Source organism: Pseudocitrobacter sp. 73 (assembly GCF_008369545.1).
GTDB classification, from domain to species: domain Bacteria; phylum Pseudomonadota; class Gammaproteobacteria; order Enterobacterales; family Enterobacteriaceae; genus Pseudocitrobacter; species Pseudocitrobacter vendiensis.
Window position 1 is genome coordinate 285,599 of sequence record NZ_VTZO01000008.1, and the last position, 115,343, is coordinate 400,941.

The following is a 115,343-nucleotide window of genomic DNA, read 5'->3' on the forward strand; positions in this document are numbered from 1 at the left end:
CGCGTAGTAACCGTCACGCTCTTCCAGCATCACCAGCATTGGCATGTCGGTGTAACGGCGAACGTAGTCGGTGAAGTACTGGCTCGGTTTGTCGAGGTGGAATTCACGTAGCATCACGTGCCCCATCGCCAGCGCCATCGCGGCATCGGTACCCTGCTTCGGTGCCAGCCACAGATCGCACAGTTTGGCGATTTCAGCGTAGTCCGGGGTAATGGCAACGGTTTTGGTCCCTTTGTAACGCACTTCAGTGAAGAAGTGAGCGTCCGGGGTACGCGTCTGCGGCACGTTAGAGCCCCAGGCGATGATGTAGTTAGAGTTATACCAGTCGGCCGATTCCGGTACGTCCGTCTGCTCACCCCAGGTCTGCGGAGACGCTGGCGGTAAGTCACAGTACCAGTCGTAGAAGCTCAGGCAGGTACCGCCAATCAGCGACAGGTAACGCGCGCCAGAGGCGTAAGAGACCATCGACATCGCCGGGATCGGCGAGAAGCCTGCTACACGGTCAGGGCCGTAGGTTTTGACGGTATAGACGTTAGACGCCGCAATCAGCTCATTCACTTCCTGCCACGAGGAGCGCACGAAACCGCCGCGACCACGCGCCTGTTTGAAGCTTTTGGCTTTATCAGAATCTTCGATGATGGACGCCCATGCATCAACCGGATCGCTGTGCTGCACTTTTGCTTCACGCCACATTTTCATCAGGCGTTTACGCATCAACGGATATTTCAGGCGGTTGGCGCTGTAGAGGTACCAGGAGTAGCTGGCGCCGCGAGGGCAGCCGCGTGGCTCGTGGTTAGGCAAATCCGGGCGGGTGCGCGGGTAATCGGTTTGTTGGGTTTCCCAGGTCACCAGGCCATTTTTTACGTAGATTTTCCAACTGCATGAGCCCGTACAGTTCACCCCATGGGTAGAACGTACAACTTTGTCATGCTGCCAGCGTTGGCGGTATCCATCTTCCCAATCCCGGTTGGTATTCAGAATCTGTCCGTGCCCATCGGCAAAAGTTTCACCCTTCTGTTTGAAGTAGCGAAACCGGTCCAGGAATTTACTCATCGGGTCTCTCCTGTTTGGAGCCTGTCGGCTCTCTGATAAATCGACATTGCTGAATTTGCAGCGAAATTAACGCTCTGAAAGAAGAAGGGAATTGATAGGGATCAAGATGAATCGGCTTAGTAATCACACGGAATTTTACATATACCACCTTGGTGGTAGTATTTTTTGTTTTTTAACATACTGTTATATAAGGATTTTTATGGGGATTTTGCGATTTAACATCCCATGTAGAGATGTTAATGGTATTAAGGGGTAGATGATTTTTATCCGTCGGCATACCGCCTTTTATCTGGTCAAAAAAAAGGCGCGATTCCTCGCGCCTGATAATCAAAAAGTCATACTTATTTTTTAGTTTTACGCCCGTATACCACCCACGTAATAAATACGCAGGCAATATAGAACACGAGGAAGACTTTCATCGCCCCAGCCGGAGAACCGGTTAATTCCAGAGACGTTCCGAAGGCTTTTGGAATAAAGAAGCCGCCGATTGCGCCAATCGCTGAAATAAAGCCCAGTGCAGCCGCCGTATCGGTTGCGGCTTCACGCATCGCTTTCTCTTCAGAACCGCCTTCCGCTTTAACGCGCTCCATCGTCAGCTTACGGAAGATAACGGAGATCATCTGGAAGGTGGAACCGCTACCCAGCCCGGCGGTCAGGAACAGCACGAGGAAGACGGCGAAGAATGCGGTGAAGTTACCGCCCACGCCATCCGCAGGCAGGGTCATAAACAGCAGCGCACTGAAGACCGCCATCAGGATAAAGTTAACCAGCGTCACGCGCGTCCCGCCCAGACGGTCGGAAATTGCCCCGCCCGCAGAACGTGCCAGCGCGCCGATAAACGGACCGAAGAAGGCGTAATGCAGGATCTGCACTTCCGGGAACTGGGTTTTCGACAGCATCGCGAAACCGGCAGAGAAACCGATAAACGAGCCGAAGGTTGCCAGATACAGCAGGCTCATGATCCACAGGTGGCCGCGTTTCAGAACCGGTAACTGCTCACGCAGAGACGCTTTCGACGCCGCCAGCTCGTTCATGCCAAACCAGGCTGCGAGGGTGAAGATGGCCAGGAACGGCACCCAAATCCACGCCACATTCGCCAGATAAAGCTGAGTGCCATCCGGCTGTTCAACGCCCTGACTACCAAACGCCGCAAAGATAGAGAGGGAAATCGCCAGCGGTGCAACCAGCTGCATCACGCTCACGCCCATATTACCCAGACCGCCGTTAATGCCCAGCGCCCCGCCCTGTTTCTCTTTCGGGAAGAAGAAGCTGATGTTCGCCATGCTGGACGCGAAGTTCGCGCCGGCAAAACCACACAGCAGAGAGATAATGATAAAGGTACTAAACGGCGTAGAGGTATCCTGCACCGCAAATCCTAACCACACGCAAGGGATTATCAGGATCCCGGTACTGAACGCCGTCCAGCGGCGACCGCCCACCAGCGGCACCATAAAGGAGTAAGGCACACGCAGCAGCGCGCCCGACACCGAGGGTAGCGCCGTCAGCATAAACAATTGATCGGTAGTAAACTGGAAGCCGACTTTCGGTAGATTCACCGCCACGGCACTAAACAACATCCACACACAGAACGCCAACAGCAAGCACGGGACGGAAATCCATAAATTTCGGCTGGCGACGCGGTGACCGCGCGACTGCCAAAATTCGGGATCTTCCGGGCGCCATTCAGTAATAACAGCGCCGCTTGCCCGTTCCGGGGTAGTTGAGTGACTCATAGACACCTCTGATTATTAATATCAACCCCTGGCACAATAGGGTTTACACCGTGAGGTAAGTTGATATAAATCAAAGGAAAAGTCGTCATTATTCTGCGCAAAATTCTATCATGACCCTTTATGAGTAGACGATATTGCGTAAAAAGACCTGATATTTCACATGGCTGAAAGGGATATACTCCTCCCTTGCGAACATCTCTACTATCATGGCAATTAAGGGGTAATCCTTTAGGGGTATGGGTATACTCCAGGCGATAGCCGAAAATAACGCCACTACCGGGGAGCCACCCCGTCAGGGATCCTGCTGTATATGTTTAAACGTCTGTTTACACCACTGACGCTGGTTAATCAACTGGCGCTCATCGTCCTGCTTTCTACCGCCATTGGCGTAGCGGGCATGATCACTTCTGGCCGCCTGGTTGACGGCGTCCAGGGCAGCGCACACGCCATTAATAAAGCCGGCTCGCTGCGTATGCAGAGCTATCGCCTGCTCGCTGCGATTCCCATTAATGAGAATGACAACGCGCTGTTTGATGAAATGCGCACCACCGTATTTAGCCCGGAACTGATAGAGGCCGCCCGCCGCGATGGTCAACAGGAGCAATTGATCGCGCTGCAGCAATACTGGCAATCCAGCCTCGCCCCGGGGATTCGCCAGGCGCAAAGCCAGGATGTCGTGGCGGGAGAAGTGGCGAATTTTGTTGGCCGTATCGACCAACTGGTGACGGCGTTTGACCACACCACTGAAAAACGTATTCACCACGTGGTTTGGGTTCACCGTGCGATGGCGGCGATCATGGCGCTGTTGCTGCTGTTTACCGTTATCTGGCTGCGCGCCCGCCTGCTGCGTCCGTGGCAGCAACTGCTGAGCATGGCGCGCGCGGTAAGTCATCGCGATTTTACCCAGCGCGCGCAAATCAGCGGCCGCAATGAAATGGCGACCCTCGGCATGGCGCTGAACAATATGTCGGAAGAGCTGGCGGAAAGTTACGCTTCGCTCGAACGCCGGGTACAGGAAAAAACCGCCGGGCTGGAACAGAAAAATGCCATTCTCGCGTTCCTGTGGCAGGCCAATCGCCGCCTGCATGCCAATGCCCCACTGTGTGAACGCATTTCTCCCGTGTTGAATGGTTTGCAGGGCCTGACGCCGCTGCGCGAAATCGAAGTACGGGTATATGATATTGAAGATGAAGAGAATCATCAGGAATTCAGCTGCCATTCCGGTATGGCCTGCGATGATAAAGGCTGCTATCTGTGTCCGCGTGACGATCTCCTGACGCCGGACGGCGGCAGCACGCTGAAATGGCGCTTAACCGATAGCCATAATCAATACGGTATTTTACTGGCGACACTACCGCATGGCCGTCAGCTCAGCCACGATCAGCAACAGCTGGTGGACACATTGCTGGAACAGTTGACCGCGACACTGGCGCTCGACCGACACCAGGAACGCCAGCAGCAGCTGATTGTGATGGAAGAGCGCGCCACCATCGCCCGCGAACTGCATGACTCCATCGCCCAATCACTCTCCTGTATGAAGATGCAGGTGAGTTGCCTGCAAATGCAGGGCGCAGACTTGTCGCCAGAAAGCCGCGAGCTGCTGGGGCAAATCCGCAACGAACTCAACACATCGTGGGCGCAATTGCGTGAGCTGCTCACCACGTTCCGGCTTCAGCTCACCGAGCCGGGTTTACGCCCGGCACTGGAAGCCAGCTGTCAGGAGTACAGCGCGCACTTTGGTTTCCCGGTGCAGCTCGATTATCAATTGCCGCCGCGCTATGTACCGTCTCACCAGGCAATCCACGTCTTACAAATCGCCCGCGAAGCGTTGAGTAATTCCCTTAAGCATTCGCAGGCCAGTGAAGTCAAAGTTACCGTCACGCAGCAGGATAATCAGGTCAAACTGGTGGTGGCGGACAACGGCTGCGGCGTACCGGTCCACGCCGAGCGCAGCAACCATTACGGACTCATTATCATGCGTGACCGCGCGCAGAGCCTGCGCGGCGACTGCCAGGTTCGACGCCGTGAAAGCGGCGGCACCGAAGTGGTGGTTACGTTTATCCCAGAAAAACCTCTCTCAACTCAAGAAGGAGATATCCATGAGTAATCAGGAACGGGCAACTATCCTGTTAATTGACGATCATCCGATGCTCCGTACTGGCGTAAAACAGCTCATCAGTATGGCGCCGGATATTCAGGTCGTTGGCGAAGCCAGCAATGGCGAGCAAGGCATTGAACTGGCTGAAGCGCTCGATCCCGATCTGATCCTGCTCGATCTCAATATGCCTGGCATGAATGGTCTGGAAACACTCGACAAACTGCGCGAGAAAAGCCTTTCAGGCCGCGTGGTGGTATTCAGTGTCTCAAACCATGAAGAAGATGTGGTCACCGCCCTGAAGCGCGGCGCAGATGGTTATCTGTTAAAAGATATGGAACCGGAAGACTTGCTGAAAGCGCTGCAACAGGCCGCAGCCGGTGAAATGGTATTAAGCGAAGCCTTAACGCCAGTGCTGGCTGCCAGCCTTCGTGCTAACCGTGCCACGTCAGACCGCGACATCAATCAGCTTACCCCACGCGAGCGCGATATCCTGAAACTGATTGCGCAGGGTCTGCCCAATAAAATGATCGCCCGTCGCCTCGACATTACCGAAAGCACGGTGAAGGTTCACGTGAAGCATATGCTGAAGAAAATGAAGCTGAAATCACGCGTCGAAGCGGCCGTCTGGGTGCATCAGGAACGTATTTTCTAAGGATTTGCTTGCCAGCTGTTCCCCTCTTCAGGGAAGCTGACAAGCGGCTCGGTCAGTGACAAAGTAATCTCATTCGACGACACACGCTGACCGTGTTTATCCTCAACCACCACTTTCAAATGCCAGCGGTTGCTGGCGCCCTCGCTGTAATCCCACGCGGGGATGATAATACTCCAGCCATCAGCGCTATCACGTGAGGCTGGCGGCGTGAGGCTCAGCGCCTGGGTATCGCCCTGCCAGCTCAGTGATTTAATCCCGTGCAGACTGCGGATTTGCAGCTTAAGTTGCACTGTTTCGCCACCGCTGAGATCCCACGGCGGTGTCGCAAGGTAGACGGTTAAATCTTTACGCTGACGCGACTCCATCACCGGCAAGGCATTACGTTCCGGGCTATCGTAGCGGCTACCGCGCAGGGAGCGCGTCATCGCCACTTCATCGGCCTGAAGCTGTTTTTTCAGCGGCACGCCAAAACGATAGTTGAGTTTCATCCCCAAATTATTCTGGCTGACGCCGCTTTCGCCCTGCTTATGCTGCGCGCTGAAGGTGACCAGCGGCACCGGCGTATAGTTGAGTCCAAGTGAAACAGCGACCGGGTTGTGATAGCCCGTACCGCTGTGAAACAGATCGACACTATCGCCAAAATACTGCTCAAGACTCAGGCTGGTGTTGATGTGATGATAAGACGGGATCCACGCCTGCGCGGTGACATCATAGCCGCGCGCCATGCGCTGCTGTAGCGTCTCTTCTGTGTTGGACCAGGTTCGCAACGGTTGGTAGTAGTTCGCGGAAAAACGCAGATACTCGCCCCAGGCTTCCGCGCCTAACCCGCCACGATCGAGATTTTCATCCAGCAAGTTGTCATAAAAGGTGTTGTACCCCAGCAACCATTTACCGGCGACCCAGCGCTGTCCCAGTCCCACATTGCCGATCAGTCCTTCATCCTGTTGCGCCACACCAAGCTGGCTCCAGGTGAGGTAATCCCATTGATCCTGCAACGGCACAAACCAGCTGCCGTGGCTACCGGTAAACCCGCCGTCATCATCGACCTGAAGCGCTACGCTGGTATTGCCCCACGGCGACAGCCAATTTTCCAGCGCCTGATTCACCTCACCGCTCACCTGATCGCGGATTTTAGACAGCGCAAACATTCGCGCCTGCTCGCCGGTATCCAGCCCGTTGTCCACCATACTGGCTTCACCAAAGGCTTTCGCCATTTCGGCAAGGTGCTTTTCGCCCTCGTTACTCTCTTTCGCCATCCCGAGATCGGGAAGGTTATCCTGATTATTATCGAAAGGGTTTTCAGCCTGCTGGATAAAAGATGAACGTGCAGCGCCGCTGGCACTCGCCAGCAGCAATAACAACCAGAATGGAGAACGAAAACGTGAGACTAAAAGCATTTTTTTAGTTTATCGCGTTTGCTTAACCATTTCAGCTTTAAGGGGGATTTCGGGAAAATTCTGGTTCTATACCCTCACCCTAACCCTCTCCCTGAGGGAGAGGGGACCGATCGCACTTATGTTTAGGATCTGCATCGTTTTCTCCCTCTCCCTCAGGGAGAGGGCCGGGGTGAGGGTGTCCGCTCACATCACCAATAAACCCTCTCAACTCCGGCACACATGACCCACAGTTTGTCCCACACTTCAGCTTTTGCCCTAATGCATCGACAGACGTACATCCCCCGGCGATGGCTTGGCGAATTCGCGTCTCCCCCACGCTAAAGCAGCTACAGACAATTCGCCCCTGCGCGGGTTGCCCATTGACGCGGCCATTTAATAACGCATGTCGCTCGGCTGGCGTTTGTGGCGAGCGATCAAACGCCGCCGTAATCAGCGCCAGTTCGATAACAGGCAATGTTTCAGCGCTCCACAACCCAAGCATCAATCTGCCCTCATCCCATGCCAGCAAATGGCAAAGCGATCCTGCTCGCGCAGTCTGTACCAGCCAGTTGCGCTGCTGGCAATACAGCAGTAGCTCATCATAGATAATCTTATCGCCGCAGAGCGTCAGGTGGTGTAAGCCGTCAATCGCCTTACGCCACCACTGTACGTGATTCGGTAACGGTACAGGCTCACGGGAAATCAGTTCCCCTTGCCACGCCGGTTGCCAGGGCGCAATGCGCACCGCAACCTGTTTGCTTTCCGGCTGGCCGGAGTGCGGATCGGTCACCGCGTCAACCAGCGCATTCACCTTTCCCTGACGCGCGAAGCAGGCATTCCAGTGCATTGGCACAAACAGCGCGCCCGGCCGCTGTCCTGCCTGAATCGACACTTTGGCCACCATAACCCCCTGTCGCGAGGTGATTCGGGCGAAACCGCCTTCGCGGAGCTGAAAATGATCTGCATCCTGCACGGAAACATCGACCGTCGGCTGAGCAATATGCTGCATTAACCGCGGCACGGTGCCTGTGCGGGTCATGGTGTGCCACTGGTCGCGAATACGACCGCTATTGAGCAACAGAGGATAAAGCGGCCCGATGCGCGCCCGGGTCGTTTGCGGTTCCACGGGCACCATTCGCAGCCGCTTATCCGCCCGCCAGCCCTGCTGGAGATCCAGTGAGTCACCGCCAGCACGCACAGGCCAACGCACAGGGGCCAGTGCGTCCCACTCGGCGCGGGTAAGGTTCGCCAGACCGCTAATATCAAACGCACGCTTGCCATGGTTTTCGAATCCGGAAAGTGCGGCGTGCTCACAAAATACCGCGTGGGGATGCTGCCAACGGAACGCATCGCCATAGCCCAGCGCGCGCGCCATTTGGGCGATAATCCACCAGTCGGCTTTTGCCTCGCCGGGAGCAGGAAGAAACGCACGCTGACGCGAAATGCGTCGTTCTGAATTGGTCACCGTGCCGTTTTTCTCGCCCCAGCTCAGGGCCGGAAAACGAATATGCGCGTAGCGCGAAGTGTCGGTATCGGCGGCCACCTCAGAAACGATAACCAGCGGGCAAGCCGCCAGCGCCTGGCAGACCGCATGGCTGTCCGGTAACGAAACCGCCGGGTTAGTCCCCATAATCCACACGGCCTTGACGTCACCACGCCCAATCGCGGCAAACAGATCGACCGCCATCAACCCCGGCGTTTGCGCCAGCCGCTCCGTTCCCCAGAAGCGGGCAACACGCGCCAGATCGTCGGGCTCAAAGTTCATGTGCGCCGCCAGCATCGTCGCCAGGCCGCCAACCTCCCGACCGCCCATCGCATTCGGTTGCCCGGTCAGCGAAAACGGCCCACATCCGGGGCGAGCGAATTTCCCGCAGGCCAGGTGAACATTGATAATTGCATTGCATTTATCGCTGCCGCTAGCGGACTGATTAATGCCCATCGTGTAGAGCGTAACGGCGCGCGGTGCGGTGATAAACGCCGTATAAAAATCGTTAACGTCCTGCTCCGTCAGGCCGCAAAATGCCGCAACCCGCGCCACGGTCCAGGGTTCGGCGGAATCTCTTGCCGCCTGCGCATCCGCATATTGCCGGGCGAATGCCCCCCGCTGCGCAATTTCGCGCAGCAAACCCACAAACAGCCCGGCGTCGCTACCGGGCGCAATCGCCAGATGCCTGTCCGCGATATCACAGGTCGCCGTGCGGCGCGGGTCGATAACCACCACCTGCATCTGCGGATTGGCCTGCTTTGCTTTCACCAGACGCTGATACAGCACCGGATGCGACCACGCGGCATTTGAGCCGACCAGCACCACCAGGTCGCTATTTTCAACATCGTCATAGCTACACGGCACCACATCCGCCCCGAAGGCGCGTTTGTAGCCCGTCACCGCCGAGGACATACACAGACGAGAGTTGGTATCGATATTGGCCGCACCGATAAATCCCTTCATCAGCTTGTTCGCCGCGTAATAATCCTCCGTCAGCAGTTGCCCGGAGGCATAAAACGCCACCGCCTGCGGCCCGTGTTCCTCAATAATCGCCCGCAGTCGTCCCCCCGCCTCATCGATCGCGTGTTGCCAGTTGACGCGCTGCCCTGCCACTTCCGGGTGCAACAACCTTCCCGACAGTCCCGTCGTTTCACCGAGCGCCGCGCCCTTCACGCACAGGCGACCAAAATTGGCCGGATGCGCGTCATCGCCACGCACGCTGACCACGCCCACCTCTTCGCTAGCAATCACCCCGCAGCCTACGCCGCAGTAGGGGCATGTAGTTCGGGTTTCAGTCATGAGGCCTCCGCGCGCAGCAGTAACGGCTGATTGCTGACCCACACGGTGCCGTTCTCCACTTTCACCGGCCAGGCGCGCACCACGGCTTCGCCGCTATCGCACTGTCGGCCATCACGCAGACGAATACGCCGTTTGTAGAGCGGCGAAATAACAATGGGTTCGCCCGCCGCATCCCCCAGCAGGCCGCGTGACAGGACGTTAGCCTGGCTACCGGGCTCAAGATTATCAAGGGCATAGACGTTTTCGCCAAAGCGGAACAACGCAATTTGCATCTCGCCAAGGCGCGCGCCAATCCCGGCCTGAGCGGGGATCGCGGTCAGCGCGCAAATCGCCTGCCACGGTTTTGTGCTGACATTAAGCGCCGGCATAACCGGCATCTCCACTGGCTGCAACTGCCCACGCACATCATGGCGCTGCACGGCCTCATCCGGCATCTCGCTGTTAACGTATGAGCGGAACAACGCCAGCCGCTGCGGGTCGTTCAGCGTGGTACGCCATTCACACTGATAACTGTCGATGACGCGCGCCATTTCCCGTTCCAGATCGTCGGCAATACCGAGGCTATCTTTAAGAATGACCTCGCGCAGATAGTCAATTCCCCCTTCCAGGTTATCCATCCAGGTGCTGGTGCGTTGCAAACGGTCGGCAGTGCGAATATAGAACATCAGAAAACGGTCGATGGTGCGCAGCAGCGTGGCGTCATCGAGGTCGCTGGCGAAGAGGTCGGCATGACGGGGTTTCATGCCGCCATTGCCGCACAAATAGAGATTCCAGCCTTTTTCGGTAGCAATCACGCCCACATCTTTACCCTGCGCTTCCGCGCATTCCCGGGTGCATCCCGACACCGCCATTTTGATCTTATGCGGTGCGCGCAGCCCTTTGTAGCGGTGCTCCAGCGTCACGGCGAGCGCAGTTGAGTCCTGCACGCCGTAGCGACACCAGGTCGAGCCCACACATGATTTCACCGTGCGTAAGGATTTCCCGTAGGCGTGACCGGTTTCGAATCCGGCATCAATCAGTTCGCGCCAGATGGCGGGCAACTGTTCAAGCCGTGCGCCGAAAAGGTCAATGCGCTGGCCGCCGGTAATTTTGCTGTACAGCTGATAACGTTTAGCCACCTCTCCGATAGCGATAAGCCCATCCGGCGTGACTTCGCCCGCCGCCATACGCGGCACAATGGAATAGGTACCGTCTTTCTGGATATTTGCGAAGTAACGATCGTTGGTATCCTGCAACGGTAAGTGTGCCGGTTTCAGCAAATAGTCATTCCAGCAAGAGGCGAGAACAGAGGCCACCAGCGGTTTACAGATTTCACAACCGTCGCCATGACCGTAGCGGGTAATCAGTTGCTCAAAGGTATGGATACGGTTAACCCGTACCAGGTGATAAATCTCCTGTCGTGAATACGCAAAGTGCTCACAAACATCTTTTTTAACCTCAACACCCTGCTGTGCAAGCTGAAATTCCATGACCTGTTTCACCAGTGTGCTGCATCCGCCGCAGCCCGTTGCCGCTTTAGTGCAGCTTTTGATGGCCCCCATCTCCGTTGCGCCCGCCACGACCGCATGGCAGATATCACCTTTACTGACGTTATGACAGGAGCATATTTGCGCGCTATCCGGTAATGCCGCTACGCCCAACGCTTTCGGCGCACTGCCTTCCTGCGCCGGTAAAATCAGCGATGCGGGTTGCGCCGGGAGGGCAATCGCGTTAAGCATCATTTGCAGCAGCGTAGGGTAATCGCTGGCGTCACCCACCAGCACACCGCCGAGCAGCGTTTTGCCGTCGGCGCTCACCACAATTTTTTTGTACACCTGCGCCGGGCCATCTACCCATTGATAGCACTGGCAACCCGTTGTGCGCCCCTGCGCGTCGCCGAATGACGCCACATCCACGCCCAGCAGCTTCAGTTTGGTACTCATATCCGCGCCAGTAAACGGCAGTTCTGTACCGGCAAGCACCGCCGCCACGGTGCGCGCCATCTGGTAACCGGGCGCGACCAGGCCGAAGATTTTGTTCTCCCACAGCGCGCATTCACCAATGGCAAAGATATCAGCGTCCGAGGTGCGGCAGTGGTTATCCACGATAATGCCCCCGCGTTCTCCCACGCTCAGGTTCGCGCTGCGGGCCAGCGTATCCTGTGGGCGAATGCCCGCCGAAAAAACCACCATGTCGGTCAGCAGCGTTTCGCCGTCGGCAAAACGCAGGGTCAGGCCCTCCGCCGTGTGTTCAATCGCGGTCGTCGTCTTACTGGTGTGGACGCCCACGCCGAGTTCACTGATTTTCTCGCGCAGCATCGCCGCGCCGCCGTTATCGAGCTGCACCGCCATCAGATTAGGCGCGAACTCAACCACGTGCGTTTCCAGCCCTAACTGGCGCAGCGCATTGGCGGCCTCCAGCCCCAGCAGACCGCCGCCAATCACCACGCCCCGCGTCGCCGTTTTTGCATGCGCAGCAATCGCGTCCAGGTCGTCCAGCGTGCGATAGACAAAGCAGCCCGGCAAATCATTGCCGGGGATCGGCGGTACAAATGGCCAGGAGCCGGTCGCCAACACCAGTTTGTCCCAGTGCAGCTCATGCCCCTGCGCATCGCTAATCAGGTGTGTTTGCGGGTCGATGGCCGTCACCGCCTGCGAAAGGCGTAATTCAATACCATTTACGGTGAAGAAATCGTCCTCCACCAGCGACAATGACGCCGCATCGCGCCCGGAGAAGTATTCCGAGAGATGTACGCGGTCATAGGCGGCATAACGCTCAGCGCCGAAAACCACAATCTGATAGCGCTGATGAAGATTTTGCTGCACACATTGTTGTAGAAAATGGTGGCCGACCATGCCGTGCCCTACTACCGCAAGCGTTGGTTTGATCATTATTTGTCTTCCTTCAGCCGTTGGCTGCGCTGTGAATTGGTCGAAGATCCAGCCCGGCTGTGCGGGTTGGGGAGATTGGATAAGATCGGTAAACGTGGCGGCAGCGGTGCAATCGCCCATCAGTAATACGCCGCGAAGCCTGCCATCGCGCAGCAGCAGGCGGCGATAATGGCCGCTTTGTGGGTCAAATGAAGACCAGACGTCGTCATTTTCAACCGCCTCTATCGGGCCGGCGCTAAAGAGATCGATACCGGTCACTTTCAGGCGAGTACCGTTATCCTGCCAGTGAAAATCCGCCTGCTCAGTGCCCGCCAGACGCGCACTGAGTACCTCGGCCTGTTGCAAACAAGGTGCGACTAATCCCCAGGTTTGCCCGTCGATTTCGCAACATTCACCGATAGCGCTCACGTCTGGCACCGCCGTTGCCAGTTGGCGATTGACCACAATCCCACGCTGGCAATGCATCCCGCTTCGTGCTGCCAGGGCAATATTAGGACGCACACCGGCTGCAATAACGACGCGCACAGCGGGCAGACAACGGCCATCATTAAGTTCAACAAACTGCTCGCGAATCGCGCGTACGTTCGCGTTGAGTTCGCAGCGGATCCCTCGCGCTTGCAGGTTTTGCACCAGTAACTGACTCGCCTGACTGTCGAGCTGCTGTTCCATTAATTTGTCGCCACGATGCACTAACGTGACGTTGTCACCTCTCAACACCAGTGCCGCCGCCGCTTCCACGCCCAGCACACCGCCGCCGATGACCACGGTATCACCGGGTGTCGCCAGCATGGCCTGCACATCCGCCAGCGTGCGCAAAGTGTGGACATGCGGCAAAGCAATGCCCGGAAACGGCGGCATAAACGGCAGCGAACCACAGGTAAAAACCAGCTCATCCCACGGCAACTCACCATGAGTGGTAACAACACGCCGCGTTTGCGTGCAGACCTGCAGCGCCGTCTCGCCCTGCCGCACGTGAATATCGTGCTCCGTATACCAGGCAGGCGATTGCAGCAGCGTCTGGCTGAAGGCTTTTTCGCCGCTCAGCACGGGTGAAAGCTGGATGCGGTTATAGGCCTGACAGGGTTCATCACCGATTATGGTGATGGCAAACGCCCCGGGCGCGACCTTCACCAACCGCTCAGCCAGCCGGGTTGCCGCCATGCCGTTGCCAATCATCACCAGTTTTCGCATCACGCGTCCCCTTACGCCGCTTTGGGCTGTTTTTCGTAAAGGAAATGGAGAATTTGCTGGCGCAAATGGTGGTAACGACTGTCATCGGCCAGTAGTACGCGATTGCGCGGGCGCGCAAGGTTGACATCGAGAATTTCACCGACCGTCGCCGCCGGGCCATTCGTCATCATCAACACCCGGTCAGAAAGCAGTACCGCTTCGTCAACGTCGTGGGTTATCAGCACAATGGTGGTATTCAGCGCCTGCTGAATCTGCATTACCGAGTCCTGGAGATGTGCGCGGGTCAGCGCGTCCAGTGCGCCAAACGGCTCATCCATCAACAGCACTTTCGGCTTCATCGCCAGCGCGCGGGCTATGCCGACACGCTGCTTCATCCCGCCCGAGATTTCTCCCGGACGTTTATGCAGCGCATGGCCCATCTGCACCCGCTCAAGGTTGTGTACGATCCAGTCGCGGCGTTCGGCTTTGCTCATGCTTTTGTGAAACATGTGATCCACCGCCAGCGCCACGTTGTCGAAGCAGGTTAACCACGGCAGCAGTGAGTGGTTCTGGAAAACGACGGCGCGCTCCGGGCCCGGGCCCGCAATTTCACGGTTGTCGCAAATCAGGCCGCCTTCTGTCGGGAGCGTTATTCCGGCAATCAGATTAAGCAGCGTCGATTTACCGCAGCCGGAGTGGCCGATAAGGCTTACCGTTTCACCTTCGTGGATATCGAATGACACGTTTTGCAGCGCCAGAAACTCACCGCTGGCGGTATGGAATCGTTGGCTGACGGCCTGAACCTGAATTAAGGGTTTCATCATGCGCTCCTTATTTATCCTGCCAGCTGAAACGGCGGGCGATGAGCATCAACCCCTGCTCCAGCACCAGCCCAACCACGCCAATAATGACGATGGCAATGAGAATGTTTTCGACGTTGAGGTTGTTCCACTCATTCCAGATCCAGAAACCGATCCCCAGCCCACCGGTGAGCATTTCGGCGGCGACGATCACCAGCCAGGCAATACCGATGGAGAGACGCACGCCGGTTAGTACCGCTGGCAGCACCGCCGGGAACAGGATCTTGCGCATTACCGTCCATTCTGAGAGCTGTAACACGCGCGCGACGTTGAGGTAGTCCTGCGGAATACGACGCACGCCTTCCGCGGTATTAATAACCATCGGCCAGATCGAGCAGATAAAAATGGTCCAGCTGGACGCAGGCTCCGCTTTCTGGAACAGAAGGAGGCCAATCGGCAGCCAGGCAAGTGGACTTACCGGGCGCAGCAGCGCAATCAGCGGCGAAAACATGCGAGAAAAAAAGACAAAGCGCCCAATCAGGAAGCCAAGAGGAATACCCACCAGCGCCGCGAGGCCAAATCCCACCGCCACGCGCTGAAGAGAGGCCAGCACATTCCAGCCCACGCCCACATCGTTTGGTCCATTGTTATAGAACGGGTCAGCAAACAGCGTCAGCGCGGAATCCAGTGTGCTAAGCGGCGTCGGAAAACCTTTGCTGTTAATGGCAGCGAATTGCCAGGCCAGCACCAACAACCCCAGCCCCAGCACCGCAGGAACGGTACGTTCGGCGATATTGCGCAGCACGCGTCCCGCTGCAGGCGCGCGCCGGCGCACCTGTACCGGCGGCAGCGTAATCACTTCGCCCGGAACAGCCGGTGCGGCAGCCGGTTTGACATTTTGCGTCTGTTTCATCTCAGGCTCCTCTACGTTGAATGGCAAAGCTGCGGGCATACCCTTCCGGGTCGCTACCGTTCCACACCGTTCCGTCCATCAGTGTGCTGCTGCGAAACAGGCTGGAAGGCGGCGTAATGCCGCCGACCGCCTGTGCCGCCTCTTTCCAGATATCCGTGCGATTAATGCGTTGCGCGATGGCCTGATAATCGGGCTCCGTTTTGAGGAGTCCCCAGCGGCGAAATTGGGTTAAGAACCACATCCCGTCAGAGATCCACGGGAAGGTCACTTCGCCCTCGGCGTAAAAACGCATCGGATGCGCATCCTGCCAGCGACGACCGATGCCGTTATCGTATTCACCCAGCATGCGGCCTGTGAGGTACTGTTCTTTGGTGTTCAGCCAGCCACGACGCGAGAGGATCTGTGCGGTTTCACGTTTGTTTTCCGCTGACGCTTCAATCCAGCGGGCGGCGTCAATGAGCGCCGCGACCAACGCGCGACTGGTATTGGGGTTTTGCTCAACCCACTCGCGACGCGTGCCAAGCACTTTCTCCGGGTGCTCCGGCCAGATATCCTGGGTGGTGGCCGCCGTGAAGCCGATGCGGTCATTAATCGCCCGCGCGTTCCACGGCTCGCCGACACAAAAGCCCACCATGTTGCCTATACGCATGTTCATCACCATCTGCGGCGGCGGTACGACTACGGTGCGCACATCGTCAAAGGGATGAATACCGCCGCTCGCCAGCCAGTAATAGAGCCACATGGCGTGGGTGCCGGTCGGGAAGGTGTGGGCGAAGGTATAAGCGCCCGGCGCGCTCTGGCCGATCAGCTTTTTCAGCGCAGGAAGATCAGTCCCCCCTTTCTCCTGCAACTCAGCAGAAAGCGTAATGGCCTGCCCGTTGCGGTTGAGGGTCATCAGGTTTGCCATCGCCTGCGGCTTACTGGCGATTCCCAGTTCCAGCCCGTAAAGCAGCCCATAAAGCACATGCGCCGCATCCAGCTCGCCATTGACCAGTTTGTCGCGTACTGCCGCCCAGCTCGCCTCTTTGCTGGGAACCAGCGTAATACCGTACTTTTTGTCAAAGCCTTTCAGCGAGGCAATTGCCAGCGGTGCACAATCGGTTAGCGGGATAAATCCCACTCTTACCGTCTCCTGCTCAGGCTTATCCGAGCCCGCCGCCCACGCCGAATGCATCAAACCCGGCAGTAACATCGCGCCCCCCAATGCCGCCCCTGCCTGCAATAAACGCCGTCGAGAGAGTGAAAATGCATCGCCCATAGCTGCTCCCACATGTAAAAAAAAAGCGCCCGGCAGTGCTTACGCACTGCGGGACGCCGTTATCCTGATGGTTTGAGGCCGCCGTTGGCCCGCTACCGATGATTTACAGGTGATAATGCAATTCAGATGCCAGGTCGTAAATGACCGTGAAATCGGCCTGACGTGGCTGAGCGACTGCCTTCAATGCACTTTCAGCAGGCATGCTCTGCTCGCGAAGAGTGCAATCAGGCAGAAAGATCGCGCTGCCAGAGTGCACTGACCGTTAACAGCGCGCGCGCCACTTCCACCATGCGCTGATTTTTATCCATCGCCATTTTGCGCAGACAGTGCCATGCCTGCTCTTCATTCATTTGCTGATGCGCCATCAACACACTTTTCGCTTTATCGATCACTTTGCGCTCTTCGAGCATCTCTTTTAGCGACGCCAGTTGCCCGGTGAGTACTTCCAGTTCTCGCGCCTGTTGGCGCACCAACGGCAGCAGTTGCCGATCCAGGGTGAATAGCAGGTTATCGCTGGCAGGATCATCGAGCGGTGCAGCGTGTTGCGCCTGCGCGTCATCGTCGCGCAGCAATATCACGACCTCCGCAATGAGATCGCTTATCAGTGATTCCTCAAGGCTGCGAAGTTGCTCCAGACGCTGAGCTTGTAGGCTAAACCAACGCAGTGCCGCCTCGCCGCCGTCAGGCGCGGGCTGACGCGTGCAGGCGATGCGACGCAACTGTTCAATAGCAATGCCCGCCTGCCCGTGTTCATTGAACAACGTTTTCAATGTCTGGCTTGCCAGACTTATAAACCCGTCAAAGCAGGGCTGCTGACCATCAATTCTGTCTACCAACTGCTGGCGAAGATCGTCGCTAAACTGCCCGAGCGTAAAGCCCAGCGCCCCCAGCGCACGTTCCTGCCCCACCAGCTCTTTGCCCTGCATAAAGCTGTAAAGTGCCACGAGTCGCCCGACCAGCGCGGGGTTGTCGATGGTGTCATTAAGTTGGGGAATAATACTCAGCAGATGACGTACCACCCGACTATAACGGGCGGTAGCGGTACCGGCATCCACACGTTGGGTATTAATGGCATGGCGCAAATCGGGCAACTGCTCCAGAGACCAGACGGCGCTGGCGATGCGCTGGCACAGCCCGGATGCGGCAGGTACCGCCTGCGGGTCAAGCAGCTGCAAGAATTCGCGCACCCGCTCATCCACCAGTGCCGCACTCGCCCGGCGTTCAGGTTCATATAAACGTCCACCCGAGCATAACCAGATGTTGGACGCGCCGCGTTCGCACTGTAACATGTGTACCAGATGGCTCAACTGGCTTACCAGTTGGCCCTGCTGCGCCAGCTGTTGAAGCTTACCTTTCTGAACCTGGCGCGCATAACGAAACCACTCGATTGCGCCGGGTGTCGTGTCAGCACGATTGATCATGCTCCCTCCCGGTAACGTCTCTTTTATTAACCAAAGCAATAAACGTGCCTTTTTGAAGGAGTAGAGATGCAACATATTGTGATCGTCGCTAACGGTGCCGCCTACGGCAGTGAATCCCTGTTCAACAGTCTGCGCCTGGCCATTGCCCTGCGCGAGCAGCAGGGTGACCTCGACCTGAAACTGTTTTTGATGTCTGATGCGGTCACAGCCGGGTTACGTGGGCAAAAACCTGCGGAAGGCTACAACATTCAGCAGATGCTGGAGATCCTCACCGCGCAAAACGTCCCTGTAAAACTGTGCAAAACCTGCACCGATGGCCGGGGCATTACCACGCTGCCACTGATTGATGGAGTGGAAGTGGGTACGCTGGTCGAACTGGCACAATGGACGCTGGCCGCTGACAAGGTGCTGACGTTTTAAGCGTTCATTTAGTCGACTTTACTGAAATTACCGGCGATTGCCGCAGATTATACCCGGCTGGCGCGCGTTATCTGGTCAATCACGCGTCAGGCTGAATGGTTTCAGGAGAATCCTCACTTTTGTTGAATCGTTGTCAGATTTGTTGATCGAAATCATCATCTTCCCCCTCCCTATTTGGTGTTATCAATGAGTGATTTGTGAACAACATCACATGCAGGATATCCGTCGCAGGGAGTGCATTCACAGAAAGATTCGGGGTTGAGATGGCGATGGTTAAGGCAAGTTTGACGTTATTTGGTGGGGATACGGTGGTGGTGCGTTGCTCAGAGCGCTGCCATATTCATTTAATGAGCGCACAAAGCAGCAACAGCGATATTCTGAGCGTACAAAACAGAGAGAGTGCCTATCTTACAGTGCCTTACAGCGGTACCTGGAATGTGTTAATTGACAGCCACAGCCAGTCGCTTGAACACTCAATCAGCTATGTTGCAGCCTGATTAAGCGCCCGGAAGCCGAAACTTCCGGGCGTTTTTTATGCCAGCCCCGGTTGTGGGTTGATCCCCAGTAAACCGCGAACATATTTAATCAATTCATTGAGCCCTTCATCGGGCATACCGAGTTTCTGTAACTCTTCATCCAGCGAGAAAAGATACTGCGCATTGGTGCCCAGCGGGCCGCTCGCTGCCGCAATTAACGGTGCTATCACCTGTACGCTGGTGTCAGCTTCGTACTGCGGATGGCGGGGATCCATAATAAAGACCAGCGCGTTAACCGTGCGCCCGTCGTCGAGTTCCAGCTTGCACCAGGTGGGCAAATAGCAGCCGGTGATCATCTCACGTTTCCACAGCAGCGAAAGCTCATCTTCAACCGTCGTCTCGGGCAACTGATAGGCGATTCCGGTGGTGCGCCCGCCCTCTTTCAACGCCAGCATGCGGCCTGGCTGGCAGGCCGTCCCGCGCCCGGCGGTCAGGCGCAGACAAAATGCCCGATGCCAGCCGACCAGCGTACCGGTACAGGAGTCGGTAAATTCCAGCGCCGGATTCCACATCAGCGAGCCGTAGCCGAATATCCACACCGGCCCGTCATCTGGCCGACACGCAAGCGTAGCGGCCAGGGATGCCGCGCGTTGCTCTGGAGACCAGAGCAGCGATTCCTCAATAGCGCCAAACGCTGTTGTACAATCTGCCTTCATTAAGAAATCACGTGTAATCACTCTCAACCTCCGCCACTACATCACGTCCGTGCGTATTATTCAGACCTCTGGTTTTGGCTAATAGCGAACCAGGCAAATTCTCATCTGCATTTGCCTTTCCCTGAGTTTTTATTGCTTAAATATTATCCAGCTTTATTAAGCAATATGCAATTGCGCATCTGACGGCAAGAGTATTAAACCGTGACAAAGGGCTTTAGGATAATCGTGCTATTGGCCTATTTCTTTTTATACCATTTGTCATCGTCACCTTTTTCATACTCATGTTCACTGCGGCCCAGGCCACACGGTGAGCAGTCTCCTCGCGGGAGGCATCGTCCCGACGGTCAGATTTATCTTTGTATTGTTCCCACGCGCTGTTAAAGGCTTCTTTGTATATCTCCTGGGCGTGAGCTGGCAAAACATGTTGCACACTGTCGGGTAAATCAGATTTGCTGTTATAGGGCATAAGTCCTCCTGTTAGTGGCTTCATGATAAGTATGGCTCACTGAACCGCAGACAAAACTTAATTAAGAATATTACTCACTATCAACACATAACATGATGTTAATTAAGGGATAAAATAACATAACAACACTTTTCAATAGCTTCATATAAAAGTTATCAATCAGGGTAAACTTTAGTAAAAAATCGTTATATATAAGCCACAATCTGTTAATTTATAGACTTATGCTGTGACGATTAGAAATATTCTAAGTATATAATTATAAACACCTGCACTAACGGAGATGGACATGACGCATGTACAAGAGGCGGTAAAAACCCGCCATAAGGAGACTTCTCTCATTTTCCCGGTTATTGCGCTGGCAATATTGTTCTTCTGGGGAAGTAGTCAATCATTGCCAGTCGTTGTCGGGATTAATATCCTGGCGCTTATCGGTATTCTCAGCAGCGCATTCAGCGTTGTTCGCCACGCCGACGTGCTGGCGCATCGCCTCGGCGAACCCTACGGTTCGCTTATCTTAAGTCTTTCCGTGGTTATTCTGGAAGTGAGCCTGATTTCCGCACTGATGGCGACGGGCGATGCCGCCCCTACGCTGATGCGCGACACGCTCTACTCCATCATTATGATTGTGACCGGCGGCCTGGTGGGCTTCTCGCTACTGCTGGGAGGGCGCAAATTTGCGACGCAGTACGTCAATCTGTTCGGCATCAAACAGTATCTGATTGCCCTCTTCCCGCTGGCGATTATCGTACTGGTGTTCCCGATGGCGCTGCCTGAAGCGAACTTCACTATCGGTCAATCTCTGCTGGTGGCGCTGATTTCTGCCGCAATGTACGGCGTGTTCCTGCTGATTCAGACCAAAACGCACCAGAGCCTGTTTGTTTACGAACATGAAGACGATGGCGACGACGATGACCCGCACCACGGTAAACCGTCAGCTCACAGTAACGCCTGGCACGCTGCCTGGCTGATTGTGCATCTGATTGCCGTTATTGCGGTCACCAAGATGAACGCTAACCCGCTGGAGACGCTGCTCACCACAATGAATGCGCCTGTCGCATTTACCGGTTTCCTGGTGGCTCTGTTGATTCTCTCTCCTGAAGGCCTGGGTGCGCTGAAAGCGGTACTGAATAATCAGGTGCAGCGTGCGATGAACCTGTTCTTTGGTTCCGTGTTGGCCACCATTTCACTGACCGTTCCGGTCGTGACGCTGATTGCCTGGATGACGGGTAATGAGCTGATGTTTGGTCTCGGCGCGCCAGAAATGATTGTGATGGTTGCGTCATTAGTACTGTGCCAGATCTCGTTCTCCACCGGGCGTACCAATGTACTAAACGGAGCCGCGCATCTGGCGCTGTTTGCCGCCTATCTGATGACCATATTCGCCTGATAATCGTGCCGGCAGCCGTAATTGCGAGCATCAGCGAGAATGCGACCGAAACGGCTGCAATAGATAACGGAAGGTCGGAAGACGTCACGCAGCGTACGTATTTCGCCAGTGAAGTGCATAAAGCAGACGACGTAGAATCCGCACCAAGCCGGACTCTTCCGGTGAGGCGCAATGTTTCGGGGGCTTGATCCCCGGCGGCGTTGGTTGCTGGAAAGAGAAAACCCCCGCACGTTGTAAGGCGTAAACCTGACAACATTACGGGGGCTAATCTTGAACCCAGACAAGTCAAGAATAGCCGCGAAACGTTGTCATGACAATAGGCGGCTATATGACGCTCGTGCAGTTTAGCGTGATGTTCTGGCACGACCTGGCAGCCCCAATTCTTGCGGGTATTATCACCGCAGCGATTGTTGGCTGGTGGCGTAACAGGAAGTAACGTGAAGGCGGGCGTCAGGCTGTCGTAATGACAACATACGCCCGAAACAGGCCGCAGGGGTAATAGCCTGCGGCCTTTTTTGGATGTCATCGCAGGCTAAATCTTATTGCCAAAAGCTTGCTTTGCGCGGCAGTTTTACGGAATAGCCGTTATCGAATATGCCGATCAGTTCATCTTCCTCGGTGATCGTGCCATGAAACTCGCCCCAGGATGCCATCTCGTCGGGAAGGTGGAAGCTGAAATGCCCCGTTGTGCTGTCGACCTTTAGGGGTGCAACAAGTGGCTTTATTGCTGCCCCTTCGGCATGCTGAAATACTACCCAGTATTTATCGCCTTCAGCCTGAGATATTATCATTTCATCCCCCAAAATATCGGCAGTGTCAGGATGACTCTCCATGCTGGAAAAAACACCCGTTAGTTTTCCCCTGTCAGTGAGAAACTATGCAACACACTGGGCTAAATCTTCAGGGACCCCTGCAGCTTCTTTTTGAAATGCCACCACGAGCTCTGAAGGCGTCATCTCCCCATACGCCCCAGACCAAAGCCCAACGTAGTGCGACGTCAGTAAATCACTTGAGAAAAAGAGATAAGCGGGTTCAGCATTATTGGGATTAATTGACAGGATTGACCATCCCTGTTTTTAAAAACGTTTAAAATTTCAAGGTCAGTGGAGAAAACCTGTGGGCTAATGTTTTCCTTCATCCTCACAATCTGCTCCGGCGACAGCCCTAAATCGCGACCGATACCGCTGCATGGCGTTTGTGCCCAAAGCGAACTTAATGGCGCTATAAGCCAAAACAGGATTAACCATCTGCTCATTTTTCTTCCCTTTATTAAAAAGCATTAGCGCCACGAATGATGGACACCTGTCCCTGAAGTTTTCCGTACTTATCAATGTATTCGTTGTCCACGCGACATATTTCCGGGGCATACCCTCCCCATGCGGAATTCGCCGATTTGTCGTTCGTTATCGCCACATTTAGTGTGAAGCGATAGTCGTCGTAAAATGGTTGAATAGTACTGCCAGGAACAAAATCGACAATATCCAGCACCACTTTCATGCCACGAACATGAAACTCGCGACGATGCCCATACCATTGATGTTTGCGGCAGCCACCCATCACTTCATAGTGATAAAAACGGGCGCGTGTGACGGTACTTCCCCATTCATCCACGGGCTGTAAAATATCGGCTCCATCTTTTAAATCAATAAGTTTACATTGAAACATGCCAGAAAACGCCCCCCAGTTTCCCTGATAGAGCTCAGCCTGTGGTGTATGCATACATCCCAACACGTAACGTTTCTCGCCTGTCTTCAGCAAAACAGGCAGCTCGCGCAGAGGGGTATAGCGAGTTTGTGTGATGTGTAGAAGGCGTTCCTGAATTGTTGGCCACTCCTCAGCCGCAGTGGCGGGTATCACCAGCAAGAAAATGAATGCGCTGCCTGAATTAATGAGCATCCCACGCCGTAATTTAAAAAAATGCATCCCTGCAACGTTCATCGTCATCCTCCTGGAAAAAGGCAGAGTGTATAGCCGAATGAAACATCTTCATGAACAAAAATTGCGAACACGCATGTAAGCCTACATGAAACCGATGTAAGCAGTGCATAAGCCTCGGAAAGCCTCTCGCACATAGCGTATTTAGCCAGTGAAGCGAGTAAAGCAGGCGTCGTAGAATCTGCATCAAGCCGGAGTCTTCCGGTGAGGCGCAGTGTTGCGGGGGCTTGATCCCCGGCGGCATTGGTTGTTGGAAAGAGAAAACCCCCGCACGTTGTAAGGTGTAAACCTGACAATATTACGGGGGCTTATCTTGACCCTCAACAGTTCAAGAATAGCCGCGAAACGTTGTCATGACAATAGGCGGCTCTATGACGCTCGTGCAGTTTAGCGTGATGTTCTGGCACGACCTGGCAGCCCCAATCCTTGCGGGTATTATCACCGCAGCGATTGTCGGCTGGTGACATAACAGGAAGTAACGTGAAAGCGGGCGTCTGGCTGTCTTGATGACAATATGCGCCCGAAACAGGCCGCAGGGGTAATCGCCTGCGGCCTTTTTTGTCGCGCCGCGACAACAGTAAAATCACCAGTCTTCGTCGTTACACACTGTGCCATCGCGTATTCCTGCGATGATCTGCACGTTTTCAGCGCGAATATGCATCTCACTGCGGCAAACAGATTCCAGATTGTCACGAGCTTCTAAGCCATATTTCCCCGCATTAAACTCAGCCACGCATTGTTTACGTAACGTCAGTGGGTCTAACCGTTCGAGATAAGGCAAAATAGCCTTTCCTTTACTCAGTAAGTAACAAGTAAACGATTCTCCGTTTCCTGCATCCATGCCTCTTCGCCAGCGGACAAGCTCGGCTAAAAACTGCAATGACTGAGGGCCATTACCTTCGCCAATCACCGCCAAACCTAACTCACTTTCAACACCTTTTCCCTGCACGAGGGAATGCTCCGCGAACTCAAGCGTGCACTTCTAATGTTCTGACATTTCGGCCTGCACCACGAACGATGTAAGCAATATACTTATCGCCAGAAATATTCTTAGATTCAATAAATTATCCTCCCTGAAAAACCGGAGTATACCGCCGTAAGTGCCATGTTTATAAACAGAAGAAGTCATCTCGTCGGATATCATCCGCTCAAATTGCGAGCACCGACGGTAACAGCGACGAAATAAATGTAACAGGTGAAAAAAGATCGGAAGACCTTTCGCATTGTGGGTATTTTGAGAGTGAAGTGCGTGAAGCTGGCATCATAGAATCCGCACCAAGCCGGAATCTTCCGGTGAGGCGCAATGTTGCGGGGGCTTGATCCCCGGCGGCGTTGGTTGCTGGAAAGAGAAAACCCCCGCACGTTGTAAGGCGTAAACCTGACAACATAACGGGGGCTACCTTGAACCTAAGCAATTCAAGAATAGCCGCAAAACGTTGTCATGACAATAGGCGGCTATATGACGCTCGTGCAGTTTAGCGTGATGTTCTGGCACGACCTGGCAGCCCCAATTCTTGCGGGTATTATCACCGCAGCGATTGTCGGCTGGTGGCGTAACAGGAAGTAACGTGAAAGCGGGCGTCTGGCTGTCGTGATGACAACATGCGCCCGAAACAGGCCGCAGGAGTAATAGCCTGCGGCCTATTTTGTTCGTGCCAGAAACAAAAAAGCCTTACCGCACAACGGTAAGGCTTCGATAAAATGCAGTGCAGCGTGGTTACTTGCTGGTATCCAGCTCGTCGAATCCTTTCACCAGGTCGTCGATCGCTTTCATCTGCTTCAGGAAAGGTTCCAGTTTATCCAGCGGCAGCGCTGACGGGCCGTCGCAGCGAGCGTGGTCCGGATCCGGATGCGCTTCGATAAACAGACCGGCGATACCGACCGCCATACCGGCGCGTGCCAGTTCAGCGACCTGCGCGCGGCGACCGCCAGAGGCTGCGCCAAACGGGTCGCGGCACTGCAGCGCATGGGTAACGTCGAAAATAACCGGAGAGTTGTTAGAGGCTTTTTTCATCACGCCAAAGCCCAGCATATCGACGACCAGGTTGTCGTAACCGAAGTTCGCGCCGCGATCGCAGAGGATCACTTTGTCGTTACCGCCTTCGATGAACTTATCGACGATGTTGCCCATCTGGCCAGGGCTGACGAACTGCGGTTTTTTGACGTTGATGACCGCACCCGTTTTCGCCATCGCTTCCACCAGATCGGTCTGGCGAGCGAGGAATGCAGGCAGCTGAATCACATCCACCACGTCGGCAACCGGCTGCGCCTGGCTGGCTTCGTGTACGTCGGTAATGATTTTTACGCCGAAGGTCTGTTTCAGTTCCTGGAAAATTTTCATCCCCTCTTCCAGGCCCGGGCCACGGTAAGAGTGAATGGAGGAACGGTTAGCTTTATCAAACGACGCTTTGAAGACGTAAGGGATACCCAGTTTCTGGGTAACGGTAACGTAGTGCTCACAGATGCGCATTGCCAGGTCGCGCGATTCCAGCACGTTCATGCCGCCAAACAGCACGAACGGCAGGTCGTTTGCTACGTTGATATCACCAATACTGACCACTTTCTGTTTCATAAGATCGCCTTATTAGGGTAAATACTCCAGTTATCTCGGGATGCGTCCAGGCAGTCCTGCCAATAATGACGTCACATAATTGCCCGCGAGTATAACCGGAATCCCTGGATTTTAGTGAAGGGTAATTTGTTTCTGCGCGATAGTGTTTATCTGCGCGCGAATCATCTCGCTAATCGGATCTTCCGGGCACTGTTCGACAAAATAACTCAGGTCATTCAATGCAATATGCTCGCATTCAAGCTGAGCATAGATAAGCCCGCGATCGCGAATTTCATACGGATCTTCCGGATTAAATTGCAACAGCGCTTCACTGGTACGCAGCGCCAGTTCCATCTGCTGCTCTTCCATTAATGCCGATTTCAGCGTATCCAGAAGTTTACGGATCACTTCTGCGTTATCCGCTTCGTCGAGATCTTCATTAAACAGTTCAGCCATTGGGCTGATATTGCCTTTCAGCCACACTTCCAGCGTGTGTTCATCCAGCGTATCGCCGTTAAACGGATTGATGAGCCACAACTCTTCGTTGTCGACATCCGCACGCAACAGCAACTGCGTCGGGAAAATCACCGGTACCACGGGAATGGAAAGGCGCTCGGCGAGCCAAAGCATAATTGCGCCAAGTGATACGGCGCTGCCCTGGCGATTTTTCAATACCTGATCCAGCCATAGCGCGTCCGAAAGACGGTACACGCCTTTAGAATCGCTGAAATGCCATTCGTGGTAGAAGAGTTCAATCAGGCGCTCCATCTGCCGGGTCAGCGTCCAGGAGGGGCTAATCTCCTCCTGCGCCAGCGCCAGCAGGCACTCCAGTTGTTCATTTACGCGCTGTGTCGGGAAATCATCACGGATTAACTCTGACACCAGGACCATGCCTTCGCACAGCGGCGCTTTATTAAATTCAAAATCAGCCAATGACTTCATACCTTACCCCAACAACGGAACTTTAGTGATGGCGAGTTTAACGATGATGCACAACACCACCAGCCCCAGTAGAAAGGCAATAAAGCCTCGCTGCTGACTGCGCGGACAGCGACGTCCGAGCGCAACAAAACCCAAAACGATGTAGATGATAACGCCAAACAGTTTCTCCGTCAGCCACGTACCTTGTGGGGTGAATGGATAAACATGGGTCATTACCATCAGCGTGATACCGCTCAGCAGCAGCACGCTATCAATAGTGTGCGGTAATATACGCACCCAACGCAATTTCAGACGTGAATCATTGTTCCACGTCCACCAGTAGCGTAGCGCAAATAGTGCGACCGAAAAGATAGCACTGACGACGTGTATCGGCAGAATAACGCTAAACAGGCTCATTGCGCGGCTCCTGGCCAGATGGCAAGCGTCAGACGATCGTTTCCACCGTAATCCTTGCAGGTTTGCGCCTGAAGATAACCTGCGTCGGTAAACAGGTGACGTACCGCGTCACCCTGCGTCCAGCCATGTTCCAGTAGCATGATGCCACCCGGCAACAACGCCTGTCGGCTTTCACGGATAATATGCGCGAGATCGGCAAGCCCTTCATTGGCGGCAACCAGCGCCGTTTTTGGTTCGAAGCGGACATCGCCCTGAGAGAGATGCGGATCCTGTTCATCAATATAGGGAGGATTACTGACGATCATGGCGAACTTCCGTCCGGCCAGCGCGCTGAACCAATCACTTTGCAAAAGGGTAACGTTGTCTATACCCAGCGTTTGCGCGTTCTGCTGCGCCAGCGCGACGGCATCGGCGATAAAATCGACAGCCGTCACGCGGCAATCAGGTCTTTCACTGGCGATGGCCAGGGCTATCGCGCCAGTGCCGGTGCCTAAATCGAGGATCTCGCAGGGTTGTGCGGACAAGCGTGCTAATGCCTGTTCGACCAGACATTCGGTGTCCGGGCGAGGAATCAGGGTGACGGGAGACACCGCCAGCGGCAGCGACCAGAATTCGCGCATACCCACTAAATGCGCGATCGGTTCACCGCGCTCGCGGCGCGTCAGCAGCGCATCAAGGGGCGCCAGTTCGGCGGGCGTTAATACTGTTTCGTCAAACGCCATGATAAACGTTCGCGTTTTGCCGGTGACGTGCCCGAGCAGGATCTCGGCATCACGGCGCGGGCTTTCGCTCTCCCGCAGCCGTGCAATTGCCTGTTTCAGCCACTGTTGGTAACTCATCATTCCTGGTCAGATAGCGCCGCAAGCTGGTCAGCCTGATATTCCTGAACGATAGGTTCGATCAGCATGTCCAGTTTGCCTTCCATCACTTCATCCAGACGGTAGAGCGTCAGGTTAATACGGTGATCGGTCACGCGCCCCTGCGGGAAGTTATAAGTACGGTTACGGTCGCTACGATCGCCCGTACCCAGCAGGTTACGACGCGTGGACGCTTCCGCCTGCTGGCGTTTGGCCATTTCAGCGGCACGAATACGCGAACCCAGCACGGACAGCGCTTTGGCTTTGTTTTTGTGCTGCGAACGTTCGTCCTGACACTCCACCACAATACCGGTTGGCAAGTGGGTAATACGGATTGCCGAGTCGGTGGTGTTAACGTGCTGACCGCCCGCGCCTGAGGAACGGAAAGTATCGATACGCAGCTCTGACGGGTTGATATCGGGCAGCTCGGCTTCCGGTAGCTCCGGCATCACCGCAACGGTACACGCCGAAGTGTGGATACGCCCTTGCGACTCCGTTGCCGGAACACGCTGCACGCGGTGCCCGCCAGATTCAAATTTCAGACGGCCATACACCCCTTCGCCGCTGATTTTGGCGATCACTTCTTTAAATCCGCCATGCTCGCCTTCGTTGGCGCTCATGATTTCCACACGCCAGCGGCGCGCTTCTGCATAGCGGCTGTACATCCGGAAGAGATCACCCGCAAACAGCGCAGCTTCGTCGCCGCCGGTACCGGCGCGCACTTCAACATAGGCGTTACGTTCGTCATCCGGGTCGCGCGGCAGCAGCAGAACCTGAAGCTGTTGTTCCAGCTCCTCTTCCCGCGCTTTGGCGTCCTGTAATTCTTCCTGCGCCATTTCGCGCATTTCCGGGTCGTCCAGCATCATCTGGGCGGTTTCAATATCGTCCTGAACCTGACGCCAGTCGGTAAAACAGCGTGAAACGTCGCTCAGTTGCGCATACTCACGCGACAGCGCCCGGAATCGCTCCTGATCGGCGATAGTCTCCGCATCGCCCAGCAGCGCCTGAACTTCTTCATGGCGCTCGTACAGAGCTTCCAGTTTGGCAACAATAGAAGGCTTCATTGGCGTAAATGCACCTTGTAATAAAAAGAGTTGTGCTACTCCAGCCCGAGGCTGTTGCGCAGAATATGCAGGCGTTCATCATCCCCGTCACGGGCGGCCTGCTGAAGAGATTTGGTTGGGGCGTGGATCAGGCGGTTGGTCAGCTTACGCGACAGGTCCTGCAAAATTGCCTGGGCGTCGCCGCCCTGCTCCAGCGCGGCAAGCGCTTTTGCGGTGAGCTCTTCACGCGCCATTTCGGCCTGTGAACGGTATTCGCGAATGACATCGCTGGCGCTTTGCGCGCGCAGCCAGGCCATGAATTCGCTGGTTTCCTGCTCAACAATGGTTTCAGCCTGCACCGCAGCGGCTTTGCGCTGGGCAAGGTTGTGCTGAATGATGTTTTGCAAATCATCCACGCTGTACAGATAGGCGTTCGCCAGTTTGCCCACTTCGGGCTCGACGTCACGCGGTACGGCGATATCCACCAGCAGCATTGGCTGATTACGGCGGGCTTTTAATGCACGCTCGACCATCCCTTTACCGATAATCGGCAGCGGGCTGGCGGTAGAACTGATGATGATATCCGCGTCTTTTAAGCGCTCATCGACGTCGCTTAAAGCAATCACTTCCGCGCCCACTTCCTGCGCCAGTACCTGCGCACGTTCGCGGGTACGGTTAGCAATCAGCATTTTCTTGACGTGATGTTCACGCAGATGACGCGCCACCAGTTCAATGGTTTCGCCTGCGCCAACCAGCAACACGGTAACGGTAGAAAGTGATTCAAAAATCTGTCGCGCCAGTGTACAGGCCGCAAATGCCACAGACACCGCACTGGCGCCGATATCGGTTTCGGTGCGCACCCGTTTGGCGACCGAGAACGATTTCTGGAACATGCGCTCCAGTTCGCTGGCATGCAGATGCCCCTGCGCGGAATCCGCGAAGGCTTTCTTAACCTGCCCGAGAATTTGCGGCTCGCCCAGCACCAGCGAATCGAGGCCGCTGGCCACGCGCATCAGGTGGCTGACGGCATCGTTATCCTGATGCCAGTACAAACTTTCACGCAGCTCGGTTTCGTTCAACTGATGGTAGTCGCATAACCAGCGCACGATGGCGTCGTGTAGGTTGTCCTGCTCTTCCACACTCAGATATAGCTCGGTGCGGTTACAGGTCGACAACACCACGCCCCCCTGCACCATTGGCTGAGCCAGCAGGCTCTGCAGCGCCTGGTCAAGCGTATCCGGCGAAAACGAAACACGTTCTCGCAGCGCTACCGGAGCTGTTTTGTGGTTGATGCCAAGCGCTAAAAGGGTCATGTTGCGGGAGTAGTACCAGCGTTGATAAGGTTAGTCTGAGCGCATCATACAGGATGCGCGAGATCAATAAAAGAGACGCTCCCCTTTTGGGGTAGTGCCATCGCTCACCTTGTGAACAAACGGATAGCCAAGATAATTTAATGATTTAAGACAACTTGAGCGTAGACGCTGCTTCGCTGCGACGCTAGCATTAAGGGTTATAACTGCTACCTATCGCAAGGATTGTCATTATCATGACCCTGTCTGACTTTCGCCTGATTCGTCTGCTGCCGCTGGCAAGCCTCGTTCTAACCGCCTGTGTGACCACGACACCACAAGGCCCGGGGAAAAGCCCGGACTCGCCTCAGTGGCGTGAGCACCAGCAGGAAATTCGCAAACTGAACCAGTATCAAACCCGCGGCGCATTCGCCTATCTCTCTGACGAACAAAAAGTTTATGCACGCTTCTTCTGGCAGCAGACCGGTCAGGATCATTACCGACTGCTGCTGACTAACCCGCTGGGCAGTACCGAACTGTCGCTCACCGCGCAGCCAGGCTCGGCGCAGTTAGTCGATAACCAGGGCAAAACCTACACCGACGTGGACGGCGAAGAGATGATTGGCAAGCTCACCGGTATGCCGATTCCGCTTAACAGCCTGCGTCAGTGGATTTTAGGCCTGCCAGGCGACGCGACCGATTACAAACTCGACGACCAGTATCGCCTGCGCGAAGTGAATTACACGCAAAACGGCAAAACCTGGAAAGTGGTGTACGGCGGCTATAACGACCAGAAACCGGCGCTGCCTGCGAATATGGAACTGACCGAAGGTTCCCAGCGCATCAAGCTGAAAATGGATAACTGGATCGTGAAATGATGACCCGTTGGCCCTCTCCCGCAAAGCTGAACCTGTTCTTATATATCACCGGGCAACGTGCCGACGGTTATCATGAGTTGCAGACCCTGTTTCAGTTTCTTGACTACGGCGATACGTTAACCATCGAACCGCGTCAGGATGGGCAACTGCGCCTGTTAACGCCGCTTGAGGGCGTGCCGGACGAAGAGAATTTGATCGTACGTGCTGCGCGTCTGCTGATGAAAACCGCGGCGCAAACGCACCGTCTGGCAGAAGGCAGCGGTGCCGATATCAGTATCGAAAAGCGGCTGCCGATGGGCGGTGGTCTCGGCGGTGGTTCTTCTAACGCCGCCACGGTGCTGGTGGCCCTGAATCAGCTCTGGCAGTGTGGTTTATCGGAAGATGAGCTGGCCGCGATTGGCTTAACGCTGGGTGCAGATGTGCCGGTCTTCGTTCGCGGCCGCGCCGCCTTTGCCGAAGGCGTTGGCGAGCAGCTCACGCCGATAAATGTGGCTGAAAAATGGTACCTGGTGGTTCATCCTGGCGTCAGCATTCCCACGCCGGTGATTTTTAACGATCCTGACTTGCCCCGAAATACGCCAAAAAGGTCAATAGACACGTTATTAAAATGTGAATTTGGCAATGATTGCGAGGTTATCGCAAGAAAACGTTTTCGCGAGGTTGATGAGGTGCTTTCCTGGCTGTTAGAATACGCGCCGTCGCGCCTGACTGGCACAGGGGCCTGTGTTTTTGCTGAATTTGACACAGAACTCGCTGCTCGTCAGGTGCTGGAGCAAGCCCCGGAATGGTTTAATGGCTTTGTGGCTAAGGGTGTAAACCTCTCTCCACTCCATCAATCCATGCTTTAGCCGGGCAAGCTGAGTTTCGGTGACAACGTCACCCTGTTCCAGACGTTGCATCGCGCTCTTTAATACACCGCCTGGGAAGAATATAGCCTGGCCCGCACAGTTTTTGGCTGATTCTTTCCACCAATGGACGCATGCCTGAGGTTCTTCTCGTGCCTGATATGAAGCTTTTTGCTGGTAACGCCACCCCGGAACTAGCACAACGTATTGCCAACCGCCTGTACACTTCTCTTGGCGACGCCGCTGTCGGTCGTTTTAGCGATGGTGAAGTCAGCGTACAAATTAACGAAAATGTACGCGGTGGTGATATTTTCATCATCCAGTCCACTTGTGCTCCCACCAACGACAACCTGATGGAATTGGTTGTTATGGTTGATGCTCTGCGTCGTGCTTCCGCAGGCCGTATCACAGCCGTTATCCCTTACTTTGGTTATGCCCGTCAGGACCGCCGTGTGCGTTCCGCGCGTGTGCCAATTACGGCAAAAGTTGTCGCTGACTTCTTGTCCAGCGTCGGCGTTGACCGCGTACTGACCGTTGACCTGCATGCTGAACAGATTCAGGGCTTCTTCGACGTACCGGTAGATAACGTATTCGGTAGCCCAATCCTGCTCGAAGATATGCTGCAACTGAATCTGGACAACCCAATTGTGGTTTCCCCGGATATCGGCGGCGTTGTTCGTGCTCGCGCCATCGCAAAACTGCTTAACGATACCGACATGGCTATCATCGACAAACGTCGCCCGCGTGCGAACGTTTCTCAGGTGATGCACATCATCGGTGACGTTGCTGGCCGTGACTGCGTTCTGGTTGACGACATGATCGATACCGGCGGCACTCTGTGCAAAGCAGCTGAAGCCCTGAAAGAACGTGGTGCAAAACGCGTATTCGCTTACGCAACCCACCCGATCTTCTCTGGCAATGCGGTAAACAACCTGCGCAACTCAGTTATTGACGAAGTAGTCGTCTGCGATACCATCCCGCTGTCGGATGAAATCAAAGCGCTGCCTAACGTTCGTACACTGACGCTGTCCGGGATGTTGGCCGAAGCGATTCGTCGTATCAGCAACGAAGAATCCATTTCTGCCATGTTCGAGCATTAATCGGACCTGGTTAAAAAACCCGCTGCGGCGGGTTTTTTTGTCTATAGTAACTATTTGTATGACCTATGCCTCCTTCACCTGCCATTCACATGACAGATGATGCGCTCACGGATGAAACATTATTGTGAATAAAATATTTTCCTCACAGGTGATGCCTTTCCGCGCTCTCATCGACGCGTGCTGGAAAGAGAAGTACACCGTATCCCGCTTTACTCGCGATGTTATCGCCGGGATCACTGTCGGTATTATTGCTATCCCGCTGGCGATGGCGCTGGCGATCGGCAGCGGCGTCGCTCCGCAGTATGGTCTGTATACGTCTGCCGTTGCGGGGATTGTTATCGCCCTGACCGGGGGCTCACGCTTTAGCGTCTCCGGGCCGACGGCCGCCTTTGTCGTCATTCTTTACCCTGTATCACAACAGTTTGGCCTTGCCGGGTTGCTGGTCGCCACGTTGATGTCCGGTGTATTTTTGATTCTTTTTGGCCTTGCGCGTTTTGGCCGCTTAATTGAATACATTCCCCTCTCCGTCACGCTGGGCTTTACCTCCGGTATTGGTATCACCATCGGGACGATGCAGATTAAAGACTTCCTTGGCCTGCAACTGACGCACGTGCCGGAACATTATCTGCAAAAAGTCGGGGCGCTGGTGATGGCGCTGCCGACCATCAATATGGGCGATGCTGCGATTGGTATCGTCACCCTCGGCACGCTTATTTTCTGGCCTCGCCTCGGTATTCGCCTGCCGGGCCACCTGCCCGCGCTGATTGCAGGCTGCGTGGTGATGTTTATCGTCAATATGCTGGGCGGTCACGTCGCCACCATTGGTTCCCAGTTCCACTACGTGCTGGCGGATGGCTCGCAGGGCAACGGTATCCCGCAGCTGCTGCCACAACTGGTGTTACCGTGGGATATGCCAGGTTCCGACTTCACGCTGAGCTGGGCATCGCTGCGCGCCCTGCTACCCGCCGCGTTCTCGATGGCAATGCTGGGGGCGATTGAGTCGCTGCTCTGCGCCGTGGTGCTGGACGGCATGACCGGCACCAAACACAAAGCCAACAGTGAGCTGATTGGTCAGGGGCTGGGGAATATTGCCGCGCCGTTCTTTGGCGGCATCACCGCGACCGCTGCCATCGCCCGTTCCGCCGCCAACGTGCGTGCCGGGGCGACCTCACCGGTTTCTGCGGTCATCCACGCGGTCCTGGTTATTCTGGCGCTGCTGATCCTCGCGCCACTGCTCTCCTGGCTGCCGCTTTCGGCAATGGCCGCACTGCTGCTGATGGTGGCCTGGAACATGAGTGAAGCGCATAAAGTGGTTAACCTGCTTCGCCGCGCGCCGAAAGATGACATCATCGTGATGCTTATCTGTATGTCGCTAACGGTACTGTTCGATATGGTTATCGCCATTAGCGTGGGGATTGTACTCGCATCGCTGCTGTTTATGCGCCGTATCGCGCAAATGACCCGCCTGTCGCCGGTCAATGTGGATGTACCGGATGACGTGCTGGTGCTACGCGTGATTGGCCCGCTGTTCTTTGCCGCTGCCGAAAATCTGTTTACTGACCTTGAATCACGTATCGAAGGCAAGCGTATCATCGTGCTGAAGTGGGATGCCGTACCGGTTCTCGATGCAGGTGGGCTGGATGCCTTCCAGCGATTTGTGAGTAAGCTACCGGAAGGATGTGAACTGCGAGTGTCTAACATGGAATTCCAGCCGCTGCGCACGATGGCACGCGCCGGAATTAAACCGATTCCGGGTCGCCTGACCTTCTTCCCGAATAAAGAAGCGGCGCTGGCCGATATCAAATAGCAAAATGGCTCCTGCGGGAGCCATTTTTTTCATCAAATATCAGTGACTGGTGCGTTTGTCCCGGCGACAACGTTTATCATAGTGGCGTACCCACCAGTATTTGTCGCAGACCTGTTCGTGTCCGCCGACACGCGCCCCGGCAAGCCAGAGGATTGCGCCAATAAAGATGCTTAAGACAGCACCGTGCGCGAAAAACTGTGGCAAATTGAACTGTGGCAACTGGTTTAAAATAGAATAGCCGACGCCGACCACCATTACGACCAGGCCCAGACCCATGAGCACATTACCGAGTAACGAAGCGTTTTTACGTTTCATATGTCACCTCCGAGCTTTTGGGCTTAAGGGAAATATCCCTTCTCCTTGTGTGTAAAGTATAGACACCACTTTTGGCAATTTGTGCGATGGCGATCGCAATTACGAACATTAACGCAACAAAACTTTACATTTAAGTTACTGAATTACATCAAGTCTGAATGGTCACCCGAATGAACTATTCGGTTTTTGCCCCTTTGGGCGCTTATTTTTGTCAAGCGCGCGATCACCACGTAAACTACGCGCCAGAAATACGACCTGTTCAGGAATAATAACGTGACGATTAAACTGATTGTCGGCCTGGCTAACCCCGGCGCAGAGTATGCTGCGACGCGCCATAACGCGGGTGCCTGGTATGTCGATTTGCTGGCGGAGCGCGCCCGTGCGCCGTTGAAAGAAGAAAGTAAATTTTTTGGCTACACCTCGCGCATTAACCTGGCGGGTGAGGATGTGCGCCTGCTGGTGCCAACCACTTTTATGAACCTGAGTGGAAAAGCGGTTGCCGCGCTGGCGACGTTCTATCGTATTAATCCGGATGAAATTCTGGTGGCGCACGATGAGCTCGACTTACCACCAGGTGTCGCAAAGTTTAAGCTGGGTGGTGGTCATGGCGGCCATAATGGGTTGAAAGATATCATCAGCAAACTGGGCAATAACCCCAATTTTCATCGCTTACGCATCGGAATTGGCCATCCGGGCGATAAAAACAAAGTTGTCGGTTTCGTTCTCGGCAAACCGCAGGCATCGGAACAGAAGCTGATCGACGATGCGGTAGACGAAGCGGCGCGCTGTACCGAGATCTGGTTGAAGGATGGCTTAACCAAAGCCACTAACCGTTTGCACGCCTTTAAGGCGCAATAACCGTTGAACTGCGGCATTTTTGCCGCATGCCGTGTATAATAGGCAGAGTTATTTACTTTTCTGATACCTGTTATCGTTAACAGGTTGATTATCAAAGATTAAGGTGATTTAAACATGGGATTTAAATGCGGTATCGTCGGTTTGCCTAACGTGGGCAAATCCACCCTGTTCAATGCGCTCACGAAAGCAGGTATTGAAGCGGCGAACTTCCCGTTCTGTACCATTGAGCCGAACACCGGTGTTGTACCCATGCCCGACCCGCGTCTGGACCAGTTGGCTGAAATTGTTAAACCACAGCGCATCCTGCCAACCACCATGGAATTCGTGGACATCGCAGGCCTGGTAAAAGGCGCGTCCAAAGGTGAAGGTCTGGGTAACCAGTTCCTGACCAACATCCGCGAAACCGAAGCCATTGGCCACGTCGTTCGCTGCTTCGAAAACGACAATATCATCCACGTTTCTGGCAAAGTTGATCCGGCAGAAGATATCGACGTCATCAACACCGAACTGGCGCTCTCTGACCTTGATACCTGCGAACGCGCTATCCACCGCGTGCAGAAGAAAGCCAAAGGCGGCGATAAAGACGCGAAAGCTGAACTGGCTGCCCTGGAAAAATGCCTGCCGCAGCTGGAAAACGCCGGTATGCTGCGCGCGCTGGATCTCACTGAAGAAGACAAGGCCGCCATCCGCTACCTGAGCTTCCTGACCCTGAAGCCGACCATGTACATCGCTAACGTCAATGAAGACGGTTTCGAGAACAACCCATACCTGGATAAAGTGCGCGAAATCGCCGCAGCCGAAGGTTCCGTGGTGGTTCCGGTGTGTGCTGCCGTTGAATCTGATATCGCCGAACTTGACGACGAAGAGCGTGACGAATTCATGCAGGAACTGGGCCTCGAAGAACCGGGCCTGAACCGCGTGATTCGCGCCGGTTACGCCCTGCTGAATCTGCAAACTTACTTCACCGCAGGCGTGAAAGAAGTGCGCGCGTGGACCATTCCTGTCGGCGCGACCGCACCGCAGGCTGCCGGTAAAATCCACACCGACTTCGAAAAAGGCTTCATCCGCGCCCAGACTATCGCGTTTGAAGACTTCATCACCTACAAGGGTGAACAAGGCGCGAAAGAAGCCGGTAAAATGCGTGCAGAAGGGAAAGATTACATCGTGAAAGATGGCGATGTAATGAACTTCTTGTTTAACGTGTAAGGTGGTTTGTCAGGCCTGTTGATCTCAATGAACACAATAAAAAATCCACGCATTTGCGTGGATTTTTTTGTTTGCGGCTGAGCGAGAAAAGTGACAACGCAACATTGAGGTTTAACATTAGCCGTGCTTTCAGGAAACTGGCGCCTTTTCAACGCCAGTTTTTCATTTTGAGAAACGTATTAGCGAGTAGTGCCGAGCGGAATTTCCGGATCAGGCTCGTGCGTTATTCGGTTACGCAGGTCTCTACGGATAATTTCAATAGACCAGAACCAGATTAAATGCCCAAAAATTTCAGAGACATTTTCATACCAGGGAAGATCAAACAATGGAGGAGTCAGCCCCATTAATGGGAAAGAGATCATATGCACAAAAAGCTGCGCTAATGCACCAGCCAATAACCCCTGCCAGAGTTTAATTTTCGGGAAAACTTCAGCAACGACGCAGTAGCCCAAAGCGAATACAATAGAAAAGATAATATGCGTGACACCAACCCAGTTAAATACATGACCGGCGAAGGTATAAACTGCCGCATTAGGATCCGCAAGCCCCACCCAGTCACGAAGAAAAACATAAGGAGGATTAAGGAAATTGCGTGAGCAATCAATTTGTCCCGCCGCTCTAATTAATGATTCAGGGCCACACGCAGCATTGAATATATCAACAGGACTGCGTGGAGGTAATGGCACCTCAGCCCCCCATTTCACGAATGCTGACACTATACCGGCAATCAGACCGATAAAAGCAGCGAGGCCATAACGTCTACGGTTTGGTGGAGTCTGTTCAAATATATTCATATTTCTTCCATTGAAAGTAATCGTATTAATCTCACCTTAAGATAGTATTCCTAAAACTTCTTAACTGTAAAGATATGTATAGGCCTTCTTGTCTACTTTCAGATATTGCGCGTCAGACAGAGGGAAAATATCACTGCGAAAAATCCACGCCGCCGCGTGGATTTTTCATAAGCCAACCTTACTCCCCCAGCGCCCGCCTGATCTCCACCAGCGCATTCGGGTCCTCAATCGTCGTTAAATCCCCGGGATCTCTCCCCTCACAAATCGCCTGCATCGCGCGCCTGAGCATTTTGCCGGATCGCGTTTTCGGCAACTGTGAAACAAAGTAAATCCGCGCCGGTCGCCCGAAGTGACCAATCTGGTCATCCACCCGATGCTGGATAGCCTGTTCTTCCTCCTGCGCCACATCGCGCAACAGCAAGCTGTCGCCCTGTTTGGGGATAACAAACGCCACCGCGACCTGCCCTTTCACCGCATCCTTCACGCCGACCACCGCCACTTCCGCGACGTTACCGTAGCCCGAGATGCTCTCTTCAATTTCGCGCGTCCCGAGCCGATGCCCGGCGATGTTGATCACGTCGTCCGTGCGCCCAAGGATAAAGTAATAGCCGTCCTCATCCCGAATTCCCCAGTCAAAGGTCGCGTATACCGGGCGCTCGAACAGTGACCAGTAGGTATTCACAAAACGCTCATCATTTCCCCAGATGGTCTGAATACAGCCCGGCGGTAGCGGCCCTTCAATCACGACCATGCCCTTTTCATTCGCCCCGCATGGCTGCCCGGTATGTTCATTGAGCAGTTTGACGTGATAGCCAAACATCGGCACGCCAGGGCTGCCGAGGCGTGTCGGGCGATCGCTCAACTCGCGGGCAATCGCCATAATCGGCCAGCCAGATTCAGTCTGCCAGTAGTTGTCGATGACCGGGATGCCCAGCGTTTCGGTCACCCAACTGGCGGTCGGTTCATCCAGCGGTTCTCCGGCGAGATACAGGACTTCCAGCGATGAAATATCATGATTGCGTATTTGCGCGGTGGGGAATTTCTTCAGCACGCGAATGGCAGTCGGCGCGGAGAACATCCGGCTGACCTGATATTTTTCAACGATTTTCCACCAGACGCTGCAATCCGGCCAGGTCGGCGTGCCTTCAAAAACCACTGTCGCCATACCCGCCAGCAGAGGCGCATAAACGATATACGAATGCCCCACCACCCAGCCGATATCGGAGGTGCAGAAGAACACGCCGCCCGCTTTACCGCCAAAAATCGTCGCCATCGTCGTCGCCAGCGCCACGGCATAACCGCCGACATCGCGCTGAACGCCTTTCGGTTTTCCCGTCGTGCCAGAGGTATAAAGAATGCAGGAGGTTTCACTCGCCTCCAGCCAGACAACCGGCACCCGGGCATCAAGATGCTGCTCTCGCAGCGTCGCGTAATCGGCATCACGCTCAGCCACGCGGTGCATCGGCGCCAGCCCACGGTCAACCAGCAGCACCCGTTGCGGCGGATGTTCTGCGAGCGAAATCGCATCGTCGAGCAACTTTTTGTAAGGGATCACTTTCCCCCCGCGCGATCCGCCATCCGCTGAGACGATCAGCACCGGGCGCGCATCATCAATCCGCGCCGCCAGGCTGTGCGAGGCGAAACCGCCAAACACAACTGAGTGGATCGCACCAATGCGGGCGCAGGCCAGCAGCGTAATATGCGCTTCGGCGATCATCGGCATATACACCAGCACCCGGTCACCGCGCGAGACGCCAAGGGTTTGCAGCATCGCTGCCGTGCGGTTCACCTCGGCGTGCAGTTCGCGAAAGGTAAATGTTCGCTCTTCGCCGGTTTCCGCCGACACGGCAATCAGCGCCAGCGCCTCAGGTTGGGTCGTTAGCCAGCGATCGATAGCGTTATGGCACAGGTTGGTCGTGCCGCCGCAAAACCAGCGGGCAAACGGTGGATTGTCATAGTTGAGCGTACGCGTAAACGGCATCTGCCAGTCGATGCGCCGGGCCTGCTCGGCCCAGAATGCCTCCGGGTCGTTAATCGACCGCTGATAGAACGTCTCATAAGACATAGAAGTCTCCTTCTGAACGGATCAGATGACGAACAGATCAAGGAACGCGTTTACCGGCATCTGCTCCAGGCGCTGTCTGTCCAGGGAGGTCTCCAGAATGCGTTGCTGCTGACGGGCCGGGAACTGGCGTGCCAGGTTGGTTTTAAATTTCTCAATCAGCAGCGGGATCCCTTCTTCGCGGCGACGCGCGTGACCAATCGGGTACTCCACCACCACCTCCTCAAAGCGGCTACCGTCCGAAAACTCGACGGTTAAGCCATTGGCAATTGAGCGTTTTTGCGGGTCGTGATAATCGCGGGTAAATGCCGGGTCTTCATGGCAATGGGTTTTGGCGCGCAGAACATCAATGCGCGGGTCGCTGGCGATATTCTCTTCATAGTCCGACGCCGTCAGGCGGCCAAACAGCAATGGGATGGCAACCATATACTGAATGCAGTGATCGCGGTCGGCCGGGTTGGTGAGCGGCCCTTTTTTGTCGATAATGCGAATACAGGCTTCATGTGTGCGAATACTCACGCGCTCAATATCCGCCGCCGTTTTCCCCTCCGCGACCATTTTTTGATGCAACGTCATCGCGGCTTCAACCGCCGTCTGCGAGTGGAACTCTGCCGGGAAGGAGATTTTAAACAGCACGTTCTCCATCACGTAGCTACCGTAAGGACGCTGGAAGCGGAACGTCTCGCCCCTGAAGGAGACATCGTAGAAGCCCCAGGTTTTGGCAGTCAGTGCCGTGGGATACCCCATTTCACCGGTCTGCGCCATCAGTGCCAGCCGCACCGCGCGCGACGTGGCGTCACCCGCCGCCCAGGATTTACGCGTGCCGGTATTGGGCGCATGGCGATAGGTTCGCAACGACTGCCCGTCAACCCACGCCAAAGAAACGGCATTTAAGATCTCTTCGCGATTCAGGCCGAGCATCTCTGCCACCACCGCCGTCGAGGCCACTTTCACCAGCAGCACATGGTCTAACCCAACTTTATTGAAGGCGTTTTCCAGTGCGATGCAGCCCTGAATTTCATGCGCTTTAATCATGCCAGCCAGCACTTTCTGCATGGTGAGCGGCGCTTTACCCGCCGCCACCGCATTACGCGACAGCCAGTCGGCCACCGCCAGAATACCGCCCAGATTGTCAGAAGGATGCCCCCACTCGGCCGCCAGCCAGGTATCGTTGAAATCCAGCCAGCGGATCATCGCACCAATGTTGAATGCTGCCTGCACCGGGTCGAGCTGGAACTGCGTGCCCGGCACTTTCGCGCCGTTGGGCACGACCGTTCCCGGCACAATCGGCCCCATCAGTTTTTTACACGCCGGATACTCCAGCGCTTCCAGCCCGCAGCCCAACGTATCGAGCAGGCAATAATGCGCAGTGTTCCACGCCACGGTGGAATCAATCTGGTAATTCATCACGTAATCCACGATATCGACGATTTCCTGATCGAATTCCGCACGAAGATGGGTAATCGGTTGAGACATGTTTGTTTTCCTGTTTTCGTTATTGTCAGAGGTAAGCAGATGAATTACTGGCGATTTTCCAGCGTGACAAAAGGTTTATCTTCCGGCCCGGTATAGTTGGCAGACGGGCGGATGATTTTATTGTCCTGGCGCTGTTCAATGACGTGAGCAGACCAGCCCGTCACGCGCGCCATTACAAACAGCGGCGTGAACATCGCGGTGGGGACGCCCATCATGTTGTAGGAGACCGCCGAGAACCAATCGAGGTTGGGGAACATCTTCTTGGTGTCCCACATCACCGTTTCCAGGCGGTCGGCGATGTCATACATCTTCATGGAGCCTGCTTCACGGGAGAGCTGATGGGCGATGGTTTTGATCACCTGATGGCGCGGGTCGGAGATCGTATACACCGGATGACCGAAGCCGATCACCACCTCTTTGTTTTCAATGCGGCTGCGAATATCCTGCTCGGCTTCGTCCGGCGTTTCATAACGTTGCTGAATATCGAGCGACACCTCATTGGCCCCGCCGTGCTTCGGCCCGCGTAGCGCGCCAATCCCACCGATAATAGCGGAATAGATATCCGAGCCTGTTCCGGCAATCACCCGCGAGGCGAACGTTGAGGCATTAAACTCATGTTCGGCGTAGAGAATGAGCGACGCGTGCATCGCCTTCACCTGGCTTTGTGGCGGTTTATGGCCGTGTAACAGGTGCAAAAAATGGCCGCCGATGGAGTCGTCATCGGTTTCCGGCTGGATCCGCTCGCCGTTGTGGCTGTAGTGATACCAGTAGAGAAGAATAGAGCCGAGCGACGCCAGCAGCTTGTCCGCAATATCGCGCGCCCCGGAAACCGAGTGTTCCTCTTTCTCTGGCAATGTACAGCCCAGCGCAGAGACGCCGGTGCGCAGTACATCCATGGGGTGCGATGCCGCCGGCAGCGATTCCAGCACGATGCGCACGTTGGCAGGCAGACCGCGTAATGCTTTCAGCCGTGTCTTATACGCATGCAACTCATCGCGATTGGGCAGTTTGCCGTGAATCAGCAGATACGCCACCTCTTCAAACTCGCAGTGCTTCGCGAGGTCGAGAATGTCATAGCCGCGATAGTGAAGATCGTTGCCGCTTTTGCCCACGGAACAGAGGGCGGTATTTCCGGCAGGCACACCGGAGAGCGCCACGGATTTTTTCGGTTTTGTGGCAGTCGTGTTTTGCAAAATGGTCGCTTCGCTCATACTGGCCTCGTCTTATTATGGATGTGTAGGGTAAAACCGATTACTTGCCGCGTTTGCTGGCAAACAGGGCGTCGAGTTTCTCTTCAAACTGGTAGTAGTTGATGCTTTCGTAGAGTTCGCTGCGGGTCTGCATGATGTCGATAACGCTCTTCTGCGTGCCTTCCTGACGTAGCACGTTGTAGACCTGTTCCGCGGCGCGGTTCATGGCGCGAAACGCCGACAGCGGATAGAGCGCCATCGCCACGTGCGCGCTGCGCAGTTCGTCGGTGGTGAACAGCGGCGTCGCGCCGAATTCGGTGATGTTGGCAAGAATCGGCACCTGCACCGCATCGGCAAACTGGCGATACATCGAAAGCTCAGTGATAGCTTCCGGGAACAGCATGTCGGCCCCGGCTTCGATATACGCGCGGGCGCGTTCGATGGCCGCCTCCAGCCCTTCCACCGCCAGGGCGTCAGTGCGCGCCATAATCACAAAGTCCGGGTCGGTACGGGCATCCACGGCGGCTTTAATGCGATCGACCATCTCTTCGGTTGAGACAATCTCTTTATTCGGGCGATGGCCGCAGCGTTTCGCCCCCACCTGATCTTCAATGTGCAGCCCCGCCGCCCCGGCTTTAATGACCGATTTCACCGTACGTGCCACGTTAAACGCCGACGCGCCAAACCCGCTGTCGACGTCCACCAGCAGCGGCAGCGAGCAAACATCCGTAATACGCCGGATATCGGTCAGCACATCGTCCAGCCCGGTGATGCCTAAATCGGGCAGGCCAAGTGATCCCGCCGCCACGCCGCCGCCGGAGAGATAAATCGCCTGAAACCCGGCCCGCTGCGCCAGCAGTGCATGGTTAGCGTTGATGGTGCCTGCAATTTGTAGCGGGGATTCTTTGCTCAGCGCCTGACGGAACGCCTGACCCGGTGATTGAGTGCTCATGCACACCTCTTTGTTGTTTAAATGTTATTTTTGCGTAACAACAAAAGAGCAAGCGATGTGCCAGAACGGCCGCGTCAGTTCACAAAAATGAAAGCAGCAAAATATTGGCAATAAAATCAAGATTTTGAATGTATTCTTTCTCACCATGTCGCTCAAATATGAGGGTAAAGCGCTTCAGCTAACGTTTCAGAGATTGTTTCACCCTCTGTTTTTGAAACATCAATGAAACACAACTACAACAGATCAGGTCTCCCTCATTTGAGTGCGTTGTCATGACCGATAACATCACGTCCGCTGCGAAACCGGTTATCTGGACCGTCTCAGTGACGCGCCTGTTTGATCTGTTCCGCGATATCAGCCTTGAGTTCGACCATCTGGCGACGATTACGCCGATTCAACTCGGCTTTGAGAAAGCCGTGCAGTACATTCGCCAGAAACTGGTCACCGAACACTGCGACGCGATTATTGCCGCCGGTTCGAACGGCGCGTATCTGAAAAGCCGCCTCTCGGTGCCGGTTATTCTGATCCGTCCCGGCGGGTTTGATCTGTTGCAGGCGCTGGGCAAAGCACGCCGCGTAGCCGACCGGATCGGCGTCATTACCTACAAAGCACCGCTGCCTGCGCTACAGGAGTTTCAGAAAAGTTTTCAGCTGCCGCTTGAACAGCGCAGCTACGTCACTGAAGAAGATGCCCGTAGCCAGATAACCGAATTGAAGGCCTCCGGGATCCGCGTGCTGGTCGGCGCAGGGTTAGTCACAGAACTCGCCGAAGAAGCGGGGCTGGCGGCGGTCTTTCTCTATTCTGCTGCCACGGTGCGCCAGGCGTTCAGCGATGCGCTGGATATGACCCGATTTTCCGCTACCGTCCGCAGCAGCGCTCAACGCGACACCCTGCGTACCCGCTACGGCCTGGGCGATCTGGTGGGTGAATCAGGGATAATGGAACAGCTTCGCCGAACGATTCTGCTTTATGCGCGATCCCCGGCGGCGGTGTTAATTGAAGGCGAAACCGGCACCGGGAAAGAGCTGGCGGCGCAGGCACTGCATCAGGAGTATTTTGCTCACCATCGCCCGCGCGCGGGCCGTGGCTCGCCGCCCTTTGTGGCGATTAACTGCGGGGCGATAGCGGAGTCGTTGCTGGAAGCCGAGTTGTTTGGCTATGAAGAAGGCGCATTTACCGGCTCACGGCGCGGCGGACGCAGCGGCTTGCTGGAAACCGCCAACGGCGGCACGCTGTTCCTCGATGAAATCGGCGAAATGCCGCTGCATCTGCAAACGCGCCTGCTGCGCGTGCTGGAGGAAAAACGGGTGACGCGCGTCGGCGGGCAACAGCCGCTGAGCGTTGAGTTTCGCGTGATCAGCGCCACTCATTGCGATCTGCAACAGGCGGTTGCCGAGGGGCGTTTTCGTGCCGATCTCTTTTTCCGCCTCAGCGCTCTGCGTCTGCGCGTACCCGCCCTGCGCGAGCGTGGCGACGATATCGCGCTGCTGGCGCGGCGCTACCTGACGCAATCGCTGGCGGCGCTGGATGCACCGCTGAGCGACGCTCTGCAGCGACGCATCGCGCTCTGCCTGCCGCCGTTGTTGCGCTACGCCTGGCCGGGCAATATTCGCGAACTTCGCAACCTCTGCGAGCGGCTGGCGCTGCTGCTCAGTAGCGACATGATCGGCGATGAGCGGGACCTTCCCGCACTTCTGCCAGAACTGTATGACGCGGAAAATACGCTCACAGTTTCACCATCAGCCATTGACGCACTGGCGCAGTGTGGCGGCGATCGCAGCGCCGCCGCACGTTATCTGGGGGTCAGCCGCACCACCTTCTGGCGACGGCTGAAAGAGGAACAGGCGCGTTAAATCGCCACCAGCCCGCGTACCCCCTGAGCCTCCATTTCATCACCGCGCCCACGCTGGATAATCGCCCCGCGAGACATCACCAGATAGTTATCTGCGAGCTCGGCGGCAAAGTCATAAAACTGCTCCACCAGCAGAATCGCCATGTCACCGCGCCTGGCGAGACTTCTGATCACCGTGCCAATCTCTTTGATCACCGACGGTTGAATCCCTTCGGTAGGTTCATCAAGAATCAGCAGTTCCGGGCGACAGGCAAGCGCGCGGCCAATTGCCAACTGCTGCTGTTGCCCGCCGGAGAGATCGCCTCCGCGTCGCTGTTTCATTTCACGCAGCACCGGAAAGAGTTCATAGATCTCTTCCGGTACCGCTTTTGCGTCACGCCCGGAGAAACGCGACAGCCCCATCAACAGGTTTTCCTCTACCGTCAAACGCGGGAAGATTTCGCGCCCCTGCGGCACATACGCAATCCCCTGCTGCACGCGTTGATGCGGCCTCATCCCGTTAATCACCTTTCCTTTCCAGCGGATCTCGCCAGATTTTGCCGGAATCACCCCCATCAGACATTTCAGCAGCGTGGTTTTGCCCACGCCGTTGCGCCCTAACAGACAGGTGATTTCCCCCGGCGTGGTGTCGAACGATAAGCCACGCAGAATGTGGCTGCCGCCGTAATATTGATTAAGATCCTGAACCTGCAACATATTAGCGCCCCAGATAAACGTCGATAACCTGCTCGTTGGCCTGCACGTCACGCAACGATCCCTCCGCCAGCACCTGCCCCTGATGCAGCACCGTCACGTGGTCGGCAATACTTTCGACAAACCCCATATCGTGCTCAACCACCATCAGTGAATGCTTTCCTGCCAGCGTTCGAAACAGTTCGGCGATGTACTCTGTTTCCGCATCCGTCAGCCCGGCGGCGGGTTCATCCAGCAGTAACAGATGCGGCTCCTGCACCAGCAGCATGCCAATTTCCAGAAACTGCTTTTGCCCGTGGGATAACAACCCCGCGGCGCGCTGGCTGGCGTCGCTAAGACGCAGTAGATGCAGCACCTCATGGATGCGATCCCGCTGCTCGCCGCTGAGTTTAGCGCGCAGGCTGTGCCACACGGATTTATCGTTTTTCTGCGCGATTTCGAGGTTTTCCAGCACCGTCAGCGCCTCAAAAACGGTGGGTTTCTGAAACTTGCGGCCAATTCCCGCACGGGCTATCTCAACAGGGGATAAGGTGCGCAGATCGATAGTCTGATCGTAAAAAATCCGCCCGTTATCAGGCTGGGTTTTCCCGGTAATAACATCCATCAGCGTGGTTTTTCCCGCGCCGTTAGGGCCAATCACACAGCGCAGTTCCCCCACGCCGATGGACAACGAGAGATCGGTTAACGCACGAAAGCCGTCAAAGGTGACGTTGATCTTTTCCAGTTGCAGCACCGGGTCGGTTTTTTCGCGATAGCGGTCCTGTGGCAGCGGCTGGGTAAAAAGGGAATCAGTCATGCTTCCTCCGTTTGAGCAGGCCAATCACGCCGCGCGGTAAAAACAGGGTCACCAGAATAAACATCAGGCCAAGGAAAAAGAGCCAGTAGTCAGGGAATGCGACGGTAAACCAGCTTTTCGCGCCGTTTACGATGCCCGCGCCCAGTACCGGGCCAATCAGCGAACCCCGTCCGCCGAGCGCCACCCAAATCGCCGCCTCGATAGAGTTAGTGGGCGACATTTCGCTGGGGTTGATAATGCCCACCTGCGGCACATACAGCGCCCCCGCCAGCCCACACAGCACCGCAGACAGCGTCCAGACAAACAATTTGAATCCACGCGGATCGTAGCCGCAAAACATCAGGCGATTCTCCGCATCGCGCACGCCGGTCAGCACCCGGCCAAACTTGCTGCGGGTGATCGCCACGCCAATCGCCAGCGCCCCCGCCAGCAGCAACACGGTGGCGATAAACAGCGCGATGCGCGTGCCTGTCGCCGATACCGGAAAGCCTAAAAGAGTGGTGAATCCCGTAAAGCCGTTATTGCCGCCAAAACCGGTTTCGTTACGGAAGAACAGCAACATTCCAGCGTAGGTCAGCGCCTGGGTCATGATCGAGAAGTAAACATCTTTGATACGCGAGCGGAAAGCGAAGTAGCCAAACAGCAGCGCCAGCAGGCCAGGCACCAGAATGATCAGGCACAGGGCCCAGGCAAAATGCTGCGTACCGGCCCAGAACCACGGTAGTTCCGTCCACGAGAGAAACGACATAAAGGCGGGTAAACCGTCGCCCGAGGCCTGGCGCATCAGGTACATGCCCATCGCGTAGCCGCCCAGGGCGAAGAACAACCCGTGCCCGAGAGACAAAAGCCCGGCGTAGCCCCACACCAGATCCAGCGCCACGGCGACAATCGCATAGCACAGAATTTTGCCTATTAGCGTAAGGGTGTAGGTTGAAACCGCCAGCGGATGTGCCGCAGGCAACAGCGCCAGAAAGGGCAGAATCAGCAGCGCGATGAAAATCAACGCGCCGAGTGCGCCCGACACACGCGGCGCGCGGCGGGCTAAAGTCAGTGTCAGTGGCTGGCTCATCAGTCAATCACCCTCCCTTTGAAGGCAAACAGCCCCTGTGGACGCTTCTGGATAAACAGCACGATCATCACCAGGATGGCGATTTTCCCCAGCACCGCTCCAAGCTGCGGTTCGAGAAACTTATTCAACACGCCCAGACCCAGCGCGGCTACTACGGTGCCCGCCAGTTGCCCAACCCCGCCGGTCACCACCACCAGGAAAGAGTCGATAATGTAACCCTGCCCCAGCTCCGGCCCCACGTTGCCCAACTGTGATAACGCCACGCCGCCCAGCCCGGCGATGCCGGAACCCAGCCCAAACGCCAGCATATCCACGCGGCCGGTCGGCACGCCGCAGCAATCTGCCATCCGACGATTCTGTGTAACCGCCCGCACGTTCATTCCGAGACGGGTTTTATTGAGCAGCAGCCAGGTCAGCGCCAGCACGCCCGCCACGAAAATGATCACTGCAATCCGGTTGTACGGCAGCACCAGATTCGGCAGCACGTTCCAGCCGCCCGATAACCACGCCGGGTTTGCCACTTCCAGGTTCTGCGTACCAAATATCACGCGCACCAGTTGAATCAACATCAGGCTGATTCCCCACGTCGCCAGCAGCGTTTCCAGTGGACGTCCATATAAATGGCGAATAATTGTGCGCTCCAGCAGCATCCCCATGACGGCGGTGATGGCGAAAGCCACCGGCAGCGCCGCCAGCGGATAAAGCGCCAGCCAGTCCGGTGCGTAACGGGCAAACACGTCCTGCACCAGCCAGGTCGCATATGCGCCCAGCATCAGCATTTCTCCGTGCGCCATATTGATGACGCCCAGCAGGCCGTAAGTAATGGCAAGACCCAGCGCCGCCAGCAGCAGAATTGAGCCCAGCGATAAGCCGCTAAACGCCAGCCCCAGCCACTCGCCCCATTTCAGGCGCTGCTGGATCTGTTTCAGGCTATCGGCCGCCGCATCGCGTACCGCCGCATCCGGTTCGTTTTCTGGCTGCGTGAGACGATACAGACTCGCCTGTACCTGCGGGTCGCTGGCCTCGCCCAGTAATTTCACCGCTTGCAGGCGCTGGGCCGGGCGGCTATCGGTTAACTGTAATCCGGCGACCGCGATACCCAGCGCCTGATGTACGGCGTCATTCTTCTCAGTGGCCAGACGCTGGCTGAGGAACGGCAACTGATCTGCCTGTGCGCTGGTCTGCAACGCTTGCGCCGCCTGCAACCGCACGGCGTCATCCGAGCTTACCAGTTGATGCGCCGACAGCGCACTGGCGACCAGCCCACGCAGACGGTTATTCATGAACACTTTTTTCGTATTACCTACCGGCACCGCATCGCCCTCCAGCGGCGTAAGCTTGCCCTGTCGCTGTGAAAAAAGCTGCCCCTGGGTGTCCATCACCACCGTTTCACGGCTCAACGCCTGTAACAGCGTCAGGCGAGAGGCGTCCGGCGTTTGCGCCCATTGCTGCAGCAATTGCGCCTGCTGACTGCGGTTCGCCTTGCCGTAATCTTCGGCGGGACCGGCCAGCGCCGAGGTTGCTATCAACAGACAGCTAATAAAAAGAGAGCCTAAAATTTTCATCGTGTCGGTGTCTTCTTTTGTGGCCCGAATGCATCGGGCCAGCCAACCGTTGGCAGAGGCGCCATCCGCCCCCGCCGCTGCGATTATTTACCGCCCGTCTTCACCGGACTTTCCGATTTTTTATCATTGCCCGGAATGTACGGGCTCCACGGCTGCGCGCGCACCGGTTGTTCGGTCTGCCACACTACGTTGAACTGCCCGTTATCTTCGATTTCGCCAATCATCACCGGTTTATGCAGGTGGTGGTTGGTGGCATCCATGGTGAGGGTGAAACCGCTCGGCGCGGCATAGGATTGGTTGGCCATTGCTTCACGCACTTTATCGACATCCGTAGTGCCTGCTTTTTCCACCGCCTGCGCCCACATATGAATGCCGACATAGGTCGCTTCCATGGGGTCGTTGGTCACCACGGTATCGGCATTCGGCAACTTATGCGCTTTGGCATAGGCGCGATAATCCGCCACGAATTTGGTGTTCACCGGGTTGCTGACCGATTCAAAGTAGTTCCACGCGGCCAGGTGGCCCACCAGCGGTTTGGTGTCAATGCCGCGCAGTTCCTCTTCGCCGACGGAGAACGCCACCACCGGTACATCAGTGGATTTAATGCCCTGATTTGCCAGCTCTTTGTAGAACGGCACGTTAGAGTCGCCGTTGATGGTGGAGATCACCGCCGTTTTACCGCCTGCGGAGAATTTTTTGATATTAGAGACAATGGTCTGATAGTCGCTGTAACCAAACGGCGTATACACCTCTTCAATGTCTTTATCCTGAACGCCTTTCGAATGCAGGAACGCACGCAGAATTTTGTTGGTGGTGCGCGGATAAACGTAGTCAGTACCCAGCAGGAAGAAGCGCTTCGCTCCACCGCCGTCTTCGCTCATCATGTACTCGACTGCCGGGATTGCCTGCTGATTCGGCGCCGCCCCGGTGTAGAACACATTTGGCGACATCTCTTCGCCTTCATACTGCACCGGATAGAACAGCAGGCCGTTCAGTTCTTCAAATACCGGTAGCACCGATTTACGCGACACCGACGTCCAGCAGCCAAACACCACGGCAGCTTTATCCTGGCTCAGCAACTGGCGCGCTTTTTCCGCGAACAACGGCCAGTTAGACGCCGGGTCAACCACCACCGGTTCCAGTTTTTTACCCAGCACGCCGCCTTTGGCGTTGATTTCATCAATGGTCATCAGCGCCATATCTTTCAGCGGCGTTTCTGAAATCGCCATCGTGCCGGAGAGCGAGTGCATGATGCCGACTTTAATGGTGTCTGCTGCGTATGCCTGTAACGAGAAGCCCATGCTCAAAAAAGTCGCGGAGAGGGCAAAAGCTTTCAGTAAAGAACGTCTTTTCATCACTAAACCCCTAAATAATATTGATTAATATCTCCGCATAGGCGGAGCGAGAACGTCTTACAACCTGGCCTGCTGGAGCCGGTGCAGGGTAATTTTCCTGACCTCGGCTTTACTCTGTGAAATGTGTTCCGTCAGCAGCCGCTGCGCCTCTTCCCTTTGCTGACGCAGCACCGCCTGCAAAATGCGCGCGTGCTCCTGATAGGTGGCCTCTACGCGGTCCTCGCGGGTGAAGTCGAGATGGCGAATAATGCGAATTTTTTCCGTCAGCTCGATATGCACGCGCACCATTTCTTCATTGCCGCTGGCGCGCACCAGCGTGGTGTGGAAAGCTTCATCCTGACGTGAAAGGGTTTTGCCCGGCGCCATGCGCGGGGCGTCTATCCAGAAATCCACCAGCGGCGCGAGGTGGTCCTTGCATATCGCGAGCGGCATGTCGCACAGGCGCTTTACCGCTTCACACTCCAGTACGATACGAAAGTCGTACAGCGCCTCGAACCACGCGAAATCAAACGGCTTCACCTGCCAACCGCTCCGGCTGTACACCTGCACGTAGCCCTCCTGTTCGAGACGAAACAGGGCCTGGCGCACCGGGGTACGGCTGGCGGCCATCCGCTCTGAAATTTCGTTTTCGCTGAAATGCTCACCGGGCATCAGGCGAAAATCGAAGATGTCATTTTTCAGCGCGTGATAAATTCGCTCGCCCAGGCCGGGGCTACGTTTGCTGCTGTCCATGACGCCTCCTTACGCCAGCCACAGCAGCGCATCACCGGGGCTCACCGGATGCCCCGGCTGACAACCGATGCGTTTCACGGTTCCCGCCTGAGGTGCGTGAATAGCCAGTTCCATTTTCATCGCTTCGACGATGATCAGCGGCTGCCCTTCCGTTACCTCATCGCCCGGTTTCACCAGCACTTTCCAGATGTTGCCGTTCATATCGCCAGTCACGGCAAACGCATCATCATCGGCGTCCTCACTGACGGGCTGGCGTGGGCGTTCCGCCTCGGTGATCTGTTCATCTTGTTGCCAGCGCGCCACTTCGCTTTCAAAGGCCAGCGCCTGCTTCTCACGAAAGTGGCGAATCTCCTCGGCGTTGGCCTCAAGGAAGCGCAGATGCTCAGCAAAATCGAATTCGCTCTCTTCGATGCGCACGGCGGCGCGACCTTCACGAAAATCATCACGAAGTTGATTGAGTTCGCTTTCGCTGACCGGATAGAAGCGCACCTGGTCAAAGAAGCGCAACAGCCACGGTTCGCCCGCCGCGAACTGACGGTTTTTGAGGAATTTGTTCCAGATAGGCAGCGTGCGCCCCACCAGCTGATAACCGCCGGGAGAGTCCATGCCATAGATACACATATACATGCCGCCAATGCCGACCGTACCTTCAGCGGTAAAGGTGCGCGCCGGGTTGTATTTCGAGCTCAACAGGCGGTGGCGCGGATCAATCGGTACCGCACAAGGTGCGCCGAGGTAAACATCGCCCAGCCCGAGGATCAGATAGCTGGCATCGAAAATCGTGTCACGCACTGCCTCGCGGCTCGCCAGCCCATTGATGCGTTGAATGAAATCAACGTTATTCGGCAGCCACGGCGCACTGGCGCGAACCGTATCCTGATAGCGGCTGACGGCATCCAGCGTGGCGGTGTCTTCAAAAGCCATCGGCAGCCAGACGATGCGCGACGGGACTTTCATTTCGCTGACATCGCCCATGTGCGACTCCTGCTCCAGCAGAATCGCCACCAGCGCCTGCTGACTGATTTCACGGCTGTCGTAGCGCACCTGTAATGAGCGCACGCCCGGCGAAAGTTCTTTAATGCCCGGATGTGATAAATCGTTAAGTCGCGCCATCAGCAGATGCACCCGCAGGCGCAGCGCCAGATCGAGGACGTTGTCACCGTATTCAATCAGGATGTAATTATCCCCCGCCTGGCGATAGACAATGGCGGGCGTGGTCGCGCTGGCAGGCAGCGACACCAGCGCCGCCGCCGAGACACCGTCGCGCGCGGCCAACGATGGCACGGCAAATGTTGCCAGTTGACTGGACTGAAGCGTATCGATAGTGCGATCCATCGCCTTCTCCCGCGCCACGGCATCTGCCACGCTTATTGGATAGAAGCGAATCGTATCGCCGGGCTTCACCTGGCCCACTTTCCACAGCTCCGCTTTGGCAATGGTGACCGGGCAGACAAATCCCCCCAGGCTTGGTCCATCGCGCGTCAGGATCACCGGGAAGTCGCCGGTAAAGTTAATCGCACCAATGGCGTATTCGCAGTCATGCACATTGGAGGGATGCAGCCCGGCTTCGCCGCCGTCCGGGCGGGTCCATTCCGGTTTTGGCCCCACCAGGCGCACGCCAAGGCGGTTAGAGTTGTAATGCACCTGCCATTCACTGGCGAAAAAGTCATCAATCGACTTTTGACTGAAGAAATCCGGTGCGCCGTGCGGGCCATATAGCACGCCGATACGCCAGCTATCGCCATACTCTGGCACCAGCGACGCCGCCAGCGCCTGCGGTTCGCTCACCGGCGCAGGCGTAGTGCAGGCAGTCAGTTCCGGGCGCGAAACGGGCAGCAGATCGGCAACTTTCAGCGTGCGTCCGGCGTGGCCGCCAAACTGCCCCAGCGCAAAGGTGGACCGGCTTCCCAGGTACTCCGGCACATCAAAACCGTTACGCACCGCGAGGTAAGCACGACACCCCGCTTTGGCGCGCCCAAGGCTCAGGGTTTGTCCACGTTTAACCGTGACCGGCTGCCAGAGCGGCACGCGGGTCTCGTCAAGCAGAGCCTGACAATCTGCCCCGGTAAGGGCGATCACCGCGTCCGTGTGGAAACGTAATACCGGCCCCTGAAGCGTGAACTCCAGCCCGGCGGCGGTATGATGGTTGCCGACAATGCGGTTCGCCAGTCGAAAGGCATAATCATCCATCGGCCCGGACGGCGGTACGCCAATATCCCAGTAACCGAGGCGTCCCGGATAATCCTGAATGCTGCTCCAGGTGCCCGGTTGCAGCACTTCAATCACCGGCGATTCTGCTGCCACGTTATCAAGCCAGCGAGTCCAGACACTGCCCTGCGTGAATGCCACGCTTGACGTTATCTGACGCAGATAATCAAGATTGGTGGTAATACCGTGCAACCGCGTGGCGTTCAGCGCCTGCGTCAGTTTCGCCAGCGCCGCCTCGCGGGTATCCGCATGCACAATCAGTTTGGCGATCATCGGGTCATAAAATGCAGAGACTTCACTGCCTGTCGTCACGCCGCTATCGATACGAACGCCGTCCGGGAAGACGACCTCGGTCAGCACGCCGGGGCTCGGCTGGAAGTTCTTAAGCGGATTTTCTGCATAGATTCGCACTTCCATCGCTGCGCCCTGCGGGGCTTGCGCCAGACGTGCCCAGTCGATACTTTCGCCCGCGGCGACGCGCAGCATACACTCCACCAGATCCAGCCCGGTGACGCACTCGGTCACCGGGTGCTCAACCTGCAAACGGGTGTTCACTTCGAGGAAGTAAAACGCGTCCTGTTCAGGGTCATAGATAAATTCTACCGTACCTGCGCTGCGGTAATTCACCAGCTTGCCCAGCTCAACGGCGGCATTCAGTAATGCTTCGCGCGTGGCCTGCGGCAGATTAGGCGCAGGCGTCTCTTCAACGACCTTTTGATTGCGCCGCTGAAGAGAGCAGTCGCGTTCGCTCAGGGCGACAACATTGCCGTTGCCATCGCCAAAGATCTGTACTTCGATGTGACGGGCGCGATCGATACAGCGCTCAATAAACACGCCTGCATCACTGAAAAACTGTTCGCCAAGACGACGCACGCTTTCCCACGCCTGTACCAGCGCCTCGCGATCGGCGCAGCGCGCCAGGCCGATACCGCCGCCGCCTGCCGTGCTTTTAAGCATCACCGGATAGCCAATTTTCTGCGCCGCGTTTAGCGCCTCTTCAATAGTGTCCAGCAACGCGGTACCGGGCGTCATTGGCACGCCCGCCTGTGCCGCCAGTTCACGCGCCCGGTGCTTTAACCCGAACTCGCCAATCTGCTGCGCCGTGGGGCCGACAAACGCGATACCCGCCTGCTCACAGGCATCAGCAAATGCCAGGCTTTCCGAGAGAAAACCGTAACCCGGCCAGATAGCCTGCGCCCCACTTTCCCGCGCGGCAGCGATGATTTTATCGATGCGCAGATAGCTGTCGCTGGCTTTCTCTCCGCCCAGCGCCATCGCAATATCCGCCTGTTTAACGTGTTCCGCGTTTTTATCCGCATCGGAATAGACCGCGACGCTGGTCACGCCCAGCCGCTTTAAGGTACGAATCGCACGGCAGGCAATTTCCCCCCGGTTGGCAATCAGGACGGTGTTAAACATGATGCGTCTCCTTGCGGCCAACCCAGTGGCGCCAGCCTTTAAATTCAGTGATATCGATGGCGTCACATAACGCCGCCGGTTCGCAGATAAAGCCTTTCACCCAGCGCCCATCGGCCAGTTCCAGCGAGCCGATACCTAGCGGGGCGGGAATTTCAGCGACAAACTCGCCAAAGCGCGCCAGCGGGATATCCCACAGTTCCACCTGAATCGCCGCGCCGTCGGCGTCACGCGCAATGCCTGGTTTTGGCGGCTGCGTGTTGGCCAGTGCATAGAGTCGGTAGCGAGCGGCGGTTTCTGTCGCCTCAACAAAGGCGGCATCGCGCTGAGTCAACTGGAAGTTGAGCGGCATGCCGCGCAGATGTGCGCCGACAACGGCGACGCGAGCGTGATGCGCGGAAGGCGGTAACGATGGAGAGATGGCCGGGAAGGCGTGCCCGGTCGCGCCGAGCGGCAGGGCCAACTGTTGCTGCCAGCGGCGGCCAAAATCGGCCAGCGCGCGGTCATGCCAGGCCGGAGCGAGCACCGTGATGCCAGCGGGTAAGCCATCCGCACGGAACGGGGCCGGCAGCGCCAGGGCGCTGAGATCGGCAAGGTTGGTGAAATTGGTGTACGTGCCAAACTGCGAATTAAAGCGAATGGGTTCGCGCGCCATATCCGCCAGGGTGTGTATGGTCGGTGACGTCGGCACCACCAGCGCATCAACTCCGGCAAGCGCGGTCTGAATTTTGCGTGCCAGCTCTGCCCGCAGATATTCGGCTTTAAAAGCTTCAACAGCGCTGTAGTTCAGGCCAGCGGCGATGATGGTATGAACCGTAGGGTCCATCTGCTCCGGGTGATTCAGCGTGTCACCCACCGCGGCGGTGCGCTCGGCCACCCACGGGCCCTGGTAAAGTTGTTCCGCCAGTTGATAAAACGCCGAGAAATCGATGGGCTTTAAGGTCACGCCACTTTCGCGCAGCGCGCCGAGCGCCGCCTGCCACGCCTGCTCTGCCGCGCAATCGTCAAAGAACACCAGCGCATCCGGAATGGCGAGTACCGGATTTTGCGAAAAAGTCGCAGGCGCAGTAGCCGGGTTGATTCTGGAATAGGCATCCTCGGCGTCGAACCCTCCGGCGATCGTGGCGACCTGCCAGGCGTCATCTACTGTCAGGGCAAACACCGAAAGCGTATCGTTCAGACGACAGGCCGGGAAAACCCCGGTCGCCGAGAGCCAGCCTTTGGTCGGCTTCAGACCGACAATATTATTAAACCCGGCAGGTACGCGGCCTGAACCGGCAGTGTCGGTACCTAATGAAATCGGCACAAGCCCGCGCGCTACCACCGACGCAGAGCCAGAGCTGGAACCGCCGCTCACGTAAGCCGGATTAAATGTATTCGCGACGGCCCCGTAGGGAGAGCGCGTGCCCACCAATCCGGTTGCAAACTGGTCCAGGTTGGTTTTACCAATCAGGATCGCGCCCGCCGCTTTCAGTTTCGCCACAGCGGTGGCATCACGTTCCGCGACACAGGCAATCGCCGGGCAGGCTGCGGTTGTTGGCCAGCCCGCGGCATCAACGTTGTCTTTAATCGCAAAGGGAATACCAAACAGCGGATACCGTTCTGGCTGCTGTTGGTAATGCGGCAACAGGGCGTCAATTTGTTCGCGAAGCTGCGTTTCGCTGGCAAGCACGATCCATGCATTATCCTGCGCAGTCAGCGACTGAAGATGGTCATTTAATAAGGCAAATACGTTGTCACTATTACGCGCAATGGTTTGTTGCCATTCGCCAAGTGTTTTTCCGGTCATCACTGCCATGTTGGAATTCCTGTTGGTATACAAGATGGAATTCATATAGCAACCGGCATGCCAAATAATTAATGCATTGTTTTAAAACAAATTAAATAATTTTCCTTATTATTTATAAGAATTAACTGCACCCTTTCAGAACATCCATGAGCGATAACTGTGCAAATATTCATCAGTAAAAATAATGACCGATACGGGCATCGAAAAGATATTCCAATGAATAACGGGCTTTCATTTTTAACCTGACGCAATGCGATCCGCGCTGAAAAAACAGCAATTAATCACGCAAATCGCCACGGTGAAGAGGAATTTCAACTAAGGTTTTCATCAGGTTGATTGCAGCGCTCCTGCTGTTTGCCGAAATGGAGAAAACCGATGAAGAACATTGCTGCGCATCCTGTTGCGCGCCATACCCTGACCTTAAGCGCTCTGCTGCTGGCCTTTACTGTCCAGGCGCAGGAGGAGTACCCGGCCTCCCCTGATATTCTGCTTGGGCCGCTGTTTAATGATGTGCAAAGCGCGAAACTCTTTCCCGATCAAAAAACCTTCGCCGACGCGGTGCCTAAAAGCGACCCGTTGATGATCCTCGCGGATTACCGCATGCAGAAGAGCCAGACCAGCTTTGATCTGCGCCACTTTGTGGAGATGAACTTTGCGCTGCCACAGGCAGGTGAAACCTATGTGCCGCCCAAAGGGCAAACGCTGCGCCAGCACATTGATGGCCTGTGGCCGGTCTTAACCCGCACCAGCGAAACAGCAGAAAAATGGAGCTCTCTGCTGCCGCTACCGAAACCGTATGTCGTGCCCGGCGGGCGCTTTCGTGAGGTTTATTACTGGGACAGTTACTTCACCATGCTTGGCCTTGCGGAGAGCGGGCACTGGGATAAAGTGGCCGATATGGTGGCGAACTTCGCTTATGAAATCGACACCTGGGGGCATATCCCCAATGGCAACCGCAGCTACTACTTAAGCCGTTCACAACCGCCGTTTTTCTCACTGATGGTTGAGTTACTGGCAAAACATGACAGCGACGCGCTGAAAACCTATCTGCCGCAGATGGAAAAAGAGCACGCCTACTGGATGGACGGCGCGGAAAGTCTTCAGCCTGGCGACGCTAACAAGCGGGTGGTCAAACTGCGCGACGGCACCCTGCTCAACCGCTACTGGGATGATAACGATACGCCGCGTCCGGAATCGTGGCTTGATGATGTGACTACCGCGAAGAAAAACCCAAATCGACCCGCCACGGAAATCTATCGCGACCTGCGCTCCGCCGCCGCATCGGGTTGGGATTTCAGCTCACGCTGGATGGATAACCCACAGCAACTGGACACCATTCGTACCACCAGCATCGTGCCCGTCGATCTGAACGCGCTGATGTTTAAAATGGAAAAATTGATCGCCGAGGGGAGTAAAGCCGCGGGCGATACGGCGAAAAGTCAACAGTATGATACGGAAGCTAACGCACGCCAGAAGGCTATCGAAAAATATCTGTGGAACGATAGAGAGGGCTGGTACGCCGATTACGATCTGAAGTCGCACAAGGTGCGTAATCAGCTCACTGCTGCCGCCCTGTTCCCTTTGTACGTGAATGTCGCTTCGCATGAGCGGGCAACGAAAATGGCGGCGGCGACGCAGAGCCGGTTGTTAAAACCGGGCGGCATTACCACCACGACCATTAACAGCGGGCAACAGTGGGATGCGCCAAACGGTTGGGCGCCGTTGCAGTGGGTCGCCGTGGAAGGGTTGCAGAACTATGGTCAGGAAAAAGTGGCGATGGATGTCACCTGGCGCTTTCTGAGTAACGTGCAGCACACCTATGACAAGGAGAAAAAGCTGGTGGAGAAATATGACATTACCTCCACCGGGACGGGCGGCGGCGGCGGTGAATATCCGTTGCAGGACGGCTTTGGCTGGACCAACGGCGTAACGCTGAAGATGCTGGATTTGATTTGCCCGAAAGAGAAACCGTGCGATACGGTGCCGGATGCGCCGGTTCAGGCGGCGAAGTAAAGCACCCTCACCCCGCCCTCTCCCTCAGGGAGAGGGAGAAAACCAGCGCAGATCTGCAAAATCGGTTCGGTCGGTCCCCTCACTCTAAGAGAGAGGGAGAAAACCAGCGCAGATCTGCAAAACCGGCTCGGTCGGTCCCCTCACTCTAAGAGAGAGGGAGAAAACCAGCGCAGATCTGCAAAATCGGTTCGGTCGGTCCCCTCTCCCTCAGGGAGAGGGCGAAAACCAGCGCAGGTCTGCAATACTGGCACGGTCGGTCCCCTCATCCTAAGAGAGAGGGAGAAAACCAGCGCAGATCTGCAAAACCGGCTCGGTCGGTCCCCTCTCCCTGAGGGAGAGGGTTAGGGTGAGGGGGAAAAAACCCACCATCAAAACGTATAACTCGCCCCCACCTGCACCGTGCGGTCGCGGCCAATCCAGCAGTTGGTGCTGTCGTAGCAACTGAAGGTTTCTTTGTTGGTCAGGTTCTGCGCGCTGGCCTTCAGCATCAGCCCGCTCAGGCTGCTGTCGATAGCCGACATGTCGTACGATATCGCCATATCATACTGCGTCGTACCGCCCAGCTTACCTTCGTTATTAGCCGGAGAAATCTCCATCGGCCCGGTGTAGCGTACTCCCGCGCCCACGGTTAATCCGCTGAATAAGCTGCTGTCAAAGGTGTAATCCCCCCACAGATTAAACGCGTTTTCCGGCACCTGTGTCGGGCGCTTACCTTCGTAAGTTTCATCCTCGGTATTGATAGCGTGCGTATAGGCGTAGTTGGCAATCAGATTGATATTGTCCGTCGGGCGGCTAACGACGGAAAGCTCCGCACCTTTCGATTCAATCTCCCCCGTCTGGCGATAGTTCCAGCTTGGGTCCGCGCTCACCACGTTTTTCTGACGAATATTAAACACCGATGCGGTAAAGGTCGTCGCGTAATCAGCCAGCAGATATTTCACGCCGCCTTCCACCTGTTTGCTGGTGGTCGGTTTCACGTCCTGCGCCGTCAGGTTACCGCGCGGCGATACCGGCAGGAAGCCTTCTGAATAGCTGATAAACGGTGACAGACCATTTTCAAAGGCATACAGCGCGCCCAGACGTTTAGTCACGCGATCCTGCGAGATCCACGCTTTTTGCTGGTCATTGAGATAATCTGTGGTAGCGGACTGGTACTCATCATAGCGAATGCTACCAAGAATATTCAGGCCGCCGAACTCCACCTGATCCTGGAAGTAATAGCCCTTCTGGTTGTAAGAAAGACGATTTTTCTGCGCGGTATAGAGCCCTAAATTATCGCTGGTGATCTGCGAGTAATCCGGATGCAGCATATCGATGCCCGGCGTGGTCGAGGCATAGCGGTAGTTATAGTGCGAATTCAGTTTCTGGTAATCGAACCCCGCCAGCAGGTGATGCTGCCAGTCGCCCAGCGCGAAGGTTTTGCTGACCTGGTTATCGATATTAAAGCTGTGCAGATCTTCATCGGTGGTATAGGCAAAGCGGTTAAGTTCATAGACGTTGGCGCTGCCCGCATTGCCGGTGGAATAGGCGCTGCGCTGATGGGTATCAATATCAAAGTAACGCGCTTTCTGGGCAATGCCCCAACCGCTGTCGAACTCATGCTCGAAGCTATAACCCACCATCCACTGACGCTGTTCGAAACCACTCCACTTATCACCCGCAAAGTCGCGACGCCCGGCGTAGCTGGAACGCAGATAAGAAAGCGGTAATGGATTGGACGGCGTCAGGCTCGGCGTATTTTGCGCCAGCGCGTCAAACGTGAGACGTGTTTTGTTATCGGGCTGCCAGGTAACGCTCGGCGCAACCAGGTAATCTTCGTAACGCGTAGTATGCGGCTGGTCATCGCCTTCACGCGCTTTACCCAGCAGGCGGTAGCTCCAGTCGCTGTCGAGGATACGCCCGGTGGAATCCAGATACCCCTCTTTCAGGTTGCGCGTGCCGGTGTTAAACCCCACTTCCGTGCGCGGCTCAGTTTGCGGCTTTTTCCCCTGAATGTTCACCAGACCACCCGGCGAACCGTTGCCATAAAGCACCGAAGACGGCCCCTTCAGAATATCCACGTTTTCAATCAGCAGCGGGTCAATACGCGCTTTGGTGTTGCCGTTGACGTTATAGGGCAATTGCAGACCGTTATAAAATTCATTGTCGACGGTAAAGCCACGAATTTTATATTCGCTCATGTAGCTGGTGCTGCCGCGCACTTCCGTCGAAACGCCCGGCGCATAGCGCAGGATCTCATTGACCGAGTTGGCGTGGCGTTGGCTAATTTCTTTCTCGCTGATGGTATTGATGACCTGCGGCGTTTTGCTTTCCGCAACAGCGGATTTGGTGGCGCTGTTGGTCCAGACGGGCAGTTCACTGCTCCCCTGTGAACCGGTAACGACCATAGTGGTTTCTGCGTTGTCGGCCCAGGCCGGTGTGGCGAGAGCAAGAGCAATCATTCCCGAGAGCGTACGATTGGCGAAGCGCATAATGTTTGTCTGACCAATAATTAGAATAAAGAATGCTAATTATTCTCATTTTTATTTGATGCGCAATAGCCAGATGCACTGTGTCTGAAAAAATTGTGGGGAATCAAGAGAAAGGAAGAATAACGGCCCCGAATGGGGCCGTTGAAGCATTATGCTTAGTTGTTGCGGCGCAGGAAGCGGAAGATACCCAGCACCACAATGGCGCCCACAACGGCGACCAGGAAGCTGTGCATATCAAAGCCCATCGCGCGATCGCCAAAGCCCAGCGTGGTGGCAATCCAGCCGCCCACGACCGCACCGACGATCCCCAGCAGGCAGGTCAGAATAAAGCCGCCGCCGTCTTTCCCCGGCATAATCAGTTTGGCAATAACACCCGCAATAAGACCAAAAATAATCCAGGCAATAACACCCATTTTTACCATCCTCCAATTAAAAAAACCTCAAAAAAAGCGCCGACATTCTGCGCCGCTAATGTTTCAAGTATAGGTAATTACTCTTAAAAATCTCGCCGTCGCGCTTAAATTTTATTCATACACTGAATATGTTTGACCTGAACAGGCCCTTCTCGCCCGCACGCCGCGCAGAAAGCGAGCGTAAAAATTTTTTTACCGAGGCTGAAGTTTCCTGAACGTAAACCGATAACAACCAGACGGTTTATCCTCCAGAAGAGATAGCAGATGAATCAATACCCTTCGCAATTCCTGAAACAAAACCCGCTGGCCGTTTTGAATATTCTGCGCGATCTCCATCGCGATGACGTTCCGCTACGCGTCTCGTGGGGAAGCGGGCAATTTATCAGTCGCCTTCTGGAGGTGAGCAAAACTGCGCTGGTACTCGATTTTGGCAGTCAGGAGTACGAGAACCGTGCAGTACAGCGGGTGGAAAACGTCACCATCACCGCCGAAACCGCCGGTGCGAAAATGGAGTTCACAGTGACACAGTTGCAGGCGGGCGAATATCAGGGGCTTTCTGCATTCATCATTCCCGTTCCGCCAACACTCTGGTTTATTCAGCGTCGTGAATATTTTCGCATCACCGCCCCGTTGCATCCGCCCTACTTTGGTAAAGCCCAACTGCCCGGTAAACAGCCGATGTATTTTCGGCTTTTTGATCTGTCGCTGGGAGGAATGGGGGCACTGCTGGATAGTCAGCCGGAAGCCGATTTACAGCCGGGAATGCGTTTTTCCCAACTGGAGCTGGATATGGGGCCATGGGGAAAATTTCATTTTGATGCGCAGTTGATTGCAGTCAGTGAGCGAAGAGTGGTCGATCATAAAAACGAAACGGTGAGTACGCCACGGTTGAGTTTGCGTTTTCTGAACGTTAACCCGGCGGCAGAACGCTCGCTCCAGCGCATCATTTTTTCGCTGGAGCGAGAAGCACGTGAACGCGCCAATAAGGTTCGCGTTTAGTTACATCGCATCCATGGCTTTCTGCATTTTCCAGATATAGCGCGGCGCCTGCGGAGCCGGATGGTTTTCGACAACGTGTTCGAAGAACTCATCTTTATCCAGATCGTTGATTTTGCTGATCGCTTTTTTACGATCGGAGGAGAACGTTCGCAACAGCGCGCCCGCGCCGTTGGCGTAAGAGACCATTAGTGCGTACTGCATCACTTCCGGGTCTTTAATGCCTGCCAGCGAACCATGTTCCAGTATGCTCAGATAAGCCGCCCCCATGGAGATATTACGCTCCGGGTTTTTCAGCTCACTGGTTGACGGTTGACCGCTCCAGCCCATATGGCGATAGACATCTTTTCCGGAGGTGGACGCTTTGAGTTGCATCAAGCCCACCGCGTTAGATTTGCTGACGGCATTCGGGTTACCGCCAGACTCGATGGCAATAATGGCGGTGATCAAACGCGGGCTCACGCCCCACGCCGCACCGGCTTTTTCGCTAATCGGCATCCATTGCATTGCGCGTTTTACCGGCACCTGTGGGTCCCAGGGCGGGTTTTTGTAATCCTGTTTTGAACTGCATCCGGCAAGTAACACAATTAAAAAAGCAAACCATCTCAATTTCACGCAACTATCCTTTTTAGCTCAAGTATGCCGCCAGTAATGACAATAACGGGTTCAGGCGGCATGATACTCGTTTCGTTCTCTGCAAGGAATTACCATGTCACAGTTTCATCTGATCGCCCCGTCGGGCTACTGCATCAATCAATCCGCGGCCGAAATGGGCGTTGACAGACTGATAAGCGCAGGGCATCAGGTCAACCACCAGCAGGTCATTCCCCGTCGTAGCCAGCGCTTTGCGGGCGTCGAGAGCGAGCGTCTGGCCGATATCAATCAACTCGCCGAACTGAAAGGTAAAAATCAGATTGTCCTTGCGGTGCGCGGCGGCTATGGCGCAAGCCGTCTGCTGGATGCCATCGACTGGCCGTCGCTAATCGCGCGCCAGCAGCAGGATCCGCTACTTATCTGCGGCCACAGCGATTTCACTGCCATTCAGATGGGGCTGCTGGCAAAAGGTGACGTCATCACCTTCAGCGGGCCGATGCTGGCGGGGAATTTTGGTGCAGAAGCCCTGAACGACTTTACCGTGCATCACTTCTGGCAGGCGCTGCGCAATGAAAGCTTCACGCTTGAATGGGCGGGCGACGGGCCGCAGTGTCGCGAAGAAGGCACTCTGTGGGGCGGAAATCTGGCGATGCTGACGTCGCTGGTGGGCACGCCGTGGATGCCGCAAATCCGCGACGGTATTCTGGTGCTGGAAGATATCAACGAACATCCCTTCCGCGTGGAACGCATGCTGCTGCAACTGTTGTACGCCGGTATTCTGCCGCGTCAAAAGGCCATCGTGCTCGGTAGCTTTACCGGGGCCACGCCCAATGATTACGATGCGGGTTATGATTTGCAGACCATGTACGACTATTTACGCTCGCGGCTGGCGATTCCGGTCATCAGCGGGCTCGATTTCGGCCACGAGCAGCGCACCGTCACGCTGCCGCTGGGGGCGCAGGCGAAACTGGTACACTCGGCAGACGCAACCACACTGACCATCAGCGGGCATCCGGTCCTTCGTTAAGGCTTATTGGTGGGATGTTGCAACATATATAGCATCCCACAAACCCACATATTCCCTTTCTAAATATAATTAAAATATCTTAAAGCCTTCGTAAGAAATAATAACAAAAGCTCCCTTAAGGCCAATTTAAAATGAACCGCCATTTTAAATCTATCACTTAATGCGAGTCTTTTTATATGGAAATAAAAGCTTTCAGACGAATATTTTTAATCCCAATATTCATTCTGATTTATAGTTTTTGGCAGTTCTGGCGTCTCGGCGGCACGCCTTCGGGGCACAATTCCTCTGCTGCGCTCCGCGCAGGTCTCTCCGTCTTTGCGGGGCTTTGTAGCGTCGGCTCCATTCTCATCTGCCTTTTGGCAATGGTGATTTGCTATTTGAGCGTAGTCGCGTCGCGTACCTCGCAAAATAAATTGATTGCCACCTTTACCCTGTGCCGGGGCATTATCCCTATCTTTCTGCTGCTGATCATGATCTGCAACGGGCTGGGGATTGTCTCGTTAGTGGGCGGCGAACTGGCCTGGTTGGTTTCGCTCTCGCATTCCGGTCACGGGTCAGGAAAAGTATTTGTGATGGCTCTTTGTGCTATCGGCGCCATATTGTGGATGCTGCTGAAAAGCATGTTTTCCATCCGTCGCTGCTTTGCTTTCTTTAAGCGCGAAGAAAGCCATATTCACGGCCACTCGGTCTCAGAGGAACAATCTCCTCAGCTGTGGCACTGGGTGCGCGATCTGGCGCAGAAGAGCCAGGTGGTGATGCCGGATAACATCGTGGTCGGCTTCTTTGACTGCTTTTATGTCACCGCCAATAACGTTCGCCTGAACAGCGGCGATCTGCTGACCGGCAATACCCTTTATTTACCTCTCACCTACTCATCGTTGATGAATAAAGACGAGGTGGCGGCGGTTATTGGTCACGAACTGGGCCATTTTACCGGGCAGGATACGCAGTACAGTTTACGCTTCGCCCCGGTTTATGCGGGCCTTGAAAATACGCTACAGCAGATGGCAAATAACTCAAACGGTGTGGCGTGGATTGACCGCATCGTGTTGCATCCTGCGCTGGATATGGGCCTGTGGTTCCTGATCAAGTTCCACGAAACGGTCAGCTACTGGAGCCGTATTCGTGAGTTCGCCGCTGATCAAACCGGAGCGCGAGCCAGCTCGCCGCAGGCACTTTCCAGTGCGCTGCTGCGTATTTCCGCACTATCAGAAATGGTCGGCAACTATCTCAACACGGTGATGTCAGGTAAACAACAGGCACCGCAGGAGTGGATTAGCGGCCTGCTCGGCGAAGCGCGCAAAACAAATACCTTCGATGTGCAGGCGTGTCTGGAACATGAGATTCAGCACCCGACAGACAGCCACCCGGTCACGCGCGCGCGTATTGAGGCGCTGGACGTTAAAATTGACGACAGCCTGATTGCGCACGCGACTCGCCAGGTGTCCGAGGGCGACTTCGCCTCTCTGGGCGCGTTATTCGGCGGGCTGGAAGAGGTGCGTGCGTCGATGTCGCAGTCCCTGACGGAAGAAGCCGTCCAGTATAATGCAGAGCACCAGCAGATGCTGGAATCGCACGCGGTACTGGCAACGGAAAGCTGTGAAATCTGGCGCGATAACAAGAAAAAAGTGTTGCTGCAAAGCGCGGGTGCTGCGTTCCTCATGGTGATGGGTTTCCTGTCTCTTTTCGCGCCAACCAGCTCCGGTTTTTCCCTATTTCTCATTACCCTGGCCTGGTTATTAGCGATGATGACTTTCATGTTGTATCGCTCCGGCAAGACACCACTCTATACCTTCACGCCAACGCACATTGAGTGTAGCGATCTGGATAAACCTATTGAGTGGACCGCCATTACTGGCTTTGACGTTGAGGAACGTCATGAAGCGTTGCGCATCGTGTTGAGCTGGCGGGAAGGCTATCAGCCGCCGAAGAAACTCAAGCGTAAGGTGCGCGGCGTGGAAAACCGAGGTGTGGGCAAACTCTTTGCGCTGATAGTCTATGCGGATATGCGTAAAGCACAGGATGGAACGAAGACAGAAATCTCTGCGGTCAGCGTGATTGAAGAGTTTCAGCAGTATCTGCGTTCGGCCCATGCGCGACAGGAACTTAAAGAGAACCGCTAACGCCATAACCTACAGCGTCGCCCGGTCGAGTTATCGGGCGACGCTGCAAAATAAAAAAACATTCAATCCTCTTATTGTTCCCCTGTTCACGCGCTAATTATGATAACTTTTTGTAACTAGCTTGTTCGTTATCGGGGAGTACGTGAACATTGGACGCCGCGGCAGTCATTAGTCTCTTTATTTTGGGTTCAGTCTTAGTAACCTGTAGCATTCTTTTAAGTTCATTCTCTTCCCGCCTCGGTATCCCGATTCTGGTTATCTTCCTCGCCATTGGTATGCTCGCAGGCGTAGATGGCATCGGCGGCATTCCTTTCGATAATTATCCGTTCGCTTATATGGTGAGTAACCTCGCGTTAGCGGTGATCCTGCTGGATGGCGGGATGCGCACCCAGGCGAGCTCATTTCGCGTCGCCCTCGGCCCGGCGCTGTCGCTGGCCACGGTAGGCGTGTTAATCACTTCGGGGCTGACGGGTATTGCGGCGGCGTGGCTGTTTAACCTTAACTGGATTGAAGGCCTGCTGATTGGCGCGATTGTTGGCTCGACGGATGCGGCGGCGGTGTTTTCTCTGCTGGGCGGCAAAGGGCTGAACGAGCGTGTCGGCTCGACGCTTGAGATTGAATCCGGCAGCAACGATCCGATGGCGGTCTTTCTGACCATCACCCTGATTGAGATGATCCAGCAGCACGAAACGGGATTAAGCTGGATGTTTGCCGTGCATATCATTCAGCAGTTTGGTCTGGGTATTCTGATTGGCCTTGCGGGCGGTTATTTGCTGTTGCAGATGATTAACCGCATCACCCTGCCAACCGGGCTGTATCCGCTGCTGGCCCTCAGCGGCGGGATCATGATTTTTGCGATTACTACCTCGCTGGACGGCAGCGGTATCCTCGCCGTGTACCTGTGCGGTTTCCTGCTGGGTAATCGGCCTATTCGTAACCGCTTCGGTATTCTGCAAAATTTCGACGGGCTGGCATGGTTGGCGCAAATCGGCATGTTCCTGGTGCTTGGTCTGCTGGTGACGCCGTCTGACCTGCTGCCAATTGCCGCTTCCGCCCTGTTGCTGTCGCTGTGGATGATTTTCTTCGCCCGCCCATTATCGGTGTTTATCGGTCTGCTGCCGTTTCGCGGGTTTAACCTGCGCGAGCGCATCTTCATCAGTTGGGTCGGCCTGCGCGGCGCGGTGCCGATTATCCTCGCCGTTTTCCCGATGATGGCCGGGCTCGATAACGCACGCCTGTTCTTCAACGTCGCCTTCTTCGTGGTGCTGGTGTCGCTGCTGCTTCAGGGCACCTCGCTCTCCTGGGCGGCGAAACGCGCCAAAGTGGTGGTGCCGCCTGTCGGCTGGCCAGTGTCGCGCGTCGGGCTGGATATCCACCCGGAAAACCCGTGGGAACAGCTTATTTATCAGTTGAGCGCCGACAAATGGTGCGTGGGTGCCGCGCTGCGTGACCTGCATATGCCGAAAGATACGCGCATCGCCGCGCTGTTCCGCGATAACGTCCTGCTGCATCCGAACGGCAGTACGCGGTTACGCGAAGGCGATATTCTTTGTGTGATTGCCCGCGAGCGCGATATTCCGGCACTCGGCAAACTGTTCAGCCAGTCACCACCGGTAGCACTGGATCAACGTTTCTTTGGTGACTTTATTCTCGAAGCCAGCGCCAAATTCGCCGATGTGGCGATGATTTACGGCCTCGATGGCGTCGAGGAGTTTCGCGATAAACAGCAGTCGCTAGGCGAGATCGTGCAACAGTTGTTAGGCGCCACGCCAGTGGTCGGTGATCAGGTAGAGTTTGCCGGAATGGTGTGGACGGTCGCCGAGAAAGCCGATAATGAAGTGGTCAAAGTCGGGGTTAAAGTCGCCGAGGAAGAGGCGGAATAACCGCCTCACCCATTAAGTTACACTGTCACAACAGGGACGCGCGGGGCCAGAGCGCACATTAACTCATAACCCACAGTGCCCGCACAGGCGGCAACGTCATCGATTTTGATGCCGTTGCCCCACAGCTCTACTGGCGCGCCAATTCCCGCATTGGGGCACGGCGTTAAGTCCACCGCCAGCATATCCATCGACACCGTCCCCACCGTGGTGGTACGCACGCTGTCTACCATCACTGGCGTACCCGACGGTGCAATACGCGGGTAACCATCCGCGTATCCACAGGCAACAATACCAATTCGCTGCTCCTGCGTGGCGGTGTAGCGGCTACCGTAGCCCACCGTGTCGCCCGCTTTCAGGTTTTGCACGGCGATAATCTGGCTGCTCAGGGTCATTACAGGTTTAATACCGCTATTGGCCACGTCCTGCCACTGGCCAGAAGGCGAAGCACCATAGAGAATAATGCCCGGCCGTACCCAGTCATAATGCGTTTCAGGATGCCAGAGCGTTGCCGCCGAATTGGCAAGCGAGCGCGGGCATTCCAGCCCCTCCGCCGCCTGTTCGATTCGCAGCATAGGCCGTTCGATACCCTCGCTTTTTTCTGCTTCCGCGAAGTGCGACATCAACGTCATCGCGCCGACGTTCGGCACTTTACGCAGGATCTGCCACACGGTACTGACACGATCCGGCGTAAACCCAAGCCGGTTCATGCCACTGTTCACTTTTAGATAGATATCCAGTGGCGCGTTTAACCGCGCGTCCTGAAGCGCTTTGATCTGCCAGTTGCTGTGAACACTGGTCGTTAAGCGATACTTATCAAACAATTCCAGCTCATCGGCATGGAAAAACCCCTCCAGCAGCAGAATTGGCCCTTTCCATCCCCACTCACGTAGCTGGATGGCATCTTCCAGATTGAGCATCGCGAAACCGTCTGTTTCGCGTAATGCGCTCCAGACACGTTTCAAACCGTGCCCGTAAGCATCAGCTTTCACCACCGACCAGACGCGTGATCCCGGGGCCGCCCGGCGTACAACGTTCAGGTTCTGCCGCAGCGCCGAAAGATCGATGCTGGCTTCTACAGGACGAGACATGCGTTCTCCTTAATGATGAGCGCCGTGTAAATGCTGAGGACGTGACGGCGTAAAGCCCGGCGAATAGCGCGCCACGCTTAAATCATCATAAGGAATGGCAGGCGTACGTCCGGATATTAAATCGCTGATTAACTGCCCGGAACCGCAGGACATGGTCCAGCCCAGCGTACCGTGGCCTGTGTTCAGCCACAGATTTTTGAATGCGGTTTTGCCAATGATTGGCGTACCGTCGGGCGTCATCGGTCGCAGGCCGGTCCAGAACGTGGCTTGTTCAATATAGCCGCCGCGCGGGAACAAATCGCCCACCACCATTTCCAGCGTTTCGCGGCGCGGTTGCAGCAGTTCGGTATTGAAGCCGACAATTTCCGCCATCCCGCCAACGCGAATACGATTATCAAAACGGGTTATGGCAATTTTGTAGGTTTCATCAAGGATAGTCGAAACCGGAGCGCCCGCCTCTTCCTTCACCGGAATGGTGAGGGAATACCCTTTCAGCGGATATACCGGAATGTCCACCAGCCCTTTGAGCATAGCGGTCGAATAGGAACCAAACGCCATCACGTAAGCATCGGCTTTAATCAGTTCATCGCCGCACTTCACGCCATAGATGTGCTCACCTTCCCGCAGCAGCGCATCGACCGGCGTGTTATAGCGGAAAGTGACGCCCGCGTTTTCAGCCATCTGTGCCAGACGCTGGGTGAAGAGCTGACAGTCGCCGGTTTCATCATTCGGTAAACGCAGGCCGCCGGTCAGTTTGTGCGCCACGCCCGCCAGCGCAGGCTCAACCTCGGCAAGTCGGGCTGACTCCAGCAGTTGATACGGAACCCCCGCATCTTCCAGCACGGCGATATCGCGCATCGCGTTTTCATACTGCTGTGCGGTGCGGAAAAGCTGCAACGTGCCGCCCTGCCGCCCTTCGTAGGCGATCCCGGTAGATTCACGAAGCGCTTTCAGGCAATCGCGGCTGTACTCCGCCAGACGCACCATGCGCCCTTTGTTCTCCATGTAGTGCCGCGTGTCGCAGTTGCGCAGCATTTGCCACATCCATTTCAACTGGAACTGTGTGCCATCGAGGCTGATCGCCAGCGGCGCGTGGCGCTGGAACATCCATTTAATCGCCTTCAGCGGCACGCCGGGTGCCGCCCAGGGCGCAGCGTAACCGGGGGAGATCTGCCCGGCATTGCCGGCGCTGGTCTCCATCGCCGGGCCCACTTCACGATCGATAACCGTAACCTGATGTCCTGCCTGACTTAAATACCAGGCGCTGGTCACGCCGACTACGCCACTTCCCAGTATGACAACGTGCATAGCTACTCCAGAATCGAATTGAGTAAAAGAACAATCTTCTGATTACAAATTGATAACCCAGATGAAAATATTATTCAACATAGGCTTTTTTTATGGTGACGTAGTTCACATACACCCCCGCCAGCGCTGGCATGCGAGAATCGACATCTCCTGCTAAGCAATAATTTTACCCAGCATAAAATGCTGCGTAATTGTAAAAATATCGTCATCAAAATGAAGAAATCGCGAAGAAAAAAATTGGCGCTTGTTACAGTTTTTTCCAGGTGTTCTATTCTTTTACAGAGGCTCTCCAGACAGAGAGAGTCGCCAACAATGAGGGCGCGCTAATGGCAACGATTGATTCGATGAATAAGGACAGCACGCGTTTAAGCGACGGACCCGACTGGACATTTCCCCTGCTGGAAACCTATCTGGTTGAGATAGACCGGGTAGCCAAACTCTACCGGCTGGACACCTATCCCCATCAAATCGAAGTCATTACCTCTGAGCAGATGATGGATGCTTACTCCAGCATCGGGATGCCGATTAACTACACCCACTGGTCGTTCGGCAAGAAATTTATAGAGACCGAGCGGGCCTATAAGCACGGCCAGCAGGGGCTGGCCTATGAAATTGTGATTAACTCCAATCCCTGTATCGCGTATCTGATGGAGGAGAACACCATTACTATGCAGGCGCTGGTGATGGCGCACGCCTGTTATGGGCATAACTCCTTCTTTAAAAACAACTATCTGTTCCGCAGCTGGACAGACGCCAGCTCCATCGTCGATTACCTGCTTTTCGCCCGTAAATACATTAGCGAGTGTGAAGAGCGTTATGGCGTGGATGAAGTGGAAAAGCTGCTCGACTCCTGCCACGCGTTGATGAACTACGGCGTGGACCGCTATAAACGTCCGCAAAAAATCTCGTTGCAGGAGGAGAAAGCCCGGCAGAAAAGTCGCGAAGAGTATCTGCAAAGCCAGGTGAATATGCTGTGGCGCACTCTGCCGAAGCGTGAAGAGGAGAAAACGGTGGAATCTGCGCGCCGATATCCTTCTGAACCTCAGGAGAACCTGCTGTACTTTATGGAGAAAAACGCCCCGTTGCTGGAGCCGTGGCAGCGCGAAATCATGCGTATTGTGCGTAAGGTGAGCCAGTATTTTTATCCGCAAAAACAGACGCAGGTAATGAACGAAGGCTGGGCCACGTTCTGGCACTACACCATTCTCAACCATCTGTACGATGAGGGGAAAGTGACCGAGCGCTTTATGCTGGAATTTCTGCACAGCCACACCAACGTGGTGTTCCAGCCTGCCTATAACAGCCCTTGGTACAGCGGGATTAACCCGTATGCACTGGGCTTTGCCATGTTCCAGGACATCAAACGTATCTGCCAGACGCCGACGGAAGAAGACCGCTACTGGTTCCCGGATATGGCGGGTTCCGACTGGCTGGAAACGCTGCATTTTGCGATGCGCGATTTTAAAGACGAGAGTTTTATCAGCCAGTTCCTGTCACCGAAAGTGATGCGTGATTTCCGCCTGTTTACGGTGCTGGATGACGATCGCAATAACTATCTGGAGATCTCGGCGATCCACAATGAAAGCGGCTATCGCGAAATCCGCGCCCAGCTTTCATCGCAATATAATCTCAGTAACCTGGAGCCGAATATTCAGGTGTGGAATGTGGATCTGCGCGGCGACCGTTCGCTGACGTTACGCTATGTGCCGCACAACCGCGCGCCGTTGGATAAAGGCCGCCGGGAAGTGCTCAAGCACGTGCATCGTCTGTGGGGCTTCGACGTGCATCTTGAGCAGCAAAATGCGGACGGCAGCGTTGAGTTACTTGAACGTTGCCCACCGAGACCGAGCGCGTTGTGATACAAAAAAGCCTCTCAATTGAGAGGCTTTTTCTATGGATGCTTATACACCGCCCGGCATACTTTTCTGCATCCGGTGCCAAATCTCGCCGCTATCGTGGCCGTAACGACGCACGGTTTCATACACCTGGTCATGCAGGCCCTGCTCGCACACTTCCGTTAAGCGATGATAGAAGCCCAACGCGCAACTACGCGCTTCCGGATTGGCGAAATAGTGACGGCCGATACGGGTGTAGAGCCCTTTCATACCGTTCAGAATCAGGCCATAAATCGGGTTGCCGGAGGCAAACGCCAGCCCGCGGAAAATATTGTAATCGAGGTCGGCAAACGCATCAGCGTAGTCTTCGACTTCGCGCGCGGTAGCCAGTACTTCCAGTGCTTTATCAGGATGCTGGCGGAACGCCGTACGGATAAAAATGGTGGCGATGTTAGTACGTACGGAAAGCAGATTATCCAGCAGTTGCGGTACGCTTTCGTGATCGAGGCGCGCCAGCGTTTCCAGAATGTTAAGACCGGACGTCTCCCAGAAGTTGTTAACTTTCGTCGGCTTACCGTGCTGGATAGTCAACCAGCCATCACGAGCCAGACGTTGCAACACTTCACGTAGGGTTGTACGGGTCACACCAATCAGTTCAGAAAGTTCGCGCTCGGCAGGCAGAATAGACCCCGGTGGAAAACGGTTATTCCAGATGCTTTCAACAATATACTCTTCCGCGAAACCCGCCGGGCTTTGCGCCTTAATGACCATAGTTAGAATTTCCATTACACAGCGTTGCAATCCACTCATCATACCAGACCGCATCAACAGCAGATAGCACACGAAGCGAATTAAAAAGGGATCGCCGTTTCATTTTTTGATTTTCCTTTTCCGCACTTGAGGACGTTTTTTGTCGCAATCTCTGCTAAAGTTTCCGCCCTGGTTGTAATAAAAGATGACTTCTACGAGGCAGACAATTCGTCATGGAAATCTCATACTCGCGCGCGTTATGGCGCAACTTTCTCGGACAATCCCCGGACTGGTATAAACTTTTACTTCTGATATTCCTGGTCATTAATCCGATTATCTTTCTCGTTAACCCCTTTATCGCAGGATGGCTGCTGGTTATCGAGTTTATCTTCACGCTGGCAATGGCGCTCAAGTGCTATCCGTTGATCCCCGGCGGGCTACTGGCGATTGAAGCAGTGATTGTCGGCATGACCTCAGCCGAACACGTGCGTGAAGAAATTGCGGCAAATCTTGAAGTGCTGCTGTTGCTGATATTCATGGTCGCCGGCATCTACTTTATGAAGCAGTTGCTGCTATTTATTTTCACCCGCTTGTTGCTGAGCATCCACAGCAAAATGCTGCTCTCACTGGCGTTTTGCCTGGCGGCTGCGTTCTTGTCAGCCTTCCTGGATGCGCTGACGGTGGTGGCGGTGATCATCAGCGTCGCAGTGGGTTTTTATGGTATTTACCACCGTGCGGCGTCAAGCCGTACTGACGATGACGATCTGCTTGATGATAGTCACATCGATAAACACTATCGCGACGTACTGGAACAATTCCGCGCATTTCTGCGCAGCCTGATGATGCACGCGGGCGTCGGTACTGCGCTTGGCGGCGTAATGACGATGGTGGGCGAACCGCAGAACCTGATTATCGCCAAAACATCCGGCTGGCACTTTGGCGAGTTCTTTATGCGAATGGCTCCGGTTACCGTGCCGGTGTTTATTTGCGGCATAACCACCTGCCTGCTTTTAGAAAAATTCAAGCTGTTTGGTTACGGGGCCACGCTTCCGGAGACCGTGCGCAAAACACTGCATGATTTTGATGAGCGAAGCCGTAAACAGCGCACGCGTCAGGACACCATGCGCCTGTACGTTCAGGCGGTGATTGGCGTCTGGCTGGTGCTGGCGCTGGCTTTCCACCTAGCTGAAGTTGGGTTAATTGGCTTATCGGTTATCATCTTGGCCACCTCGTTCACCGGCATTACCGATGAACATGCCATCGGCAAAGCATTTACCGAAGCGCTGCCCTTCACCGCACTGTTGACCGTCTTCTTTGCGGTGGTCGCAGTAATTATCGACCAGCATCTGTTCGCGCCGATCATCGACTTTGTGCTGCAAGCCTCACCGCACGCGCAACGCTCGTTGTTCTATATCTTCAATGGTTTACTGTCGTCGATTTCCGATAACGTGTTTGTTGGAACCGTCTATATCAACGAAGTGAAGTCCGCGCTGGAGTCTGGCGCTATCGACCTCAAACAATATGAGATGCTGGCGGTCTCGATTAACACAGGCACTAATCTGCCGTCTGTCGCCACGCCGAACGGCCAGGCGGCGTTTCTGTTCCTGCTTACTTCTGCGCTGGCACCACTCATACGACTTTCTTATGGTCGCATGGTTTGGATGGCGCTGCCGTATACCATCGTGCTGACGCTGGTTGGGCTGCTGTGCGTTGAGTTTGCTCTGCAACCCACCAGCGACTGGCTTCTGGCGATCGGTTTGCTCCCTTCCCCACATCTTCCTTAACATAAGTTGCCCGGCAGTAGTGCCGGGCATTTAATGTTCATTTACGTAATAATTGCTAAACGTCAGTGGCGGCAGGCTTTTTTTGGTTTAAACTGCTGCTCTTAAACATGTTCCAGGGAAATGATTATGTTGCGATATTTGAACCAGTGCTCACGAGGCCGTGGCGCGTGGTTGTTGATGGCGCTTACTGCCTTTGCACTTGAACTCGTTGCGCTGTATTTCCAGCATATTATGCTGCTTCAGCCATGCGTCATGTGTATCTATGAACGTTGCGCCCTGTTCGGCATCATGGGTGCAGGTATTGTGGGTGCCATCGCCCCAAAAACGCCGCTGCGTTACGTCGCTATGGTAATTTGGGTTTACAGCGCGATCCGTGGTTTACAGCTTGCCTGGGAGCACACGATGATTCAGCTGCACCCGTCGCCGTTTATGACCTGCGACTTTGCCGCACGCTTCCCGACCTGGCTGCCGCTCGATAAATGGCTGCCGCAGGTATTTGTCGCTTCCGGCGACTGCGCGGTGCGTCAGTGGTCGTTCTTGTCACTGGAAATGCCACAGTGGCTGGTCGGTATTTTCGCGGCCTATCTGGTGGTCGCCGTGCTGGTGATTATTGCTCAGCCGTTTAAGCCGAAAAAACGCGACCTGTTTGGTCGATAATGACGTCTAAAAAACGCGCCGAAAGGCGCGTTTTTTAATTCAGCAGTAGAGTGTGGCAAAATAAAGTACTGGATAAATAACCAAACCTGCGTATAGTGTTCGGCGTTATCAATACAAAGGAATTTATTTGTCTCGTAAAATGACAGGCATTGTCAAAGCTTTTGACTCCCTCAGCGGTAAAGGTCTCATCACCCCTTCAGATGGTCGTAAAGATGTTCAGGTTCACATCTCAGCCCTCAGTACCCATCAATCCGAATCTCTGATCCCCGGCATGTGCGTAGAGTTTTGCCGCGTAAATGGTTTACGCGGGCCAATGGCGGCGAACGTTTATTGTTCGTAATGACGTCGTAAGCAATTTATATGTTTGCTCTGCAATTTAGCCACTACGCTTAAACTTACGGCTGGAATAGCATAATCACACGATTTTGAAAGATTTATATTCAATATATCAACAACACGACGGTAGTCATTTCGAAAAGTGATGCCATTGATGTGATCTACCACATCGAGCTGTTCGTGACATATAAACTGATAAACTAAAAAATCTCATCCTACATGCCCGATTTTTTTTCAACAACTGGCGCAAAATTCATCTTATGTGAGCATTCGCACATACACACGCGATTAATTTTTGTTTTCATTGATTTAACTTTTAATTAACATCAATAGATACTAGAATGCACCTTTTATCTAACACAGGTTACTCTAGTGAACTCAGTTGCGGTCAAAAAGTATCGTGGAGACATTGACGGATTACGAGCAGTCGCCGTCCTCGGGGTGGTCTTATTCCACATAGGTTTTAGTTTTCCTGGTGGTTTCGTTGGAGTAGATGTCTTCTTTGTCATCAGTGGCTACTTAATAACCAAAAACATAACAGGTCAACTTGAACAAAGTTCATTTTCATTCATTCAATTTTATACACGGCGCGCACTCCGGCTGCTTCCAGCTCTATTCTTCGTCGGTGGATTAACCTTAGTAGCGGCGATGGTATTGTTCTCTCCGCAGCAAATGGTAGATTTCGGTAACTCGTTGATATTTTCGGTTATATCCTTATCAAATTTCTTTTTTTGGTTAAATAGTGATTATTTTGACGCATCATCGATGACAAAACCATTGCTACATACCTGGTCACTATCAGTAGAAGAGCAATTTTACTTTGTCTGGCCCGTAATGTTGTTTATTGCATTTAAGTTAAAATCTAAAAACGGCATCATCGCTATAATTTGTGGGACATTTTTCACAAGCATAATCTACTCAGAATCATTGTTACCGACGGAATCGAATAAATCCTATTTTTTGACCACATCAAGAGCGTTTGAATTCGCAGTAGGTGCCATTGTTGTTTTTTTAGAACAAATAAGGCCTATTAAAGAGTCATTTTTAGATATCTTATATATATCTGGTATAACAACTGTTTTATTGTGCATGTTTATGTTCAGTGAAAGCACTTCTTTCCCGGGGTTGATGGCATTACTTCCTTGCCTTGGTGCGAGTATAGCGATTTACTCTGGGAATGCTAAAGCAGCAGTACTGACAAATAATAAAGCAGCCATATACATTGGATTAATAAGCTATTCACTTTATCTTGTTCATTGGCCTGTAATTGTTTATTATAGCTATTTTATATCCTCCCAACCTAATATCACTGACAAATGTGTTATGCTGTTAATCACCATTATCCTTTCACTGGTGACATATTATTTTGTCGAACGAAAATTCAGATTCCACCATGTGAAATTGAATGGATTTACCATTTCGACCATTTATTCATTCGTAATTACTACTATTACCTTGCTTATTATCGCAGGTAAATATTCTAGCGACAGCAAAGGCATGACCTGGCGTGTCGATGACAAATACCAAACCTTAGTTGAAAATGCTGGTCAATATCATTTTGAACAATATGGAGGGCATGGTTATGGTTATAAGGCAGTGATTGGTGATACGCAGATAAAAAAATCTTCAATTATTATCGCTGGTGATAGCTATGCAAATCAGTACGCATTTGGTTTTGATAATTTATTTAAACAAAATCATATAAAAGCTGATACCCTTTTTGCTCATGGATGTCTCATCAGCCGAGACTCTATCAGGACACCAGGTACCGGACCTGATAATCTTTGTGCCAGTCAATACGGCAATCTATATAAATTATTAAAAGGGAATAGCAAACCCTTAATAGTATCTCATTCATGGGATACATCGAAAGATGTTCTTTCCAGTCGTGTAACCGCCGAGAAAATAAGTTTCAAAAATCAGGACGAATACTATACATATGTTATCACTCAGCTTAAGTTATTAAGAAAGGATATAGGAAGTAGGCCATTAATCATTATCGGCTCTCCCCCTCGGGTTGGCGATAAAAATGGCGTTATTTCCTGTATAACCAGGCCTTCATTCGCAACCGGCCCATGCTCAGAACAACTCAATGTAAAAGAGAAAAGTGCCCACTCATACAAACTCAACCAAATGTTGAAAAACACAGCAAAATCAATGGGAAATACTTATTATTTGGATCCGTACGAAGTGCTTTGTAAAGACGGAACATGTCGCTCAATTTTTAATAACAAAATTATGTACTCTGATGGTGGGCATTTATCAAAAGATGGTTCTCTGATGGTTGCGAATGGACTAAAAGACATTATTCTGGATGTGATAGCAAAATAGTTAACCCTGGCGGGCCTTGCCCGCCTAAATTCAGTCACTCTGTTTCATACTGGTAATTTAGAATGCAAAGTACCTCGTAACCTTGGACATTCCCATGAGCTTTACGGCTATATATGTAAAAATGAACGTAGGAATGAAATATGCAAAAACATTCACTAAAGGAGATAATTCATACATATCAACATAATTCTTAACAATGTAAAGCACACCATAATGAACCAAGAAGATCCCAAAAGAACATCTGGCAATATCACTTATGAGAAAGTTACCCTTATGATTCAAAGTTATATATTTAAGGATATTGAATAAGGGCACTGCCCCAATCAAGATAAAAATAGACGTACTGTACCAATGAATATAATTATTTACTTTGCCAGTGGTTACATCATACACTACGGCTATAGAACATATCGCCAATAAGATTAAGGCCTGAATCGCTAGACCTGCTGCTCCCTTTATCTCTAAGACCCCGCGGTCAATTATTAAGTACCCCAAAACAAAATAAACCAAAAACGGGCCAGTGAAATCTTTACCCATTCTGACAATAGCAGCCAAATCAGAAGCAGGGTTAAATATTTTTACCGTAATAACAAAGTAATTAAAGAAAATGCAAATACAGAGAAATATAAATATATTTCTAGCAGACAACCCCTTAAGCATCACTGCGAGAAAGGGCGCTATAAGATACAATTGTATGATTGTATATAAATACCACAATTGCGATGCACCACCATATGACGATGGAAAGATACCATTAAATTTAGTTACGCTAGTTATAATCGCGAGGACGACATCTTTTGAAACAAGATATTGCACAATAAAATTAGTGATTATTGCGTAAAATACCAGCAGGATAATAAACTGGGGAATGCGTTTTTTATAGAATAAAAATGGCTCAATACTTACAAGCTTCGGGAGTACAAACCCGCCTGATATCATCAAAAATAATGGCACACCGAGTCGGTCTATGGTGTAGAAGAGACTACTAGTAGTAACATCAGCAACCCCCGATTTTTCATGGCAATGTGTAATCACAACTAAAATGATTGAAAAAAATCTAATGAAATCAGCCCAGTATTTTCTTTCCATAAATCTTCTAAAGTTAGGATGAAAAATAGGGTGCAACTATACACAACTATAGATTGTTTGCAATAATTAGCCGCATAAGATGTTTCTCAAGGCGTGTTTTTAATTAAATATGTAATCTATTAACTCCGAAGTCAAACCACGCCGAGCGCCGGGATCAGTTTCAAATCCTTTATCACGTATTAGACACTTATGTAGTTATGTAACAGTCTAAGCATTTAATACGCGGCATTAACTCAGGCATTTAGCTTGCTTTAACATTCATGTTGCAGGTAAATGTGTTATTAAATAGCTCGTTTGGCACCACCTGGAACAGCATGCTTAAGCGAGCCGGTATACGCCATCGCCGGGCATATGAATCAAGACACACTTTTGCATGCTGGGCATTAAGCGCCGGGGCTAACCCAAACTTCATTGCCTCGCAGATGGGACACACATCTGCACAGATGGTTTACAACGTTTACGGAAAATGGATGACCGATAATAACGGCAACCAGATGGACATTTTGAACGCTAATTTCGGAGGTAATGCCCCACTCATGCCCCAGGCACAAAATCAGTAAGCAAAAACTCCTTTCAATTCAACGCATCAATCCGCCCACTCAGGCTTATTCATAATATGATCCTGCCAGTCGCGCACTTCCGACTCTTTCACTGCAATATGACGCACAGAAATACGCTCGCCATGCATCGCGGCTTTTGAGCCCGTCAGCAGCGGATGCCACTCCGGCAGACCTTTCCCTTCCGCCAGCAGGCGATAGGCGCAGGTGTGGGGTAACCATTCGAAGGTGGGTAAATTCTCGCGGGTGAGTTTGATGCAGTCCGGTTCATAGTCGAAGCGGCGTTCGTAGTTACGGCACTGACAGGTTTTGATGTTCAGCTGACGGCAGGCAACGTTGGTGAAATAGATTTCATCCGTGTCTTCATCCATCAGTTTATGCAGGCAGCATTGCCCGCAGCCATCGCACAGCGATTCCCACTCGGCGTCTGTCATTTCGTCGAGAGTTTTGCTTTGCCAGAAAGGTAATTCGCTCATAAGGATGTCCACATCAAAAATCAGGGTGCACCTTATAACCAGTCTGGCACAGGGATGCAAGTTTTGCCGCCCAATGAGGGCGGCAAGAAGGGATTACAGTACGCGCGTAGAAAGGGAAAGGCCATTGAAATGTACGGTCAGCTCATCGCCACTCAACAGAGGTCCCACGCCTTCCGGCGTGCCGGTCAACACCACATCGCCCGGCTTAAGGGTGAAGAAGCGGCTCATATAGGCAATCAGCGGGATGATTTTATGGATCATGTCTGCCGTCGTTCCCTGCTGGCGCACCTCGCCGTTAACCGTTAACGCCAGCGGCGTATTCTGCGGATCGCTTTCGAATTCGGTAGCCGGAATAAATCCAGAAATCGGGCAGGAATTATCAAAGCCTTTGGCCTTTTCCCACGGTTGCCCCGCTTTCTTCATTTTCCCCTGCACATCGCGCAGCGTGAGATCCAGCGCCACACCATAGCCCGCAATCGCTTTCTGAACGTGTTCTTCGGTTGCCTGGCGCAATGTTGCGCCAATCAGCACCGCCAGTTCGACTTCATGATGCACAGAGCCCAGCCCTTGCGGCAACACCAGCGGTTGACGAATATCGCAAAGCGCCGTTTCTGGTTTGATAAACAACACCGGTTCATCCGGAATCGCGCTGCCCATTTCCTGAATGTGCTTTGCGTAATTACTGCCGACACAAACAACTTTGCTGACCGGATAATCCAGCAACGCACCTTGCCAGTTATGATGCTGATACATTTGTTTCCCCTATTCGTTTTTCAAACATAATTGTTATAACTAATAGACTCATTTATCGACCAACATCAATAACTGCCCAGGATTAATCTTGTGGCTTTCCTGATTCGGCCAGATGCTGTTTCAGTAAATTCTCAGGCGGTGGTGGGATCTGTAAATAATATCCCTGATCTTTGAGGGCCTGTTTTACCTTCTCAAGATCGGCATTCACCAGCTGTTTACGCCCGTCCAGCGGCAGCATCATCGCCAACTGCGGTTGGCCGAAGCCGTTCATCAGTTCCTCAGGTACGCGGGAAAAATCGTCTCTTTTTTCGACATAAAGATAGGTTTGGTCGCGTTTAGCGCTCCGGTAGATCACACAAAACATACTTTTACTCTTAATTAAGCCCGTGGTGACTTGCCTCTATATATCAGTGACTATAACATGCCTGATAGTCTTCGGAATATCACCGCATTGTGCTGGATGATAAATAGCAAATTGAGTAAGGCCAGGATGTCAAACACGCCAATCGAACTTAAAGGCAGTAGTTTCACTTTATCAGTGGTGCATTTGCATGAGGCAAATCCCGAGATTATTCGTCAGGCGTTAGAGGACAAGGTGGCTCAGGCTCCGGCTTTTTTTCGTCACGCGCCGGTGGTGGTAAACGTCAGTAGTCTGGAAGAGACGACCCAATGGCAGCCGTTGCAGCAGGCGATTAACGCTGCGGGCTTGCGTATTGTGGGCGTGAGCGGCGCAAAGAACCCGCGCATGAAAGCGGAAATCGACAAAGCGGGTCTGCCTTTACTCACTGAGGGTAAAGAAAAAATCGCCCGCCCTGCTCCCGTCGAGCCTCAACCCCAGCCTGAACCAGCCCCAACTGTTAGCACGATCACAAAAACGCGATTGATTGATATGCCGGTTCGTTCCGGTCAGCGCATTTATGCGCCAAACTGTGATCTGATTGTTACAAATCACGTGAGCGCAGGCGCTGAGCTTATCGCCGATGGTAACATTCATGTGTATGGCATGATGCGGGGACGGGTGCTGGCTGGCGCTGCTGGCGATCGAGAGGCACAGATTTTTTGTACACATCTGGCAGCGGAATTAATGTCCATTGCCGGGGAATATTGGCTGAGCGATCAAATCCCAGCCGAGTTTTATGGCAAAGCGGCACGTCTGCGTTTAGACGATAGCGCTTTGACAATTCAATCGTTTAATTAATCCCTTTTAACAAGGAATTTCTATGGCACGCATTATTGTTGTGACTTCGGGTAAAGGGGGCGTGGGCAAAACCACCTCCAGCGCGGCCATCGCGACTGGTTTGGCGCAGAAGGGAAAGAAAACTGTCGTTATCGACTTCGATATCGGCCTGCGAAACCTCGACCTGATTATGGGCTGTGAACGCCGCGTTGTGTATGATTTCGTTAACGTTATTCAGGGCGATGCTACACTGAACCAGGCGCTGATCAAAGATAAGCGCACGGAAAACCTGTTTATTCTCCCGGCGTCCCAGACGCGTGATAAAGACGCATTGACCCGCGAAGGCGTCGAGAAAGTGCTCGACGAACTGAAGAAGATGGAGTTCGACTTTGTTGTCTGCGACTCCCCGGCGGGTATCGAAACCGGCGCATTGATGGCGCTCTATTTCGCGGATGAAGCGATTATCACCACCAACCCGGAAGTCTCTTCCGTGCGTGACTCCGACCGCATTCTGGGCATTCTGGCCTCGAAATCGCGTCGTGCGGAAAACGGTGAAGACCCAATCAAAGAACACCTTCTGCTGACCCGCTACAATCCGGGTCGCGTAAACAAAGGCGATATGCTGAGCATGGAAGATGTGCTGGAAATTCTGCGCATCAAACTGGTCGGCGTTATCCCGGAAGATCAGTCTGTACTGCGTGCATCCAACCAGGGTGAACCGGTTATTCTGGATGCGGTGTCCGATGCAGGTAAAGCCTACGCCGACACCGTAGATCGTCTGTTGGGAGAAGAACGTCCTTTCCGCTTCATTGAAGAAGAGAAGAAAGGTTTCCTCAAACGCCTGTTCGGAGGATAAATTATGGCATTACTCGACTTTTTTCTCTCACGAAAAAAGAGCACCGCGAATATCGCGAAAGAACGCTTACAAATTATTGTGGCAGAACGTCGCCGCAGCGATGCTGAACCGCATTACCTGCCGCAGCTGCGTAAGGACATCCTGGAAGTCATTTGCAAATACATTCAGATTGACCCGGAAATGGTGACCGTACAGTTGGAGCAGAAAGACGGGGATATCTCGATTCTGGAACTTAACGTGACCCTACCGGAAGCGGAAGAATCTAAGTCCTGATATTGCTGGTCGATGTGAGAAAAAACCCCGGAAGGCGCAGGCCACCGGGGTTTCTTTTTTAGCGCGGATACTCAGCGAGCAGCGCGTCAAGACGGCCACTCAGCAGCTCGCCACGCCACCCGGAGATCATCTCTGGTGCGCTGGCAAAGGTTTTCAGTTGCCAGTGCCAGTTCAGCAACTGGTTAATCTGGCGACGCGACGCCAGCAGTTCAGCACTGACCCCAGATTCCTGCCCTACTTCCTGCACCAGCGCTTTAATTTCTTTGAACGCTTTGCGATAGCCTGGCATGTCCATCAGATTCAGCAACGGCTCCGGCAATGCGTCATCTGGCAGCGCCTGCGCTTTTGCCACCAGGCTTAGCAGCGTTTTACCATGGAAGCGGATTTCACTACCGGAAAGGCCCAGGCTGTCCAGTTCGCCCATGCTGCCTGGCATATAGCGCGCCACGCTCCACAGATGTTCTTCACGCACCACAAAATTCACTGCCAGATCGCGCTCACGGGCTTTGCGCAGACGCCAGTCGGCCAGCAGTTGCAGACACGCCAGCTGACGCGTACGCAGCTGCCAGGCGTTGGTGATGTCGCGCCAGGCTTCCGCCGGGTCAACCACTTCCTGACGACGCTGCTGCATGAGAAGGCACTCATCCAGTGCGGCGTCTAAGCGCTCTGCCTGCTCAGTTTCCGCCATCAGCTTGTGCGCGATAGGCAGCAGATACCAGACGTCTGCGGCCGCATAGATGCATTGACGCTCGGTAAGCGGGCGCGCCAGCCAGTCAGTACGCGATTCACTTTTGTCCAGTTTGATGCCGGTATACTCTTCCACCATTGCCGCAAAGCCCCAGGACATCGGGCGGCCGCAAAACGCCGCCAGAATTTGGGTATCAATCAGCGGTTTTGGCATTGAACCGAAAACATTCAGAAACACTTCCAGATCTTCACTGCCCGCGTGCAGGAACTTCGTGATACGGGTGTCCTGCAAAATTGCCTGTAACGGAGACCAGTCGGTAATGCCGAGTGGATCGATAAGCGACGTTTGCTGACCATCAAACAACTGAATGAGCCCCAGTTGCGGATAATAGGTACGGGTACGGACAAACTCGGTGTCCAGCGCGATGGAAGTGACCTGCGAAACGGCTTCGCACAAGGTGCTCAGCGCTTCGTTGGTGGTGATCATCTGATAGTTCAAATCATACTCTCTTAGATTGCGCCCAATAAAAACGCCGGCATAGCCGGCGTCTGGCGACTTAGAAATGTCTCAGCCTTTATTCTCTACTTTAGCACGGGCTTCGTCACGTAATTCTCGTCTCAAAATCTTACCAACGTTAGACTTCGGTAATTCATCACGGAATTCGACAAGTTTCGGCACTTTATAGCCCGTTAACTGGCGACGGCAGAAGGTGATGAGCGCGTCATCGGTTAACGAGGCGTCCTTTTTGACAACAAAAATCTTGACGGTTTCACCACTGCTACCCGCCGGTACGCCGACTGCCGCCACTTCCTGAACGCCGGGATGCTTCATCACGACATCTTCAATTTCATTCGGATACACATTGAAGCCAGAGACCAGAATCATATCCTTTTTACGATCGACAATGCGCAGGAAGCCCTCGTCATCCATCACCGCAATATCGCCGGTATGCAGCCAGCCGTCTTTGATGATTTCATCCGTCGCGTCCGGGCGCTGCCAGTAGCCAAGCATCACCTGCGGCCCTTTCACGCACAGTTCACCCGGCTCGCCGTGCGCCACTTCGTTATCGTCGTCATCCACCAGCTTGACGTCGGTGGACGGCACCGGCAGACCAATACTGCCGCTGTGATAATCGATATCGTGCGGGTTGACGCTCACCAGCGGCGAGCACTCCGTCAGGCCGTAACCTTCCAGCAAGTACTGCCCGGTCAGTTTTACCCAGCGTTCGGCAACCGCATTTTGTACCGGCATGCCGCCGCCCGCCGAAAGATGGAGTGTCGAAAAATCGAGTTGCTGGAACTCTTTGTTGTTCAGCAGCGCGTTGAACAACGTATTCACCCCAGTCATCGCGGTAAACGGATATTTTGCCAGCTCTTTCACCAGCCCCGGAATATCACGCGGGTTGGTGATTAACACGTTCTTACCGCCCAGCTCAATAAACAGCAGGCAGTTCATGGTGAGCGCAAAGATGTGATAGAGCGGCAGAGCGGTGATTACCAGCTCCGTACCGCGATGCAATAACGGCCCGTAGGTAGCGTTAACCTGTTCGAGGTTGGCCAGCATATTGCGGTGCGTGAGCATTGCGCCTTTCGCCACACCAGTGGTGCCGCCAGTGTATTGCAGAAAAGCGAGATCGTCGGTGGTAATGTCGGGTTTAACGTACTGGAGGCGATAGCCGTTATGCAGCGCGCGACGGAAAGAGATAGCATCCGGCAGATGGTATTTCGGCACCAGGCGCTTGATATACTTCACCACAAAGTTAACCAGCGTACCTTTCGCGGTGGAAAGCTGATCGCCCATACGCGTGAGAATAACGTGCTTCACCTGGGTTTTATCGACAACCTTTTCCAGGGTATGGGCAAAGTTGGAGACAATGACAATCGCTGCCGCCCCGCTATCGTTGAGCTGATGTTCCAGTTCACGTGGGGTATAGAGTGGGTTGACGTTCACCGCAATCATCCCCGCACGCAGAATACCAAACAGTGCAACCGGATACTGCAGCAAGTTGGGCATCATCAGCGCAACGCGATCGCCTTTCTGCAACCCCAGCCCTTGCTGAAGATAGGCGGCGAATGCACGACTGCGCTCTTCAAGTTTACGAAACGTCATCACTTCGCCCATGTTGACGAACGCGGGCTGGTCAGCATAGCGCGTCGTGGCATGTTCGAAGAGTTCAACCAGGGATTGATAACGGTCAGGATTGATATCCGCCGGAACATCGGACGGATAACGGTTGAGCCAAACCTTCTTCAAAGTATCACCTCTAAAATGCGTATTCGTCGTCATCACAACCCCAATTAATAAACCATCCTTTAACATAATATTAACTCAGCGTACCAGTTTATTAATTACACAAATTGCAGGTTGCGAAGCGCGTCACTTTTTATTTTTTTATGTCCGTGTGAATAAAGAAACAGCGGGCTAGCCGCTGTTTCTTTCCTTTTACAAATCAATTCATTATTCAGTAACGATAGTTTGTACCTGAGCGGGGCCGGGGTTATACCATCCCCAGCCACCATAACCGTAACCCCCACGCCACGGATGTGGGCCGTAGAACCAGGGATCAATCGGCTGCGGCGGCATCACCACCTGCTGGGTCACGCGCCAGCGTTTATAGCCGGTGACCTGAACGCGAAGATAGTTGTAAGCGGTATTGCCAATCTTGCCTTCCACCGTTCCCGCTATAGGGCCAACGACCGTCACCAGTTGCCCACGGAAATCGACGGGGTCGAGGAAGCCGTTAACATCAGCATAAATTCGCCCGCGTGAAGGTTCGCCAAGGATGGGACGCGCGCCGCTGTCGAGCGGCACGGTAGCAATTTCCAGACGCGTATTGCCGTTGGTGTTCTGTACATTAACCACTTTCCCACCGAAACGGGATTCCTGGCCGACATACAGCTGCGGCGATGCCATTACGCGCACCAGATCCTGCTGCGGCGTTGGGCTACTGCCCTTAATAGCATCCGGCACGCTGACGCAGCCACTCAGTGCGACGGCAATAAGCCCCGCAAGAGCAATGCGAACGACCGCTTTTTGACCCGCCATGATGCAACTCCTTTTTCTCAGTATTTACTTACTAAGATTCATTCACGGCCCGGAAGTTTCTTCCATGCCACTTCGTTGCGTAAATATTTAGGTTCGGCTTTCTCAACGGCGACGGTTTTACCCTGCTCCAGCAGATAAACCGCGATGGGCAACATGTCTTCGGCTGCGGGCAGTAACACCTCGCCATCGGTTATCGTGAGGTGCGTGGCGTCGGCGGCCAGTTCAGGCCATGCCGGCCAACCGGTTCCCACGGTTACCCATTCACCAGATAATTGCATGAGACGTTCTTTAACCGCTTCGGGTTTTAGCACCGCTTCACTCTCTTCGCCGTGCCAGATACCCTGCTCGTCGCGAACGTATTCCGCCCAGTAAACTTCGCCCATTCGCGCATCAATGGCTGCCAGAACACGCGTCGCCCCGCGTTTACGGAACGCGCCCTGCGCCATTGTCGCAAGTGTCGAGACGCCAATCATCGGCAGTTCAGCGCCCAGTGCCAGGCCTTGCGCGATACCAATACCGATACGCACGCCGGTAAAACTGCCCGGCCCACGGCCAAACGCCAGCGCGTCCAGCTCTGCTAAGGTGACGCCGCTTTGGCTAAGAATATCCTGCACCACAGGCAGAATGCGTTGGGTGTGTTCACGAGGACAGAGTTCAAAATGAGCACAGATTTCACCGGTGTTCCACAGGGCAGCCGAGCAGGCTTCTGTGGCGGTGTCGATAGCCAGAATTCGCATGATTCGTCGCGCTCTCGCAATTGCAGATCAATAAAATGGCGCGCATCTTAGCACACTTTGTACCAGGCTGCGCCCTTGTTAACGAATGGATGACATCGCCAGGAAACGAACGGCGCGCCCGATATCTCGCGTGCGCGGCGCTGGCGGCAGGCTGGCAAGGAAGGTTGCGCCATAGGGGCGCATCACCAGACGGTTGTCGCAAATAACCAGCACGCCGCGATCGTCGGTGTCGCGAATCAAACGTCCAACCCCCTGCTTGAGAGTAATGACTGCATCCGGAAGCTGAACGTCTTCAAACGGATCGCCGCCACGCAGCCGACAATCTTCCATTCGCGCCTTCAACAATGGGTCATCGGGTGAGGTAAACGGCAGTTTGTCGATGATCACCAGTGAGAGCGCATCACCACGCACGTCCACACCTTCCCAGAAACTGCTGGTCGCCACCAGTAGCGCATTACCCGCGCTGACGAACTGCTGTAAGAGCTGCCCTTTGCTGGTTTCGCCCTGTAACAACACCGGTAGCGTCATGGTGGCGCGGAACTGCTCCGCCAGGTCACGCATCATGGCGTGTGAGGTGCAAAGCATAAAACAGCGCCCATCGTTGGCTTCGATGATCGGTTTTAACATGGCCGCCAGATGACGCGCCGCGCCTGGCTGATTAGGTAACGGCAGGTTGCGCGGTACGCACAGCAGCGCCTGATGCGCATAGTCGAACGGGCTCGGCAACAGCAACGAATGGGCTTCACCGATACCCAGGCGATCGGTGAAATGATGCAGATCGTCGTTCACCGATAAGGTGGCCGAGGTAAAAATCCAGCTGCCCGGCTTCTGTGCCATCACTTCTTTGAATTTATCGGCTACCGTGAGCGGCGTTAGCGCCATCGTAAAGTGGCGCGAGTTGCACTCATACCAGTAGCTGTAACCCGGCTGGTTGACGTCTTTCAGCCGCTTGAGTCGCGCACGATACAGCGTCGCACGTTCAAAGGCTGCGTCCAGCAAGGCGGAACGCCCCAGCGACAGTTTGGCGACGTCATAGCAGAGCTCCAGCGCATCATCTAACAGCAAAAGCGCGCGCTGAATGGTGTTATCCGCCAGCAGTTCACGCAGATTCCCGCGATAGCCAGGGTCGCCCAGCTGCAGGCGGAAATCCTGGGTGGCCTGCGCCAGGCGGTCGGCACATTTTTGCAATTGCTGGGTATCTTTCAGTTCCGTTCGGTACGCGATAGTGATGTCTTTGGCAAGGTCTAACAGCTGTCGGCTGGAGAGCGACTGGCCAAAATACTGGCTGGCGATATCCGGAAGCTGATGCGCTTCATCGAAAATCATCACTTCGGCTTCAGGAATGAGTTCGCCGAAACCGCTCTCTTTGACCACCATATCGGCCAGAAACAGGTGATGGTTGACCACCACCACATCGGCGTCCATCGCTTTTTTACGCGCCTTCACCACAAAGCAGTCGGCGTACTGGGGGCAGTCGCTACCGAGGCAGTTGTCATTGGTGCTGGTCACCAGCGGCCAGGCTTGTGAGTCTTCCGCGACGCTGACACAGGTGCTGATGTCGCCATCAAGCGTTTGATTCGCCCACGATCGCAGCAGAATAACGTCGCTTAAGGTGTTGACGGGCAGATCGCCGCCCGCCAGCGCCTGCTGTTCAAGACGTTCAATACACAAGTAGTTCGAACGCCCTTTCAGCAATGCCAGTTTGCCTTTGAATTCCAGGGCTTTCGCCACCGTTGGTAAATCACGGCTGTAGAGTTGATCCTGCAACGCTTTTGAGCCGGTAGAGATAATCACTTTTTTATCGGCGCGCAGCGCGGGCGCAAGGTAGGCGTAGGTTTTCCCGGTGCCGGTTCCCGCTTCCACCACTAACGGCTCGCCGTCGCAGATTGCCTGCGCAACGGCGTGCGCCATCTGGCGCTGCGGTTCGCGTGGTTTAAAACCGGTAATCGCTTTCGCTAACTGACCGTCTGCTGCAAAATCGTCCGTCACACTGCCCCCTGTTTATTTGGACAGTGATTATGTCAGGCTGACCGTCCTTTCGCCAGTCGAACGGATGACGACCGGGCAACAATATGGCACTCTTGCGCACGTAAAGGAATTTCAACAGAGGAAACTGCAATGACGATTACGCGTATTGATGCCGAAGCCCGCTGGTCTGATGTCGTGATTCACAACCAGACGCTGTACTACACCGGGGTACCGGAAAATCTGCAAGCAGATGCTTACGAGCAAACGGCGAACACCCTGGCGCAGATTGACGCGATTTTGCAAAAACAGGGCAGCGATAAAACCAAAATTCTCGATGCGACGATTTTTCTCGCCAACGGAGATGATTTCGCCGCAATGAACAAAGCGTGGGATGAATGGGTTGTTGCGGGCCATGCGCCGGTGCGTTGCACCGTGCAGGCCAGACTGATGAAAGCGGAGTATAAGGTCGAAATTAAAATTATCGCCGCGGTGTAACGTCTTACTCTTCTTCATCCTCATCTTCAAAACGCGCCACAATCTGCTCGCCCGTGTGGGTGGCGCGAATTTCTGCGGCGACCTGCGCAATCGCTTCGCCGCTACTCATACCCTGAGAAATGAGGTCATGAATACGTTCTACCGCTTGTTGTTGCTGCTCGTGGGTCAGCGAAGGTAATCCTGCAAACATGTTTGACTCCTGCTACATTGTTGGCGCTTATTATTTCACGCTGCTTGGGTTTGAGGAAGATGTTACTCCCGTCAATGATTACGTTACCGTGGCGACAGGATGCCGCTGAGCACTATTTCGCGCCGTTAAGCCACCAGCCATGGGCGATGCTTCTGCATTCGGGCCATGCGGACCATCCACACAGTCGTTACGACATTCTGGTTGCGCAACCTCTCACTACCCTGGTGACGCAGGGCGAAACAACCACGATTACGCGCGGCAGTGAGCATACCGAATCCACACAGGATCCGCTCTCGCTTTTACAGGCAGAGCTTGATGCCCAGGCATTCAATACCGATTCGCTTCCTGATATGCCGTTTATCGGCGGTGTGCTGGGGCTTTTCGGCTATGATTTAGGTCGCCGCTTTGAACGTCTTCCATGCCATGCACACTCAGACATCGACCTGCCGGATATGGCGGTGGGTATTTATGACTGGGCGATGATTGTCGATCATCATCGCCAAACGGTAACGCTGGTAAGCCAGAATAATGCGCAGGAGCGCCTGGACTGGTTGCTAAGCCAGCAGAGGCAATCGACTTCGCCCTTTGCACTGACCTCCAGATGGCAGGCAAACATGAGCCGCGAGACGTATGGCGAGAAATTCCGTCAGGTGCAGGCGTATCTGCATAGCGGCGATTGTTATCAGGTCAACCTCGCTCAGCGTTTTCAGGCGAATTATACCGGCGATGAATGGCAGGCTTTCGTTCAGCTTAACCGCACTAACCGCGCACCGTTCAGCGCCTTTATCCGGCTTGATGAAGGGGCGATATTAAGCCTGTCACCGGAGCGGTTTATTCTGCTGGAACACGGCGAGATTCAGACGCGCCCGATTAAAGGCACCCTTCCCCGCCTGGCCGACGCCACTGAAGATGCAGCACAGGCTGAACGCCTGGCGAACTCGCCGAAAGATCGCGCCGAAAATCTGATGATTGTCGATTTGATGCGCAACGATATTGGCCGCGTCGCGGTGCCGGGCAGCGTTCGTGTGCCTGAACTGTTTGTGGTCGAGCCCTTCCCGGCGGTGCACCATTTGGTGAGTACCATCACCGCGACCTTACCGGATATGCTCCACGCCAGCGACCTGTTGCGCGCCGCATTCCCCGGCGGTTCGATTACCGGTGCGCCGAAAGTGCGGGCCATGCAGATTATCGACGAACTCGAACCGCATCGCCGTAACGTCTGGTGCGGTAGCATCGGGTATATCAGCGCCTGCGGCAACATGGATACCAGCATCACCATTCGCACCGTCACCGCCTGGCGCGGGCAGGTTTACTGTTCTGCCGGGGGTGGTATCGTAGCAGACAGCAACGAAGCCGCGGAATATCAGGAAACGTTTGATAAAGTTAACCGTATTCTGCAACAACTGGAGTCGTAACCATGGCATCCCCTGCTCTGAACCTGGATGATTTTCTCTCGCGCTTTCAACTGCTGCGCCCACAGGCGAACCGCCTGGCGGTTAACCAGCGGCAGGCGGCAGTGCTGGTGCCCATCGTTCGGCGGCCCGAACCGGGTTTGCTGTTAACCCAGCGTTCAGCGAAGTTGCGCAAACATCCAGGCCAGGTGGCCTTTCCCGGCGGCGCGGTCGACAGTACCGATGCATCACTGATTGCCGCCGCATTGCGTGAGGCGCAGGAAGAGGTCGCCATCCCGCCTGAGAGCGTGGAGATAATCGGTATGCTGCCGCCGGTCGATAGCGTTACCGGTTTTCAGGTCACGCCTGTCGTCGGCGTGATTCCGCCAAATCTGCACTATCACGCCAGCGTCGATGAAGTGTCATCGGTATTTGAAATGCCGTTGGCGGAGGCGCTGCGGCTCGGGCGCTACCATCCACTCGATATTCATCGCCGCGGTGATTCACACCGTGTATGGCTTTCGTGGTACCAGCACTATTTTGTCTGGGGAATGACCGCCGGCATTATTCGTGAACTGGCGCTACAGGTAGGCCTGAAACCCTGACTATACTTAGCGCAACAGCAAGATGTTCGGCATTAGTAAAACAGGATCGATTCATTAGTTTAATTCATGTGAATAGTTCAGCCGAATATCCGGTTCCCTCATACACTATGCGCAATTATAACATCGTTGCCGTAACACGCTGGTAACCCTGTCAGGAGTAAGAAAGTGATTAGTATATTCGACATGTTCAAGGTGGGGATTGGCCCCTCATCTTCCCATACTGTAGGGCCGATGAAAGCGGGCAAGCAGTTCGTCGATGACCTGGTCGAAAAAGGTTTGATTGATGATGTTACCCGCGTCGCGGTTGACGTCTACGGTTCGCTCTCGTTAACCGGTAAAGGTCACCATACTGATATCGCCATTATTATGGGCCTTGCGGGCAATCAGCCTGCGACGGTCGATATTGATGCTATTCCCGCGTTTATTCGCGACGTCGAAACCCGTGGTCGTCTGCTGCTGGCTCAGGGTCGCAAAGAAGTCGATTTCCCGAAAGATAACGGCATGCGCTTCCACAACGGCAACCTGCCTCTGCATGAAAACGGTATGCAGATCCACGCCTGGGCGGGTGAAACGGAAGTCTACAGCAAAACCTATTATTCCATCGGCGGCGGTTTTATTGTTGATGAGGAGCATTTCGGCAAAGAGGCGGTCGATGAGGTGAAAGTGCCTTACCCGTTCGCGTCCGCGACCGAAATGCTGAACTACTGCAAAGAGACCGGGCTGTCACTTTCTGGCATGGTGATGCAGAACGAACTGGCGCTGCACAGCAAGAAAGAGATTGAAGAGTACTTTGCTAATGTCTGGCAAACCATGCAGGCCTGTATCGACCGTGGTATGAACACCGAAGGTGTCTTGCCAGGCCCGCTGCGTGTTCCGCGTCGCGCCTCCGCGCTGCGCCGTCTGCTGGTCGCCAGTGATAAGCTCTCTAACGACCCGATGAACGTGGTCGATTGGGTGAATATGTTCGCGCTGGCGGTGAACGAAGAGAACGCCGCCGGGGGCCGCGTGGTCACTGCGCCTACCAATGGTGCCTGCGGAATTGTGCCAGCAGTACTCGCCTATTACGATCACTTTATTGAATCCGTCAGCCCGGATATCTACATCCGCTACTTCCTCGCCGCCGGGGCGATTGGCGCACTTTATAAAATGAACGCCTCTATTTCCGGTGCCGAAGTGGGTTGTCAGGGTGAAGTGGGCGTGGCCTGCTCCATGGCGGCAGCGGGCCTCGCAGAACTGCTGGGCGCCAGCCCGGAACAGGTTTGCGTGGCGGCTGAAATTGGCATGGAACACAACCTGGGGCTCACCTGTGACCCGGTAGCGGGTCAGGTTCAGGTACCGTGCATTGAACGTAACGCTATCGCTTCTGTGAAAGCGATTAACGCCTCGCGCATGGCAATGCGCCGTACCAGCGAGCCGCGCGTCTCTCTCGATAAAGTCATCGAAACGATGTATGAAACCGGGAAAGATATGAACGCCAAATACCGCGAAACCTCCCGCGGCGGACTGGCGATCAAAGTACAATGTGACTAACCCCTCCTCGCCCATCTTCGGATGGGCGATTTATTTCTCTCTTTTATCTCACTTTTTTCTTCCCGCACCGCTAAACTTGCTTGTGTTGCCGTAAAAGGCTCTGGCCGGGTATTGAGCATCGGATATGCAATCTGCGCACTGGATAGTAAAACAATATCTCCATAAGCGTATTCTTCTCTGTGCCCTGGTGGCGCTGGGCGTCTTTGCGCTTACGCTGAGTATTGGATTTATTTTACAGCGTAGCGAAAATAAACAGCAGATCGAAAGCTACACCCTGCGCGCAGTGAACACGATGGATAAGATCCTGCAGAATCTGGAAAAAGAGCATGTTCGCCTGCAACCGCTTATCGGAAAACCGTGTAATGACAGCCTGTTACAGCTTCGTCAACAAGTTGCCACCTTAAAAACCGCCCGATCTATTTTTCTCGTCAAGGACGGTATTCTCTACTGCTCCAGCGCCTTCGGCGAACGCGATATTCCGTTGCGCAAACTGCAGCCAAGGTTGGCGGACAGCAAGCCAAAAATGATCCTGACCATAGATCGTTCGCTGGTCAAAGGAAGTCCCGTGTTGATGCAGTGGTTTCCGGCGGCGCAGGACGACCAAAATGGCGTGGTTATCGGCATTAACATTGATTTAGTCAGCGAGATGATTCTCGACCCTTTCCCGCCGCTCATTACCCGTACCAGTCTGGGCATCGATAACGCCTATTACATGGATGGCGTCGGCATTACCGAACAGCGATTACAGCGTAAGGGCGAGATGTTCTATTCACAGGCATCCCGGGCATACCCTTTCAGCATTGCTGTTAGCGGCCCCTCATTCTGGACGCTGGCGCTGCATGAGTTACCCGGCAGGTTACCGTTGGCGCTGATCTTCAGCTTGCTTTTTGCCTGGATAACCTGGATTGCCACCGCCAGACGCATGAGTTTCTCCTGGGAAATCAACATGGGCATTGCCCAGCGCGAGTTCACGCTTTTCTGCCAGCCGCTGCTGAACACCCGCGCCCAGCGTTGTGACGGCGTGGAGATCCTGCTGCGCTGGAATAATCCACGGCTGGGGCCCATCGCCCCAGATGTGTTTATCCCTATTGCCGAAGCCAAAAACCTTATCCTGCCGCTTACCCGTTATGTGCTGAATGAAACGGCACAACAGCTGCACTACTTTCCCGCAGACCCTAAGTTCCATATTGGCATCAACGCGGCTGCAGCGCATTTCCGTGACGACAAACTGCTGCTTGCAGACCTTAATAACCTGTGGTTTAGCGTAAATCCTGCCGTTCAGTTAACCATCGAACTGACCGAGCGCGATGCGCTGCACGACGTGAACAGTGAACTTTTACGCGAACTGCACAGCAGGAAAGTCCAGCTGGCGATTGATGATTTCGGTACCGGCAACAGTTCGCTCTCATGGCTTGAGAAACTGCATCCCGATGTGCTGAAAATTGATAAGTCGTTTACCCATGCGATTGGCACCGATGCGGTCAATTCGACGGTAACGGACATTATCATTGCGCTGGGTCAACGTTTGAATATTGAGCTGGTTGCGGAAGGGGTGGAAACGCCGGAGCAGGCAAACTATTTGCAGCGCCACGGCGTCCATTTACTGCAAGGTTATCTCTACGCGCCGCCAATGCCACTGGCGGAATTCCCCCAGTGGCTGGCGAAGCATAACGGGCTACCTGCACCCGTTACGCCTTAAAGGCCCATGTTATTCTTCTTCGTCATGTTCTGACGGTTGCTTCACCACGCGAACTTGATCGATGCGGTAGTTATTGGCTTCAGTGATGGTTATCTGTAACGGCGCGAGCTCAATCACATCGCCCACTTTCGGGATATGGCCGTTAACGGCAATCACCAGGCCCGCGACGGTAGCGATATCTTCTTCCTCGTTCACCAGGTTATCGATCCCCAGCGCCTGTTGCAGCGCGTGAAGGTCAGTACCGCCCTTCACCACCCAGCCTTCGCCATCGGCGACGATTTCCGGGGTTTCATCGGCATCAGGGAATTCACCGGCGATAGCTTCCAGTACGTCCAGCGGTGTCACCAGCCCCTGCACCACACCAAACTCGTTGGTGACGATAACAAAGCTGCCTTTTGCCCGACGCAGCACGCCCAACAGGTTAATTGGGTCAAGCGTATCCGGCACCACAATGGCCGGGTGGGCTGAGGCAATTGCCGCCACGTCATCACCCGCTTCCAGCGCCACCAGCATCTCTTTGGCACGCACGATACCAATAACTTCATCCAGTTCGCCACGACACACCGGGAACAGGCTGTGCGGCGACGAAAGCAGCTGTTCGCGGATTTCATCTTTGCTGAGGTCGGCATCGACCCAACTGATTTCACCGCGCGGCGTCATGATGCTACGCAGGGAACGCGAAGCCAGCGTCAGCACGCCGTTAATCATATAGCGTTCTTCTTCCGCAAACGCCCCTTCCGGCACTGATACAGGCGTTGGGTTATCACCTTCCTGTTGCGGGCTGGCCTGCTTACGGCTGCCCATCAGGCGCAGAATGGCATCCGCAGTACGCGCGCGCAGCGGCAGCGTGGACTGGTGACGAATGAAGTTACGACGCGCAATCTGGTTAAACAGTTCGATAATGATGGAGAAACCAATCGCCGCGTACAGGTAGCCTTTCGGAATATGGAAACCGAAGCCTTCTGCCACAAGGCTCAAACCGATCATCAGCAGGAAGCTCAGACAGAGCACCACGACCGTCGGATGCTGGTTGACAAAATTCGTCAGCGGTTTGGAAGCCAGCAGCATCACACCCATCGCAATCACCACGGCCGCCATCATGACAGGCAGATCGTTCACCATCCCCACGGCGGTAATGACCGCATCCAGAGAGAAGACGGCATCCAGCACCACAATTTGCAGCACCACGACCCAGAAGCTGGCGTAGCCTTTGCCGTGACCGGCATCGTGCTGACGGTTTTCCAGCCGTTCATGAAGCTCGGTTGTCGCCTTGAACAACAGGAACAGACCACCCAGCAGCATGATCAAATCTCGCCCGGAAAACGAGTAATCCCATACGCTAAACAGCGGCGCGGTGAGCGTGACCATCCACGAGATCACCGAAAGCAGGCCCAGACGCATAATCAGCGCCAACGACAGACCAATCAGGCGCGCTTTATCACGCTGTTTTGGCGGCAGTTTATCCGCAAGGATCGCGATAAAGACCAGGTTATCAATACCCAGTACGATCTCCAGGACGACTAGCGTCAACAAACCGGCCCAGATTGACGGGTCCATTAACAATTCCATGAGCGACTCCAGCTAACAAGATGACGCGTCATCGCGCTGTCAGATACAGGCGTGACAATTTCAGACAAAAGTGAACGGTGGCGCGGCTGGCCGGGATGTACTGCACAAATGTGCGATGTGAATGTGAAAAGGCGTCGGTGACGGTCCATACTTTGGGCTACAGCCCTATACTCCTGCAAAATTAAACGGAAGCTAAACATAGCAAAATCTGATCACAATTTGGCAAAGATTTACCTGTCTTTGCAATAAGTAGGGTTATTTTTTGCGCCGCAAAATAATCGCCCACCTTTGACTAAATTACGGATCTTCATCACATTAATTATTTTTTCACTATCTAAAATAATTCTCGGTAGTTATTAATTTTTTCTCTCAAACCCTTATCTGAATCGATTCGGTCACGACATCGCTTCAACAGGCATCAGCCCGCCTGATGCGACGATAATAAAAGGAGGTAGCAAGTGACGATTGCTATTGTAATAGGCACACATGGTTGGGCAGCAGAACAACTGCTGAAGACGGCAGAGATGCTGTTGGGCGAGCAGGAAAATGTGGGTTGGATCGATTTCGTACCTGGCGAAAACGCCGAGACGCTGATCGAAAAATACAACGCACAACTGGCAAAGCTTGATACCAGCAAAGGCGTGTTGTTTCTCGTTGATACCTGGGGCGGAAGCCCGTTCAACGCGGCCAGCCGCATTGTCGTTGATAAAGAACAGTGTGAAGTCATTGCGGGCGTCAACATCCCGATGTTAGTGGAAACGCTGATGGCGCGTGATGATAACCCATCGTTTGATGAGCTGGTGGCGATCGCCGTTGAAACCGGGCGTGAAGGCGTGAAAGCGCTGAAAGCGAAGCCGGTTGAAAAAGCGGCACCCGCCCCGGTCGCAGCGAAACCTGCGGCACCGGTTAAACCAATGGGTGAAAATGACTACATGGTCATTGGCCTGGCGCGTATCGATGACCGTTTAATCCACGGCCAGGTAGCCACCCGCTGGACTAAAGAAACTAACGTCCGCCGCATCATCGTTGTCAGCGATGAAGTTGCCGCAGATACCGTACGTAAAACCCTGCTGACACAGGTTGCTCCTCCGGGCGTAACCGCGCATGTGGTTGATATTGCCAAGATGCTTCGCGTCTATAACAACCCGAAATACGCGGGTGAACGAGTGATGCTGCTGTTCACGAACCCGACGGATGTCGAACGCCTTGCTGAAGGTGGTGTGAAATTCACCTCTATCAACATCGGTGGTATGGCTTTCCGCCAGGGTAAAACTCAGGTGAATAACGCCGTTTCGGTCGATGAAAAAGATATCGAAGCGTTCAAGAAACTGAACGACCGTGGTATCGAACTGGAAGCCCGTAAGGTCTCCAACGATCCGAAACTGAAAATGATGGATCTGATCAACAAGATTGGCAAATAAGCTATCTCGTTGATTGTCACTCCGTTTTCACACTTTAGTCTTACGTTTATAGGAGAAGTACAATGGAGATTACCACTCTTCAAATTGTGCTGATATTCATCGTCGCCTGTATCGCAGGTATGGAGTCGATCCTTGATGAGTTTCAGTGCCACCGACCGCTCGTTGCTTGTACCCTGGTCGGTATCGTTCTCGGCGATATGAAAACCGGTATCATCATCGGTGGTACGCTGGAAATGATCGCCCTGGGCTGGATGAACATCGGTGCGGCGGTTGCGCCAGATGCCGCACTGGCTTCCATCATCTCAACCATTCTGGTTATTGCAGGTCATCAGAGTATCGGCGCCGGTATCGCGCTGGCGATTCCTCTGGCAGCCGCAGGCCAGGTTCTGACCATCATCGTACGTACCATTACCGTGGCATTCCAGCACGCGGCGGATAAGGCGGCCGAAAATGGCAACCTGACGGCGCTCTCCTGGATCCACGTCTCCTCACTGTTCCTGCAGGCGATGCGTATCGCTATCCCGGCAGTGATCGTGGCGGTGTCTGTGGGTACCAGCGAAGTGCAGAACATGCTGAACGCGATTCCGGAAGTGGTCACCAGCGGCCTGAACATCGCCGGTGGTATGATCGTTGTCGTCGGTTACGCCATGGTTATTAACATGATGCGTGCAGGCTACCTGATGCCGTTCTTCTACCTGGGCTTCGTCACCGCTGCCTTCACCAACTTCAACCTGGTTGCGCTGGGTGTGATTGGTGCGGTAATGGCGATTCTGTACATTCAGTTGAGCCCGAAATATAACCGCGTTGCGGGTGCTGCGGCTCCGGCTGCTGGCGCAAATGATCTTGATAACGAACTGGACTAACAGGTGAGCGACATGGTTGATACAACTCAAACTACCACCGAGAAAAAACTCACTCCGAGCGATATCCGTGGCGTGTTCCTGCGTTCAAACCTGTTCCAGGGTTCATGGAACTTCGAACGTATGCAGGCGCTGGGCTTCTGCTTCTCTATGGTACCGGCGATCCGTCGTCTGTATCCTGAGAACAACGATGCGCGTAAACAGGCTATCAAGCGTCACCTGGAGTTCTTTAACACCCATCCCTACGTTGCAGCGCCGGTTCTGGGCGTAACGCTTGCGATGGAAGAACAGCGTGCTAACGGCGCTGAAATTGACGATGCAGCAATCAACGGTATCAAAGTCGGTCTGATGGGCCCGCTGGCAGGCGTCGGCGACCCGATCTTCTGGGGTACTGTGCGTCCGGTCTTCGCGGCATTGGGTGCGGGTATTGCGATGAGCGGCAGCCTGCTTGGGCCTCTGCTGTTCTTCATCCTGTTTAACGTGGTGCGTCTGGCTACCCGTTACTACGGTGTGGCGTACGGCTACCGTAAAGGTGTCGATATCGTTAAAGATATGGGCGGCGGCTTCCTGCAGAAACTGACTGAGGGGGCGTCAATCCTCGGCCTGTTTGTCATGGGGGCATTGGTTAACAAGTGGACGCACGTCAACATCCCGTTGGTGGTTTCGACCATTACCGGTCAGGATGGACAGACGCGCGTCACCACTGTGCAGACCATCCTGGACCAGCTGATGCCGGGTCTGGTACCGCTGCTGCTGACCTTCGCCTGTATGTGGCTGCTGCGTAAGAAAGTTAACCCGCTGTGGATCATCGTTGGCTTCTTCGTCATCGGTATCGTGGGCTACGCAATCGGCCTGCTGGGTCTGTAATATCTGTTGTACGCCGGGGGCTCAGGCCCCCGGTTTTTTATTCGGAGGCTTAATGACAATAACGGATTGGGTACTGGTTTTCTTTATCATCGCACTGCTGGCTTTCGCTCTATACGACCAGTTCATCATGCCCCGCCGTCATGGTGCCACGCTGCTTTCTATCCCCCTTCTGCGTCGTAACCGTATTGATGGCGCAATTTTCGTCGGCCTTATTGCAATTCTCATCTATAACAACATCAACAATAATGGTGCACAAATCACCACCTGGCTGTTATCGTCGCTGGCACTGATGGGCCTTTATCTGTTCTGGATCCGCAGCCCAAAAATCATTTTCAAATCGATGGGCTTTTTCTTCGCCAATATCTGGATTGAATATCCACGGGTGAAACAGATGAATTTATCCGAGGATGGCGTGCTGGTGATGCAATTAGAACAACGGCGTCTGCTGGTTCGTGTGAAGAATATTGATGACCTCGAAAAGATATCTAAACTTCTTCTTTCATCTCAATAGGTTGTAAATATAGCCAGTGCTATAGCTGTGCTCTTTTAAGGCACTTTTAATATAGCGTTGGCTATATTCCTTCAAAAAATACACGATAATAATTAACGGTTTTCTCACCTTACTTCGCAAATGAAAATCGTTATCATTTAATTAAAAAGAATAACACTTTCTGTTCTTGGTTTATATTCTAAAAATATGTTAATGTTGCGTCCGTCGTTGGGGAGTAGCCGATTTTCAGTCATCTGAAAATGTGCGTGTCAACATACTCGTTGCAAAACGTGGCACGTACGAACCATTCATTCCACCCAGAATGGTTAGGCGAGACCATAGATGCACTTACTGCTGTTTACTGGGGGCAGGAGTGTGTCATATGGATATTCCCGGTCTGGACGCTCTGATGAACGCATACGCAATTATTCTCCTCGCCCTTGGCATGTCGATGGATGCTTTCGCTGCATCGATGGGTAAAGGCGCCACGCTACACAAACCAAAATTCTCTGAAGCCATTCGCACTGGTCTTATCTTTGGCGTTATCGAAACCCTTACCCCGCTGATTGGCTGGGGGTTGGGTATGCTCGCCAGTCGCTTTGTGCTGGAGTGGAGCCATTGGGTGGCGTTCGTGCTGCTGGTCTTTTTAGGCGGACGTATGATTGTCGAAGGGTTCCGGGGCGATGATAGCGATGAAGATTGTGAACCGCCCCGCCGTCACGGTTTCTGGTTATTAGTCACCACCGCGATTGCCACCAGCCTTGATGCGATGGCGGTCGGTGTCGGTCTGGCGTTTTTACAGGTCAATATTCTGGTAATGGCGCTGGCCATTGGCTGCGCAACCTTCACCATGTCCACGCTGGGCATGATGATTGGTCGCTTTATCGGCCCGCTGCTCGGCAAACGGGCTGAAATTCTGGGCGGTATTGTGCTTATCGGCATTGGCGCAGAAATTCTCTACAGCCATTTCGCCGGTTAATCGTCCAAACGCTGCCAGACATGAATAGCAAAATCGGTCTGGCAGTCAAAGTGTTCCTGCCCTTTCAACGTCTCCCACACCTCCGGTTTTGCGCGCCAGGCAAACGGCGTCATCTGCAATAACGTCACCGCTTCCGCCCCGCTTAACTGCATCGGATACGCTAACGCATCGTGCGTTTGCAGCGCGAAGCCTGGCAACGTTTCCGAATGCGGGGCATGCAGCTGGACTTCGTCATAAATCAGCCCTTTTAGCTCAACTAAATGTCGCGGCCCCGGCGTAACGGTAATCACCCATCCGCCCGGTTTAACGACTCTTGCCAGCTCTTCAGGGTTGCAGGGTGCGTAAATACGGACCACCACGTCCATGCAGTTATCTTCAAACGGCAGGCGCTGGCTGGAAGCGACACAAAAATCGACATTCGCGTAACGCTTTGCCCCGGCGCGAATGGCGTTCTTTGCCACATCCAGGCCCCACGTGTGCCCGGCAATTTCGGCAAAAGCATGAGTGTAGTACCCTTCCCCGCAGCCGATATCCAGTAATTGTGCTGGCTTAATCTCGTCAAGCTTCGCGCAAATAGCATTGCGTAAAGGTTGATAGTGCCCGGCATCCAGGAAGGCGCGGCGCGCCTGCATCATCTCTGCGCTGTCGCCCGGATCGCGGGAACGCTTGTGCTGCACGGGCAGTAAATTGACATAACCTTCTTTCGCCATATCAAACTGATGGCGTTGAGGACAGCAATAGCTGTTTCCGCTACGGGTGAGCGGCGCGTGGCAGAGTGGGCAACTCCAGGACATAACAACTCCGGGGAACATTCAAAGGGCGAAAGTGTAACGCTTTTCGCCCCTGAGTGGGAGGATTTAGAGCGCAGGCGCCCCCGCAGGCGCGTGCATCACAATCAAATTATCTGAGCCCTGTGGTAAACCATCCGGCATGACGTTCTCCAGACGTAACACGTCGCCCATAATCTGACTGAATACTGGCGCGGAAACCGCGCCGCCGTAATACTGTCCGTTTTGCGGTTCGTTGATCACCACAACCAGCGCAAACTGGGGATTGCTGGCAGGGGCCACACCTGCGGTATACGCGACATATTTATCGACATATTTCCCGTCGTCGCCAATTTTCTTGGCGGTCCCGGTTTTTACCGCTACACGATAATCACGAACGGCGGCTTTAGTCCCGCCACCGCCAGGCAGCGCGACGCTTTCCATCATATGTTCAACCTGATGTACTAATGGTTCGGGCATCACCCGATGACCAATGACCGGCGGATCAATACGGGTAATCGATAGCGGACGCGAAACGCCAAAGCCGCCAATGGTCGCGTAGACATGCGCCAGCTGCAGCGGCGTGACCATTAAACCGTAGCCAAAGGCAAACGTCGCGCGATCCAGCTCGCCCCAGTAACGACGATGCGGTAACAAACCCTGGCTTTCACCGGTCAAACCCAATCCGGTCGGCTCACCAAAACCAAATGCGGTGTAGGTGTCCAGCAGCTTTTGTACCGGCATCGCCAGCGACAGTCGCGAGACGCCCGTGTCGCTCGATTTCTGTAAAATCCCGGTGAGCGTGAGCTCCGGATAATAGCCCACGTCGCGAATGCGATGACCATCCAGCGTGTAAGGGTGGGTATCGACGACACTATCCGGGCGAACAATGCCCTGCTGAAGCGCGGTCATGATCACCAGCGGTTTAACAGTGGAACCGGGTTCAAAGGTGTCGCTGATGGCACGGTTACGGAAATCATCCAGCGTGGCCGCTTCGCGGTTGTTCGGGTTGTAGTCCGGGTAGCTTGCCATAGACAAAATTTCACCGGTATCGATTTTCACCAGTACGGCAGCGCCAGACGCGGCTTTGTTCCAGCGCACAGCGTTATCCAGCGCGTCTTCCGTTACCGTTTGCAGACGCTCATCAATACTGAGCTGAATATTATGCGCGGGTATCGGAGCCATTTCGGTAATGTTTTCAATAACCCGGCCAAATTTGTCTTTACGCACCTGACGCAAACCCGGCTTGCCAATGAGCTGGCTGTTAAAGCTTTTTTCAATACCCTCAATGCCCTGATCGTCGACATTGGTAAAACCAATCAGGTTTGCCGCCACGTGGCCTGCGGGATAAAAGCGGCGCGACTCTTCACGCAGGTTAATGCCCGGCAGATGCAGTTTATCAATCCATTGCGCCTGAAGCGGGTCCACCTGACGGGCAAGATAGAGAAATCGGCTGTGCGGGTGCGCGTTGACGCGGGCCTGTAATGCGCTTAAGGAGAGGTTTAACGCTTTCGCCAGTGCCTGCCAGCGGTTATCGAAACCTACGCCGCCCTTCTCAATCAGGGTCTTCGGATCAACCCATATCGCGCTGACCGGCACGCTCACCGCCAGTGGCCGATTTTCGCGATCGACAATCATCCCGCGTGGCACATCAATCGGTTCTTCGCGCACCGAGCGCATATCTTCCTGCTTAACCAGGTTATCGGGAGAGACAATTTGCAACCAGCCAACTCGCGCGAGGAGGAAGCCCAGACAGCTTAAAATACCGGCGCACACCAGGCCAAACCGGACGGGGGTAAATTGAGGGGGCTTCCCTCGGGATTTATCTTGCACTCTGACTCCAGCGTTAAAAAGCAACGGACTGATTTAACAGGAATAGTTCAGAGATTTATCGTGCAACAATGCTAATAAGATTGCGGATTTGCAACAAAGGACGACCAGAGGGGTAAACAGAAACACTTTGCAAAGATTGTAAAAAGCCCCGCAGTTGCGAGGCTTTAAGGCTGATTATGATGCGCGCACGCATCAAAGCATCAGTGGCAGTCGAATCAGATTGCAGTTACGTTAACTGCAGCTGGGCCTTTCTGGCCGTCCTGAATTTCGAACTCAACGTTCTGGCCTTCAGCCAGAGTTTTGAAGCCGTTACCCTGGATTGCAGAGAAGTGTACGAATACATCTTTGCTGCCGTCAGCCGGAGTAATGAAGCCAAAACCTTTAGACTCGTTGAACCACTTAACTTGACCTTTAATCTTTGCCATTTGCAAAATTCCTTAGAGTGTTTTCTTCGCCCGTGGGCGCATTCATAGATAAAACTGAGACATGACTGCATGAGGCACTAATATAAGGTTCGGCAGAGAAGCGGTATTCAACGTCAACGTGTTTACTCAGGACTTCTTTACTGATAATGCCATACATAGACAGAACTGTACCTCGTTTAACCCAAAACGTGTTATCACATACAACGTTAATAATGGCAAGCCATTTTTAAACGTGTCTCGATCAGCCGCACAAATCATACAACAATCATTTGATCGACTACGCATTTATGCGGCAAACAGTCGTCTGACGCGCCCCGGCACGTCTCTTATATCTCACCTACCTTACGGTAACGTAAGACTTTTTTACCATAGACCAACATTTTCAATGCGTCCAGAAAAGCGAAGCGGCATCAAAAATTTTTTATATCGTTAGACTATTTACGCACTAATTTTTGAAAGGTGCATTTTGATAACCGGTTATAAGTTAGTAACGTTTCGCTATACTGCCGTGGTGACTCACATGCGCCAAATAATGCACTTAGGTTGCACCAAAATAATGACCGTTTAATGACAAAAGGTTATCACCACACAATAAAAACGTTTCGCTAATTCTTTATGAAAAATCAATAAGTGGGTTGCGCAATTAAAGTTGATATCCGTTACTCATACATTTGGGTGATGGATAATTGAACAGATGGTTTGTCTGGTAAAAAATTAAGTATAAATACAAACAGATACAAGCTCGCAGTTGAGAAACTCCACTGAACCAGGTCTGAGACGCATCAGGAAATTGGATGATAAGGAGAGGTTACACTCTTGTAGACACGGCATGCACCATGGCGGTGCAACCTTCCGACTCCGGCGGCCTGCTTAGACAGCCGGAGTGAAGAGGAGATAAGATTATCGTTCCGCCACCAGGCGAATGAAATCATCTTCTTCTTCGTTTTTTGCTGCAACGGCTTTCTCTTCGACTGCCGATTTTTCAGGTTCATTTGCTTCACAGAGTCGACGCAGCAGCGCATTCTGACGCTTTTGCTGATCCAACAATGCTTCAAGCAGTTCAATTTGCTCACTGGTGCGCGAACTTGCACGGTTAACAAAGAACCAAAGTACCAGCCCCACGACCAACAGCAGAACAGATACCACGACAGACGCCAGATTTAATGCCCCAGAACTTACTAAATCACTCATTTCACCACCTCAAAAGGAACGGGCTATTCTACCACTCGCATTAAGGAAGGAAATCGTTGATGAAAAAAATGTTTTACCAGGGAATGAATTTGTTGATGCTGCAGATCCCGTTAAAGAACTGAACATCCTGGTCGCACAACACGTTGAGCGTCTGAGTCCAGAGCAGCAAACAGGCCGCCAGTACGACAATCAGTAACACCCACCGAAATTTTTTCACTCCACACTCCACGACATATAGCAATAACAGATGATCAAATTAACACGGACATCTTAAACCGCGGCTAACTGTACAGATAAATTCTGCTTTTAGGAATCATGGAGTTGTCTCGCAATATTGAAAAGCTACTCTATTAACAAGGATAGAAAAGACGCGAGGATGTCATGAGATTTGCGATCAGAACAATTATTATACTGGCCATTGTCTGGATTGGCATATTGCTGAGCGGTTATGGTGTTTTAATCGGCAGCACTGAGAATGCCGGCGGTTTGGGGCTGCAATGTAAATATCTGACCGCACGAGGCACCAGCACAGCACAATACGTTCATTCCAGCAGCGGGATCATTGGCCTGACCGATTGTCCGGTCCTGCGAAAAAGTGAAACTGTCGTCGATAATGGATAAAAAAACGCCGCGAACATCGCGGCGTTTTTTTTTGATTAAGCGCTTAATCAGAACGGATAATCGTTATAGCCTAACTGCTCTGAAATCTTACGCGCCGCCGTATGCAGCATCGCAACATACTCGTGCAGGCGCTCTTCAGAGAAACGCAGCGTCGGGAACGAAATACTCAAACCCGCAATGACCACGCCAAATCGGTCAAAGACCGGTACGCCAATACAGCGCAGACCTTCTTCCTGTTCTTCGTTATCTTCCCCATACCCCTGCTGACGAACCAGATCCAGAACCGGCATCAGTTCATCGGTGCTGGTGATGGTGCGATCGGTGCTGTGCTTATATTCTACGTCCTGCAGAATTTCACGCACTTCATCGCGGTCGCGCCAGGCCAGCAGCACTTTACCAATCGCGGTGCTGTAAAGCGGGTTACGACGACCTACGCGAGAGTACATACGCAGGTTGTACATCGAGTCAATTTTATGAATATAAACAATGCTGTCTTCATCCAGAGCGCCAAGGTGAATCGTCTCTTTCGTCAAACGCGAGAGTTCACGCATCTGAATGTCTGCGCTACGAATTAAATCAACGTTCTGTAATGCGCGCGCGCCCAGCTCAAACAGCTTAAGCGTTAACGAATACTTTTCAGATTCCCCTTCCTGGGCAACGTATCCCAATGATTTCATGGTTTGCAAAAAGCGATAAACAGTGCTTTTCGACATCATGACACGCTGCGACAGTTCGGTAATACCGATTTCACGCTCTTCACCAAGCGCCTGCAGGATGCCAAAAACCTTCAATACTGAAGAGACAGAATCTGGCTGTTTATCCAAATCTGCAACTGCCATTAATCACCTCATCGCATCTGTTTTATAAAAATTAGAACCGGTTTTTATTATAATTTCGCAACGCCTTCGTCGCAATGAATCTTCTGCAACCTGGTTACAAATCTGCGACATACAGCCGAATAATCAATGCTAAAATAGTTTTCTGACAAATAATTTCTTAAAAACCGTATTTTTCTCATGGATAAAACACTCTCGGATGGCTTACCTGTCCCTCAACGGTATGGTGCTATCTTAACCATTGTGCTCGGTATTACGATGGCGGTGCTCGATGGGGCTATCGCCAACGTCGCCCTCCCAACGATTGCGAGCGATCTGCATGCCTCACCGGCAGCGTCTATCTGGATAGTCAACGCCTATCAAATTGCTATTGTCATCTCGCTGCTGTCGTTGGCTTTTCTGGGGGACATGATTGGCTATCACCGAATCTACAAAATTGGGCTCATTGTCTTTACCCTCGCTTCCGGGCTGTGTGCAATGTCGAACTCGCTTGAGATGCTAACGCTTGCACGCGTGGCGCAGGGCCTTGGCGGCGCGGCGCTGATGAGCGTGAACACGGCGCTCATCCGACTTATCTACCCGCAGCGCCAGTTGGGACGCGGCATGGGTATTAACTCGTTTGTGGTTGCCGTCTCCTCCGCAGCCGGGCCCACCATCGCGGCGGCGATTCTGTCCGTCGCGTCATGGCAATGGCTATTCCTTGTGAACGTGCCGCTGGGCATTATCTCGTGGGTGCTGGCGGTGCGTTATCTGCCCGCAAACGGCTCACGCAGCCAGGCCACGCGCTTTGATCTGCCAAGCGCAATCATGAATGCCCTGACATTTGGTCTGCTGATCACCGCGCTGGGTGGTTTCGCGCAGGGCCAATCGACCACACAGGTGGTGGCAGAAGTGGTGCTGTTACTGATTGTCGGTTTCTTTTTCATCCGTCGTCAGTTGCGTTTACCCGTACCGCTATTACCGGTCGATTTACTGCGCATCCCGTTGTTCTCACTCTCTATTTGCACGTCTATCTGTTCTTTCTGCGCACAGATGCTGGCACTGGTATCGCTTCCCTTCTTCCTGCAAACCATGATGGGGCGCAGCGAAGTGGAAACGGGCTTGCTGCTGACGCCCTGGCCATTAGCCACCATGGTAATGGCGCCGCTGGCCGGGTATTTAATTGAGCGAGTCCACGCCGGATTCCTTGGCGCGCTGGGTATGGCGGTAATGGCCTGCGGATTATTTGCGCTTGCTCTGCTGCCCTCATCGCCTTCCGATCTGGATATCATCTGGCGCATGATCCTGTGCGGCGCAGGGTTTGGTCTGTTTCAGTCACCCAACAACCACACCATTATTTCTGCCGCACCTCGGCAGAGAAGCGGTGGCGCCAGCGGGATGCTGGGCACGGCCCGCCTGCTGGGGCAGAGCACCGGTGCGGCGCTGGTGGCGTTGATGTTTAATGCCTTTGGCGATAGCGGGACACATGTGTCATTGCTGCTGGCGGGAAGTCTGGCGGTGGTCGCGGCGCTGTTTAGCGGATTGAGGGTGACGCAACCGCGCGTACAGCGCTAAAAAAAGCGCCTCGATTGAGGCGCTTCTTCATTATTTCAGGTATTCACCGGTACGCAGCGCTTCGATACGCTTATCCAGCGGCGGGTGAGTCATAAACAGCTCACTCAGCGTTTTAGACTTACCGTTGATGCAGAAGGCCATCATACTGCTGGCTTCCTGCGGTTCGTAGCTGGTTTTGAGACGTTGCAGGGCAGCAATCATTTTCTCACGCCCTACCAGACGCGCTGAACCTGCATCCGCGTGGAATTCACGGTGACGCGAGAACCACATGGTGATGATGCTGGCCAGAATACCGAACACCAGTTCAAGGACCATTGAGACCGCAAAATAGATAAGCGGGTTACCGTTACCGCCCTCTTCGCCCTCATCACGGTTACCGCTCAGGAAACCGGCGGCAATCTGCGCAATAACGCGCGAGATGAAGATAACAAAGGTGTTCACCACGCCCTGAATCAGCGTCATCGTCACCATATCACCGTTAGCCACGTGGCTAATCTCGTGAGCGATGACCGCTTCCGCTTCGTCACGGCTCATGTTCTGCAACAGACCCGTACTGACCGCCACCAGAGACGCATCACGGCGCGCGCCGGTGGCAAAGGCGTTGATATCCGGCGCATGATAGATTGCGACCTGCGGCATACCAATGCCAGCCTGACGCGATTGCTGCGCCACGGTGTCCATCAGCCAGCGCTCTGTTTCATTGCGCGGCTGTTCAATCACTTCCCCACCTACCGATTTCAGTGCCATCCATTTCGACATCATCAGCGAAACGATAGAACCACCAAAACCAAATAGCAGAGCCATAATCAGCAGGCCCGTCATGCTGCTCGACTGAATTCCTGTCAGGCTTAGCACCAGCCCAAACACAACCATCACAGCAAGGTTGGTCAACAGGAAGAGCGCGATTCGCATCATAATTTACTTTTAACCTCGTTTTAACAAAACGCACTATGCGATTACCCACATCGTATGGGTATTAATACAATTTTCAACTATCCACGGCGGGTAAGTCACGAGAAAGACACAACTTTACATTTTTTCGCACACTTGCTTACGCGCGGTTTAGAGATGTAAAAAAACAGGCACAATCACTTGTGCCTGTTTTATTTAGTGAGAATTACTTGCTGGTCGCAGGGGTCGCGGCAGGCCTGTCTTTTTCAAGATGGGCCAGGTCGACCGCAATATTCACGGTCTCATCCAGATACGGATCCGGCTCCTGATAATCCTTCGGCAAATCGTCGATGTTCTTCAGCAACGGTTTGCCATCGCGTTTGTAGCGATCGTTAACGCGAGCCAGACGAGTTGCGTCATCTTCCTGGTTCTCTTTTTCGCGCTGTGCGTAGTTTAGAGAAACGATGTTGCGCTTGTCTTTCATCGCATTAAAGCGCGCGATATCCTTCATGATGTACTGGAATTCAGGATCTTTCGCGATGCGCGCATTGTGCAGTTTCAGCAGTTCCGGGCCAAAGGGCGTTAAATCATCAGATTTCACATAGGTCGCGGCGTCGATGCTGTCCCACGGCAGTGCGTTATCTTCAAATTTCTCACCCGTCTCCGTCTCTTCCGAACCGGTCGGCATCAGAATATCCGGTGTTACACCCTTACGTTGCGTACTGCCGCCGTTAATGCGGTAGAACTTCTGGATGGTGTACTGCACGGAACCCAGCGCTGGCCATTCCGGGCGCAGCATTTGATCGTAAATGCGATTCAGAGAACGGTACTGCTGAACGGTGCCTTTCCCGAAGGTGGGTTCACCGACGATCAACGCGCGTCCGTAGTCCTGCATGGCGGCAGCAAAGATTTCAGATGCCGAGGCACTGAAGCGGTCTACCAGCACCACCAGTGGGCCTTTGTAGTACACCACGCCGTCGTTATCGCTGTCTTCACGCACTTTACCGTTGTTGTCACGCACCTGCACAACCGGGCCGGACGGAATGAACAAGCCAGAGAGCGATACCGCTTCGGTCAATGCCCCGCCGCCGTTGGTACGTAGATCGATGATCACGCTGCTGACATTCTGTTTTTCCAGTTTCTGCAGCTGCACCTTAACGTCTTCCGTCAGGCCAACATAGAACCCCGGAATATCGAGCACGCCCACTTTCTCTTTGCCGACGGTTTTCACCGACATTTTCACGGCGCGGTCTTCAAGTCGAATGCGTTCACGGGTCAGGGTGACGATTTTGGTTTTCGCGCCTTTACCCGCTGGCAGGATTTCCAGGCGAACTTTACTGCCCTTCGGCCCTTTAATCAGCGCCACGACATCATCCAGACGCCAGCCGATCACATCGACCATGCCTTTCCCTGCCTGACCTACGCCGACAATTTTATCGCCGACCGTAATCGCTTTACTTTTCGCCGCCGGTCCACCAGCCACCATTGAATTGATAACCGTGTAGTCATCATCCATTTGCAGGACTGCGCCAATACCTTCCAGAGACAGGCTCATTTCAGTGTTGAACTGCTCGGTGTTGCGCGGAGAGAGATAGTTGGTATGCGGGTCGATTTCGCGCGCGAATGAGGTCATCGCCAGCGAGAAAACGTCTTCGCTGTTGGTTTGCGCCAGACGACGAATCGCGAACTTATAGCGACGAGTCAGCGTTTCGCGGATCTCTTTTTCGTCTTTCCCGGTCAGCTTCAGGCTCAGTTCATCGAACTTGACTTTGCCATCCCACAGGGCGTTCAGCTCGGCTTCATCTTTTGGCCATGGCGCTTTTGCCCGGTCAAGATTGAAGGTGTCGTTGCCGGTGAAATCCATCGGGCGTTCGAGCACTTTCAGCGCGTACTGATAACGTTCAAAACGTCGCTTTTGCGCCAGATTGTAGAGATCGTAAAACACGTCGAGCTTGCCCGAGCGCAGTTCATCGCCAATCTGTCCCTTCTTCGAAGCAAACTGCGCAACGTCGCTGGCCAGCAGGACGTTATGGCTGTAATCGAGCAGGTTCAGATAGCGGTCAAAAATCTTGGCGGAAAAAGACTGGTCGAGATCGAACTGACGATAATGAGAACGGGTAAAGCGCGATGTCACGCGCTCGCTCACCGTTGCGTGCTGCGTTTCTTCCTTAAGAATCGGAATTTGATCAACACGGGTAATATCTTCCACCGCTAAGGCGTGGCCTGTTATTAAAAACAGGCCAGCGAGGGCGGAGAGCCTAAAAAGTTTGTTCATGCCTGGCCCGGCCTCCGTTTCAGAACACCAGGTGTTCTGCGCGTACTATCATTGACATACCAGAAGTAAGCTGCACGCGGACACCATCTTTGGTGATTTCCAGAATCGTAGCGTCCATTGCGTTATTGCCCGCTTTGACTTTCAGGGATTGACCAACGGTCAGCGCAGAAATGTCGGAAACAGGAGTAAGCTTTTCTTCGCGTACTTCGCGTACGGCTTTCGCAGCAGGTTTAGCATCACGTGGTTTACGCTCAGCATTTTCTTTGCGGCGAACCGGAGGACGCGGCTTACGCTCGCGACGCGGTGCGTCACCTTCACCCGCAGCAGCGGCAGCTTCGCGTTTTTTCGCCTGCTGTTCAGCACGCTGAGCCTGAACACGCGCTTTGGCTTCTTCAAGCTGCTGACGAGCATGGGCAACGTGCTGCTCATCGAGTTCGCCGCAAGGGTTACCGTCGAGATCGACACGTACTGCGCCAGCTTTAATACCGTAAAGGTAGCGCCAGCTTGAAGTATAAAGACGTAATGCGGAACGTAATTGGGTTTTGCTGAGGTTCATCTCACCATCAACACGCTCGACAAGATCCTGAAAAATACCGACTTTCAGAGGGCGAGCTTCACCTTCGGCACTGAAGCAGTGCGGAAAACGTTCGGCCAGAAATGCGATAACTTCTTTACTGCTATTCAACTTAGGTTGATTTTCCATGAAATTTCCTGATTACAACGGACGTAGCCAACAAGCCGCAGGCATGAACAGGCGACATTATAATGACGCCATCGCTAAATGCTACGTTATCCGTTGATTATCCTTCGACGCGGGCAAAGAATTTTTGATAATCGGTGCCAGCAAGCACATTTTCGAGATGACCGACCAGTTCACGCAGGCCCTGTTCGTCCTCTTCGCTGAAGCGTGAAAAGAGCGGGCTATCGATATCCAGCACGCCAATCACCTCTCCGTTAACCACCAGCGGCAGTACGATTTCAGCGTTACTGGCGCTATCACAGGCGATATGACCGTCGAACGCGTGAACATCTTCCACGCGCTGTACTTCATTCTTCGCCACCGCCGTGCCGCATACCCCTCGGCCAACAGGAATGCGCACGCATGCAAGTTTGCCCTGGAATGGCCCCAAAACCAGCGTATCGCCTTCCAGTAAATAAAAACCAGCCCAGTTCACATCTGCCAGACGTTCAAAAAGCAACGCGCTGGTGTTAGAGATTACAGCTAGAAAACTGTTCTCACCTGCCATCAATGCCTGAAAATCACGGTTGAGATCCGCGTAAAGTTCTGTTTTGTTCATTATTAAACCACTATTGTCTACTTCAATTACTGATACTATCGACGACGCATACTCCTATAAAATAAGCATTAAATGCGTCAGGGCTCAAGTTCAATCCATTCATGAGTTAAGATAGAGTTATACATTCATTCTACGATGTAATAAATGCCACTAAAAACATCACGCATTACACCGACGCAGAAAATTCGTATTCACTCAATGGGTGATCCTATCCCGCAGGCACAATACCAACGTTGCCCGCAGTGCGACACGCTTTTTCAGTTACCGTTGGTTAAATCGCACCAATGTGCCTATTGCCCGCGCTGCAATGCCAAAGTTCGCGACGGTCGGGACTGGTCGTTAACACGTCTTGGCGCCATGGCGATTGCCATGATGCTGCTGATGCCGTTCGCCTGGAGCGAGCCCCTGCTTCGCCTGCATCTGCTTGGCGTACGTATCGACGCAAACGTGCTACACGGTATTCAGCAAATGACTGCCCAGGGCGATCCCATTACCGCCGCGATGGTGCTGTTCTGTAGCATCGCCGCGCCAGCAGTGCTGGTTATCGCCATCGCCTATCTCTGGCTTGGCAACATTTTGGGCATGAACCTGCGCCCGGTGCTGTTGATGCTGGAGAAGCTCAAAGAGTGGGTGATGCTGGACATTTATCTGGTCGGGATCGCCGTTGCGTCAATCAAAGTACAGGATTACGCATTCCTGCAACCGGGGCTCGGCCTGTTGGCGTTTATTTCGCTGGTCATCCTTAGCATTCTGACGCTTATCC

General features: G+C 54.0%; 102 protein-coding genes, 3 pseudogenes and 1 riboswitch (2 of these 106 running past the window's edge). Of the genes and pseudogenes, 42 read left to right on the forward strand and 63 right to left on the reverse strand.

The genetic code is table 11. The features are described 5' to 3' along the window. Positions 1-1,053: the 5' portion of a nitrate reductase subunit alpha gene (locus F0Q32_RS08635; protein ID WP_149462717.1), read on the reverse strand. It extends 2,691 nt beyond the left edge of the window; only the first 1,053 of its 3,744 coding nucleotides appear in the window; the start codon lies at positions 1,051-1,053; the stop codon falls past the left edge of the window. A 341-nt stretch (positions 1,054-1,394) separates the two neighbouring features. After that, positions 1,395-2,786, reverse strand: coding sequence for a NarK family nitrate/nitrite MFS transporter (locus F0Q32_RS08640; RefSeq protein WP_149462718.1), 1,392 nt, complete (start codon positions 2,784-2,786; stop codon positions 1,395-1,397). Positions 2,787-3,096: 310 nt separating this feature from the next. On the opposite strand from F0Q32_RS08640, the gene narX reads away from it, so the two are divergent. Together narX and narL are read left to right on the forward strand one after the other, a co-directional pair. Beyond that, positions 3,097-4,893: a nitrate/nitrite two-component system sensor histidine kinase NarX gene (gene narX, locus F0Q32_RS08645; protein ID WP_149462719.1), complete on the forward strand. Its 1,797-nt coding sequence runs from the start codon at positions 3,097-3,099 to the stop codon at positions 4,891-4,893. After that, complete coding sequence (gene narL, locus F0Q32_RS08650; RefSeq protein ID WP_108477100.1) at positions 4,886-5,536, forward strand: two-component system response regulator NarL; 651 nt, start codon at positions 4,886-4,888, stop codon at positions 5,534-5,536. The genes narX and narL overlap by 8 nt, the downstream gene beginning before the upstream one ends. Here the strand turns inward: narL and F0Q32_RS08655 are convergent. The 7 genes from F0Q32_RS08655 to nasR all read right to left on the reverse strand — a co-directional run bounded on the left by F0Q32_RS08655 (position 5,533) and on the right by nasR (position 18,129). After that, positions 5,533-6,933 carry a YchO/YchP family invasin gene (locus tag F0Q32_RS08655; protein WP_149462720.1) on the reverse strand — a complete coding sequence of 467 codons (1,401 nt, stop codon included), beginning with the start codon at positions 6,931-6,933 and terminating at the stop codon, positions 5,533-5,535. The genes narL and F0Q32_RS08655 overlap by 4 nt on opposite strands. 79 nt (positions 6,934-7,012) lie before the next feature. Next, a complete protein-coding gene (locus tag F0Q32_RS08660; protein ID WP_255475201.1) occupies positions 7,013-9,697 on the reverse strand; it encodes a nitrate reductase in 2,685 nt (894 codons plus the stop codon). Next, positions 9,694-13,761, reverse strand: a complete 4,068-nt coding sequence (gene nirB, locus F0Q32_RS08665) for a nitrite reductase large subunit NirB (protein ID WP_188016842.1) — start codon at positions 13,759-13,761, stop codon at positions 9,694-9,696. Before nirB ends, F0Q32_RS08660 begins: the two co-directional genes overlap by 4 nt. 8 nt (positions 13,762-13,769) lie before the next feature. Next, positions 13,770-14,558, reverse strand: coding sequence for an ABC transporter ATP-binding protein (locus F0Q32_RS08670; RefSeq protein WP_149462868.1), 789 nt, complete (start codon positions 14,556-14,558; stop codon positions 13,770-13,772). A 10-nt stretch (positions 14,559-14,568) separates the two neighbouring features. After that, the gene (gene ntrB / locus F0Q32_RS08675; protein WP_149462722.1) at positions 14,569-15,450 is read right to left on the reverse strand and encodes a nitrate ABC transporter permease; all 882 of its coding nucleotides are present in this window, start codon (positions 15,448-15,450) and stop codon (positions 14,569-14,571) included. A gap of 1 nt (position 15,451) precedes the next feature. After that, complete coding sequence (locus tag F0Q32_RS08680) at positions 15,452-16,708, reverse strand: CmpA/NrtA family ABC transporter substrate-binding protein (protein WP_149462723.1); 1,257 nt, start codon at positions 16,706-16,708, stop codon at positions 15,452-15,454. A gap of 224 nt (positions 16,709-16,932) precedes the next feature. After that, positions 16,933-18,129, reverse strand: coding sequence for a nitrate regulatory protein NasR (nasR, locus tag F0Q32_RS08685; RefSeq protein WP_149462724.1), 1,197 nt, complete (start codon positions 18,127-18,129; stop codon positions 16,933-16,935). Between the two features lie 66 nt (positions 18,130-18,195). Here nasR and F0Q32_RS08690 point away from each other — a divergent pair, with 66 nt between their 5' ends. Then, positions 18,196-18,549: a DsrE/DsrF/TusD sulfur relay family protein gene (locus F0Q32_RS08690; protein WP_149462725.1), complete on the forward strand. Its 354-nt coding sequence runs from the start codon at positions 18,196-18,198 to the stop codon at positions 18,547-18,549. Positions 18,550-18,812: 263 nt separating this feature from the next. After that, positions 18,813-19,046 (forward strand): DUF1883 domain-containing protein, encoded by a 234-nt coding sequence (locus F0Q32_RS08695; RefSeq protein ID WP_149462869.1) that lies wholly within the window; start codon positions 18,813-18,815, stop codon positions 19,044-19,046. 35 nt (positions 19,047-19,081) lie between these two features. Here the strand turns inward: F0Q32_RS08695 and F0Q32_RS08700 are convergent, their stop codons facing one another. Both F0Q32_RS08700 and chaB read right to left on the reverse strand, forming a co-directional pair. After that, the gene (locus tag F0Q32_RS08700; protein WP_149462726.1) at positions 19,082-19,762 is read right to left on the reverse strand and encodes a gamma-glutamylcyclotransferase; all 681 of its coding nucleotides are present in this window, start codon (positions 19,760-19,762) and stop codon (positions 19,082-19,084) included. A gap of 215 nt (positions 19,763-19,977) precedes the next feature. Continuing rightward, positions 19,978-20,207 (reverse strand): annotated as a pseudogene (gene chaB / locus F0Q32_RS08705) (putative cation transport regulator ChaB). Between the two features lie 286 nt (positions 20,208-20,493). Between chaB and chaA the strand changes: the two are divergent. Both chaA and F0Q32_RS08720 read left to right on the forward strand, forming a co-directional pair. Continuing rightward, entirely contained in the window at positions 20,494-21,594 is a 1,101-nt protein-coding gene (gene chaA, locus F0Q32_RS08710) for a sodium-potassium/proton antiporter ChaA (protein WP_149462727.1), read from the forward strand. A gap of 328 nt (positions 21,595-21,922) precedes the next feature. Then, entirely contained in the window at positions 21,923-22,030 is a 108-nt protein-coding gene (locus tag F0Q32_RS08720) for a type I toxin-antitoxin system toxin Ldr family protein (RefSeq protein ID WP_041686436.1), read from the forward strand. A 103-nt stretch (positions 22,031-22,133) separates the two neighbouring features. Here F0Q32_RS08720 and F0Q32_RS08725 read toward each other — a convergent pair whose 3' ends face one another. From F0Q32_RS08725 to F0Q32_RS08735, 3 genes are all read right to left on the reverse strand, one after another. Next, positions 22,134-22,427 carry a hypothetical protein gene (locus F0Q32_RS08725; RefSeq protein ID WP_149462728.1) on the reverse strand — a complete coding sequence of 98 codons (294 nt, stop codon included), beginning with the start codon at positions 22,425-22,427 and terminating at the stop codon, positions 22,134-22,136. A gap of 164 nt (positions 22,428-22,591) precedes the next feature. Beyond that, positions 22,592-22,849 carry a hypothetical protein gene (locus F0Q32_RS08730; RefSeq protein WP_149462729.1) on the reverse strand — a complete coding sequence of 86 codons (258 nt, stop codon included), beginning with the start codon at positions 22,847-22,849 and terminating at the stop codon, positions 22,592-22,594. 14 nt (positions 22,850-22,863) lie between these two features. Then, positions 22,864-23,532, reverse strand: a complete 669-nt coding sequence (locus tag F0Q32_RS08735) for a hypothetical protein (protein WP_149462730.1) — start codon at positions 23,530-23,532, stop codon at positions 22,864-22,866. Positions 23,533-23,900: 368 nt separating this feature from the next. Here F0Q32_RS08735 and F0Q32_RS08745 point away from each other — a divergent pair, with 368 nt between their 5' ends. Beyond that, positions 23,901-23,993, forward strand: coding sequence for a type I toxin-antitoxin system toxin Ldr family protein (locus tag F0Q32_RS08745; RefSeq protein WP_149462731.1), 93 nt, complete (start codon positions 23,901-23,903; stop codon positions 23,991-23,993). 119 nt (positions 23,994-24,112) lie between these two features. Here the strand turns inward: F0Q32_RS08745 and F0Q32_RS08750 are convergent, their stop codons facing one another. Next, positions 24,113-24,478: an Imm57 family immunity protein gene (locus tag F0Q32_RS08750; protein ID WP_149462732.1), complete on the reverse strand. Its 366-nt coding sequence runs from the start codon at positions 24,476-24,478 to the stop codon at positions 24,113-24,115. Between the two features lie 510 nt (positions 24,479-24,988). Here F0Q32_RS08750 and F0Q32_RS08760 point away from each other — a divergent pair. Continuing rightward, a complete protein-coding gene (locus F0Q32_RS08760; RefSeq protein WP_041686436.1) occupies positions 24,989-25,096 on the forward strand; it encodes a type I toxin-antitoxin system toxin Ldr family protein in 108 nt (35 codons plus the stop codon). A gap of 150 nt (positions 25,097-25,246) precedes the next feature. Here F0Q32_RS08760 and kdsA read toward each other — a convergent pair whose 3' ends face one another. The 6 genes from kdsA to hemA all read right to left on the reverse strand — a co-directional run bounded on the left by kdsA (position 25,247) and on the right by hemA (position 30,631). After that, on the reverse strand, positions 25,247-26,101 hold the full coding sequence (gene kdsA / locus F0Q32_RS08765; protein ID WP_015964131.1) for a 3-deoxy-8-phosphooctulonate synthase: 855 nt from the start codon (positions 26,099-26,101) through the stop codon (positions 25,247-25,249). Positions 26,102-26,212: 111 nt separating this feature from the next. Then, a complete protein-coding gene (sirB1, locus tag F0Q32_RS08770; protein WP_015964130.1) occupies positions 26,213-27,022 on the reverse strand; it encodes an invasion regulator SirB1 in 810 nt (269 codons plus the stop codon). A gap of 3 nt (positions 27,023-27,025) precedes the next feature. Continuing rightward, entirely contained in the window at positions 27,026-27,418 is a 393-nt protein-coding gene (locus tag F0Q32_RS08775; protein ID WP_149462733.1) for a SirB2 family protein, read from the reverse strand. Beyond that, complete coding sequence (prmC, locus tag F0Q32_RS08780; protein WP_149462734.1) at positions 27,415-28,257, reverse strand: peptide chain release factor N(5)-glutamine methyltransferase; 843 nt, start codon at positions 28,255-28,257, stop codon at positions 27,415-27,417. The genes F0Q32_RS08775 and prmC overlap by 4 nt, the downstream gene beginning before the upstream one ends. Then, the gene (gene prfA / locus F0Q32_RS08785; protein ID WP_149462735.1) at positions 28,257-29,339 is read right to left on the reverse strand and encodes a peptide chain release factor 1; all 1,083 of its coding nucleotides are present in this window, start codon (positions 29,337-29,339) and stop codon (positions 28,257-28,259) included. Before prfA ends, prmC begins: the two co-directional genes overlap by 1 nt. 35 nt (positions 29,340-29,374) lie before the next feature. Then, on the reverse strand, positions 29,375-30,631 hold the full coding sequence (hemA, locus tag F0Q32_RS08790; protein WP_108477117.1) for a glutamyl-tRNA reductase: 1,257 nt from the start codon (positions 30,629-30,631) through the stop codon (positions 29,375-29,377). Between the two features lie 233 nt (positions 30,632-30,864). On the opposite strand from hemA, the gene lolB reads away from it, so the two are divergent. The 4 genes from lolB (at position 30,865) to dauA (ending at position 35,237) form a co-directional block, all read left to right on the forward strand. Continuing rightward, positions 30,865-31,485, forward strand: coding sequence for a lipoprotein insertase outer membrane protein LolB (gene lolB, locus F0Q32_RS08795; protein WP_149462736.1), 621 nt, complete (start codon positions 30,865-30,867; stop codon positions 31,483-31,485). Further along, positions 31,482-32,333, forward strand: coding sequence for a 4-(cytidine 5'-diphospho)-2-C-methyl-D-erythritol kinase (gene ispE, locus F0Q32_RS08800; protein ID WP_149462737.1), 852 nt, complete (start codon positions 31,482-31,484; stop codon positions 32,331-32,333). The genes lolB and ispE overlap by 4 nt, the downstream gene beginning before the upstream one ends. Positions 32,334-32,482: 149 nt before the next feature. Beyond that, complete coding sequence (gene prs, locus F0Q32_RS08805; protein WP_003856663.1) at positions 32,483-33,430, forward strand: ribose-phosphate diphosphokinase; 948 nt, start codon at positions 32,483-32,485, stop codon at positions 33,428-33,430. Between the two features lie 124 nt (positions 33,431-33,554). Beyond that, positions 33,555-35,237 carry a C4-dicarboxylic acid transporter DauA gene (gene dauA, locus F0Q32_RS08810; RefSeq protein ID WP_149462738.1) on the forward strand — a complete coding sequence of 561 codons (1,683 nt, stop codon included), beginning with the start codon at positions 33,555-33,557 and terminating at the stop codon, positions 35,235-35,237. A 39-nt stretch (positions 35,238-35,276) separates the two neighbouring features. On the opposite strand, the gene ychH is transcribed toward dauA, so the two are convergent. Further along, positions 35,277-35,552 carry a stress-induced protein YchH gene (ychH, locus tag F0Q32_RS08815; RefSeq protein WP_149462739.1) on the reverse strand — a complete coding sequence of 92 codons (276 nt, stop codon included), beginning with the start codon at positions 35,550-35,552 and terminating at the stop codon, positions 35,277-35,279. A 273-nt stretch (positions 35,553-35,825) separates the two neighbouring features. Between ychH and pth the strand changes: the two genes are divergently transcribed. Together pth and ychF are read left to right on the forward strand one after the other, a co-directional pair. Next, positions 35,826-36,410, forward strand: coding sequence for an aminoacyl-tRNA hydrolase (gene pth, locus F0Q32_RS08820; RefSeq protein WP_149462740.1), 585 nt, complete (start codon positions 35,826-35,828; stop codon positions 36,408-36,410). Positions 36,411-36,524: 114 nt separating this feature from the next. Continuing rightward, positions 36,525-37,616: a redox-regulated ATPase YchF gene (gene ychF, locus F0Q32_RS08825; RefSeq protein WP_015964120.1), complete on the forward strand. Its 1,092-nt coding sequence runs from the start codon at positions 36,525-36,527 to the stop codon at positions 37,614-37,616. Positions 37,617-37,795: 179 nt separating this feature from the next. On the opposite strand, the gene F0Q32_RS08830 is transcribed toward ychF, so the two are convergent. From F0Q32_RS08830 to prpB, 5 genes are all read right to left on the reverse strand, one after another. Further along, on the reverse strand, positions 37,796-38,410 hold the full coding sequence (locus tag F0Q32_RS08830; RefSeq protein ID WP_149462741.1) for a YagU family protein: 615 nt from the start codon (positions 38,408-38,410) through the stop codon (positions 37,796-37,798). 178 nt (positions 38,411-38,588) lie between these two features. Next, positions 38,589-40,475 (reverse strand): propionate--CoA ligase, encoded by a 1,887-nt coding sequence (gene prpE, locus F0Q32_RS08835; RefSeq protein WP_149462742.1) that lies wholly within the window; start codon positions 40,473-40,475, stop codon positions 38,589-38,591. Between the two features lie 21 nt (positions 40,476-40,496). Next, complete coding sequence (locus F0Q32_RS08840; protein WP_149462743.1) at positions 40,497-41,948, reverse strand: bifunctional 2-methylcitrate dehydratase/aconitate hydratase; 1,452 nt, start codon at positions 41,946-41,948, stop codon at positions 40,497-40,499. 44 nt (positions 41,949-41,992) lie between these two features. Next, positions 41,993-43,159 (reverse strand): 2-methylcitrate synthase, encoded by a 1,167-nt coding sequence (gene prpC / locus F0Q32_RS08845; protein WP_149462744.1) that lies wholly within the window; start codon positions 43,157-43,159, stop codon positions 41,993-41,995. A 40-nt stretch (positions 43,160-43,199) separates the two neighbouring features. Next, a complete protein-coding gene (prpB, locus tag F0Q32_RS08850) occupies positions 43,200-44,090 on the reverse strand; it encodes a methylisocitrate lyase (protein WP_149462745.1) in 891 nt (296 codons plus the stop codon). A 272-nt stretch (positions 44,091-44,362) separates the two neighbouring features. Between prpB and prpR the strand changes: the two genes are divergently transcribed. After that, the gene (gene prpR, locus F0Q32_RS08855) at positions 44,363-45,943 is read left to right on the forward strand and encodes a propionate catabolism operon regulatory protein PrpR (RefSeq protein ID WP_149462746.1); all 1,581 of its coding nucleotides are present in this window, start codon (positions 44,363-44,365) and stop codon (positions 45,941-45,943) included. On the opposite strand, the gene urtE is transcribed toward prpR, so the two are convergent. From urtE to atzF, 8 genes are all read right to left on the reverse strand, one after another. Then, positions 45,940-46,638: an urea ABC transporter ATP-binding subunit UrtE gene (gene urtE, locus F0Q32_RS08860; RefSeq protein WP_149462747.1), complete on the reverse strand. Its 699-nt coding sequence runs from the start codon at positions 46,636-46,638 to the stop codon at positions 45,940-45,942. The two genes, prpR and urtE, sit on opposite strands and share 4 nt — an antisense overlap. 1 nt (position 46,639) lies before the next feature. Continuing rightward, entirely contained in the window at positions 46,640-47,431 is a 792-nt protein-coding gene (urtD, locus tag F0Q32_RS08865; RefSeq protein ID WP_149462748.1) for an urea ABC transporter ATP-binding protein UrtD, read from the reverse strand. Further along, positions 47,424-48,500, reverse strand: coding sequence for an urea ABC transporter permease subunit UrtC (gene urtC, locus F0Q32_RS08870; RefSeq protein ID WP_149462749.1), 1,077 nt, complete (start codon positions 48,498-48,500; stop codon positions 47,424-47,426). The genes urtD and urtC overlap by 8 nt, the downstream gene beginning before the upstream one ends. Further along, positions 48,500-50,065, reverse strand: a complete 1,566-nt coding sequence (gene urtB, locus F0Q32_RS08875; protein ID WP_149462750.1) for an urea ABC transporter permease subunit UrtB — start codon at positions 50,063-50,065, stop codon at positions 48,500-48,502. Before urtB ends, urtC begins: the two co-directional genes overlap by 1 nt. 83 nt (positions 50,066-50,148) lie before the next feature. Next, on the reverse strand, positions 50,149-51,420 hold the full coding sequence (gene urtA, locus F0Q32_RS08880) for an urea ABC transporter substrate-binding protein (RefSeq protein WP_149462751.1): 1,272 nt from the start codon (positions 51,418-51,420) through the stop codon (positions 50,149-50,151). A gap of 57 nt (positions 51,421-51,477) precedes the next feature. Further along, positions 51,478-52,152 (reverse strand): GntR family transcriptional regulator, encoded by a 675-nt coding sequence (locus F0Q32_RS08885; protein WP_149462752.1) that lies wholly within the window; start codon positions 52,150-52,152, stop codon positions 51,478-51,480. 9 nt (positions 52,153-52,161) lie between these two features. Beyond that, positions 52,162-55,779, reverse strand: coding sequence for an urea carboxylase (gene uca / locus F0Q32_RS08890; RefSeq protein WP_149462753.1), 3,618 nt, complete (start codon positions 55,777-55,779; stop codon positions 52,162-52,164). Beyond that, complete coding sequence (gene atzF, locus F0Q32_RS08895; RefSeq protein ID WP_149462754.1) at positions 55,772-57,574, reverse strand: allophanate hydrolase; 1,803 nt, start codon at positions 57,572-57,574, stop codon at positions 55,772-55,774. The genes uca and atzF overlap by 8 nt, the downstream gene beginning before the upstream one ends. Positions 57,575-57,940: 366 nt before the next feature. Between atzF and F0Q32_RS08900 the strand changes: the two genes are divergently transcribed. Further along, positions 57,941-59,578 (forward strand): alpha,alpha-trehalase, encoded by a 1,638-nt coding sequence (locus tag F0Q32_RS08900; protein WP_149462755.1) that lies wholly within the window; start codon positions 57,941-57,943, stop codon positions 59,576-59,578. Between the two features lie 368 nt (positions 59,579-59,946). Here F0Q32_RS08900 and F0Q32_RS08905 read toward each other — a convergent pair whose 3' ends face one another. Together F0Q32_RS08905 and F0Q32_RS08910 are read right to left on the reverse strand one after the other, a co-directional pair. Beyond that, complete coding sequence (locus F0Q32_RS08905) at positions 59,947-62,049, reverse strand: TonB-dependent siderophore receptor (protein WP_149462756.1); 2,103 nt, start codon at positions 62,047-62,049, stop codon at positions 59,947-59,949. A gap of 155 nt (positions 62,050-62,204) precedes the next feature. After that, positions 62,205-62,462, reverse strand: coding sequence for a GlsB/YeaQ/YmgE family stress response membrane protein (locus F0Q32_RS08910; protein ID WP_015964103.1), 258 nt, complete (start codon positions 62,460-62,462; stop codon positions 62,205-62,207). Positions 62,463-62,726: 264 nt separating this feature from the next. Between F0Q32_RS08910 and F0Q32_RS08915 the strand changes: the two genes are divergently transcribed. Then, positions 62,727-63,461 carry a flagellar brake protein gene (locus tag F0Q32_RS08915; protein ID WP_149462757.1) on the forward strand — a complete coding sequence of 245 codons (735 nt, stop codon included), beginning with the start codon at positions 62,727-62,729 and terminating at the stop codon, positions 63,459-63,461. On the opposite strand, the gene emtA is transcribed toward F0Q32_RS08915, so the two are convergent. Continuing rightward, the gene (gene emtA, locus F0Q32_RS08920; RefSeq protein WP_149462758.1) at positions 63,462-64,073 is read right to left on the reverse strand and encodes a membrane-bound lytic murein transglycosylase EmtA; all 612 of its coding nucleotides are present in this window, start codon (positions 64,071-64,073) and stop codon (positions 63,462-63,464) included. A 94-nt stretch (positions 64,074-64,167) separates the two neighbouring features. Here emtA and ldcA point away from each other — a divergent pair, with 94 nt between their 5' ends. The 3 genes from ldcA to F0Q32_RS08935 all read left to right on the forward strand — a co-directional run bounded on the left by ldcA (position 64,168) and on the right by F0Q32_RS08935 (position 69,085). After that, positions 64,168-65,079, forward strand: a complete 912-nt coding sequence (ldcA, locus tag F0Q32_RS08925) for a muramoyltetrapeptide carboxypeptidase (protein ID WP_149462759.1) — start codon at positions 64,168-64,170, stop codon at positions 65,077-65,079. Between the two features lie 377 nt (positions 65,080-65,456). Next, entirely contained in the window at positions 65,457-67,202 is a 1,746-nt protein-coding gene (locus tag F0Q32_RS08930) for a M48 family metallopeptidase (RefSeq protein ID WP_188016843.1), read from the forward strand. 149 nt (positions 67,203-67,351) lie between these two features. Beyond that, the gene (locus tag F0Q32_RS08935) at positions 67,352-69,085 is read left to right on the forward strand and encodes a potassium/proton antiporter (protein WP_015964099.1); all 1,734 of its coding nucleotides are present in this window, start codon (positions 67,352-67,354) and stop codon (positions 69,083-69,085) included. A gap of 17 nt (positions 69,086-69,102) precedes the next feature. On the opposite strand, the gene dadX is transcribed toward F0Q32_RS08935, so the two are convergent. Together dadX and F0Q32_RS08945 are read right to left on the reverse strand one after the other, a co-directional pair. Then, on the reverse strand, positions 69,103-70,173 hold the full coding sequence (dadX, locus tag F0Q32_RS08940; protein ID WP_149462761.1) for a catabolic alanine racemase DadX: 1,071 nt from the start codon (positions 70,171-70,173) through the stop codon (positions 69,103-69,105). A gap of 9 nt (positions 70,174-70,182) precedes the next feature. Continuing rightward, positions 70,183-71,481 carry a D-amino acid dehydrogenase gene (locus F0Q32_RS08945; RefSeq protein WP_149462762.1) on the reverse strand — a complete coding sequence of 433 codons (1,299 nt, stop codon included), beginning with the start codon at positions 71,479-71,481 and terminating at the stop codon, positions 70,183-70,185. A 326-nt stretch (positions 71,482-71,807) separates the two neighbouring features. Here F0Q32_RS08945 and F0Q32_RS08950 point away from each other — a divergent pair, with 326 nt between their 5' ends. Then, entirely contained in the window at positions 71,808-73,340 is a 1,533-nt protein-coding gene (locus F0Q32_RS08950; protein WP_149462763.1) for a SpoVR family protein, read from the forward strand. A 42-nt stretch (positions 73,341-73,382) separates the two neighbouring features. On the opposite strand, the gene fadR is transcribed toward F0Q32_RS08950, so the two are convergent. Next, complete coding sequence (gene fadR / locus F0Q32_RS08955) at positions 73,383-74,087, reverse strand: fatty acid metabolism transcriptional regulator FadR (protein ID WP_149462870.1); 705 nt, start codon at positions 74,085-74,087, stop codon at positions 73,383-73,385. Between the two features lie 212 nt (positions 74,088-74,299). Here fadR and nhaB point away from each other — a divergent pair, with 212 nt between their 5' ends. The 4 genes from nhaB to F0Q32_RS08975 all read left to right on the forward strand — a co-directional run bounded on the left by nhaB (position 74,300) and on the right by F0Q32_RS08975 (position 79,174). Beyond that, positions 74,300-75,850, forward strand: a complete 1,551-nt coding sequence (gene nhaB, locus F0Q32_RS08960; RefSeq protein ID WP_149462764.1) for a Na(+)/H(+) antiporter NhaB — start codon at positions 74,300-74,302, stop codon at positions 75,848-75,850. A gap of 126 nt (positions 75,851-75,976) precedes the next feature. Then, entirely contained in the window at positions 75,977-76,507 is a 531-nt protein-coding gene (dsbB, locus tag F0Q32_RS08965; RefSeq protein ID WP_149462765.1) for a disulfide bond formation protein DsbB, read from the forward strand. A gap of 127 nt (positions 76,508-76,634) precedes the next feature. Continuing rightward, the gene (cspF, locus tag F0Q32_RS08970; protein WP_149462766.1) at positions 76,635-76,847 is read left to right on the forward strand and encodes a cold shock-like protein CspF; all 213 of its coding nucleotides are present in this window, start codon (positions 76,635-76,637) and stop codon (positions 76,845-76,847) included. Between the two features lie 368 nt (positions 76,848-77,215). Then, the gene (locus F0Q32_RS08975; RefSeq protein ID WP_188016844.1) at positions 77,216-79,174 is read left to right on the forward strand and encodes an acyltransferase family protein; all 1,959 of its coding nucleotides are present in this window, start codon (positions 77,216-77,218) and stop codon (positions 79,172-79,174) included. A 57-nt stretch (positions 79,175-79,231) separates the two neighbouring features. On the opposite strand, the gene F0Q32_RS08980 is transcribed toward F0Q32_RS08975, so the two are convergent. Further along, positions 79,232-80,263, reverse strand: a complete 1,032-nt coding sequence (locus F0Q32_RS08980) for an acyltransferase (RefSeq protein ID WP_149462768.1) — start codon at positions 80,261-80,263, stop codon at positions 79,232-79,234. 293 nt (positions 80,264-80,556) lie between these two features. Between F0Q32_RS08980 and F0Q32_RS08985 the strand changes: the two are divergent. Further along, positions 80,557-80,823: pseudogene (locus tag F0Q32_RS08985) on the forward strand (tyrosine-type recombinase/integrase); the annotation flags it as partial. Between the two features lie 26 nt (positions 80,824-80,849). Here the strand turns inward: F0Q32_RS08985 and F0Q32_RS08990 are convergent. From F0Q32_RS08990 to F0Q32_RS09000, 3 genes are all read right to left on the reverse strand, one after another. Then, on the reverse strand, positions 80,850-81,296 hold the full coding sequence (locus F0Q32_RS08990) for a YcgN family cysteine cluster protein (protein ID WP_149462769.1): 447 nt from the start codon (positions 81,294-81,296) through the stop codon (positions 80,850-80,852). A 93-nt stretch (positions 81,297-81,389) separates the two neighbouring features. Then, positions 81,390-82,049: a fumarylacetoacetate hydrolase family protein gene (locus F0Q32_RS08995; RefSeq protein ID WP_149462770.1), complete on the reverse strand. Its 660-nt coding sequence runs from the start codon at positions 82,047-82,049 to the stop codon at positions 81,390-81,392. Between the two features lie 82 nt (positions 82,050-82,131). Further along, entirely contained in the window at positions 82,132-82,413 is a 282-nt protein-coding gene (locus F0Q32_RS09000) for a YcgL domain-containing protein (RefSeq protein ID WP_149462771.1), read from the reverse strand. Between the two features lie 126 nt (positions 82,414-82,539). Between F0Q32_RS09000 and minC the strand changes: the two genes are divergently transcribed. Genes minC through minE form a run of 3 tightly spaced genes read left to right on the forward strand, consistent with a single transcriptional unit; the run spans position 82,540 to position 84,355 of the window. Further along, entirely contained in the window at positions 82,540-83,247 is a 708-nt protein-coding gene (gene minC, locus F0Q32_RS09005) for a septum site-determining protein MinC (RefSeq protein ID WP_149462871.1), read from the forward strand. A gap of 22 nt (positions 83,248-83,269) precedes the next feature. Further along, positions 83,270-84,082 carry a septum site-determining protein MinD gene (minD, locus tag F0Q32_RS09010; RefSeq protein WP_149462772.1) on the forward strand — a complete coding sequence of 271 codons (813 nt, stop codon included), beginning with the start codon at positions 83,270-83,272 and terminating at the stop codon, positions 84,080-84,082. A gap of 3 nt (positions 84,083-84,085) precedes the next feature. After that, the gene (gene minE / locus F0Q32_RS09015; protein ID WP_015964086.1) at positions 84,086-84,355 is read left to right on the forward strand and encodes a cell division topological specificity factor MinE; all 270 of its coding nucleotides are present in this window, start codon (positions 84,086-84,088) and stop codon (positions 84,353-84,355) included. 58 nt (positions 84,356-84,413) lie between these two features. Here the strand turns inward: minE and rnd are convergent, their stop codons facing one another. From rnd to F0Q32_RS09040, 5 genes are all read right to left on the reverse strand, one after another. After that, positions 84,414-85,541: a ribonuclease D gene (gene rnd, locus F0Q32_RS09020; protein WP_149462773.1), complete on the reverse strand. Its 1,128-nt coding sequence runs from the start codon at positions 85,539-85,541 to the stop codon at positions 84,414-84,416. A 69-nt stretch (positions 85,542-85,610) separates the two neighbouring features. Beyond that, positions 85,611-87,296 (reverse strand): long-chain-fatty-acid--CoA ligase FadD, encoded by a 1,686-nt coding sequence (gene fadD, locus F0Q32_RS09025; RefSeq protein ID WP_149462774.1) that lies wholly within the window; start codon positions 87,294-87,296, stop codon positions 85,611-85,613. Positions 87,297-87,500: 204 nt separating this feature from the next. Then, a complete protein-coding gene (locus tag F0Q32_RS09030; RefSeq protein ID WP_149462775.1) occupies positions 87,501-88,088 on the reverse strand; it encodes a Slp family lipoprotein in 588 nt (195 codons plus the stop codon). A 38-nt stretch (positions 88,089-88,126) separates the two neighbouring features. Then, the gene (tsaB, locus tag F0Q32_RS09035) at positions 88,127-88,825 is read right to left on the reverse strand and encodes a tRNA (adenosine(37)-N6)-threonylcarbamoyltransferase complex dimerization subunit type 1 TsaB (RefSeq protein ID WP_149462776.1); all 699 of its coding nucleotides are present in this window, start codon (positions 88,823-88,825) and stop codon (positions 88,127-88,129) included. A gap of 78 nt (positions 88,826-88,903) precedes the next feature. Next, positions 88,904-90,814, reverse strand: a complete 1,911-nt coding sequence (locus tag F0Q32_RS09040) for an ATP-dependent DNA helicase (RefSeq protein ID WP_149462777.1) — start codon at positions 90,812-90,814, stop codon at positions 88,904-88,906. A gap of 129 nt (positions 90,815-90,943) precedes the next feature. On the opposite strand from F0Q32_RS09040, the gene F0Q32_RS09045 reads away from it, so the two are divergent. Further along, positions 90,944-91,288: a RidA family protein gene (locus F0Q32_RS09045; protein WP_015964080.1), complete on the forward strand. Its 345-nt coding sequence runs from the start codon at positions 90,944-90,946 to the stop codon at positions 91,286-91,288. Between the two features lie 4 nt (positions 91,289-91,292). Here F0Q32_RS09045 and F0Q32_RS09050 read toward each other — a convergent pair whose 3' ends face one another. After that, on the reverse strand, positions 91,293-91,478 hold the full coding sequence (locus tag F0Q32_RS09050) for a YoaH family protein (RefSeq protein ID WP_149462778.1): 186 nt from the start codon (positions 91,476-91,478) through the stop codon (positions 91,293-91,295). 59 nt (positions 91,479-91,537) lie between these two features. On the opposite strand from F0Q32_RS09050, the gene pabB reads away from it, so the two are divergent. The 4 genes from pabB (at position 91,538) to F0Q32_RS09070 (ending at position 96,703) form a co-directional block, all read left to right on the forward strand. Further along, positions 91,538-92,893, forward strand: a complete 1,356-nt coding sequence (pabB, locus tag F0Q32_RS09055; RefSeq protein WP_149462779.1) for an aminodeoxychorismate synthase component 1 — start codon at positions 91,538-91,540, stop codon at positions 92,891-92,893. 2 nt (positions 92,894-92,895) lie between these two features. Continuing rightward, positions 92,896-93,474: a CoA pyrophosphatase gene (locus tag F0Q32_RS09060; protein ID WP_149462780.1), complete on the forward strand. Its 579-nt coding sequence runs from the start codon at positions 92,896-92,898 to the stop codon at positions 93,472-93,474. Between the two features lie 165 nt (positions 93,475-93,639). Beyond that, positions 93,640-95,004, forward strand: a complete 1,365-nt coding sequence (gene sdaA / locus F0Q32_RS09065) for an L-serine ammonia-lyase (protein ID WP_149462781.1) — start codon at positions 93,640-93,642, stop codon at positions 95,002-95,004. Between the two features lie 124 nt (positions 95,005-95,128). Continuing rightward, positions 95,129-96,703, forward strand: coding sequence for an EAL domain-containing protein (locus tag F0Q32_RS09070; protein ID WP_149462782.1), 1,575 nt, complete (start codon positions 95,129-95,131; stop codon positions 96,701-96,703). 9 nt (positions 96,704-96,712) lie between these two features. On the opposite strand, the gene yoaE is transcribed toward F0Q32_RS09070, so the two are convergent. After that, positions 96,713-98,272 (reverse strand): CNNM family cation transport protein YoaE, encoded by a 1,560-nt coding sequence (gene yoaE / locus F0Q32_RS09075; protein ID WP_149462783.1) that lies wholly within the window; start codon positions 98,270-98,272, stop codon positions 96,713-96,715. A 458-nt stretch (positions 98,273-98,730) separates the two neighbouring features. Between yoaE and manX the strand changes: the two genes are divergently transcribed. From manX to mntP, 5 genes are all read left to right on the forward strand, one after another. After that, positions 98,731-99,693: a PTS mannose transporter subunit IIAB gene (gene manX, locus F0Q32_RS09080; protein WP_149462784.1), complete on the forward strand. Its 963-nt coding sequence runs from the start codon at positions 98,731-98,733 to the stop codon at positions 99,691-99,693. Positions 99,694-99,755: 62 nt separating this feature from the next. Continuing rightward, positions 99,756-100,556 carry a PTS mannose transporter subunit IIC gene (gene manY / locus F0Q32_RS09085; RefSeq protein ID WP_149462785.1) on the forward strand — a complete coding sequence of 267 codons (801 nt, stop codon included), beginning with the start codon at positions 99,756-99,758 and terminating at the stop codon, positions 100,554-100,556. Between the two features lie 12 nt (positions 100,557-100,568). Beyond that, positions 100,569-101,420: a PTS mannose transporter subunit IID gene (locus F0Q32_RS09090; protein ID WP_149462786.1), complete on the forward strand. Its 852-nt coding sequence runs from the start codon at positions 100,569-100,571 to the stop codon at positions 101,418-101,420. Positions 101,421-101,472: 52 nt separating this feature from the next. Next, a complete protein-coding gene (locus tag F0Q32_RS09095) occupies positions 101,473-101,931 on the forward strand; it encodes a DUF986 family protein (RefSeq protein WP_149462787.1) in 459 nt (152 codons plus the stop codon). Between the two features lie 197 nt (positions 101,932-102,128). Continuing rightward, positions 102,129-102,238, forward strand: a riboswitch (yybP-ykoY riboswitch). Positions 102,239-102,319: 81 nt separating this feature from the next. Further along, positions 102,320-102,889 carry a manganese efflux pump MntP gene (gene mntP, locus F0Q32_RS09100; protein ID WP_149462872.1) on the forward strand — a complete coding sequence of 190 codons (570 nt, stop codon included), beginning with the start codon at positions 102,320-102,322 and terminating at the stop codon, positions 102,887-102,889. Here the strand turns inward: mntP and rlmA are convergent. The 6 genes and pseudogenes from rlmA to mgrB form a co-directional block, all read right to left on the reverse strand. Beyond that, entirely contained in the window at positions 102,886-103,683 is a 798-nt protein-coding gene (gene rlmA, locus F0Q32_RS09105; protein ID WP_149462788.1) for a 23S rRNA (guanine(745)-N(1))-methyltransferase, read from the reverse strand. The two genes, mntP and rlmA, sit on opposite strands and share 4 nt — an antisense overlap. Before the next feature lie 63 nt (positions 103,684-103,746). Continuing rightward, positions 103,747-105,489, reverse strand: coding sequence for a peptidoglycan glycosyltransferase FtsI (gene ftsI / locus F0Q32_RS09110; protein ID WP_149462789.1), 1,743 nt, complete (start codon positions 105,487-105,489; stop codon positions 103,747-103,749). A gap of 215 nt (positions 105,490-105,704) precedes the next feature. After that, positions 105,705-105,914: a transcription antiterminator/RNA stability regulator CspE gene (gene cspE, locus F0Q32_RS09115; protein ID WP_001062678.1), complete on the reverse strand. Its 210-nt coding sequence runs from the start codon at positions 105,912-105,914 to the stop codon at positions 105,705-105,707. 12 nt (positions 105,915-105,926) lie between these two features. Further along, positions 105,927-106,071, reverse strand: a pseudogene (locus F0Q32_RS09120) (DUF2627 domain-containing protein). Positions 106,072-106,814: 743 nt separating this feature from the next. Beyond that, positions 106,815-107,105, reverse strand: coding sequence for a YebO family protein (locus tag F0Q32_RS09125; protein ID WP_149462790.1), 291 nt, complete (start codon positions 107,103-107,105; stop codon positions 106,815-106,817). Between the two features lie 73 nt (positions 107,106-107,178). Further along, positions 107,179-107,322: a PhoP/PhoQ regulator MgrB gene (mgrB, locus tag F0Q32_RS09130; protein WP_015964064.1), complete on the reverse strand. Its 144-nt coding sequence runs from the start codon at positions 107,320-107,322 to the stop codon at positions 107,179-107,181. A 164-nt stretch (positions 107,323-107,486) separates the two neighbouring features. On the opposite strand from mgrB, the gene F0Q32_RS09135 reads away from it, so the two are divergent. After that, positions 107,487-107,726, forward strand: a complete 240-nt coding sequence (locus F0Q32_RS09135) for a YobH family protein (RefSeq protein WP_149462791.1) — start codon at positions 107,487-107,489, stop codon at positions 107,724-107,726. Between the two features lie 47 nt (positions 107,727-107,773). Here the strand turns inward: F0Q32_RS09135 and kdgR are convergent, their stop codons facing one another. Continuing rightward, positions 107,774-108,565 carry a DNA-binding transcriptional regulator KdgR gene (gene kdgR / locus F0Q32_RS09140; RefSeq protein WP_149462792.1) on the reverse strand — a complete coding sequence of 264 codons (792 nt, stop codon included), beginning with the start codon at positions 108,563-108,565 and terminating at the stop codon, positions 107,774-107,776. A 177-nt stretch (positions 108,566-108,742) separates the two neighbouring features. On the opposite strand from kdgR, the gene F0Q32_RS09145 reads away from it, so the two are divergent. Next, the gene (locus F0Q32_RS09145) at positions 108,743-110,116 is read left to right on the forward strand and encodes an MFS transporter (protein ID WP_149462793.1); all 1,374 of its coding nucleotides are present in this window, start codon (positions 108,743-108,745) and stop codon (positions 110,114-110,116) included. Between the two features lie 30 nt (positions 110,117-110,146). Here F0Q32_RS09145 and htpX read toward each other — a convergent pair whose 3' ends face one another. From htpX to F0Q32_RS09165, 4 genes are all read right to left on the reverse strand, one after another. After that, positions 110,147-111,031: a protease HtpX gene (gene htpX / locus F0Q32_RS09150; RefSeq protein WP_015964060.1), complete on the reverse strand. Its 885-nt coding sequence runs from the start codon at positions 111,029-111,031 to the stop codon at positions 110,147-110,149. A gap of 202 nt (positions 111,032-111,233) precedes the next feature. Beyond that, positions 111,234-113,282, reverse strand: a complete 2,049-nt coding sequence (gene prc / locus F0Q32_RS09155) for a carboxy terminal-processing peptidase (RefSeq protein ID WP_149462794.1) — start codon at positions 113,280-113,282, stop codon at positions 111,234-111,236. A gap of 19 nt (positions 113,283-113,301) precedes the next feature. Beyond that, complete coding sequence (gene proQ / locus F0Q32_RS09160) at positions 113,302-113,985, reverse strand: RNA chaperone ProQ (protein WP_015964058.1); 684 nt, start codon at positions 113,983-113,985, stop codon at positions 113,302-113,304. 97 nt (positions 113,986-114,082) lie between these two features. Then, the gene (locus tag F0Q32_RS09165) at positions 114,083-114,580 is read right to left on the reverse strand and encodes a GAF domain-containing protein (RefSeq protein ID WP_149462795.1); all 498 of its coding nucleotides are present in this window, start codon (positions 114,578-114,580) and stop codon (positions 114,083-114,085) included. Positions 114,581-114,724: 144 nt separating this feature from the next. Between F0Q32_RS09165 and yebS the strand changes: the two genes are divergently transcribed. Beyond that, on the forward strand, positions 114,725-115,343 hold the 5' portion of the coding sequence (gene yebS, locus F0Q32_RS09170; RefSeq protein WP_149462796.1) for a membrane integrity lipid transport subunit YebS. It continues 665 nt past the right edge of the window; only the first 619 of its 1,284 coding nucleotides appear in the window; it begins with the start codon at positions 114,725-114,727; its stop codon lies beyond the right edge, outside the window.

What these genes read in the sequence shown, in the direction of transcription:
- F0Q32_RS08640 (WP_149462718.1), bottom strand. Translation starts at nt 2,786, where the DNA reads ATGAGTCACTCAACTACCCCGGAACGGGCAAGCGGCGCTGTTATTACT.
- narX (WP_149462719.1), top strand. Translation starts at nt 3,097, where the DNA reads ATGTTTAAACGTCTGTTTACACCACTGACGCTGGTTAATCAACTGGCG.
- narL (WP_108477100.1), top strand. Translation starts at nt 4,886, where the DNA reads ATGAGTAATCAGGAACGGGCAACTATCCTGTTAATTGACGATCATCCG.
- F0Q32_RS08655 (WP_149462720.1), bottom strand. Translation starts at nt 6,933, where the DNA reads ATGCTTTTAGTCTCACGTTTTCGTTCTCCATTCTGGTTGTTATTGCTG.
- F0Q32_RS08660 (WP_255475201.1), bottom strand. Translation starts at nt 9,697, where the DNA reads ATGACTGAAACCCGAACTACATGCCCCTACTGCGGCGTAGGCTGCGGG.
- F0Q32_RS08670 (WP_149462868.1), bottom strand. Translation starts at nt 14,558, where the DNA reads ATGAAACCCTTAATTCAGGTTCAGGCCGTCAGCCAACGATTCCATACC.
- ntrB (WP_149462722.1), bottom strand. Translation starts at nt 15,450, where the DNA reads ATGAAACAGACGCAAAATGTCAAACCGGCTGCCGCACCGGCTGTTCCG.
- F0Q32_RS08680 (WP_149462723.1), bottom strand. Translation starts at nt 16,708, where the DNA reads ATGGGCGATGCATTTTCACTCTCTCGACGGCGTTTATTGCAGGCAGGG.
- nasR (WP_149462724.1), bottom strand. Translation starts at nt 18,129, where the DNA reads ATGATCAATCGTGCTGACACGACACCCGGCGCAATCGAGTGGTTTCGT.
- F0Q32_RS08690 (WP_149462725.1), top strand. Translation starts at nt 18,196, where the DNA reads ATGCAACATATTGTGATCGTCGCTAACGGTGCCGCCTACGGCAGTGAA.
- F0Q32_RS08695 (WP_149462869.1), top strand. Translation starts at nt 18,813, where the DNA reads ATGGCGATGGTTAAGGCAAGTTTGACGTTATTTGGTGGGGATACGGTG.
- chaA (WP_149462727.1), top strand. Translation starts at nt 20,494, where the DNA reads ATGACGCATGTACAAGAGGCGGTAAAAACCCGCCATAAGGAGACTTCT.
- F0Q32_RS08720 (WP_041686436.1), top strand. Translation starts at nt 21,923, where the DNA reads ATGACGCTCGTGCAGTTTAGCGTGATGTTCTGGCACGACCTGGCAGCC.
- F0Q32_RS08725 (WP_149462728.1), bottom strand. Translation starts at nt 22,427, where the DNA reads ATGGAGAGTCATCCTGACACTGCCGATATTTTGGGGGATGAAATGATA.
- F0Q32_RS08730 (WP_149462729.1), bottom strand. Translation starts at nt 22,849, where the DNA reads ATGAGCAGATGGTTAATCCTGTTTTGGCTTATAGCGCCATTAAGTTCG.
- F0Q32_RS08735 (WP_149462730.1), bottom strand. Translation starts at nt 23,532, where the DNA reads ATGAACGTTGCAGGGATGCATTTTTTTAAATTACGGCGTGGGATGCTC.
- F0Q32_RS08745 (WP_149462731.1), top strand. Translation starts at nt 23,901, where the DNA reads ATGACGCTCGTGCAGTTTAGCGTGATGTTCTGGCACGACCTGGCAGCC.
- F0Q32_RS08760 (WP_041686436.1), top strand. Translation starts at nt 24,989, where the DNA reads ATGACGCTCGTGCAGTTTAGCGTGATGTTCTGGCACGACCTGGCAGCC.
- kdsA (WP_015964131.1), bottom strand. Translation starts at nt 26,101, where the DNA reads ATGAAACAGAAAGTGGTCAGTATTGGTGATATCAACGTAGCAAACGAC.
- sirB1 (WP_015964130.1), bottom strand. Translation starts at nt 27,022, where the DNA reads ATGAAGTCATTGGCTGATTTTGAATTTAATAAAGCGCCGCTGTGCGAA.
- F0Q32_RS08775 (WP_149462733.1), bottom strand. Translation starts at nt 27,418, where the DNA reads ATGAGCCTGTTTAGCGTTATTCTGCCGATACACGTCGTCAGTGCTATC.
- prmC (WP_149462734.1), bottom strand. Translation starts at nt 28,257, where the DNA reads ATGAGTTACCAACAGTGGCTGAAACAGGCAATTGCACGGCTGCGGGAG.
- prfA (WP_149462735.1), bottom strand. Translation starts at nt 29,339, where the DNA reads ATGAAGCCTTCTATTGTTGCCAAACTGGAAGCTCTGTACGAGCGCCAT.
- hemA (WP_108477117.1), bottom strand. Translation starts at nt 30,631, where the DNA reads ATGACCCTTTTAGCGCTTGGCATCAACCACAAAACAGCTCCGGTAGCG.
- lolB (WP_149462736.1), top strand. Translation starts at nt 30,865, where the DNA reads ATGACCCTGTCTGACTTTCGCCTGATTCGTCTGCTGCCGCTGGCAAGC.
- ispE (WP_149462737.1), top strand. Translation starts at nt 31,482, where the DNA reads ATGATGACCCGTTGGCCCTCTCCCGCAAAGCTGAACCTGTTCTTATAT.
- ychH (WP_149462739.1), bottom strand. Translation starts at nt 35,552, where the DNA reads ATGAAACGTAAAAACGCTTCGTTACTCGGTAATGTGCTCATGGGTCTG.
- ychF (WP_015964120.1), top strand. Translation starts at nt 36,525, where the DNA reads ATGGGATTTAAATGCGGTATCGTCGGTTTGCCTAACGTGGGCAAATCC.
- F0Q32_RS08830 (WP_149462741.1), bottom strand. Translation starts at nt 38,410, where the DNA reads ATGAATATATTTGAACAGACTCCACCAAACCGTAGACGTTATGGCCTC.
- prpE (WP_149462742.1), bottom strand. Translation starts at nt 40,475, where the DNA reads ATGTCTTATGAGACGTTCTATCAGCGGTCGATTAACGACCCGGAGGCA.
- F0Q32_RS08840 (WP_149462743.1), bottom strand. Translation starts at nt 41,948, where the DNA reads ATGTCTCAACCGATTACCCATCTTCGTGCGGAATTCGATCAGGAAATC.
- prpC (WP_149462744.1), bottom strand. Translation starts at nt 43,159, where the DNA reads ATGAGCGAAGCGACCATTTTGCAAAACACGACTGCCACAAAACCGAAA.
- prpB (WP_149462745.1), bottom strand. Translation starts at nt 44,090, where the DNA reads ATGAGCACTCAATCACCGGGTCAGGCGTTCCGTCAGGCGCTGAGCAAA.
- prpR (WP_149462746.1), top strand. Translation starts at nt 44,363, where the DNA reads ATGACCGATAACATCACGTCCGCTGCGAAACCGGTTATCTGGACCGTC.
- urtE (WP_149462747.1), bottom strand. Translation starts at nt 46,638, where the DNA reads ATGTTGCAGGTTCAGGATCTTAATCAATATTACGGCGGCAGCCACATT.
- urtD (WP_149462748.1), bottom strand. Translation starts at nt 47,431, where the DNA reads ATGACTGATTCCCTTTTTACCCAGCCGCTGCCACAGGACCGCTATCGC.
- urtC (WP_149462749.1), bottom strand. Translation starts at nt 48,500, where the DNA reads ATGAGCCAGCCACTGACACTGACTTTAGCCCGCCGCGCGCCGCGTGTG.
- urtB (WP_149462750.1), bottom strand. Translation starts at nt 50,065, where the DNA reads ATGAAAATTTTAGGCTCTCTTTTTATTAGCTGTCTGTTGATAGCAACC.
- urtA (WP_149462751.1), bottom strand. Translation starts at nt 51,420, where the DNA reads ATGAAAAGACGTTCTTTACTGAAAGCTTTTGCCCTCTCCGCGACTTTT.
- F0Q32_RS08885 (WP_149462752.1), bottom strand. Translation starts at nt 52,152, where the DNA reads ATGGACAGCAGCAAACGTAGCCCCGGCCTGGGCGAGCGAATTTATCAC.
- uca (WP_149462753.1), bottom strand. Translation starts at nt 55,779, where the DNA reads ATGTTTAACACCGTCCTGATTGCCAACCGGGGGGAAATTGCCTGCCGT.
- atzF (WP_149462754.1), bottom strand. Translation starts at nt 57,574, where the DNA reads ATGGCAGTGATGACCGGAAAAACACTTGGCGAATGGCAACAAACCATT.
- F0Q32_RS08900 (WP_149462755.1), top strand. Translation starts at nt 57,941, where the DNA reads ATGAAGAACATTGCTGCGCATCCTGTTGCGCGCCATACCCTGACCTTA.
- F0Q32_RS08905 (WP_149462756.1), bottom strand. Translation starts at nt 62,049, where the DNA reads ATGCGCTTCGCCAATCGTACGCTCTCGGGAATGATTGCTCTTGCTCTC.
- F0Q32_RS08910 (WP_015964103.1), bottom strand. Translation starts at nt 62,462, where the DNA reads ATGGGTGTTATTGCCTGGATTATTTTTGGTCTTATTGCGGGTGTTATT.
- F0Q32_RS08915 (WP_149462757.1), top strand. Translation starts at nt 62,727, where the DNA reads ATGAATCAATACCCTTCGCAATTCCTGAAACAAAACCCGCTGGCCGTT.
- ldcA (WP_149462759.1), top strand. Translation starts at nt 64,168, where the DNA reads ATGTCACAGTTTCATCTGATCGCCCCGTCGGGCTACTGCATCAATCAA.
- dadX (WP_149462761.1), bottom strand. Translation starts at nt 70,173, where the DNA reads ATGTCTCGTCCTGTAGAAGCCAGCATCGATCTTTCGGCGCTGCGGCAG.
- F0Q32_RS08945 (WP_149462762.1), bottom strand. Translation starts at nt 71,481, where the DNA reads ATGCACGTTGTCATACTGGGAAGTGGCGTAGTCGGCGTGACCAGCGCC.
- F0Q32_RS08950 (WP_149462763.1), top strand. Translation starts at nt 71,808, where the DNA reads ATGGCAACGATTGATTCGATGAATAAGGACAGCACGCGTTTAAGCGAC.
- fadR (WP_149462870.1), bottom strand. Translation starts at nt 74,087, where the DNA reads ATGGTCATTAAGGCGCAAAGCCCGGCGGGTTTCGCGGAAGAGTATATT.
- nhaB (WP_149462764.1), top strand. Translation starts at nt 74,300, where the DNA reads ATGGAAATCTCATACTCGCGCGCGTTATGGCGCAACTTTCTCGGACAA.
- dsbB (WP_149462765.1), top strand. Translation starts at nt 75,977, where the DNA reads ATGTTGCGATATTTGAACCAGTGCTCACGAGGCCGTGGCGCGTGGTTG.
- F0Q32_RS08980 (WP_149462768.1), bottom strand. Translation starts at nt 80,263, where the DNA reads ATGGAAAGAAAATACTGGGCTGATTTCATTAGATTTTTTTCAATCATT.
- F0Q32_RS08990 (WP_149462769.1), bottom strand. Translation starts at nt 81,296, where the DNA reads ATGAGCGAATTACCTTTCTGGCAAAGCAAAACTCTCGACGAAATGACA.
- F0Q32_RS08995 (WP_149462770.1), bottom strand. Translation starts at nt 82,049, where the DNA reads ATGTATCAGCATCATAACTGGCAAGGTGCGTTGCTGGATTATCCGGTC.
- F0Q32_RS09000 (WP_149462771.1), bottom strand. Translation starts at nt 82,413, where the DNA reads ATGTTTTGTGTGATCTACCGGAGCGCTAAACGCGACCAAACCTATCTT.
- minC (WP_149462871.1), top strand. Translation starts at nt 82,540, where the DNA reads ATGTCAAACACGCCAATCGAACTTAAAGGCAGTAGTTTCACTTTATCA.
- minD (WP_149462772.1), top strand. Translation starts at nt 83,270, where the DNA reads ATGGCACGCATTATTGTTGTGACTTCGGGTAAAGGGGGCGTGGGCAAA.
- minE (WP_015964086.1), top strand. Translation starts at nt 84,086, where the DNA reads ATGGCATTACTCGACTTTTTTCTCTCACGAAAAAAGAGCACCGCGAAT.
- F0Q32_RS09030 (WP_149462775.1), bottom strand. Translation starts at nt 88,088, where the DNA reads ATGGCGGGTCAAAAAGCGGTCGTTCGCATTGCTCTTGCGGGGCTTATT.
- tsaB (WP_149462776.1), bottom strand. Translation starts at nt 88,825, where the DNA reads ATGCGAATTCTGGCTATCGACACCGCCACAGAAGCCTGCTCGGCTGCC.
- F0Q32_RS09045 (WP_015964080.1), top strand. Translation starts at nt 90,944, where the DNA reads ATGACGATTACGCGTATTGATGCCGAAGCCCGCTGGTCTGATGTCGTG.
- F0Q32_RS09050 (WP_149462778.1), bottom strand. Translation starts at nt 91,478, where the DNA reads ATGTTTGCAGGATTACCTTCGCTGACCCACGAGCAGCAACAACAAGCG.
- pabB (WP_149462779.1), top strand. Translation starts at nt 91,538, where the DNA reads ATGTTACTCCCGTCAATGATTACGTTACCGTGGCGACAGGATGCCGCT.
- F0Q32_RS09060 (WP_149462780.1), top strand. Translation starts at nt 92,896, where the DNA reads ATGGCATCCCCTGCTCTGAACCTGGATGATTTTCTCTCGCGCTTTCAA.
- F0Q32_RS09070 (WP_149462782.1), top strand. Translation starts at nt 95,129, where the DNA reads ATGCAATCTGCGCACTGGATAGTAAAACAATATCTCCATAAGCGTATT.
- yoaE (WP_149462783.1), bottom strand. Translation starts at nt 98,272, where the DNA reads ATGGAATTGTTAATGGACCCGTCAATCTGGGCCGGTTTGTTGACGCTA.
- manY (WP_149462785.1), top strand. Translation starts at nt 99,756, where the DNA reads ATGGAGATTACCACTCTTCAAATTGTGCTGATATTCATCGTCGCCTGT.
- F0Q32_RS09090 (WP_149462786.1), top strand. Translation starts at nt 100,569, where the DNA reads ATGGTTGATACAACTCAAACTACCACCGAGAAAAAACTCACTCCGAGC.
- F0Q32_RS09095 (WP_149462787.1), top strand. Translation starts at nt 101,473, where the DNA reads ATGACAATAACGGATTGGGTACTGGTTTTCTTTATCATCGCACTGCTG.
- mntP (WP_149462872.1), top strand. Translation starts at nt 102,320, where the DNA reads ATGAACGCATACGCAATTATTCTCCTCGCCCTTGGCATGTCGATGGAT.
- rlmA (WP_149462788.1), bottom strand. Translation starts at nt 103,683, where the DNA reads ATGTCCTGGAGTTGCCCACTCTGCCACGCGCCGCTCACCCGTAGCGGA.
- cspE (WP_001062678.1), bottom strand. Translation starts at nt 105,914, where the DNA reads ATGGCAAAGATTAAAGGTCAAGTTAAGTGGTTCAACGAGTCTAAAGGT.
- F0Q32_RS09125 (WP_149462790.1), bottom strand. Translation starts at nt 107,105, where the DNA reads ATGAGTGATTTAGTAAGTTCTGGGGCATTAAATCTGGCGTCTGTCGTG.
- F0Q32_RS09135 (WP_149462791.1), top strand. Translation starts at nt 107,487, where the DNA reads ATGAGATTTGCGATCAGAACAATTATTATACTGGCCATTGTCTGGATT.
- kdgR (WP_149462792.1), bottom strand. Translation starts at nt 108,565, where the DNA reads ATGGCAGTTGCAGATTTGGATAAACAGCCAGATTCTGTCTCTTCAGTA.
- F0Q32_RS09145 (WP_149462793.1), top strand. Translation starts at nt 108,743, where the DNA reads ATGGATAAAACACTCTCGGATGGCTTACCTGTCCCTCAACGGTATGGT.
- htpX (WP_015964060.1), bottom strand. Translation starts at nt 111,031, where the DNA reads ATGATGCGAATCGCGCTCTTCCTGTTGACCAACCTTGCTGTGATGGTT.
- prc (WP_149462794.1), bottom strand. Translation starts at nt 113,282, where the DNA reads ATGAACAAACTTTTTAGGCTCTCCGCCCTCGCTGGCCTGTTTTTAATA.
- proQ (WP_015964058.1), bottom strand. Translation starts at nt 113,985, where the DNA reads ATGGAAAATCAACCTAAGTTGAATAGCAGTAAAGAAGTTATCGCATTT.
- F0Q32_RS09165 (WP_149462795.1), bottom strand. Translation starts at nt 114,580, where the DNA reads ATGAACAAAACAGAACTTTACGCGGATCTCAACCGTGATTTTCAGGCA.